At 62.2% G+C, this 112451-nt stretch carries 113 protein-coding genes and 1 tRNA gene (2 of these 114 cut by a window edge); 71 read left to right on the top strand and 43 right to left on the bottom strand.

What is annotated here, in order from left to right; translation table 11 throughout:
- On the bottom strand, window positions 1-349 hold the 5' portion of the coding sequence (locus tag FNZ07_RS33015; RefSeq protein ID WP_143098140.1) for a RipA family octameric membrane protein. 128 nt of this gene lie to the left of the window's left edge; the window shows 349 of its 477 coding nt (coding positions 1-349); it begins with the start codon at window positions 347-349; its stop codon lies off the left edge, out of view.
- Between the two features lie 916 nt (window positions 350-1265).
- Between FNZ07_RS33015 and FNZ07_RS33010 the strand changes: the two genes are divergently transcribed.
- Window positions 1266-1880: a hypothetical protein gene (locus FNZ07_RS33010; RefSeq protein WP_091017119.1), complete on the top strand. Its 615-nt coding sequence runs from the start codon at window positions 1266-1268 to the stop codon at window positions 1878-1880.
- 101 nt (window positions 1881-1981) lie between these two features.
- Window positions 1982-2055: transfer RNA gene (locus tag FNZ07_RS33830), tRNA-Ser, on the top strand.
- A gap of 107 nt (window positions 2056-2162) precedes the next feature.
- Here FNZ07_RS33830 and FNZ07_RS33005 read toward each other — a convergent pair.
- Window positions 2163-2489 (bottom strand): helix-turn-helix domain-containing protein, encoded by a 327-nt coding sequence (locus FNZ07_RS33005; RefSeq protein ID WP_091017122.1) that lies wholly within the window; start codon window positions 2487-2489, stop codon window positions 2163-2165.
- Window positions 2473-2727, bottom strand: coding sequence for a type II toxin-antitoxin system RelE family toxin (locus tag FNZ07_RS33000; protein WP_091017125.1), 255 nt, complete (start codon window positions 2725-2727; stop codon window positions 2473-2475). Before FNZ07_RS33000 ends, FNZ07_RS33005 begins: the two co-directional genes overlap by 17 nt.
- Before the next feature lie 208 nt (window positions 2728-2935).
- Here FNZ07_RS33000 and FNZ07_RS32995 point away from each other — a divergent pair, with 208 nt between their 5' ends.
- Window positions 2936-3367 carry a PKD domain-containing protein gene (locus tag FNZ07_RS32995; protein WP_143098141.1) on the top strand — a complete coding sequence of 144 codons (432 nt, stop codon included), beginning with the start codon at window positions 2936-2938 and terminating at the stop codon, window positions 3365-3367.
- A gap of 53 nt (window positions 3368-3420) precedes the next feature.
- On the opposite strand, the gene FNZ07_RS32990 is transcribed toward FNZ07_RS32995, so the two are convergent.
- Complete coding sequence (locus tag FNZ07_RS32990; protein ID WP_170275871.1) at window positions 3421-4452, bottom strand: AraC family transcriptional regulator; 1032 nt, start codon at window positions 4450-4452, stop codon at window positions 3421-3423.
- 178 nt (window positions 4453-4630) lie between these two features.
- On the opposite strand from FNZ07_RS32990, the gene FNZ07_RS32985 reads away from it, so the two are divergent.
- On the top strand, window positions 4631-5557 hold the full coding sequence (locus tag FNZ07_RS32985) for an esterase/lipase family protein (protein ID WP_091017131.1): 927 nt from the start codon (window positions 4631-4633) through the stop codon (window positions 5555-5557).
- Between the two features lie 80 nt (window positions 5558-5637).
- Here FNZ07_RS32985 and FNZ07_RS32980 read toward each other — a convergent pair whose 3' ends face one another.
- Together FNZ07_RS32980 and FNZ07_RS32975 are read right to left on the bottom strand one after the other, a co-directional pair.
- Window positions 5638-6654: a zinc-dependent alcohol dehydrogenase family protein gene (locus tag FNZ07_RS32980; protein ID WP_091017134.1), complete on the bottom strand. Its 1017-nt coding sequence runs from the start codon at window positions 6652-6654 to the stop codon at window positions 5638-5640.
- A 206-nt stretch (window positions 6655-6860) separates the two neighbouring features.
- Window positions 6861-7709 carry a helix-turn-helix domain-containing protein gene (locus FNZ07_RS32975; RefSeq protein ID WP_091017136.1) on the bottom strand — a complete coding sequence of 283 codons (849 nt, stop codon included), beginning with the start codon at window positions 7707-7709 and terminating at the stop codon, window positions 6861-6863.
- 376 nt (window positions 7710-8085) lie between these two features.
- On the opposite strand from FNZ07_RS32975, the gene FNZ07_RS33825 reads away from it, so the two are divergent.
- From FNZ07_RS33825 to FNZ07_RS32955, 4 genes are all read left to right on the top strand, one after another.
- Window positions 8086-8250: a hypothetical protein gene (locus tag FNZ07_RS33825; RefSeq protein ID WP_170275870.1), complete on the top strand. Its 165-nt coding sequence runs from the start codon at window positions 8086-8088 to the stop codon at window positions 8248-8250.
- A gap of 193 nt (window positions 8251-8443) precedes the next feature.
- A complete protein-coding gene (locus FNZ07_RS32965; RefSeq protein WP_091017140.1) occupies window positions 8444-9136 on the top strand; it encodes a DUF4336 domain-containing protein in 693 nt (230 codons plus the stop codon).
- A 43-nt stretch (window positions 9137-9179) separates the two neighbouring features.
- On the top strand, window positions 9180-9563 hold the full coding sequence (locus FNZ07_RS32960) for a hypothetical protein (RefSeq protein WP_091017142.1): 384 nt from the start codon (window positions 9180-9182) through the stop codon (window positions 9561-9563).
- Window positions 9564-9685: 122 nt separating this feature from the next.
- Window positions 9686-10546 carry a lytic transglycosylase domain-containing protein gene (locus FNZ07_RS32955; RefSeq protein WP_211367947.1) on the top strand — a complete coding sequence of 287 codons (861 nt, stop codon included), beginning with the start codon at window positions 9686-9688 and terminating at the stop codon, window positions 10544-10546.
- A 15-nt stretch (window positions 10547-10561) separates the two neighbouring features.
- Here the strand turns inward: FNZ07_RS32955 and FNZ07_RS32950 are convergent, their stop codons facing one another.
- Entirely contained in the window at window positions 10562-11566 is a 1005-nt protein-coding gene (locus FNZ07_RS32950) for a helix-turn-helix transcriptional regulator (RefSeq protein ID WP_211367945.1), read from the bottom strand.
- Window positions 11567-11693: 127 nt separating this feature from the next.
- On the opposite strand from FNZ07_RS32950, the gene FNZ07_RS32945 reads away from it, so the two are divergent.
- Both FNZ07_RS32945 and FNZ07_RS33920 read left to right on the top strand, forming a co-directional pair.
- Window positions 11694-12656, top strand: coding sequence for a sterol desaturase family protein (locus tag FNZ07_RS32945; protein ID WP_091017147.1), 963 nt, complete (start codon window positions 11694-11696; stop codon window positions 12654-12656).
- Between the two features lie 34 nt (window positions 12657-12690).
- The gene (locus tag FNZ07_RS33920) at window positions 12691-14046 is read left to right on the top strand and encodes a lysoplasmalogenase (RefSeq protein ID WP_144269499.1); all 1356 of its coding nucleotides are present in this window, start codon (window positions 12691-12693) and stop codon (window positions 14044-14046) included.
- 116 nt (window positions 14047-14162) lie between these two features.
- On the opposite strand, the gene FNZ07_RS32935 is transcribed toward FNZ07_RS33920, so the two are convergent.
- Window positions 14163-14600 carry a GlcG/HbpS family heme-binding protein gene (locus tag FNZ07_RS32935; RefSeq protein ID WP_091017149.1) on the bottom strand — a complete coding sequence of 146 codons (438 nt, stop codon included), beginning with the start codon at window positions 14598-14600 and terminating at the stop codon, window positions 14163-14165.
- A 119-nt stretch (window positions 14601-14719) separates the two neighbouring features.
- On the opposite strand from FNZ07_RS32935, the gene FNZ07_RS32930 reads away from it, so the two are divergent.
- From FNZ07_RS32930 to FNZ07_RS32920, 3 genes are all read left to right on the top strand, one after another.
- Window positions 14720-15604: a LysR family transcriptional regulator gene (locus tag FNZ07_RS32930; RefSeq protein WP_211367943.1), complete on the top strand. Its 885-nt coding sequence runs from the start codon at window positions 14720-14722 to the stop codon at window positions 15602-15604.
- Window positions 15605-15650: 46 nt separating this feature from the next.
- Complete coding sequence (locus FNZ07_RS32925) at window positions 15651-16103, top strand: GNAT family N-acetyltransferase (RefSeq protein WP_091017152.1); 453 nt, start codon at window positions 15651-15653, stop codon at window positions 16101-16103.
- Between the two features lie 67 nt (window positions 16104-16170).
- On the top strand, window positions 16171-16599 hold the full coding sequence (locus FNZ07_RS32920) for a nuclear transport factor 2 family protein (RefSeq protein ID WP_091017154.1): 429 nt from the start codon (window positions 16171-16173) through the stop codon (window positions 16597-16599).
- Between the two features lie 54 nt (window positions 16600-16653).
- Here the strand turns inward: FNZ07_RS32920 and FNZ07_RS32915 are convergent, their stop codons facing one another.
- Window positions 16654-17097: a MerR family transcriptional regulator gene (locus tag FNZ07_RS32915; RefSeq protein WP_091017156.1), complete on the bottom strand. Its 444-nt coding sequence runs from the start codon at window positions 17095-17097 to the stop codon at window positions 16654-16656.
- Window positions 17098-17318: 221 nt separating this feature from the next.
- Between FNZ07_RS32915 and FNZ07_RS33915 the strand changes: the two genes are divergently transcribed.
- Entirely contained in the window at window positions 17319-18338 is a 1020-nt protein-coding gene (locus FNZ07_RS33915) for a hypothetical protein (protein WP_177228318.1), read from the top strand.
- A gap of 143 nt (window positions 18339-18481) precedes the next feature.
- Here the strand turns inward: FNZ07_RS33915 and FNZ07_RS32900 are convergent, their stop codons facing one another.
- Complete coding sequence (locus tag FNZ07_RS32900; RefSeq protein WP_091017161.1) at window positions 18482-18949, bottom strand: GNAT family N-acetyltransferase; 468 nt, start codon at window positions 18947-18949, stop codon at window positions 18482-18484.
- Between the two features lie 28 nt (window positions 18950-18977).
- Window positions 18978-20837 carry a type III effector HrpK domain-containing protein gene (locus FNZ07_RS32895; protein ID WP_245811673.1) on the bottom strand — a complete coding sequence of 620 codons (1860 nt, stop codon included), beginning with the start codon at window positions 20835-20837 and terminating at the stop codon, window positions 18978-18980.
- A gap of 338 nt (window positions 20838-21175) precedes the next feature.
- On the opposite strand from FNZ07_RS32895, the gene FNZ07_RS32890 reads away from it, so the two are divergent.
- Window positions 21176-22177, top strand: coding sequence for a hypothetical protein (locus tag FNZ07_RS32890; RefSeq protein ID WP_091017162.1), 1002 nt, complete (start codon window positions 21176-21178; stop codon window positions 22175-22177).
- Between the two features lie 204 nt (window positions 22178-22381).
- Here FNZ07_RS32890 and FNZ07_RS32885 read toward each other — a convergent pair whose 3' ends face one another.
- Together FNZ07_RS32885 and FNZ07_RS32880 are read right to left on the bottom strand one after the other, a co-directional pair.
- On the bottom strand, window positions 22382-23299 hold the full coding sequence (locus FNZ07_RS32885) for an FAD-dependent oxidoreductase (RefSeq protein ID WP_091017164.1): 918 nt from the start codon (window positions 23297-23299) through the stop codon (window positions 22382-22384).
- Between the two features lie 112 nt (window positions 23300-23411).
- A complete protein-coding gene (locus FNZ07_RS32880; RefSeq protein ID WP_091017166.1) occupies window positions 23412-24395 on the bottom strand; it encodes a LysR family transcriptional regulator in 984 nt (327 codons plus the stop codon).
- A gap of 157 nt (window positions 24396-24552) precedes the next feature.
- Between FNZ07_RS32880 and FNZ07_RS32875 the strand changes: the two genes are divergently transcribed.
- The 4 genes from FNZ07_RS32875 to FNZ07_RS32860 all read left to right on the top strand — a co-directional run bounded on the left by FNZ07_RS32875 (window position 24553) and on the right by FNZ07_RS32860 (window position 29897).
- Entirely contained in the window at window positions 24553-25866 is a 1314-nt protein-coding gene (locus FNZ07_RS32875) for an MFS transporter (RefSeq protein ID WP_091017168.1), read from the top strand.
- Window positions 25867-25896: 30 nt separating this feature from the next.
- Window positions 25897-27423, top strand: coding sequence for a CoA-acylating methylmalonate-semialdehyde dehydrogenase (locus FNZ07_RS32870; protein WP_091017587.1), 1527 nt, complete (start codon window positions 25897-25899; stop codon window positions 27421-27423).
- A gap of 29 nt (window positions 27424-27452) precedes the next feature.
- A complete protein-coding gene (gene mmsB, locus FNZ07_RS32865) occupies window positions 27453-28346 on the top strand; it encodes a 3-hydroxyisobutyrate dehydrogenase (protein WP_091017170.1) in 894 nt (297 codons plus the stop codon).
- A 384-nt stretch (window positions 28347-28730) separates the two neighbouring features.
- Window positions 28731-29897, top strand: a complete 1167-nt coding sequence (locus tag FNZ07_RS32860) for a porin (protein ID WP_091017172.1) — start codon at window positions 28731-28733, stop codon at window positions 29895-29897.
- A gap of 124 nt (window positions 29898-30021) precedes the next feature.
- Here the strand turns inward: FNZ07_RS32860 and argC are convergent, their stop codons facing one another.
- On the bottom strand, window positions 30022-30948 hold the full coding sequence (argC, locus tag FNZ07_RS32855) for an N-acetyl-gamma-glutamyl-phosphate reductase (protein WP_091017174.1): 927 nt from the start codon (window positions 30946-30948) through the stop codon (window positions 30022-30024).
- A 123-nt stretch (window positions 30949-31071) separates the two neighbouring features.
- Here argC and FNZ07_RS32850 point away from each other — a divergent pair, with 123 nt between their 5' ends.
- The 5 genes from FNZ07_RS32850 to FNZ07_RS34225 all read left to right on the top strand — a co-directional run bounded on the left by FNZ07_RS32850 (window position 31072) and on the right by FNZ07_RS34225 (window position 38664).
- The gene (locus FNZ07_RS32850) at window positions 31072-31956 is read left to right on the top strand and encodes a LysR family transcriptional regulator (RefSeq protein ID WP_091017176.1); all 885 of its coding nucleotides are present in this window, start codon (window positions 31072-31074) and stop codon (window positions 31954-31956) included.
- 416 nt (window positions 31957-32372) lie between these two features.
- Window positions 32373-32576 (top strand): GNAT family N-acetyltransferase, encoded by a 204-nt coding sequence (locus FNZ07_RS34600; RefSeq protein ID WP_144269498.1) that lies wholly within the window; start codon window positions 32373-32375, stop codon window positions 32574-32576.
- 289 nt (window positions 32577-32865) lie between these two features.
- A complete protein-coding gene (locus FNZ07_RS32840; RefSeq protein ID WP_245811675.1) occupies window positions 32866-33297 on the top strand; it encodes an ASCH domain-containing protein in 432 nt (143 codons plus the stop codon).
- Between the two features lie 270 nt (window positions 33298-33567).
- On the top strand, window positions 33568-34002 hold the full coding sequence (locus FNZ07_RS32835; protein WP_143098143.1) for a hypothetical protein: 435 nt from the start codon (window positions 33568-33570) through the stop codon (window positions 34000-34002).
- Window positions 34003-34578: 576 nt separating this feature from the next.
- Window positions 34579-38664, top strand: a complete 4086-nt coding sequence (locus tag FNZ07_RS34225) for an O-linked N-acetylglucosamine transferase family protein (protein ID WP_245811677.1) — start codon at window positions 34579-34581, stop codon at window positions 38662-38664.
- Between the two features lie 142 nt (window positions 38665-38806).
- Here the strand turns inward: FNZ07_RS34225 and FNZ07_RS32825 are convergent, their stop codons facing one another.
- The 3 genes from FNZ07_RS32825 to FNZ07_RS32815 form a co-directional block, all read right to left on the bottom strand.
- The gene (locus tag FNZ07_RS32825; RefSeq protein WP_091017184.1) at window positions 38807-39103 is read right to left on the bottom strand and encodes a flagellar protein FliT; all 297 of its coding nucleotides are present in this window, start codon (window positions 39101-39103) and stop codon (window positions 38807-38809) included.
- Window positions 39104-39128: 25 nt separating this feature from the next.
- Window positions 39129-40574 carry a flagellar filament capping protein FliD gene (gene fliD, locus FNZ07_RS32820; protein WP_091017187.1) on the bottom strand — a complete coding sequence of 482 codons (1446 nt, stop codon included), beginning with the start codon at window positions 40572-40574 and terminating at the stop codon, window positions 39129-39131.
- 186 nt (window positions 40575-40760) lie between these two features.
- Entirely contained in the window at window positions 40761-41579 is an 819-nt protein-coding gene (locus tag FNZ07_RS32815) for a flagellin domain-containing protein (RefSeq protein ID WP_091017189.1), read from the bottom strand.
- A 220-nt stretch (window positions 41580-41799) separates the two neighbouring features.
- Here FNZ07_RS32815 and FNZ07_RS32810 point away from each other — a divergent pair, with 220 nt between their 5' ends.
- Together FNZ07_RS32810 and rpsU are read left to right on the top strand one after the other, a co-directional pair.
- Window positions 41800-42741 carry an aldo/keto reductase gene (locus FNZ07_RS32810; protein WP_091017191.1) on the top strand — a complete coding sequence of 314 codons (942 nt, stop codon included), beginning with the start codon at window positions 41800-41802 and terminating at the stop codon, window positions 42739-42741.
- Between the two features lie 300 nt (window positions 42742-43041).
- Entirely contained in the window at window positions 43042-43254 is a 213-nt protein-coding gene (gene rpsU, locus FNZ07_RS32805; protein WP_006050883.1) for a 30S ribosomal protein S21, read from the top strand.
- 109 nt (window positions 43255-43363) lie between these two features.
- Here rpsU and FNZ07_RS32800 read toward each other — a convergent pair whose 3' ends face one another.
- Together FNZ07_RS32800 and FNZ07_RS32795 are read right to left on the bottom strand one after the other, a co-directional pair.
- Window positions 43364-43789 carry a hypothetical protein gene (locus FNZ07_RS32800; protein ID WP_091017194.1) on the bottom strand — a complete coding sequence of 142 codons (426 nt, stop codon included), beginning with the start codon at window positions 43787-43789 and terminating at the stop codon, window positions 43364-43366.
- A 372-nt stretch (window positions 43790-44161) separates the two neighbouring features.
- A complete protein-coding gene (locus tag FNZ07_RS32795) occupies window positions 44162-44758 on the bottom strand; it encodes a DNA-3-methyladenine glycosylase I (protein WP_091017196.1) in 597 nt (198 codons plus the stop codon).
- Window positions 44759-44892: 134 nt separating this feature from the next.
- On the opposite strand from FNZ07_RS32795, the gene FNZ07_RS32790 reads away from it, so the two are divergent.
- Together FNZ07_RS32790 and FNZ07_RS32785 are read left to right on the top strand one after the other, a co-directional pair.
- Complete coding sequence (locus tag FNZ07_RS32790; protein ID WP_091017199.1) at window positions 44893-45777, top strand: glucosamine kinase nucleotide-binding domain-containing protein; 885 nt, start codon at window positions 44893-44895, stop codon at window positions 45775-45777.
- A gap of 75 nt (window positions 45778-45852) precedes the next feature.
- The gene (locus FNZ07_RS32785; protein ID WP_091017201.1) at window positions 45853-46674 is read left to right on the top strand and encodes a Cof-type HAD-IIB family hydrolase; all 822 of its coding nucleotides are present in this window, start codon (window positions 45853-45855) and stop codon (window positions 46672-46674) included.
- A 95-nt stretch (window positions 46675-46769) separates the two neighbouring features.
- Here FNZ07_RS32785 and aqpZ read toward each other — a convergent pair whose 3' ends face one another.
- Entirely contained in the window at window positions 46770-47495 is a 726-nt protein-coding gene (gene aqpZ / locus FNZ07_RS32780; RefSeq protein WP_091017203.1) for an aquaporin Z, read from the bottom strand.
- A gap of 287 nt (window positions 47496-47782) precedes the next feature.
- On the opposite strand from aqpZ, the gene FNZ07_RS32775 reads away from it, so the two are divergent.
- Entirely contained in the window at window positions 47783-48085 is a 303-nt protein-coding gene (locus FNZ07_RS32775; RefSeq protein ID WP_091017205.1) for an H-NS histone family protein, read from the top strand.
- Between the two features lie 243 nt (window positions 48086-48328).
- On the opposite strand, the gene FNZ07_RS32770 is transcribed toward FNZ07_RS32775, so the two are convergent.
- Window positions 48329-49393: a glycosyltransferase family 4 protein gene (locus FNZ07_RS32770; protein ID WP_091017207.1), complete on the bottom strand. Its 1065-nt coding sequence runs from the start codon at window positions 49391-49393 to the stop codon at window positions 48329-48331.
- Between the two features lie 625 nt (window positions 49394-50018).
- Here FNZ07_RS32770 and flhD point away from each other — a divergent pair.
- The 21 genes from flhD (at window position 50019) to FNZ07_RS32665 (ending at window position 73342) form a co-directional block, all read left to right on the top strand.
- Window positions 50019-50339 (top strand): flagellar transcriptional regulator FlhD, encoded by a 321-nt coding sequence (gene flhD / locus FNZ07_RS34220; RefSeq protein ID WP_249040674.1) that lies wholly within the window; start codon window positions 50019-50021, stop codon window positions 50337-50339.
- A 50-nt stretch (window positions 50340-50389) separates the two neighbouring features.
- Window positions 50390-50953, top strand: coding sequence for a flagellar transcriptional regulator FlhC (gene flhC, locus FNZ07_RS32760; RefSeq protein ID WP_091017591.1), 564 nt, complete (start codon window positions 50390-50392; stop codon window positions 50951-50953).
- Window positions 50954-51208: 255 nt separating this feature from the next.
- The gene (gene motA, locus FNZ07_RS32755) at window positions 51209-52069 is read left to right on the top strand and encodes a flagellar motor stator protein MotA (RefSeq protein ID WP_091017211.1); all 861 of its coding nucleotides are present in this window, start codon (window positions 51209-51211) and stop codon (window positions 52067-52069) included.
- A gap of 37 nt (window positions 52070-52106) precedes the next feature.
- A complete protein-coding gene (gene motB / locus FNZ07_RS32750) occupies window positions 52107-53087 on the top strand; it encodes a flagellar motor protein MotB (RefSeq protein WP_091017214.1) in 981 nt (326 codons plus the stop codon).
- An 81-nt stretch (window positions 53088-53168) separates the two neighbouring features.
- A complete protein-coding gene (locus FNZ07_RS32745; RefSeq protein ID WP_091017217.1) occupies window positions 53169-53546 on the top strand; it encodes a response regulator in 378 nt (125 codons plus the stop codon).
- A 57-nt stretch (window positions 53547-53603) separates the two neighbouring features.
- Window positions 53604-55997, top strand: a complete 2394-nt coding sequence (cheA, locus tag FNZ07_RS32740) for a chemotaxis protein CheA (RefSeq protein WP_091017220.1) — start codon at window positions 53604-53606, stop codon at window positions 55995-55997.
- Between the two features lie 62 nt (window positions 55998-56059).
- Entirely contained in the window at window positions 56060-56590 is a 531-nt protein-coding gene (locus tag FNZ07_RS32735; protein ID WP_091017223.1) for a chemotaxis protein CheW, read from the top strand.
- 52 nt (window positions 56591-56642) lie between these two features.
- Window positions 56643-58535: a methyl-accepting chemotaxis protein gene (locus FNZ07_RS32730; protein WP_091017226.1), complete on the top strand. Its 1893-nt coding sequence runs from the start codon at window positions 56643-56645 to the stop codon at window positions 58533-58535.
- A gap of 147 nt (window positions 58536-58682) precedes the next feature.
- Window positions 58683-59648 (top strand): CheR family methyltransferase, encoded by a 966-nt coding sequence (locus FNZ07_RS32725; protein WP_091017594.1) that lies wholly within the window; start codon window positions 58683-58685, stop codon window positions 59646-59648.
- On the top strand, window positions 59645-60436 hold the full coding sequence (cheD, locus tag FNZ07_RS32720; protein WP_091017229.1) for a chemoreceptor glutamine deamidase CheD: 792 nt from the start codon (window positions 59645-59647) through the stop codon (window positions 60434-60436). The genes FNZ07_RS32725 and cheD overlap by 4 nt, the downstream gene beginning before the upstream one ends.
- Before the next feature lie 5 nt (window positions 60437-60441).
- Entirely contained in the window at window positions 60442-61545 is a 1104-nt protein-coding gene (locus tag FNZ07_RS32715; RefSeq protein WP_170275888.1) for a protein-glutamate methylesterase/protein-glutamine glutaminase, read from the top strand.
- Between the two features lie 62 nt (window positions 61546-61607).
- Window positions 61608-62003 (top strand): chemotaxis response regulator CheY, encoded by a 396-nt coding sequence (gene cheY, locus FNZ07_RS32710; protein WP_091017234.1) that lies wholly within the window; start codon window positions 61608-61610, stop codon window positions 62001-62003.
- A 1-nt stretch (window position 62004) separates the two neighbouring features.
- Window positions 62005-62736, top strand: a complete 732-nt coding sequence (gene cheZ, locus FNZ07_RS32705) for a protein phosphatase CheZ (RefSeq protein WP_091017236.1) — start codon at window positions 62005-62007, stop codon at window positions 62734-62736.
- A 175-nt stretch (window positions 62737-62911) separates the two neighbouring features.
- Window positions 62912-63424 (top strand): DUF2844 domain-containing protein, encoded by a 513-nt coding sequence (locus FNZ07_RS32700; RefSeq protein ID WP_091017596.1) that lies wholly within the window; start codon window positions 62912-62914, stop codon window positions 63422-63424.
- A 17-nt stretch (window positions 63425-63441) separates the two neighbouring features.
- On the top strand, window positions 63442-64689 hold the full coding sequence (locus tag FNZ07_RS32695) for a DUF3443 domain-containing protein (protein ID WP_091017237.1): 1248 nt from the start codon (window positions 63442-63444) through the stop codon (window positions 64687-64689).
- A gap of 174 nt (window positions 64690-64863) precedes the next feature.
- Window positions 64864-66075, top strand: a complete 1212-nt coding sequence (flhB, locus tag FNZ07_RS32690) for a flagellar biosynthesis protein FlhB (RefSeq protein WP_091017239.1) — start codon at window positions 64864-64866, stop codon at window positions 66073-66075.
- On the top strand, window positions 66072-68174 hold the full coding sequence (gene flhA, locus FNZ07_RS32685; protein ID WP_091017241.1) for a flagellar biosynthesis protein FlhA: 2103 nt from the start codon (window positions 66072-66074) through the stop codon (window positions 68172-68174). The genes flhB and flhA overlap by 4 nt, the downstream gene beginning before the upstream one ends.
- A 171-nt stretch (window positions 68175-68345) precedes the next feature.
- Complete coding sequence (gene flhF, locus FNZ07_RS32680) at window positions 68346-70115, top strand: flagellar biosynthesis protein FlhF (RefSeq protein ID WP_091017244.1); 1770 nt, start codon at window positions 68346-68348, stop codon at window positions 70113-70115.
- The gene (locus FNZ07_RS32675) at window positions 70108-70977 is read left to right on the top strand and encodes a MinD/ParA family ATP-binding protein (protein WP_091017247.1); all 870 of its coding nucleotides are present in this window, start codon (window positions 70108-70110) and stop codon (window positions 70975-70977) included. The genes flhF and FNZ07_RS32675 overlap by 8 nt, the downstream gene beginning before the upstream one ends.
- A 25-nt stretch (window positions 70978-71002) precedes the next feature.
- Window positions 71003-71737: an RNA polymerase sigma factor FliA gene (locus FNZ07_RS32670; protein WP_091017249.1), complete on the top strand. Its 735-nt coding sequence runs from the start codon at window positions 71003-71005 to the stop codon at window positions 71735-71737.
- A gap of 483 nt (window positions 71738-72220) precedes the next feature.
- Window positions 72221-73342 (top strand): YncE family protein, encoded by a 1122-nt coding sequence (locus tag FNZ07_RS32665; RefSeq protein ID WP_091017252.1) that lies wholly within the window; start codon window positions 72221-72223, stop codon window positions 73340-73342.
- A 129-nt stretch (window positions 73343-73471) separates the two neighbouring features.
- On the opposite strand, the gene FNZ07_RS32660 is transcribed toward FNZ07_RS32665, so the two are convergent.
- Genes FNZ07_RS32660 through FNZ07_RS32650 form a run of 3 tightly spaced genes read right to left on the bottom strand, consistent with a single transcriptional unit; the run spans window position 73472 to window position 74873 of the window.
- Window positions 73472-74308, bottom strand: a complete 837-nt coding sequence (locus tag FNZ07_RS32660; RefSeq protein ID WP_091017254.1) for a protein-L-isoaspartate O-methyltransferase family protein — start codon at window positions 74306-74308, stop codon at window positions 73472-73474.
- 60 nt (window positions 74309-74368) lie between these two features.
- A complete protein-coding gene (locus FNZ07_RS32655; RefSeq protein WP_091017256.1) occupies window positions 74369-74674 on the bottom strand; it encodes a BrnA antitoxin family protein in 306 nt (101 codons plus the stop codon).
- Window positions 74634-74873 (bottom strand): BrnT family toxin, encoded by a 240-nt coding sequence (locus FNZ07_RS32650; protein WP_245811679.1) that lies wholly within the window; start codon window positions 74871-74873, stop codon window positions 74634-74636. The genes FNZ07_RS32655 and FNZ07_RS32650 overlap by 41 nt, the downstream gene beginning before the upstream one ends.
- Before the next feature lie 518 nt (window positions 74874-75391).
- Here FNZ07_RS32650 and FNZ07_RS32645 point away from each other — a divergent pair.
- Both FNZ07_RS32645 and FNZ07_RS32640 read left to right on the top strand, forming a co-directional pair.
- Complete coding sequence (locus FNZ07_RS32645) at window positions 75392-75772, top strand: hypothetical protein (protein WP_091017261.1); 381 nt, start codon at window positions 75392-75394, stop codon at window positions 75770-75772.
- The gene (locus FNZ07_RS32640) at window positions 75769-76179 is read left to right on the top strand and encodes a hypothetical protein (RefSeq protein ID WP_091017263.1); all 411 of its coding nucleotides are present in this window, start codon (window positions 75769-75771) and stop codon (window positions 76177-76179) included. Before FNZ07_RS32645 ends, FNZ07_RS32640 begins: the two co-directional genes overlap by 4 nt.
- Before the next feature lie 65 nt (window positions 76180-76244).
- Here FNZ07_RS32640 and FNZ07_RS32635 read toward each other — a convergent pair whose 3' ends face one another.
- The 3 genes from FNZ07_RS32635 to flgA form a co-directional block, all read right to left on the bottom strand.
- Entirely contained in the window at window positions 76245-76688 is a 444-nt protein-coding gene (locus tag FNZ07_RS32635; protein ID WP_091017265.1) for a flagella synthesis protein FlgN, read from the bottom strand.
- A 148-nt stretch (window positions 76689-76836) separates the two neighbouring features.
- The gene (gene flgM / locus FNZ07_RS32630) at window positions 76837-77184 is read right to left on the bottom strand and encodes a flagellar biosynthesis anti-sigma factor FlgM (RefSeq protein ID WP_091017598.1); all 348 of its coding nucleotides are present in this window, start codon (window positions 77182-77184) and stop codon (window positions 76837-76839) included.
- 108 nt (window positions 77185-77292) lie between these two features.
- A complete protein-coding gene (gene flgA, locus FNZ07_RS32625; RefSeq protein ID WP_091017267.1) occupies window positions 77293-78588 on the bottom strand; it encodes a flagellar basal body P-ring formation chaperone FlgA in 1296 nt (431 codons plus the stop codon).
- Between the two features lie 227 nt (window positions 78589-78815).
- On the opposite strand from flgA, the gene flgB reads away from it, so the two are divergent.
- From flgB to FNZ07_RS32560, 13 genes are all read left to right on the top strand, one after another.
- On the top strand, window positions 78816-79307 hold the full coding sequence (gene flgB / locus FNZ07_RS32620; RefSeq protein WP_091017269.1) for a flagellar basal body rod protein FlgB: 492 nt from the start codon (window positions 78816-78818) through the stop codon (window positions 79305-79307).
- Between the two features lie 45 nt (window positions 79308-79352).
- Window positions 79353-79778 carry a flagellar basal body rod protein FlgC gene (gene flgC, locus FNZ07_RS32615; protein WP_091017271.1) on the top strand — a complete coding sequence of 142 codons (426 nt, stop codon included), beginning with the start codon at window positions 79353-79355 and terminating at the stop codon, window positions 79776-79778.
- An 11-nt stretch (window positions 79779-79789) separates the two neighbouring features.
- Window positions 79790-80518, top strand: a complete 729-nt coding sequence (locus tag FNZ07_RS32610) for a flagellar hook assembly protein FlgD (RefSeq protein ID WP_091017274.1) — start codon at window positions 79790-79792, stop codon at window positions 80516-80518.
- Window positions 80519-80569: 51 nt separating this feature from the next.
- Window positions 80570-81817 (top strand): flagellar hook protein FlgE, encoded by a 1248-nt coding sequence (flgE, locus tag FNZ07_RS32605; RefSeq protein ID WP_091017277.1) that lies wholly within the window; start codon window positions 80570-80572, stop codon window positions 81815-81817.
- Between the two features lie 23 nt (window positions 81818-81840).
- Window positions 81841-82599, top strand: a complete 759-nt coding sequence (flgF, locus tag FNZ07_RS32600; RefSeq protein ID WP_091017279.1) for a flagellar basal-body rod protein FlgF — start codon at window positions 81841-81843, stop codon at window positions 82597-82599.
- A 70-nt stretch (window positions 82600-82669) separates the two neighbouring features.
- Window positions 82670-83458, top strand: coding sequence for a flagellar basal-body rod protein FlgG (flgG, locus tag FNZ07_RS32595; protein WP_091017281.1), 789 nt, complete (start codon window positions 82670-82672; stop codon window positions 83456-83458).
- A 40-nt stretch (window positions 83459-83498) separates the two neighbouring features.
- The gene (gene flgH / locus FNZ07_RS32590; protein WP_091017283.1) at window positions 83499-84197 is read left to right on the top strand and encodes a flagellar basal body L-ring protein FlgH; all 699 of its coding nucleotides are present in this window, start codon (window positions 83499-83501) and stop codon (window positions 84195-84197) included.
- Window positions 84198-84199: 2 nt separating this feature from the next.
- On the top strand, window positions 84200-85402 hold the full coding sequence (locus FNZ07_RS32585) for a flagellar basal body P-ring protein FlgI (RefSeq protein ID WP_407670697.1): 1203 nt from the start codon (window positions 84200-84202) through the stop codon (window positions 85400-85402).
- 11 nt (window positions 85403-85413) lie between these two features.
- Complete coding sequence (gene flgJ / locus FNZ07_RS32580) at window positions 85414-86343, top strand: flagellar assembly peptidoglycan hydrolase FlgJ (RefSeq protein ID WP_091017285.1); 930 nt, start codon at window positions 85414-85416, stop codon at window positions 86341-86343.
- A 292-nt stretch (window positions 86344-86635) separates the two neighbouring features.
- Entirely contained in the window at window positions 86636-87424 is a 789-nt protein-coding gene (locus tag FNZ07_RS32575) for a flagellar brake protein (RefSeq protein ID WP_091017287.1), read from the top strand.
- Window positions 87425-87542: 118 nt separating this feature from the next.
- Window positions 87543-89543: a flagellar hook-associated protein FlgK gene (flgK, locus tag FNZ07_RS32570; RefSeq protein ID WP_091017289.1), complete on the top strand. Its 2001-nt coding sequence runs from the start codon at window positions 87543-87545 to the stop codon at window positions 89541-89543.
- Between the two features lie 11 nt (window positions 89544-89554).
- Window positions 89555-90775 carry a flagellar hook-associated protein FlgL gene (gene flgL, locus FNZ07_RS32565; RefSeq protein WP_091017291.1) on the top strand — a complete coding sequence of 407 codons (1221 nt, stop codon included), beginning with the start codon at window positions 89555-89557 and terminating at the stop codon, window positions 90773-90775.
- Window positions 90776-91052: 277 nt separating this feature from the next.
- Window positions 91053-91496 carry a helix-turn-helix domain-containing protein gene (locus FNZ07_RS32560; RefSeq protein ID WP_091017602.1) on the top strand — a complete coding sequence of 148 codons (444 nt, stop codon included), beginning with the start codon at window positions 91053-91055 and terminating at the stop codon, window positions 91494-91496.
- 17 nt (window positions 91497-91513) lie between these two features.
- Here FNZ07_RS32560 and fliR read toward each other — a convergent pair whose 3' ends face one another.
- The 13 genes from fliR to fliF form a co-directional block, all read right to left on the bottom strand.
- Complete coding sequence (gene fliR, locus FNZ07_RS32555; RefSeq protein WP_091017293.1) at window positions 91514-92296, bottom strand: flagellar biosynthetic protein FliR; 783 nt, start codon at window positions 92294-92296, stop codon at window positions 91514-91516.
- A gap of 6 nt (window positions 92297-92302) precedes the next feature.
- Window positions 92303-92572, bottom strand: a complete 270-nt coding sequence (fliQ, locus tag FNZ07_RS32550; RefSeq protein WP_091017296.1) for a flagellar biosynthesis protein FliQ — start codon at window positions 92570-92572, stop codon at window positions 92303-92305.
- A gap of 31 nt (window positions 92573-92603) precedes the next feature.
- Window positions 92604-93314 (bottom strand): flagellar type III secretion system pore protein FliP, encoded by a 711-nt coding sequence (gene fliP, locus FNZ07_RS32545; RefSeq protein ID WP_091017604.1) that lies wholly within the window; start codon window positions 93312-93314, stop codon window positions 92604-92606.
- 78 nt (window positions 93315-93392) lie between these two features.
- Window positions 93393-93959: a flagellar biosynthetic protein FliO gene (fliO, locus tag FNZ07_RS32540; protein ID WP_177228319.1), complete on the bottom strand. Its 567-nt coding sequence runs from the start codon at window positions 93957-93959 to the stop codon at window positions 93393-93395.
- Window positions 93956-94414, bottom strand: a complete 459-nt coding sequence (gene fliN, locus FNZ07_RS32535; RefSeq protein WP_091017298.1) for a flagellar motor switch protein FliN — start codon at window positions 94412-94414, stop codon at window positions 93956-93958. The genes fliO and fliN overlap by 4 nt, the downstream gene beginning before the upstream one ends.
- Window positions 94407-95405, bottom strand: coding sequence for a flagellar motor switch protein FliM (gene fliM, locus FNZ07_RS32530; protein WP_091017301.1), 999 nt, complete (start codon window positions 95403-95405; stop codon window positions 94407-94409). Before fliM ends, fliN begins: the two co-directional genes overlap by 8 nt.
- A gap of 55 nt (window positions 95406-95460) precedes the next feature.
- Window positions 95461-95970, bottom strand: a complete 510-nt coding sequence (gene fliL, locus FNZ07_RS32525) for a flagellar basal body-associated protein FliL (protein ID WP_091017303.1) — start codon at window positions 95968-95970, stop codon at window positions 95461-95463.
- A 590-nt stretch (window positions 95971-96560) separates the two neighbouring features.
- Window positions 96561-98084: a flagellar hook-length control protein FliK gene (locus tag FNZ07_RS32520; protein ID WP_091017305.1), complete on the bottom strand. Its 1524-nt coding sequence runs from the start codon at window positions 98082-98084 to the stop codon at window positions 96561-96563.
- 46 nt (window positions 98085-98130) lie between these two features.
- Window positions 98131-98580 (bottom strand): flagellar export protein FliJ, encoded by a 450-nt coding sequence (gene fliJ, locus FNZ07_RS32515; RefSeq protein ID WP_091017307.1) that lies wholly within the window; start codon window positions 98578-98580, stop codon window positions 98131-98133.
- Between the two features lie 2 nt (window positions 98581-98582).
- Window positions 98583-100163 (bottom strand): flagellar protein export ATPase FliI, encoded by a 1581-nt coding sequence (gene fliI / locus FNZ07_RS32510; protein ID WP_091017310.1) that lies wholly within the window; start codon window positions 100161-100163, stop codon window positions 98583-98585.
- Window positions 100157-100843 (bottom strand): flagellar assembly protein FliH, encoded by a 687-nt coding sequence (gene fliH, locus FNZ07_RS32505; RefSeq protein ID WP_177228320.1) that lies wholly within the window; start codon window positions 100841-100843, stop codon window positions 100157-100159. Before fliH ends, fliI begins: the two co-directional genes overlap by 7 nt.
- Window positions 100830-101825 carry a flagellar motor switch protein FliG gene (gene fliG, locus FNZ07_RS32500; RefSeq protein ID WP_091017314.1) on the bottom strand — a complete coding sequence of 332 codons (996 nt, stop codon included), beginning with the start codon at window positions 101823-101825 and terminating at the stop codon, window positions 100830-100832. Before fliG ends, fliH begins: the two co-directional genes overlap by 14 nt.
- Window positions 101815-103596: a flagellar basal-body MS-ring/collar protein FliF gene (gene fliF / locus FNZ07_RS32495; RefSeq protein ID WP_091017316.1), complete on the bottom strand. Its 1782-nt coding sequence runs from the start codon at window positions 103594-103596 to the stop codon at window positions 101815-101817. The genes fliG and fliF overlap by 11 nt, the downstream gene beginning before the upstream one ends.
- A 283-nt stretch (window positions 103597-103879) precedes the next feature.
- On the opposite strand from fliF, the gene fliE reads away from it, so the two are divergent.
- The 5 genes from fliE (at window position 103880) to FNZ07_RS32470 (ending at window position 107275) form a co-directional block, all read left to right on the top strand.
- Entirely contained in the window at window positions 103880-104221 is a 342-nt protein-coding gene (fliE, locus tag FNZ07_RS32490; protein ID WP_091017318.1) for a flagellar hook-basal body complex protein FliE, read from the top strand.
- Between the two features lie 333 nt (window positions 104222-104554).
- Window positions 104555-104989 (top strand): flagellar export chaperone FliS, encoded by a 435-nt coding sequence (gene fliS, locus FNZ07_RS32485; protein ID WP_091017320.1) that lies wholly within the window; start codon window positions 104555-104557, stop codon window positions 104987-104989.
- A complete protein-coding gene (locus FNZ07_RS32480; RefSeq protein ID WP_091017322.1) occupies window positions 104986-105315 on the top strand; it encodes a flagellar protein FliT in 330 nt (109 codons plus the stop codon). The genes fliS and FNZ07_RS32480 overlap by 4 nt, the downstream gene beginning before the upstream one ends.
- Before the next feature lie 65 nt (window positions 105316-105380).
- Window positions 105381-106937 (top strand): flagellar hook-length control protein FliK, encoded by a 1557-nt coding sequence (gene fliK, locus FNZ07_RS32475; protein WP_091017324.1) that lies wholly within the window; start codon window positions 105381-105383, stop codon window positions 106935-106937.
- Window positions 106937-107275: an EscU/YscU/HrcU family type III secretion system export apparatus switch protein gene (locus FNZ07_RS32470; protein ID WP_091017326.1), complete on the top strand. Its 339-nt coding sequence runs from the start codon at window positions 106937-106939 to the stop codon at window positions 107273-107275. The genes fliK and FNZ07_RS32470 overlap by 1 nt, the downstream gene beginning before the upstream one ends.
- On the opposite strand, the gene FNZ07_RS32465 is transcribed toward FNZ07_RS32470, so the two are convergent.
- From FNZ07_RS32465 to FNZ07_RS32455, 3 genes are all read right to left on the bottom strand, one after another.
- On the bottom strand, window positions 107252-108037 hold the full coding sequence (locus FNZ07_RS32465; protein WP_245811682.1) for an SDR family NAD(P)-dependent oxidoreductase: 786 nt from the start codon (window positions 108035-108037) through the stop codon (window positions 107252-107254). The genes FNZ07_RS32470 and FNZ07_RS32465 overlap by 24 nt on opposite strands.
- Before the next feature lie 114 nt (window positions 108038-108151).
- Window positions 108152-109570 (bottom strand): coniferyl aldehyde dehydrogenase, encoded by a 1419-nt coding sequence (locus FNZ07_RS32460; RefSeq protein ID WP_091017331.1) that lies wholly within the window; start codon window positions 109568-109570, stop codon window positions 108152-108154.
- 103 nt (window positions 109571-109673) lie between these two features.
- Window positions 109674-111344 (bottom strand): isovaleryl-CoA dehydrogenase, encoded by a 1671-nt coding sequence (locus FNZ07_RS32455; protein ID WP_144269497.1) that lies wholly within the window; start codon window positions 111342-111344, stop codon window positions 109674-109676.
- A 365-nt stretch (window positions 111345-111709) separates the two neighbouring features.
- On the opposite strand from FNZ07_RS32455, the gene FNZ07_RS32450 reads away from it, so the two are divergent.
- Window positions 111710-112451, top strand: the start of a protein-coding gene (locus FNZ07_RS32450; RefSeq protein ID WP_091017335.1) for a GMC family oxidoreductase. It continues 887 nt past the right edge of the window; the window shows 742 of its 1629 coding nt (coding positions 1-742); its start codon is at window positions 111710-111712; its stop codon lies beyond the right edge, outside the window.

Raw genomic sequence — 112451 nt, 5'->3', positions numbered from 1 at the left:
TCGTTATTTTTTCATCTCGTTCAAAAATTCGCAGATAATTTAAATTATTATCAATTTCGTTCAAAGGATGCAAGCGATCCAGATATTTTAGGGCTTCTTCGCCATTTTTTACGAGTTCCTTTGTTCGACATTCGAGTTTCCAAAATATAAAACTAAGAAAGGAGATGAGAAATCCTATTATGGATAACCAGCGATAAATATCTGATTTTGCAATTGCCGCAAACCCGGCAATAAGTGCTGTGATCAATGTGATGAAAAACTGAAACGCTTGTAACCGCTGTGTCGCATGAAGGGAAAAATATGACCATGCGTAGATTCTAAAATATTTCTCTTCCTGAATTTCTTGCATTTTCGTGCCCCGGTTAATTCGGATTTCCAACTTATGGTTTTGACATTTATAGAAACAATTCTCAATAGATGCACTCGTCCGGAGACAGTATAGTGCTTCGCTGTTCCGCAGACCAAAGGCGTTGCTTTGTGTCAGGTCAAACGGCAGATTCACAATTGGCGAACTCTCTGGGCGTGGGGGAGAGGTCGCTGGACGTATAGGTCGAGAGTCTAGATGCGGCCGAAACGCAGCCTGTATGGCGGTCGGCGTTTCGCCCTTCGTTCCTCCAAGTATCACCCAACGTCTCGACCGAGCTCAATCACTTAGCCGCAAAACGGAAAATTGCTGGCACATTACGGATATCAAACCCCAAAGGGGAATCCGTTATGGCGGACCTGCCTGCTTACATAGGAATATTGACGGGGCTAATGGGCACCTCCATTGCTATCGCAGCGTATGTGCGAAGCAACCAGATCAAGAAACTAGACTTGCGGTTAGAACTCCGGAAGGGACTAGGCGACGCGCACGAAGCGCTTTCGACTCTTCGAGCCTTGATTGAAGTTGCGGCTAACTCTAGGCCTCGTGTGCTGGCTATGAGAGGTCTTGGCAGATCGGGAAATATGGTGGCGTGGGAACAGAGCATAGCGGCGGACCTCGCGAGGCTGGAGGAGATAGCCGCAGCCCTTCAGAGCGAAAGTAGTGACTTCATCACCCGTTCCCCAAAACAGTTGGAGTCGGAGATAGTGGCCGCTCATAAGATAAAGGCCAGCCTGTTTACGCTGATCGAGAAATATCGTGAAGAGCTTGCGGCAGATGATGAGGCGCGACGCCAACGGCACCAAGAGGTAGTAGCGATGACGTCCGCGCAGATGCGCCCAGCTAGCGGCCCCAATCCAGCATAGGTGCGCGGCGACCCGGGAGTAAACATACGGTAATCATGAAGACCTCCGACCACATAAAACACTCGCTCGATGCGCTCGACAAGCAGGATATGGATCAAGCGATGCTGTACGCGTGTTTGGCTATCGACGGTACGGCCAAAAAGACTTACTTGTACACCAACCAAGTCGGACTGCGCTTTCGTAAGTTCATCAACGACAATATAGATATCGTTGAACTGATGTTCGGCGGCATCAACTTGGTGGAGACATTGTTCCCGTTCAAAGACTCCAAAGGCAAGATAGGTGTCACATTCGCCGATATCGTGTACGAGAAGTTTCGTTGCAGTTTGGCTCACGGGGACGAACTGCCGGATGGGTTCGACGTGACTGTCCAGATTGCCGATGGCCACCAAATCTTTGCAGTCGACATAAAAAACCAGTCGATGACTCTGCCGCAGAGCGCGATTACAGGCCTTGGGTTGATTTGCGTGCTGGCCCCGGTGAACGCCCAGCAGAAAATCGGGAACAACGCCTACCGCTACTGGGACCGAGTGAACACCTACGTTGTGGACGCCTGGTGGGGCAAAGTAGACGCTGCTCGAGCGATCATGGACTTTAAGACAGCGATCCGAGTAAAAATGGACTTCAAGAACGTCTGGCCAACGAGTTAATGTAGAGCGGGAGTCGCGTCCTAGCCGGCTACTGGACAGAACCGTTGAAGACATCGATTGCTTGAAAGGCGTGAGACGAAAGCCGTCACCCTATTGAAGATGCGAAGTGGAGAAAAGATAGAGTACTGCTCTCCAAAGGCAGGGGTTGCTGGTTCGATCCCAGCCGGGCGCACCAAGCCTGACAAGGGTTTCGGTAAATCCACCCGCTCCCACTTCCTCCCAACTACACCTAAATTGCACCTACATGGCTGCGGCTAGGCGTAGTCGTTACTTTTCCCAGTCTCAAAAGTCGAGCTGCGCATCAGCAATACCAAGCGCCATCGCGATCTTCGCACGCGACTGTTTCCGCAAGCGCGGATTAGCCTCCTGCTGCGCATAAGCCGATTGCGAAATACCGAGGCGCCCAGCGACTTCCCCTTGTGTAAGGCCGAGGTGTTCGCGCCATGCACGAACCGGCGCAGCACCGTCGACCGTACGGCTAACAACAGCGTGCGGGATCAGATCGCGCTCGACACCATGTTCGGCGACGTATTCCGCGTAGGGAATCACAACAAAAGCTGGCTTACCGTCGGCTCCGTTGATGACCTGAATGTTAGTACGTGCGTTCATCGCGCTTCCTTACTTCTTCGATTTCGACGACTCGAATCTCGCCGTCCCAGTTAAACAAAACCCGGTAGTCGCCGACTCTGAGGCGATATCCGTAGTTATGGCTCGTCAGCGCCTTTACGTTCTGACAATCGGGCATCGTGGTCAGGGTGTTTACTCGGTCGCGGATTGCAACCTGATGCTGCCGGTCGAGCTTGCGTAACTGCTTTGCAGCTTTCGGCGTCCAGCCAATCGAGTTCACGTGAAATTATAAGCATAATATAAGCATTAACAAGGAAAATATTAGCCTATCCATGACCCCGCGAAAACTCGACCGATTGGACATTCCTTGGATCGACTGGCAATACTCGTTCGCGCCAGCCCTCGCTAACGCACGTGGTGTGACACTGTCTGACAGCGTGGACTTGAGCAACCGCGCTTCCGCCGAAGCAAACCCACCACCAGTTGCCATGTTGCCCAGACCCACGAGCGCAACAAGTGGCGATTCAATTTCGCTGAGCGCACCCGGATCCTCCGATCCCGACGGCGACGCATTGACCTATGCATGGAGCTATCCCGCAAGCGTCACCGCGGAGGCGCACGAGGAACATCTGACGGCACGTCTACCGAAGGTCACCGCCGATACCTCGCTGGTATTCACCGTCAAGGTGTCCCACGGGAAAGCAACGACGACGGCGAGTCAGACGGTAGTTGTGCGAGCATCGAGTACGTATCCACCGTATCGCGAGGGTACGAAATACAACGGCGGTGAAATCGTCAGCGATGCGGGTACGTTGTATCGCTGCAAGCCATTCCCGCAATCCGGTTGCTGCGGCCAGGCAGCATGGACATACGAACCTGGACGGCGCACTAACTGGCAGGATGCCTGGGTCGTCTACTGAAGATAAGTTGATGTGATGTTGCCCAGCCGAGCGCACCAACCCCCCCCAACCCCCTACGTCGACATCGCCCCCACACGATACCGCTGCGGCGTGATCCCAGTCCAACGCTTGAACGCATGCTGAAAAGCACTTTGCTCGGTATAACCAAGCATAAAAGCAACCTCGGCCAGCGAATGTTGCGACAACGCCAGATAAGATTCAGCACGTTCGCGACGCACATCGTCCAGCACATCGCGGAACACATACGCACATTCGGACAGACGTCGATGAAGCGTACGCGAGGAAATCCCCATACGTTGCGCGACGTCGACCGCACCGATCCCGCCCATAGCAAGTCCCTGGCTCAACATGGCCTTGAGCTGACGCATGAACTCCGGCTCATCATCAGTCAACTGTCTTATCTGCGCCTCCGCCCGCGCACCGATGACACGAGCCATCTCCGCGCTGGCCATGATCACGGGTGCTTCCAGATAACTAGCAGGAAACATCAACTTGGTCTGCGCCGCTGCAAAGTTGACCCGACCGCCGAAGAACCGCTGATAAGCATCGGGATCCTGCGGCGTCGCAAACTGAAAATCGACATCGACGGGCGCAGTCTCCCGACCGATCAGCAGGCGGCTCATACGCACCCGAGTTGTCATGATCAACTGCGCCAACGCAGGCGGTGGCGCGGATGTACCCGACCAGTCCAGCGGCATTTCAACGCGATCACCATGCCGTACCAGCAGCGGCCGACCAATACCATGTACCAATCGCACGTAGCGATCGTATTCCGCGAGCGCGCTGCCGAGGTTGGTACAGCACATCACCACATAGCCGACAACACCAAGGTGTCGTGGCGCGATAAGAATGCCTGCGTTGAAGCCAAGGTCGGGATCGCCGGTGACGACCACCGCCCGCTCGAGGATGTCGAAATACTCCTCCGTCGTTAGCCGCAACGGCACGTCTACGGATTCAATCGCAGCTATCAGCGTAGCCCCGAAAAGTGCCTCGGGAGAATGACCGCGCGAACGCAGATAGTCCAGCAGCAGGCTGACATATTGTCCTGCAACCGTGCCTGCCATCTTCCTGTCGATAACGGCCATAGATCTCCCTGACATCGATAGATCTTCGTGGCGCAATTTCACAATGGCACGGCAAACGCTGTCAAGACAGCAGCAGTCTAGCGGGAAGAGTCTTCGTTGCAGGTCGACCCGTTCTCGAAGCAAACGCAGTGGCGATCGACGATGAGGCTTACACAAACACAACATTGGAGATACGAACATGAGTGAATATTCATTCCGCTTATCCCGTCTGTTCAACCTGCCTTCAATAGCCGCCCTGGTTACCGCACTTGTAGCAACTCCAACTTTCGCCAGCACCTACTCCGTGGCACCTAACATTGCCGTGGGCATTGTCAACGCACTTCCGAATCCGGCCGCGGCGCCTCCCGGCGCCAACCTGCAGTCATGCAGTCTTAAGCAGCATCCGTATCCAGTGGTTCTGGTAAACGGCACCTTCTCTGTGATGGAGGATGACTTCGGCGCGCTGGCGCCGGATCTGGCCAACGCCGGCTATTGCGTTTATACCTTCAATTACGGTGGCGCCAGTCCTAACAGTCTTATCCAGGCAACCGGCTCGGCGATTTCGTCGGCATCGGTACTCGCCAGTTACGTACAGCAGGTGTTAAGCGAAACCGGGGCTACCAAGGTCGATCTGGTTGGCCACTCGCAGGGCGGTATGCTGGCCGAATATTATGCGAAGGTGATCGGCGGCGCTCCGTATATCCACAACCTCGTTGGTTTGTCGCCGACTACGCATGGCACGACCCTGGATGGGCTTACCCTGCTCGCCTCTGTCTTTCCGGGAGCCAATCAGCTTGTAGGTGCCGCCTGTCCGGCCTGCGCGGATCAAGAAAATGGCTCCGCGATGATCCAGCAACTCGACAGCGGCCCGATCGCACAGGCCGGTGTCGGTTACACGATCATTGAAACCAAAGACGAATTCGTCGTGACTCCGGTAGGCTCGTCTTTCATCAATGAGCCGGGCGTAACCAACGAATACGTGCAATCGTCCTGCCCGTTGGACGCTGTAGACCACGCCGATCTCTCCTACGACAACGTCGCAATTCAACTGGTCAAGAACGCGCTGAGTCCGAGCACCGCACACGCTCCGAACTGCGCGATATCGTTCCCGTGGCCAGCGCAATAAATAGTCACGCCTTGAGTTCCCGTACGCGGCAGGGAGCGAACCAACTCTCTGCCGCGTACGGGTTTTGAGCAAGTACGTTTCTATTCCCCAAGCAACACCACTTTCCCAAACCCACTCCTCCCCTCGTAGTACCTATAAGCCTCATGAGCCTGTGCAAAAGGAAACGCACGATCCACAACAGGCCGAATCTCACGCGCACTCATCGCCTTGATCATCGCCTCAAGATCAACACGACTACCCACAAACAGCCTACGGATAGTCGTAAGCTTCGGCCCATAAGCACTCGCAGGAAGCACCAACGCGGATTGCTTCACACTCTTCCAGATGAGAACAACGATCTCCGAGTAACTAGCCGACGCAATCAAGGACTGCTCGATCGTCTCGGGCCCCATCGTTTCGACGACGAGATCTGCTCCGAGCCCACCAGTAAGCTCGCGCACTGCCGCGCCCCACTGCGGAGTTTCGACGTAGTTAATAACGTGATCGGCCCCCAACGTCTTGAGTTTCTCAGCTTTAGCATCTTGAGACGTGGTGGCAATAACACGGCAACCCATCATCTTCGCGAATTGCACAGCAAAGAGCGACACGTCACCGGTACCGAGCGTCAAAACAGTCTGACCTGGCTTAAGCGATCCGGATGCCATGACTGAGCACCACGCAGTCACACCCGCACAGCTAAGACTCGCTCCCTCTTCCCACGTCAGATAGTCCGGCAACCGGACGAGCCACTGCTCGTTAAACACAGCGAACTCGGCCGCCATACCGTCGACCGTGCAACCCAACTGATCCATGTAATCCGCGGCAAGGCGCCCATCCCGCCAGCGAGGCCAATAACTTCCGGTTACCCGGTCGCCGACCTTGAACCTGGAAACCCTGTCGCCGATGGCGACAACTTCGCCGGCACCGTCGCTTAACGGCACGACATCCGGCTTCGCCGGCAACGGGTACGTCCGCGCCAGGATCATCAAGTCGCGTCGATTGAGTGACGCCGCGCGGACACGAATAACCACATCATTCGGACCAGGCTTCGGCTCGTCTCGATTACGCAATACGATGCCTTCGGGTTTGCCAAATTCTTCCAGGTGATATGCCTGCATTTACATCTCCAATGTATTGACGATTGCGACGATCTCTCGCCGAGCCATCGCATCTAGCCCGCGCAGATAAACCAAGGTTCACGAATACGCTTCGTGGACCCAGCTTACGGCGGGGGAGATGGGAATACTTGGAGGATATTGCTGCTATTTTCGGGCGGGATTTGATCGCGGCGGCGTCGAGATTCCTGACGAGCTACAGCCCATTCTCAACGGAAAACGCTCTGCAAATCTCGCGTCTCAGCACGTTTGCCGCGAGCCATCTGGCGAAAACTTCTCGGCGGAACGCCCGCAGCCCGGTGAAAGGTACGGACGAAATTCGAAATGTCGCCAAACCCAACATCGAGTGCGATCTCGCTGATAGACCTCGTATCATCGGCCAGAAGACGGGCCGCATGGCGCAGCCGGCAGCGAACGAGGTACTGATGCGGAGTGACGCCGAGCGCTTTAGAGAACACGCGCAGGAAATGGAAGTTGCTCAAACCCACAACCTTGGCCGCACCTTCAAGATCGATGCCTTCCTGAGAGTTTGCATCGATCCAGAGCGCTGCATCGACGGCACGTCGGCGGTCGCTCCCGGTGGCGTCGGTCACTCTCTGCTTCCGGCCGGAAATCACTTCTGTCAGGCGCGCGGCAAAGAGCATGCCGATTTCGTCGAGCCCGACATCGCTCGTACCGTTGGCGGCGGCTTGAGCGAGCTCGCCGAGAACCATCATCTCGGCTAACGGTGGCACACCGTCTACGTGCCAAACCTCCGGAGCGTCGCCGATCGCTTCGATCAATTCGGGTGTGAAGCGAAACGACAAGCACTCGCCGCTTACATTCCGATCGTGAGTACAAACATAATCGACACCAGGCCGCCCAACGAGAATCGACCCAGCAACAAGATCAAAGGATTTCCCACGCGCTTGATATCCCAGGCTACCCCGTGTCACGTAGGAAATCGACGACTCGCCGTGTGACCCCACCACTCTTGAATCGCAGCGGAAGTTAGCCACCGACATCGACGAATGGCTGAGTAACGTCTTCGCTACCCGGCCTACCTTAGGCGTTTCCATTCTTCGACTCCTCAATTGGAGCAATCACAAAGGGACATCGTTTAGCTCGCTCTGCCTATACGTGACTGGGCCGAGGTGCTTCTATCTATTGCGACGCAGGTAACCGAAAAGCTTCACGACACCAATCGCCACAACAAGTACGACGAGCAAACGCGCGATATGTGAGAGATCGAGGGGCATGGTTGTAATCCTCATTGGAACACGTAGTGTCACGGAGGATTATAGGCGTGCGTGGCAGATAGGGCTGGGCATCTCGCGCCAGAACCTGAAGCGAAAAATAAGGAGCCGCTTAATCCCCTTTCTTCCGTGACCACATGAAAGCGAGCCAACACAGTATCGCGCCCGCTACCCAGCCACACGTGAACAGCAAGTCGACGTGCAGCAACCCCTCGAAGTTCGCGGCGTTTTCAAAGCGGCATCGTTGATGCGCGCCGACCTGCATGCAGCCTGTTTGTATGTGGTGAACGTATGTGTACACCCGATAAAGCGCAACAGCCGTGATAATCAGGGCAACCCGCAACCATTTTTTCTTGTTCATTGAGACTGTCAACGTGGTTGAATGAATTGGACTATCTCCTACGACAGCGTGTACGTCAAACGCGATGTCTTTATCCTGTCCGTAATCGCAAATGCACAATAGAAGTGTGTGAACATCGAGAGGGCGAGTTGATTCAACTGCGAGGTGTCCGCAGAAACCAACCCTCTCCAACTCAACAGATCGACCAGGGAGCCGCATGAATCAAATCAAAACGAGCGAGCTTGAAAAGATTGCCGAGGACATCTGGGTGAGCAAAGCCCCGCACAGTTTTCTTGGGCTGCATGTCGACACACGCATGACGGTGATCCGTCTTTCGTCGGGCAAGGTGCTATTGCATTCCCCAGTGCCGATCACACCGGAGTTGCGCGCCCCCATCGATGCGATCGGCCCAGTCGGCCACATCGTCTGTCCGAATCTGTTTCACCACGTGTATGCGCAGCAGGCCCTGACGACCTATCCCGATGCCAGGTTGCATGGACCAGCGAAGCTACACCGGAAACGGCGCGACCTGCATTTCGATGCGGTTTTATCGGAAGAACCCGATCCTGACTGGCGCAGCGACCTCGTGTCGATCACGATCGTGGGCAGCATGTTGAGGGAAACCGTCTTTTATCACCCGGCTTCGAAAACGCTCATCACCTCCGACCTCGTTGAAAACTTCAAGGCGCATTCGCACTGGCTGACGCGCGGCTATCTCAAGTTGAATGGCATGCTGGGCAACGTCACATGGCCGCCCATGATGCGCGTGGTGTATACCAATCGACGCGCCGCAAGAGAAAGCATCGCGCGCATCCTCGCATTGCCGTTCGAGCGTGTCGTCGTAGCGCATGGCGACGTGATTACGGACAATGCACGCGAGACCCTGAGGAAGGGGCTGGAATGGTTGTAGTCATACACTTCACCGTGTTGCAGTCGCCAGGAATTTAACACCGATGCCATCCACCATCCGCAACTCCCTCCTTTGGATCTTCGACGCATTCGAGCGCGAGCCGACCTACATCCACAAGCGGATGTTCGGCAGCGACGCCGCATATATCGACGGCCTGTTATGCCTGATCGCCGCCGATCGCGACGCGCCGTGGAATGGCCTGCTTGTATGCACATCGCAGGACCGCCACGCCGCGCTCATCGATGAAATGCCCGCGTTGCGGCCGCATCCGGTACTTGGTAAATGGCTTTACGTCCCGGAAGCCGATCCGGCGTTTGAAGACGTCGTGGAGCGAATGACGGCGCTTGTCCTCGCACGCGATCCGCGCGTGGGCGTCGAGCCCAAGCCGCGTCGGCGTGGCAAGAAATCTACGCTACCAAATACATAAAGCATCGCTGCACGTTGCAGGCTTTTGCTTCGCATGGCTGTCGCTTGCTTCGCATCGCGTTCTCCCTGAAGCGAGGCAGCGTCCAATAATCGGAACAAGCCAACCTCATGCGGGGGCAAACCATGCTCAACGTCATGCAGAACCAACCTTCGTCCGCGCTCGATAACAGCGTGACCGATCCGTCGCAAAGCGATGCCACGAAGAACATGCAGTTCATCGAGCAACTGATCGAGATGATCCAGTATCTGCTGCAGCAGATGCAGAATCAGGGCGGCGACGATGACGCGCCACCGGTCGGCAGCAAGTCGTCTGCTTCGCCGGGCTCGCAACCGTTCTCGCCGGATTCGGCGCCTCAGCAGGCGCCGCAAGCGCCGCCAGCAGGGGCGCAGGGCGGTCAGCCATCCACGCAGGCACCACCGCCGCCACCGCCCGTCACATCGGACGCGCAACAGCCTTCGCAACCACCGGCACAACCGCCTGCACAGCCACCGGCGCAACCACCCGCCGCGCCGCCGGTGCAGCAGCCCGCGCAAGCATCGTCCGTCACGCCGACACAGCAAACCTCCGGCGGCGACATGACGCCGCAGCAGATTGCGAGCACGTACCACGATCAGATCATGTCGGCTTCGCAGGCGACCGGCGTGCCTCCCGGTATCCTCGCGGGCCAGATCTGGCAGGAATCCAAGGGGATTGCGAGCACCCCCGGCGGCGGCTTGATGCAACTCGGCGACAATGAGTTCCAGCAAAACGGCGGCGGCGATATCTCCAACCCCGCCGACAACATCAAAGCCGGTGCGAACTACATGAAGTCGCTTTCCTCGCAGTTCGGCGGCAACATGGAAGCGGCGCTACGCGCGTACAACTCCGGTCCGAACGGTGTCGACCTCAACAATCTGAACTCGACACCCGCCGGCACTGGCGATCCGACTTACGTGCAGAAGGTCATGCAGGCCGCGCAGCAATCGGGTCTGGCGACGACCTGATTCCACGATTCGTCACTACGCATCGCGTTCCCCGCGTCGCGCACGGGCCGGCGTCTCGTCGGTCCATCGACGAAATGCGCGGTTAAACGCACTCTGCTCCGAATAACCGAGCAGCAACGCGATATCGCTGAGACTCAGGCTTCGATCGAGCAGGTACTGACGCGCCAGATGCTCCCGCGTACGGTCGAGCAACGACTGCCACGTTTCGCCGGCCGCATCGAGTCTTCGCTGCAGCGTGCGTGACGACATATGCAACGCCTGCGCAACGCGGGAAATAGTCGGCGCGCCTTCAGGCAACAGCTTAAGCAAACTCTCCTGAACGGCGCGCTCAAACGCATCCGGATCCGGCTGCGCGAGCAGGAGCGCCTGCGCCTGACGATCGAGCAACGCGCGCAAGCCAGGGTCCGCATGCGCCATCGGTTTCATTAAATAAGAAGCCGGAAAACGAACCCGCGTGCAGACGTCGCCGAAATCCACGGGACATCCGAAGAAATTTTCGTAGAGCAATTGTGTGGCGGGATCGGCGGGCGGCGTGTGAACGAAACTGATCCGGCTCGGTGCCGGCGCAGCGTTCACCTGTCGCGCGATGAAGGTGACGAGCGCGGCAATCGCGACATCGTCGACGACTTGCGAAACGGCCGGCACACTCGGGGGCCAACGAATCTCGACCTCTTGAGCGTCGATTTCGATCTCGGCGAGATCGATACCGTAGAAAAGCCGTTCGTAGCGGCGATAGACGAGCAATGCCTCGCCGACTGTGTCCGAGGCCAGCACTAGATAACCGAGCACGCCGACATGCCGCGGCTCGACGAGCGCACCGATCTCGAGGCCCGGCGCGAGCACCGCCGGACGCATGGCGGTCGCGCGTTCGAGCAGCGACTGCCAGGTTTCCATCGCCACGACTTCGTCGTCGGCGAGCGCGGCCAACTCGGCCCGCAGGCGCGCAGCAGGCAACGCTTCCGCGTCGAGCCAGTCGCCCAGCAAGTGCGTCCACGCGCCTGTCACCCGTTTGATCGGCATCGCCACTCCCATCCGCGACCATTCGCGAATGGCACGGATTGTCAATTTGCTGACATCGTTAGTCAAGCCTTGCGAGCGCCTTCTGGTCTTCAATAGCGCTACAGACAAGAAAGCTGGGGAGACGCGCATGTCGATAATCGAAACATTCACTGAAGTCTGGACGCACAGCGGGCTGTTCGAGCTAGGTCGAACCGTCGCGTCGTGGCTGGCGCTGGACGCGCGTCAATTGATCTTCGTCATCGCGACGCCCGTCTTCATCGGCGTCGCGCTGTGGGAGTATTTCCGCATTCGTCACGACAGCAAGCTGATGGATGCGCGCGAAGCGATTCTGAACTTCACGCTCGGGGCCGGGTATCAGATCAGCGAACTGCTATTCGCGGGCGTGATCGCCTTTCCCGTCTACGCGCTCGCTTACCGGCACCGGCTGTTCGACATCAGTTGGAGCTGGCTCGTCGGTATCGTGCTCTACATCGCCGTCGACTTCGCCTACTACTTCTTTCACCTGGCCTCGCACCGCATACGCTGGTTCTGGTGCGCGCACGTGACGCATCATTCGTCGGAGCGCCTGAATTTCTCCACGGCGATGCGTCAGAACGCGACCAACATATTCAATGGTGGCTGGCTCGTTTATGTTCCGCTCGCGCTGCTCGGTTTCAATCCGGTCTGGATCGGCATGTGTTACGCGTTGAACCTCGTGTACCAGTTCTTCATCCACAGCACGCTGGTGCCGAAGTTGCACCCCGCCATCGAGTTCATTTTCAACACGCCGAGTCACCACCGTGCGCATCATGGGCGCAATCCTCGCTATATCGACAGGAATTACGCCGGTACGTTGATCGTCTGGGATCGTCTGTTCGGTACGTTCGTCGAGGAATCGAAAGATGAGCCGCCTGAATATGGCATCGTCAACCAGGTTCATACGCGAAATCTGTTCGTTAGCTGGCTTCACGAATATAGGGACCTGCTACGCGATATCGCGCAACCGGGGCCGTTCTTTCAGCGCATCCGGCACGTGTGGAAAGCGCCGGAGTGGACACGCTCTTTGACGGGATCGCTGAAGAACGGTGAGACAACCCGTCGCGTTTCGTGACACATTGCCGACGTCAACGAGAGAAGGAGCCGCTGTGCCTCAAGATACTCAGGCATTCCGGATGCGTTATCGCGCAGGCATTGATCCGCGTTACAGCCCCTGGGTACACGGGGGCTTTGTTCTGGCGTACGGCGTTCTCTGCGTGTTTCTGTTCTGGCGAACACTGCATCGTGTGGAGCCGCTGGAGTGGTTGACTGTCCCGTTGGCGCTGGTGTTGTTCAACTGGACCGAATACTTTGCGCACAAGCATCTCGGTCACTATAAACATCGGCTGGCTGCGATGTTCTACAAGCGTCACACCGGCGACCACCATAGCTTTTTCGTCGAAGAGCGGATGCGTTACGAGTCTGCTCAGGACTGGCGAGTCATTCTCTTTCCCGCGTGGTTGATCGTGTTGTACAGCGTGGGGCTGTTCGTTGCCTGGTGGCTACTGGCGAAGATCGATGGCAATGTCGCCGCGCTGTTTTGCGGCACGATGCTGGTCGGGTACCTGAGCTATGAGATTTTTCACGCCTGCGAACATCTGCCCGAGACACATCCGCTCACCCGTCTGCCGTGGATCAGTCATATGCGGCGCCTGCATCGAATCCATCATCGGCGGGATCTGATGCAGACGTATAACTTCAACATCGTGTTTCCGCTGATGGACTGGTTGTACGGCACGTTGCATGGAGAGTCGGGACCGCTAGGGCGCGATGGGTCGACCAGGCCACGGTTGCTTGCAACCTTGACGCTCGCGGCAGTGGTCGGAGCAATCCTTGGCGCACTGTTCATGAATGCGGGGGATACACCCTGGCGTTGGCTCCACTGGCTATGCAAACCGCTCGCGACGCTGTTGATACTGCGGCTCGCATGGACGGCGCACGCGGCCGCGCCGCGCTACCGGTCGTGGATGCTGCGCGGCATCGTCCTGTCGTTGGCCGGCGATGTGTTCCTCATGCTGCCGTGGAATCTGTTTGTAGCGGGACTAGTTAGCTTCTTGCTGGCGCATCTGTGTTTTATCGTCGCATTGAGCAGCGATACGCGGTTTGCCGCTCGACCGCTGTCGGTGTTTGCTTGCCTCGGCTATGGGGCGGTCAACGTGTGGCTGCTGTGGCCGACGTTGCCGTCGGCGTTGCGCGTGCCCGTGATCGTTTATGTGCTGGTGCTTGCGACGATGGGTGCTCAGGCGCTGGCTCGCGTGTGGGTGCATGTCGCGATGGGCGATAGCCTGCGCGACTCCGCGCGACGTGCGGCGGTGGGCGGTCTCCTGTTCATGCTCAGCGATACTTTGCTGGCGTGGGATCGCTTTCATGCAGCGCTACCGTTGTCGGCGTTGTGGATACTCGCGAGCTACTACGCGGCGATGTGGATGCTTGCCTCGTCTACTCACCAGACCAGACGCGCGTGAAACGCGCTGCGCGCCTCGACCGCAAGGTTGAGGCGTTGCGGCCGGAATCTACAGCGGGGAATCCGCACTCGCCCGTGCGACCTTTGCAGCAAGGTTGAGACGCTGCAGTTGCGAACCTATCGCAGCGCATCCACCCCAGCCTGCGCGACCTTTGCATCCTGAGGGGACTGCATCCCCGATACCCCAATCGCACCGATAACCCTGCCATCGACAACAAGCGGAATGCCGCCATCAAGCGGCGTGAGATTGGTCATCCCAAGCAGGCGCAGATGCATGCCGCCCTGTGCGAGCGCGTCTTCGAAGACTTTCGTCGAACGCCGAAACCTGACCGCGGTTTCGGCCTTTTGCCTGGCCACCTCGATGCTGCCGTGCTGCGCCTGATCGAGACGGTGCTGCAACACGAGGTGACCGCCGCTATCGACAATCGCGATCACCATCGGCCACCCGTGACGAGTGGCCTCATCTTCAGCGGCCTCGGCTACTTTTTTTGCCAGTAAAAGCGTTATCGGCGTGCCATACAAAGGTACATCGTGCGCGAGTGTTGCTGTGCTCATGTCGATCTTCCAGATAGTTTTGCAGCGGCCCGATGCCGTGTCTCGACTGTATGATTTACGCTTGTTCGCGCATAGCGTTCCAGCCGAGAGACATTCTTCCGATCAGCGAGAGAATCACGATGACAGCAGGTGACGACTACGAAGTGCTGCTCGCGGTGATCGACCACGGCAGTCTCACCGCGGCAGCGAGATCGCTTGGCCGCTCGCTACAGGCAGTGAGCCGCTCGCTTGCGAGCATCGAGCAGCAACTCAACGTTTCGCTGTTCACCAGAACCACGCGTCGTGTCTATCCGACAGCGGCATGCCTGGCGTTCGCCAGCCGCATTCGACCAGCGCTACGTGAAATCCACTCGGCCCGGGACGAATTGATCGAGCAGAACGTCCAGTTACGCGGTGCTATTCGCATTGCTGCACCGTCTTCCTTCGGCGTGCAATACGTCGTGCCGTCGGTCACCGCATTCATGGGCATCCATGCGGGTGTCAGCGCGGAACTGCTGTTCTCGGAAAAGCATGTCGACCTCGCTGGCGAAGGAATCGACCTTGCTGTTCGTCTGGGCAGTCTCCCCGACTCAAATCTTCGGGCGCGCCGGGTCACCGAATTTCGACGCGTGCTGTTTGCTGCACCGGAATACCTCGCCGCACGCGGTCACCTCACCGATCCCTCCGACCTCGCGAAACACGAATGCATCCTTCGAAAGGACCCGCTTCGGGAGGTCTGGGACTTCGGCGCGGATGGCCGCAGCGTAGAGGTCCATGGCAGGTTGCGCGCAAACGACGCCGATGCTTGCAACATGGCCGCAGCAGCAGGCCACGGCATAGCCCGCGCGCCGTTGTGGCAGGTGCGCAGCCTTGTCGATTCGGGCGCGGTGGAAGTCGTGCTTGCGGAGTTCGAGCCGAAGCCCGTGCCGGTGCACCTGGTATGGGTCGCTGGACGATCGTTGCCGCGCCGCGTAAGGGCGCTGATCGATTTCCTCGCGGAGAGGATCGCGGCGCAGGATCTATAGCTTGACCTGGAGCGCACTTTCAGTCGAATCCTGGAGAAACATTGCAATGCATCTCGATCCCCGCCGCGCCGTTCCGGCCGACCGTCAAGCCATCGAGGAGATCGTTCGACAGGCCTACTCGCCTTATATCAGTCGTATCGGGCGACCGCCGGGGCCGATGTCGGATGACTACGGGCGCTTGATCGACGCGGGCCGGGTCTACGTCGTCGAGACGGAAGGCACCATACAAGGCATTCTCGTGCTCGTCCCGGAGCCGGATGCGATGTTGCTCGATAACGTAGCCGTGGCACTTTCGGCAAGAGGGACAGGAATAGGCCGAAGGCTACTGGAATACGCCGAGCACTCAGCCAGAGCGGCAGGCTACCGGGCGATCAGGCTCTACACCCACGAGACCATGACCGAAAATATCGCGCTCTACTCTCGCATCGGCTACACCGAGACGCATCGGGCCGAGGAGAAAGGTCTGAAGCGGGTGTTCATGGTCAAGCACCTTGTTTGATCCGCGCTTGACCTAGAGCGCACTCCAGGTCGTAACGTATGCGTATCCCCTGTCTGGAGACGCCGCAATGACGACCCTGCAAAACAAAGCCCTTGTACAAAGCATCATGGACGCGCGCGCCCAGCGCGATCACGGACCTTTTCGCGCGGCCATGGCGGACGACTTCGTCTGGCGAATCATCGGGAACACGGCCTGGTCGGGTACATACGAGGGGAAGGCCGACGTCATCGAGCGCCTGTTAAAACCGCTCTATGCGCAATTCGAGGCGCCGTCGCGTATTGTTCCCACGCGGATTCTCGCGGATGGCGATTATGTGGTCGTTCAGTGCGAGGGCGACGCTACGACCGTGTCCGGCGAGCGGTACGCGAATACGTACTGTTTCGTGATTCGTGTCGAGGATGGAATGCTGCGCGAACTCACCGAATACTGTGACACCGCGCTTATCGATCGTGTATTGCGCGCGCCGTCGGGTCGAGGTTCCGACGCAACAGTTTGACTACGACGATACAAAAATACGACGAAGGCCGCATTCTGCCGCTAGATTTTCGGCCTATACGTCACGCTGTTGTCTGGCGGCCGTCATCGATGTCGGAAGACGTCGATGCGGCTCGACCTCCGGCCGCTGACCATTGGCGACCCACTCATCGTAGAACTCAACCTTCGCATCGATCAAAGCGAGCGCATCGGTCCATGTCTCGATGGTTTCCTGCACACGGGCACGGTGTGAAGCAAGCAGTGCCCTACGCTCGGTCAGCGTAGTCGCGCCTTGTTCGACGAGTGCGGTGTAGTTGCGCATCTGCGCAACCGACATGCCTGTTCTGCGCAGGCGGTCCATGAGGTCGAGCCAGCTCACGTGCCGCTGGTTGTACAGTCTTCGGCCACCCTGATCGCGTACCACGCCCGGCAGCAATCCTTGAGACTCGTACCATCGGATCGTGTGGACACTTCGACCGGTGCGGCGGGCAACGTCTCCGATAAGCAGATTATTCGACATGGCCTGTACTCCCAATGTGACTCCGACGTGACGCCAACGTCCGTTACTTCATTCGCAGCCCTCAAAACGTACCACTAATTCACCGCCCCGGCGATCGGGAGACCGCCAGTTCGCGGCAAAGAAAACAACTTCGCATGTCACACGTCGAAAACGTTGCTGGCGCCTAGAGTCATCTCACGCATTGCCTTCACCACATCTACCTATTCGCGCGAGGCCGTACGATGACTACAGTAATTATTAACAACGGGTCCGACCAGGTTCAGTACAACCCGGGCATGCAGCCTGGTGGGACGAACAGCAACCAGAGCGCATTCCAGCAGGCACTGGCTACCGTGCTCGGGGAAATCGAGCAGATGCTGCAGAACGCGCCGCAGGCGGGCGGCAGCGCTCCGGCATCGGGCACATCGCCGACGGGGCAGAACGGCGGCCAGCCGCTCAATGCGCAGAGCGCCTCGGGTGCGCTGGCGAGCTACATGGGTCAGAACAACATCGGATCGCTGGACCCGAACCAGTTGTACGCGCTCGCGTACAACCCGCCGGCAAACGCCACGCCGACTGATTCGGCGGCGGCGAAGTTCATGCTGCAGAATCCGGGCGTCTTCAACCAGATCGAAACGCATGATGTCGCGGGCTCGGACGGCATTGCCGGTGCGAACGACTTCCAGTGGGCCGCGCAGGGCGGCATGGGCGGAGCGGGTGGCACGGGCGGAGCGGGTGGCACGGGCGGAACAGGCGGAGCGCCTGGCGGTGGATCGAACACCGGTTCCGCGCCGCCGATGTCCAGCTTCGGTGGTAACTCGAACACCGGTTCCACTTCGCAGATGCCGAACTTTAACGGCGGCGGCTTCAACGGCGGGTTCAGCAACATGATGCCGCTGGGGCACGGGCCGGTGGTGCAGCAGCAGCCGCAGCAGAACGGCGGTCAACAGTTCAACGGTGGCCAGCAGTTCAATGCGCAAAGTGCATCGGGAGCACTGGCAAGCTACATGAGCGCAAACAACACGCCGCCGATGGACCCGAACCAGCTGTACCAGCTCGCGTACAACCCGCCGGCAAATGCAACGCCAACCGATTCGGCCGCCGCAAAGTGGATGCTGCAGAACCCGAGCGTGTACAACCAGATCGAGACGCACGATGTGGCGGGCTCGGATGGTATCGCCGGTGCGAACGACTTCCAGTGGGCTGCGCAAGGCGGTATGGGGCAGGGCGGCTCGAATGCGAACGCGAATGCCTTGAGCTAGACCTGTCTGCGTGCACCGGGTTGAGCCAACCCGGTGCAACACAAAAAGGTGATGCGCCGCTTCAAGCCGGTGCATCACCTTCAACGTTTTCTACGCGGTTCTACGCAACGCCACTTCCAAAACACGCACCAACCGCAAACCCATCACGCCGCCACCTCAACACGATTCAACTCCCTCTGCAGCGCAGCGAAATATCGCCCACGTAAAAACCGGCACTCGCGCTCGAGCATCCCATACATGATGAAGTCCTCGCGATCGCCGGCGCCTTCTCGCATCACCCCTTCGCGCACAAAGCCGAGATGTTCGTCGAGCAACTGGGCACTGACGTTATCGGCCCGCACGAGCCCGGTCACGCGTTGGCATTGCAACACCTGAAACGGATACATGAACACCGCAGAGACAAACGCAGGCGTGATCAGATGGCGCGAGCCGCCGAGCGCAAAATGCATCAGCACGTTAGGCCCGTTGTGCCCTTGATAGACGACACCCGCGACGATCTCGCCATCCTTCTCGAGCCCGATCGTCGAGCAGTCGTCATAGCGGCTTTCGCCGGTTTGTCTCGCGACGAAACGCATGACCTCGTCTTTCCGGTCGAATAAAACGCGGCGCATCGTATGACCTCGCTTCGGATTGCCCAGATCAGCTCGGCAGCGGAATGCCGAACTGCTTCAGCGTCGGATCGACGTTGTCGGCGAACTCGTTCTGGTGTTGCTTCTTCTGCACCGCCTGGACGATGGCCATGACGATGCCCGCGATACCGGCAATGCCCGCGCCGATCGCCAGCACCGGCGCCGCCGCCGCGAGACCGCCGGCCACTGCGCCCATCACGCCTTCGGCTGCCGCCGTGCCGCCTTCCGCACCCGCGACCGCTGCATCGACACCGGCCACCGCGCCCTCCGCACCTTCGGCTCCGCCCGCGGCGCCTGCCGCACCTGCGGCATCGGCTGCAGCGCTGTCGCCGCCGATGCCCATGAAGCCTTCTCCCTTGGCGAGATCGCTAAGGGACTGCGTCACGGTTTTCGCATCGCTTAGGCCCTTATGCACCTGATCGACAACGTTCGAAGCGGATCCTTGCGACTGGCTACCCGAACCGTCCACCGCCGAGCCACCGCCGCTACCACCACCACTGCTGTCACCCGCCTCGGAGAGACCGCCGGCCTGCGCAAATTCGCCGTCGAGGTTCTGCATCGCAGGCGGCACGGCTTGCTGCAGGTACGCCTGAGTGGCGGGATCGCTGGCTAGCTGCTGAATGTCCTGGGTTAGTGCCGCCACGGTCTTGCTGACATCGCGCAGACCATCCGATCCGCCCGCCTGCACGTTCACGAGTGTCTGCATCAGTTTCACCATGACAGCGGCCTTCTGCTGCGGCGTGTAGTTCTGCGGATTCGCGAAGATGTCCTGATTCAGGTTGCTGGTATCGGTGTTCGCTGTGATGTTCTGCAAGCTCGCATCTTCGAGGAAACTCTGGTTGCCCTGGGCGGTGCTGGGCGCATCGTTCTTGATGAAGTCCGACAGATTGTCGTCGCTGACTTTTCCGTCGGCCTTGCTGGTCGCCTTGTCGTCGCCGGCGCGATCGAGCGCATCGAACGCGCCGCTCGACGACCACGCCTGGGCAGCACTCTTCAGCGCGGAACTGAAACCCTTGTTGTCCTGCAAGTCGTCGACCTGCTGCTTCGTCGTGATCCCGCCGCTGTTCTTCCCGCCGCTGTAGTTGTTGTTGTTCTTGCCGCCCTGGTGGCCGGTCGATTCCCCCGCGAGCGCGTTGTATGCCTGTATCAAACCGGCCGACCGGACCTTGTTCAGCGAGGCCGCATCCGCATCGGGATGCTTCTTCATGTAGGCCTTAACGTTGTCGTCCGCTTGCGAGAGATTCGTATGGACCGAGTCCATCAAGCCTTTCATCTTCTTCTGATCGATACTGCCGTCGGATTTCAGCGCGCCCGCGTTCTGCATCGCGCTCTTCATCGACGGGTTGTCGTTGACGAACTGCATCGCGGCCTGCTTTTGTGCCGGCGTCGGCGGTTGTCCGTTCGCACCCGGCTGGCCCGACAGAATTTGCATTGCTGCGAGCGGCCGCTCGAGCGAGACGCCCTGGCTGCTTGCTGCAAGATCCGACCATTTGCCGAGATCCGACGAGTCGTTCTGCGCGGTGTAGTTGTCCAACTCGGGATAGGAGCCGCTGCCCGAGTTCGCAGCCTGAGTGGGCGACCCGGTCGGTGCCTGCGACAAACTCCCTTGCGGCAGGGTAGTTTGCGGAAGAGTCGTTTGCGGCAGCGTGGTTTGCTGCGGGTTCGTTTGCTGCAAGTTCGTCGGGTTCCCGCCAGGCTGCGCGACACCCTCCTGCATCTGCTTGTGCATCAAGGTGGCGAGGATGTTTTGAAGCTCGGCGATGAAATTCGCGTCCATGCCATTTTGTGGCGTGTTCGGACCGTTCGACTGCAAACCCGACACCATGCTGGAGGATGTGTCGGGTATGACGGTGATCGATATGTTGTTCATGACAGCGGGGCTCCTTGCATAAACGCTCGCCTGTGCGAAACGAGCACCTCGGGATGCAGTGGCGAAGCCGACGCATCCTCATCGAATGGAAGCCCATTATCGGTATCGTGGGTAGCCTGTTACCTCGTCATTGCCGAACACCTGTTGCGATTTGCGAAGAAAGCCGCGCGCTGGTTTCGCGTGTTCAACCCGGGACACGGATCAAGACACGGATCGCCATCGACGCTTCGCGCCGTTGAAAACAACTTCGCATGTCACACGCTTGAAATGCAGCCGGCGCCTAGAGTCATCTCACGCATTGCCTTCACCACATCTACCTATTCGCGCGAGGCCGTACGATGACTACAGTGATTATTAACAACGGGTCCGACCAGGTTCAGTACAACCCGGGCATGCAGCCTGGTGCGACGAACAGCAACCAGAGCGCATTCCAGCAGGCGCTGGCCACCGTGCTCGGGGAAATCGAGCAGATGCTGCAGAATGCGCCGCAGGCGGGCGGCAGTGCGCCGGCGTCGGGCACGTCGCCGACGGGGCAGAACGGCGGCCAGCAGCTCAATGCGCAGAGCGCCTCGGGTGCGCTGGCGAGCTACATGGGTCAGAACAACATCGGGTCGCTGAACCCGAACCAGTTGTACGCACTGGCGTACAACCCGCCGGCGAACGCCACGCCGACCGATTCGGCCGCGGCGAAGTTCATGCTGCAGAACCCGGGCGTCTTCAACCAGATCGAAACGCATGACGTCGCGGGCTCGGACGGCATCGCGGGTGCGAACGACTTCCAGTGGGCCGCGCAGGGCGGCATGGGCGGAGCGGGTGGCACGGGTGGAACAGGCGGAGCGCCTGGCGGTGGTTCGAACACCGGTTCCGCGCCGCCGATGTCCAGCTTCGGTGGTAACTCGAACACCGGTTCCACTTCGCAGATGCCGAACTTTAACGGCGGTGGTTTCAATGGCGGTTTCAGCAACATGATGCCGCTGGGGCACGGGCCGGTGGTGCAGCAGCAGCCGCAGCAGAACGGCGGTCAACAGTTCAACGGTGGCCAGCAGTTCAATGCGCAAAGTGCTTCGGGAGCACTGGCAAGCTACATGGGCGCAAACAACACGCCGCCGATGGACCCGAACCAGCTGTACCAGCTCGCGTACAACCCGCCGGCAAATGCAACGCCGACCGATTCGGCCGCCGCGAAGTGGATGCTGCAGAACCCGAGCGTGTACAACCAGATCGAGACGCACGATGTGGCGGGCTCGGATGGTATCGCCGGTGCGAACGACTTCCAGTGGGCTGCGCAAGGCGGTATGGGGCAGGGCGGCTCGAATGCGAACGTGAATGCGTTGAGCTAGACCGCGCCGGCGCGACGGTGCCGGGTTCAGACCCGCACCGTTCGCCGCGGCACAGTCGTAGCGAAACTGTTTTAACGGGCAATGTCGAAGGCCACATGTGGAAGCACATGTGGCCTTCGTCACAACAGGATTCGCCGGGTGAACTCACCGTCCAATACTGGCTCAGCACGCCCAGGGCAAAAAACCGCCCCAGGCGTCATGCCGTCAACACTCCACCACGGCTTCCTGTGCAATCTCCGAAGCACTTTCAGCCGCCTCTGCCAGCAGATTGAGCTGAATCGACTTCGCCACCTGGATGCCATGCGCAAACGAGGTCGTCACGCAGGGATGCCAATAGTTCGTCACTTCACCGGCTGCATAGATGCGCGGCAATGAAGGAATCGCGCCGTGCTGGTCGACATCGATGCAGCCCGCGCGCAGTGGAACCTCGAGGCCCCCGGGAATGCACGCATCGAAGCCAAACTGAACGCCCAGCACGTCATAGGGAATTCCGTTGACGGTCATGTGAGTCTGGTCCGCATCGAAAGGTCCGACGTGGACATGTCGCGCAGGTACCAGGCGCTGCAAAAGCGGCTGCGCACTCGGCCGGCGACGGCAATAGATGTCCACACTGGCGGCCCCTCGGCGCAGCACCGAACCCGCCTGATCGAATGCGTTATCGCCGCCCCCAAGAATGGCGACCCGCCGACCTTCAACCGAAACCCGCTCCATCGATATACCCGGCCCAATCGCGACGCAATCCGATTCCACGAACCCTGCGCTACGCGGTTTCGAGCCGGTCGCAATCACGACATAGCGCGCGCGGAACGTCCGGCTGCCGTTCGAGACTTCCCAGGCCGTGGACGCGTCCACGCGACGAAACGAGGTCACCCTGAAACCGGGAATGTGCGGCACCGAGGCGGCGCGCAGCTGCTCTTGCAGCAGCCCGGCGACCTCCTGTCCGGACTTGCCGAGCAAGCCGGGAATCCACACGTTCGAATACGGGCTGCGCAACTGCAATCCGCCGACGGCCGGGCCGGCCTCGAGCAACATGACGCGCAGCCCGAGTTGATGCAGCCACAACGCACTGGCCGCGCCTGCGGGGCCGCCGCCGATCACCACTACGTCTTCCATCTTTTCCATCGATCCGTTCCTCGCCAGAAACCAGAAGCGGCGAGTCCGGATGGGTCGCCCGATAGCCCATCGTAGGGACTACGGTGTTGCGACGTCGGCGCATATGCGAACGCTGGACTGGTTACGCGAACGGCAAGGTATCGTTGGCCTGCATAGCGTCCACGTAGTGCATTTCCGCCGATGCCCCCATCAGCAGCGGCCGGTTAGCCTCGGCGGCGGCGCGAAGGTAATCCCACAGCGACGAGACGCGGCGCAGCTTGCGCAGATCCTCGCGGCTGCACAGCCAGAAGCGCCGGGTCACGACCACTTCGTCGGGCAGCACCTGCACCAGGGCGGGGTTCGGTCCGGCCATGAAGCACGGCAGAATCGCGAGCGCATTGCCCTGCAACGTTGCGTGGTATTGCGCAATGACACTGGTGCTGCACAGGTTCGCCGTGACGTTCGGCACGGCACGGTTCAGATAGAGCAGCTCATGGCTAAACGCGAGATCCTCGACGTAATCGATGAACGCGTGCTGCCGCAGATCGGCGACGGTGCGAATCGGTGCGTGGCGTTGCAGATAATCGGCGGTGCCGTACAGCTTGAGCCGGTAGTCGCATAGCCGCGTGTAGACATACTGGCCGCGCTTGGGTCGCTCCAGCGTGATGGCCAGATCGGCTTCGCGCTTGGACAGGCTCACGAAATGCGGCACCGGCAACAGGTCGATCGATACGTCCGGGTGACTGCCGCTAAAGCGCGCGAGCTGCGGTGCCAGAAAAAAGCACCCAAAGCCTTCCGTCGATCCGATCCGCACATGCCCTGTCAGCGATTGTGTGCTGCCCGCCAGCTGCTCGCTTGCCGAATGCACGGTCGTCTCGACCGCGTCCGCGTAACTGAGCAGACGCTGGCCCTCGGCGGTCAGCACGAAGCCGCCCGTGCGCGACTTGTCGAACAGGACCGTGCCGAGAGCCGTCTCGAGTTCCCGCACGCGGCGCGCCACGGTGGTGTGATCGACGCCGAGTCGTTTCGCGGCGCCGCTGGCGCGCTGCGTGCGCGCCACTTCGAGGAAGTAGCGCAGATCGTCCCAGTTCAGGTTCTGTGGCAACCGGCTTGTGTTTTTTTGCATATCGGATGGGTTTTTTCGCGTATTCCCTGTGAATATTCGAGTAACTATACTCGTCCGTATGCTGCCGGAATACCGGTGGCGTGAGCCGTGCGCGTGATTTGCGTAAATCCAGACTGGGCGCGGCCAGCGACATAAAAACAATCGGAGACGACACCGCATGCAGATACCTTCAACGCCCGATGGACTGGCCTCGACGCGGCAGCCACCCAAGCGCGCCCGCGACTACATCTTCGCCGGCTGGGCCAGCATGGCCGGCACGACCATCGAGTGGTACGACTTCTTCCTCTACGGCACAGCCGCTGCGCTGGTATTCAACAAGATCTTCTTTCCGACGCTCGACCCGGTGCTCGGCACGCTCGCCGCGTTTGCGACGTACGGCGTCGGTTTTATCGGGCGGCCGATGGGCGGTATCGTGTTCGGCCATTTTGGCGATCGCATCGGACGCAAGTCGATGCTGCTCGTCACGCTGCTGCTGATGGGGATTCCGAGCATCGTGATCGGCCTGATTCCGCCTTATCAGAGCATCGGCTACGGCGCGGCAGCGCTGCTCGTGACGATGCGTTTTCTGCAAGGGATGGCTGTCGGCGGCGAATGGGGCGGTGCGGTGCTGATGGCCGTCGAGCACGCGCCTCCGGGACGAAAAGGTTTCTTCGGCAGTCTTCCGCAGACGGGCGTCGGTTTCGGCTTGATCCTGTCGTCGCTGGCAATGGCGGCCGTGACGCGCCTGCCCGAAGCGCAACTGCTCGCGTGGGGCTGGCGCATTCCGTTTCTCGCCAGCATCGTGCTGGTCGCGATCGGCTGGGTGATCCGCGTGAGCGTGCCGGAATCGCCGGACTTCGAGCGCGTGAAAGCGACCGGTGCGCCGGTGAAGGCACCGGTGCTCGCCGCGTTACGACGCCAGCCGCGCGAACTGCTGATCATCCTCGGCGCGCGAACCGCAGAGAACACCTGGTTCTATCTGGTCGTCGCGTTTGCGCTCGCGTACGCGGCCAATCAATTGAAGATTCCCAGAGCCGACATCCTGCATGCGATCACCGTGGGCGCCGTGCTGTCGCTGTTCACGATGCCGTTCTGCGGCTGGTTGAGCGATCAGATCGGGCAGCGCAGGCTGTTTCTGATCGGTCTCGTCATCATGTGCCTGTTCGCGGCGCCGTTCTTCGCGATGCTCGGCACACGGAATCCGGCGATGGTGTGGTGGGCGATGGTGCTCGGCACCGGTGTCGTGTTTCCGATTCTGTATGCGCCGGAATCGCAGCTGTTCGCCGCGCAGTTTCCCGCCGAGATTCGCTACAGCGGCATCTCGCTGTCGGTGCAGCTGGCAGGCGTGCTGGGCGGCGGCGTCGCACCGATGATCGCGACGGCGTTGCTCGTCGCCGGTGGCGGCAGTCCGCATTACGTCGTGGTCTACATGGTTGCACTAGGTATCGTCGCGCTGGGTTGTACGCTCATGATGCGTAAGCACGCAAGCTAGCCGGTTTCCAACTGAAAGAGAGAGTCAATGATGAATGCAGTCACTCAGGCATCGAAGGCAGGCGTCGCAAACGTGAAGTTGCTGATCGACGGTGAGTTCGTCGAATCGCACACCACCGAATGGCGCGACATCGTGAACCCCGCGACGCAGGATGTGCTCGCGCGCGTTCCGTTCGCGACGACCGCTGAAGTCGATGCCGCGGTTCGCGCTGCACACGCAGCCTTCGCGACGTGGAAGCACACGCCGATCGGCGCGCGGATGCGCATCATGCTGAAGTACCAGGCGCTGATCCGCGAACATATGCCGCGCATCGCGAAGATTCTCACGGCCGAGCAGGGCAAGACGTTGCCCGATGCCGAGGGCGATATCTTTCGCGGGCTCGAAGTGGTCGAGCACGCGGCGTCGATCGGCACGTTGCAACAAGGCGAATTCTCGGAGAACGTCGCGGGCGGCGTCGACACTTACACGCTGCGGCAACCGCTCGGTGTGTGCGCCGGCATCACGCCGTTCAACTTCCCGGCGATGATCCCGCTGTGGATGTTCCCGATGGCGATCGTCTGCGGCAATACATTTGTGCTGAAGCCTTCGGAACAAGATCCGATGTCGACGATGGCGCTCGTCGAACTCGCGCTCGAAGCCGGTGTACCGAAGGGCGTGCTGAACGTCGTGCACGGCGGCAAGGAAGTCGTCGATGCGTTGTGTTCGCATGAGCTTGTGAAAGCGGTGTCGTTTGTCGGGTCGACGGCGGTCGGCACGCATGTGTACCGGCTTGGCAGTGAACACGGCAAGCGCGTTCAATCGATGATGGGCGCGAAGAACCACGCGGTGGTGTTGCCCGATGCGAATCGCGAGCAGACGTTGAACGCGCTGGCCGGCGCGGGTTTTGGGGCGGCGGGGCAGCGCTGTATGGCGACGTCGGTGGTCGTGCTGGTCGGGGCGTCGCAGCAATGGTTGCCCGATCTCGTCGAGAAGGCGAAGACGCTGAAGGTCAACGCGGGCCACGAAGCCGGCACCGACATCGGACCGCTCGTCTCGCGTGCAGCGAAGCAGCGCGTGCTCGGCTTGATCGAATCGGGTGTGAAGGCGGGCGCGACGCTTGCGCTCGATGGCCGGGCGGTGAAGGTGCCGGGCTACGAAGACGGCAACTTTATCGGCCCGACGGTCTTCACCGATGTGACAACCGACATGGACATCTACCGCACCGAGATTTTCGGACCGGTGCTGGTGGTGCTGAGCGTACCGACACTCGATGAAGCGATCGCGCTCGTTAATCGCAATCCGTACGGCAACGGCGTTGGGCTTTTCACGCAAAGCGGCGCGGCGGCGCGCAAGTTCCAGAGCGAGATCGATATCGGCCAGGTTGGTATCAACATTCCGATTCCGGTGCCGGTGCCGTTCTTCAGCTTTACCGGTTCGCGCGGTTCGAAGCTTGGCGATCTTGGCCCGTACGGCAAGCAGGTCGTGCAGTTCTACACGCAGACGAAGACCGTTACCGCGCGCTGGTTCGACGATGCGACCGTGAACGACGGCGTGAATACGACCATTAGCCTGCGCTGAGCGGCACGACGAACCAGGGAGACAGCATCATGAAGATCGGTTTCATCGGACTGGGCAACATGGGCGCGCCGATGGCGCACAACCTGCTCAAAGCGGGTCACGCGGTCAACGTGTTCGATCTGAACGCACAGGCTGTGCAGGCGCTCGTCGATGCGGGCGCGAAAGCCGCCGCATCACCGAAGGCGGCGGTCACCGACGCCGAATGCGTGATCACGATGCTGCCCGCGGCGGCACACGTGCGCAGCGTGCTCACCGCCGCCGACGGCGTGCTGGCCGGCATCGCGAAGGGCGTGACGATCGTCGATTCGAGCACGATCGACCCAGCGAGCGTCAAGGCGTTCGCCGAACTCGCCGCGCAGCAGGGCAACGCGTTTGTCGATGCGCCGGTGTCGGGCGGCACGGGTGGTGCCGCGGCGGGCACGCTCACGTTCATGGTGGGCGGTAGCGCGGCGGCTTATGAGCAGGTCAAGCCGGTGTTGTCGTCGATGGGCAAGAACATCGTTCATTGCGGCGACACCGGGACTGGCCAGGTCGCGAAGATCTGCAACAACCTCGTGCTCGGCATCACGATGGCGGGCGTTGCCGAAGCGATGTCGCTCGGCGAGGCGCTTGGGATCGATCCGAACGTGCTTGGCGGCATCATCAATACGTCGACGGGGCGATGCTGGAGTTCGGATACGTATAACCCGTTTCCGGGCGTGATCGGGACGGCGCCTTCGTCGCGCGGTTATACCGGGGGGTTCGGCACGGATCTGATGTTGAAGGATCTTGGTCTCGCCACCGATGCAGCAAAGCTCGCGCGTCAGCCGGTTTATCTGGGGGCGCTTGCGCAGCAGCTGTATCAGACGATGAGCACCAAGGGGGCGGGGCGGCTCGATTTCTCGGCGGTTATCAAGCTGTATCGGCGCGACGACGACGCGTAGTGAGCGCGTAGTTGTAGTGCATCGGCCGCGGTGGGGCGCTGTATCGGGCGCCTCGCCGCGGTCGTGTTTTCATTGGCCGATCAAATTCGATCAAGATTTCCCGATTGAATCTTTGCGGAAATACCATTTGACGGTTCTAGCTCACGCGCATTCAGGTTAATCCGATCCGACTTGTATCGAAGTCCCAAATACTGTCAGGGGACAATCCCGCATTGCAATTACGGAATACATCGATTAACCGCAACCCACGGCATTGCGCCCCGTGTTACGTTTTTACGACAGTGAGTTATTTTTTGTTTCGTGAGTTATAGCAGGTGTCTTATCCTCCGGCGCACAGCAACAAGTAAATCAATTCAAAAACTACTCCTGGTCAACGAGACACTAATGAAAAATCGCAAAATCAAGGCAGGCATTATCGCTGTTGGCGCTTTCGCGGCATCGTCGGCAGTAATGGCACAGTCGTCGGTCACGCTGTACGGCATGCTCGACGCAGGTATTGGCTACACCTCGAACGTCGGTGGTCACAACAAGTTCAGCCTCGATGGCGGCGCCTCGGGTTCGAACAAGTGGGGCATCAAGGGTCAAGAAGACCTTGGCGGCGGCCTCAAGGCAGTCTTCCGGCTCGAAAACGGTTTCAACATTGCTACCGGTGGCATCGGCGGGCAGGGCCCCATTGGCACCTCACGCTCGGAGTTCAACCGCCAGGCTTTCGTAGGTCTCTCTTCGGACCAGTACGGTACGGTGCGTTTGGGTCGCCAGCTCGACGCCGTGACGGAGATGGTTCAGGGCCTGACGGGCGACGCCATTTCGGCCTCGGCATTCTCGACCCCGGGCGACGTCGACAACAACGACAACACGACGAACCAGAACAACGCTGTGAAGTACATCTCGCCGCTCATCAGCGGCTTCCAGGCTGAAGGCGCGTACTCGTTCGGCGGCGTTGCCGGTGCTATGGGCTCGGGTCAATCGTGGTCGGTGGCTGCGGACTACGTTCAAGGTGGTCTGACGGTTGCAGGCGGCTACTTCCGTGCTGCGAACCAGGGTGAGAACGGCTGGGTGAACGCCACGGCACAACCGTCGTTCGGCGGTGCTCTGGGCTATCCGAGTTCGGGTTACAACGGCGGCAACGCGTTCAAGAGCGCGGGCATCGCGCAGATCGCCGGCCAATACGAGGTTGGTCCGTACACGGCTGGCCTGCGGTACTCGAACGCTCAGTACCAGGGCAACAACGGCCAGCCGTCGATCCACTTCAACGTGCTGGGTGCCCTTCTGCAATACCGCGTAAGCCCAGCGCTGTCGCTGGCCGCCGGGTACACGTACGTATACGGTTCGGCAGCCACGCCTGATCAAGCCGCCCAGGGTCACACAATGGCTTCGATCAATCAGGCGTCGCTCGGTGCTTCGTACGCGCTGTCGAAGACCACCTCGATTTACGCCATGGGTGCCTATGTCCATGCTCTGGGCGCTCACGCTTCGGCTGCTGACTTCGGCAACACCGCATCGGGCGGCAACCAGGTTCAAGCCAACGTTGGCATGTACCACAGCTTCTGATCGCTGGTTCAGAAGACCGGGGTAGTGGAAACATTAACCCCGGCGAAGAAAAGCCTCGCTGGTAAATTGCACCTCAAAAGTTGGACATTGATCCAGCCTTTGAGGTGTTTTTCATGAAGCGCCGTTACCGCGCGAGCATCAGGTTCAGGTTCTGAACCGCAGCGCCGGCCGCGCCTTTGCCGAGATTATCGAAAACCGCGGATAGCAGAACGTGCCCGTGTTCCACGTTGGAAAACACGCTTAGGCGCATATCGTCCGTGCCGTTCAGTACCTGCGGATCCAGCTGCTTTAAAACGGCCGATTCGTGCAGCGGCAAGACGTGCACGTGGGCCGCCCCGGCATAGTGGCGTGCGAGGCACGCGTGTAACGTGGTGCCGTCTACGTTCGGTGCCAGCAGCCGCACATCCAGAGGTACCGTCAGCACGATGCCCTGGCGGTACGCACCATACGAAGGGACGAAGATCGGACGCCGCGCGAGTCCGGCGTGCTGCTGGATCTCCGGGGTGTGCTTGTGCGCGAGCTCCAGACCGTACACCTGGTACGGCGGCGCGTTGGCTGCATCCGGTCCCTCGTGTTCTTCCACAGCGGCGCGCCCGCCTCCGGAGTAACCGGACACCGCGTAAATGCTGACCGGGTGGTTCGCTGGAATGAGCCCGGCGTGCAGCAGCGGACGCAGCAGGCCAATTGCGCCGGTCGGATAGCAACCGGGATTCGTGACCCGATGTGCGGTCGCAATGCGCTCGGGCTGTCCCGGAGTCATTTCTGGAAAGCCGTATGTCCAGTCCGGCTGCGTGCGATGGGCGGAACTTGCGTCGATGACTCTGACGGCAGGATTGACGATGGCCGCCACCGCTTCGCGCGCGGCGCTATCGGGCAGACAAAGGATCGCGATATCGCAGGCGTTGATGGCTTCGGCGCGACGGCTGGAGTCCTTGCGTTCCGCCGCGGGAAGCGTGACCAGTTCCAGATCGGTCCGGCCGCGAAGCCGTTCGTGAATTTGCAACCCGGTGGTGCCCTGGTCGCCGTCGATGAAAACAACGGGAGAGCTCATGCGCGCAATACTCCGGTGACTGATACAAGTGGACCGAGGTTGTTATCTTCCGCGCAGCGTTAGAATAGTGAAAGTTGAATTTCATAACCTTGATATTCAGCTTTTCTGAATCGGGAGGTTGACATGCGAGAGATCAGCCTGGACCGCTTGCGCACCCTGGTCGCGATTGTCGACCGTGGCTCATTTGCCGACGCGGCGCGTGCGTTGCATCTGGCGCCACCTACGGTCAGCCTTCACATCGCTGAACTGGAAGAGCGCATCGGGGTTCCGCTCCTGTCGCGCAAGCGCGGACATGTTCGGCCGTCGGCAACGGGCGAGTTGCTGGTCGAGCGCGCGCGTCGGCTGCTTGCCGACGCGGAACAGGCGTTAGACGATGTTCATCGCCAGGTTCAAGGGCTTGTCGGACGCGTTCGGCTCGGAGCGTCGACCGGAGCGATTGCGCATCTTTTGCCGCAAGCACTTGAAGTGTTGCGTAAGGACCATCCCGCTATCGATATTCAGATCGCGGTGCTTACGTCGCATGAAACGCTAAGCCGGTTGGCCGATGGGACGCTGGATGTTGGGCTGGTCGCATTGCCGCAGCCTTCAGTGGCCGGGCTTGTGATAAAGCCCTGGCGGCGCGACCCAGTGATGGCTTTTGTGCCGGCGCATTGGCGGTGTCCGGCTCGCGTTACGCCTGAATGGCTTGCCGCTCAGCCGCTCATTCTTAATGATGCGACTACGCGTCTCTCGCGTTTGACTACGGAGTGGTTCGCGAACGGAGGGCATCATCCCGCGCCGCGCATTCAGCTTAATTACAACGATGCGATCAAGAGTCTGGTCGCGGCGGGGTATGGCGCGGCGCTGTTGCCGCACGAGGCTACTACGCCATTGCCCGATAAGCGTATTGTCATGCGGCCGCTAAGGCCGGCGTTGTGGCGTCGGCTTGGGATTGCGTATCGTGCGGGGTATGTGGAGCGGTCTACGCAGTATGTGCTTGATGCGTTGTGGGATTTGAGGTTGGTGTAGGGGGCTCTTGCTTTGGTTTGGTCTTGCGATGGGGTAGTGGCGTGTTGCGTGCCGTGACGAACGAAATTCGAACCTCAATTCTCCGCTGCCTCTTACGAGGCCTCACAATTTTCTTTGGATTGAATGCCCGTGATTATTCGGCTTGCGAATGCAACGGATCTGGATTCACTTCACAGCCTCCGTAATCACTACATCGCTCATTCGTACGCGACCTTCGACGAGGAGTTGATGTCGAAGGAGGCGGTGAACGCGTGGATGGGATTGTTTAGTCGAGTAGGTCCACACCGGCTATATGTAGCTGTCGATTCGGCGCGACTGCTTGGGTTCGCAGCAAGCCAGCAGTATCGCAACCACCCAGCCTTCCGTAAGACGGTCGAAACGAGCATTTATGTTGCCCCGAAGCGGTAGGTCGCGGCGTGGGATTGGCGTTGTACGAAAATCTCTTCAGAGAAATCTCGGGGGAAGACCTGCATTGCGCCGTCGTTGGCATCGCCCTACCAAATGAAGCGTCAGTACGTTTGCATCAGAAGATGGGGTTCACCGAGGTCGGGACGTTTGCCGAGTACGCTGTCAAGAACGGCCGCTATGTGAGTTCGGTCTGGATGCAGCGCGTGCTCTGACGAGTTTCTCGCGATTGCTCAGCGTGGTACGCACCGCCGATCGGCGCGGACCAAGCCGACCGGCATAGTGCACTGGGCGTGCGCTATCGAGAAGGCTGGGGCCGTTGAGGGACGAACTCGGCCGGCTGCGTTGGGCAGTAACCGGCCAGCTTGAGACATTCGACACGCCCCGACCAATAGTCGACAATCAACGCCCGTGAGGTTTCGATACAACTGGATGTAATCGAAAGGGCGTCGACGTATGGGCAAAACTGTAGGAGAGCTAGTCGCCGAATTGGCCGAGCGAGGTATGCATCTGCCCGAAGGGTATGTTCGAATTGGTGGATTTGGGGATTCGGAAGCTCTTTCGGCGTCGCTTATTGCACTCATTCTTGCTGGCGTGAAGCGTGGTACATGCAGTCTGGTTTGGTCTTGGGACTTCGACGGCGAGTCGATTCCAAAGGTCGGTGACATGGAAATCGTGCTCGACTGGAATGATAAACCCGCGTTCGTTCTACGAGTCACCGAAGTGCAAATCGTCCCATTTGACCGCGTCGGTGCTGAATTCGCCGCTAGCGAAGGCGAAGGAGATCTTTCGCTGACGTATTGGCGAGCGGAGCATTGGCGCTTCTTCACGGATGAGTGCAGCCGAATTGGTCGGGTTGTTGACCATTCGATGCCTCTCGTATGCGAAAGTTTTGAGGTTCTTTACACGCTTACGTCCGTCCTGCGGCACGAATGACTGTTCTCAGACGGTACTGAACGTCTCTTCCGGGTCGTCTCGAGTCGGTCGTCGTTGGGCAGAGTTCGGCCAGGAACGGACCTTCGACACAGAGGGAAAGATGGTCGACAATTGGTGGATTCAGGAAAGCCGATGCCGAGTAGCAAGGTGAATCTCTGCCCTGTCCACGCATACCCGTGCCAGCAACAATCAAGGCTAATGACGTGAGCGACAGCCAAACGATCCGCCTACACCAAGAGGTCCAAACGTAGAGCCACCAGGGGCATAAGCATGATCATCGATGAACATGGGATGGTAACGGGTCTCCCACTGCACGATTCACATCTTGCGAGGCTAAATTACGATGGAATTGATCTTCACGTGACACTGAGAACAGAAGGAGGGCATTCCAGGGTTGAGTTGCATGAGGTGAAAAAAAGCGGTTTTATTGGGTTCAGGTTAAATGCGATTCTTAGCGAGATTTTTGCCTGGAGGGTTGAATGTGTTCCGGAAGGCGTCCTGAACATGAACGACGGAGCGTGGAATACGTTGTTAGTTGGCATCTATTCGGACTCTGAAAATCTACGGTCGCAAGTTGCCCAAATCCAGCGTGACCTTAAGGGGTCGTTTCTTGTTCAATTTAATTTCTCGTACGGTGGGTCGTTTGCTGCAATTTGCAGCGATATTAAGGCAGAAGACGTCGGCTTGATTGCAAAAGATCAATAGAGAATCCTTCGAATGAGAAGGACTCTTCCGGCAGCACCACTGTGGCGGAAGTGCGGCGGTCTCAAACTGGCTGATGAGAACTTCCGTCGAACATGTTGAGGTGCGTGCCGTCGCTCGTTGATCTGCGGAGCTCGCACCGCCTATGCGTTTAAGCGAGCTTGAGTAGGCGGCGTACGAATGTCAGGTTCGTATAAAGTCAATCGTTCTTTTAGGGTCGCCTAGCAATAGTGGGAGGCGGCCGAGTCCTCGCGCGAAGTGCCGATCGCCCAGGCTGTTGCACGAACGATGAGAGCGGTTTTCACTTACCCGGCACCGGTTGCACTTTCCGCGGCACCCAACACCTCAACACGACACCCGAAAATACCCCCAAAACCGGCCCTTGTTCCCTCGATTGACGAACCACCGCAAACGCTAAGCTGCTGTCATCGCACAGTGCGGCTTTGCGTCCGAGGCGCGAACAGTTCAACCGAGAGAAGGGTGGATTCGCTTCATGGCTACCGTCAGTAACCTGAATCCGGCGTCCGGCGCATTGTCCCGGCGCGCCGACAATCGACGCAATCCGCAGAAGTCCGGCGAGTGAGCGCGACCGGCTCTCCTGGCGTCGAGCTTCTACCCACGCCGATCGAAGCAGGCCTTGCGCACCAGCACGCGGGCCGTTTTGCCGAGGCTTCGGCGATCTATCGACAGATCCTGCAGGCGCAGCCCGATCATGCCGACGCGCTGCATCTGCTGGGCCTGATCGCGTACCACGAGGGCAGGCTCGAAGAATCCGTCGACTGGATCATGCGTGCGCTTGCTGTCGGCCCGAGCGCGATCTTCTACAGCAATCTCGGCAACGCGCTTGGTCGTATGGGCCGTCACGCGGCGGCGCTCGAAAGCTACCGGCAGGCGCTCGCACTGCAACCCGATTACGTTCACGCGCACAACAATCTCGGCAACATGCAGCGCGAGCTGCGTCAGTACGATGCCGCGGTGCAGAGCTTTCGCACGGTGATCGCGCTGCAACCGGGCTACGCGCAGGCTTATAACAATCTCGCCAATGCGCTCGTCGATCTCGGCGATCTGGAAGGCGCAATCGATCACTATCGCAAGACGATCGAACTGCAGCCCGATCTGATGGAGCCGTATAGCAACCTGTTGTTCATCTTGAGCTATCGCGAGGCCACGTCGCCCGCCGATTATCTGACTCAGGCGTTGCGCTTCGGCGAGCAGGCGACGACACTCGCACAACCGTTCACCGACTGGCCCGCCGACGATCGCACGCACCATCGCGCATCATCGCGGCCGCTACGCGTAGGCTTCGTTTCCGGCGACCTGAAGACACACCCAGTCGGGTTCTTTCTCGAAAGCATCCTTGCACATCTCGATCCACAACGGATCGAAGCGATTGCGTACCCGACGCGTCATGTCGAAGACGAACTGACCGCGCGCATCAAGCCGCGCTTCGCGGCATGGACACCGCTCGCGGGTCTGACCGACGAGACAGCGGCGCGCCGCATCCGCGACGATCGCATCGACATCCTGGTCGACCTGGCGGGGCACACGGTCCACAACCGGCTGCCGGTGTTCGCATGGCGGCCCGCGCCGGTGCAGGTGAGCTGGCTCGGATATTTCGCGAGCACGGGTCTGCGCTCGATCGACTACGTGCTCGCCGACCGCCACGTCGTACCCACCGACGAGGAACAGCAGTTCGTCGAGCGCGTATGGCGCCTGCCGGACAGCTACCTGTGCTTCACGCCGCCCACCGAAGCAGTCGCGGTGAGCGCGCTACCCATGCTCGCGCATGGCGCGATCACGTTCGGTTGCTTCAACCATCTGATGAAGATGAACGACACGGTCGTGTCGGCATGGGCGCGGATTCTCAACGCAGTGCCGGGGTCGCGCCTCTTCCTGAAGGCGAAGCAACTCGACGATGAGTTCGCGCGGCGCGCGACGCTGCAGCGTTTCGCAGCGCTTGGCATCGACGGTGCGCGTTTGATTCTGGAAGGCCGCTCGCCGCGTAACGAGTATCTTGCCGCGTACAACCGCGTCGACATCGCACTGAGCCCGTTTCCTTATCCGGGCGGTACGGTGAGCGTCGAAGGTTTGTGGATGGGTGTGCCGGTGCTCTGCTGTCGCGGCGACCGGTTCCTCGGACATCTGTGCGAAAGCCTGCTCCAGTCGGCGGGTCTCGCCGACTGGATCGCCACCGACACCGACGACTACGTCGCGAAGGCCGTCGCATTCGCTGCGGATCAAAAGCACCTCGCCGCATTACGCGCGGGCTTACGGACGCAGATACTCACCTCGCCGTTATGCGATGCACCGCGCTTTGCGAAGCACCTCGAAGCGGCGTTCGCAGGCATGTACCGTCAACGCACGGATTCGACACCGTCGCGTCGCGTACCGGACGCGCAGACGATCCAGCGCCTGCTCGAAGAAGCGCTTGCACATCACCAGGTAAACCGGTTTGCAGAGGCCCATGCGCGCTATCAACGCATCCTTGCCGTGCTGCCGAAACACGCGGACGCGTTGCACTTCTCCGGGCTGCTTGCCTGCCAGATCGGCGAATCCGCAGCGGGTATCGCGTTGATGCGCGAATCGATCGCAGCGAATCCGAATGCGATCTACTACAACAACCTCGGCAACATGCTTAAGGACAGTGGCGCGTTACCCGATGCGATCGACTGCTACCGTCGCGCCGTCGCGCTGAAAGGCGACTACGCCGAAGCGCACAACAACCTCGGCAATGCGCTGCGCGAGTCGGGTGATGCGGCCGGATCGATGGAAAGCTGCGCGCAGGCGATTGCGTTGCGACCCGGTTATGCCGAGGCCTACAACAATCTCGGCAACGCGCTGAAGGATCTGCAGCAACTGGAAGCGGCTGCGCTGAGCTACGGCAAGGCAATCGATGCGCGACCCGGTTTCGCGGAGGCGCATAACAACCTCGGCAACGTGTTGAAGCAGCAGGGGCATCTCGATGCGGCGATCGAATGTTATCGCGCGAGCATCGCGGCGGCGCCGACCCTGGTCGTCGCACATAACAACCTCGGAATCGCACTGACGGAGCGCGGCGCTTATCGCGAGGCGATCGCGTCTTTCACGACGGTCGCAACACTAACGCCCGACCGTGCCGACGCGCACAACACACTCGGCAACGCGTTGAATGGACAGGGTCGCCTCGAGGAAGCCGTGGCGGCTTACGAACGCGCGATTGCGGTTGCGCCCGATTTCGCGGACGCGTATCACAACCTCGCAAACGCGCTAAACCGCATGGGCCGCGCGCAGCAGGCGCTGACGATGAGTCGCAAAGCGTTATCGCTGAAGGACGATGTCCCTTCGTTTCACAACAATCTCGGCACGATCCTCGCCGACCTGAACGACTTCGATGCGGCCGTCGATAGTTACCGCAGAGCGCTTGCACTCGATCCGGACTACGCCGAGTCGCATACCTGCGTGCTGTTCGGTCAGTCGTATACGACCGGCTGGTCGCCGGAGAAGCATCTGCGGGATGCGCGCTATTTCGGCGAGCGTATGACAGCGCGTGCGAGGCCTTTCGTGTATCAGCGCGCTGCACCTGGCAGTGCGCTCGCCGCACGACCGTTGCGTATCGGATTCGTTTCCGCGGATCTGCGCAAGCACCCAGTCGGCTACTTCATCGAAAGCGTGTTGACGCATCTCGACCGTACTCGCATCGAGCCGATCGCGTATTCGAATGCGCTGCTGCACGACGAACTGACGGAGCGTTTGCGCCCGCGTTTCGCAGCGTGGCGCCACATCGTCGATCAAAGCGACGAAGCGGTTGCACAACGGATTCACGACGATCGCATCGATATCCTCGTCGATCTGTCCGGACACACCGGACGCAACCGGCTGCCGGTGTTCGCATGGAAGCCGGCCCCTGTGCAGGTGAGCTGGCTCGGCTACTTCGCGACGACGGGCATCGCCGAGATCGACTACGTGCTCGGCGACCGGCACGTGTTGCCGACGAACGAGGAAGGGCACTTCGTCGAGCAGCTCTGGCGCCTGCCCGACAGCTACCTGTGCTTCACGCTACCCGAACGCGAGATCGACATCGGGCCGCTGCCGGCGCTCACGCGCGGTGCCGTCACGTTCGGTAACCTGAACAACCAGAAGAAACTCAACGACGGTGTGATCGCTGTGTGGTCGCGCATCCTGCAAGCGTTGCCAGAGTCGCGTCTGCTGTTGAAGAACCATCAACTGAACGAGCCGTGGACCCAGCGCGCGACGCTCGAACGTTTCGCTGCGCACGGCATCGCGGCGGAGCGTCTGGTACTCGAAGGGCCATCGCCACGCGATCAGTACTTCGCGACCTTCAATCGCGTCGACCTCGCGCTCGATCCGTTTCCGTACCCTGGTGGCACGACGAGTGTCGAAGGACTGTGGATGGGCGTGCCGGTGCTGAGCCGTCGCGGCGATCGCTTCCTGTCGCATCTCGGCGAGACGGTGTTGCACACAGTGGGACTGTCCGACTGGATCGCCACCGACGATGACGACTACGTCGCGAAAGCCATCGCGTTCGCGCAGGATCTGCCGCGGCTTGCCGCGTTGCGTGAGGGGTTGCGCGCGCAGGTGCTGCAATCGCCGCTATGCGACGCACTGCGTTTCGCGAGACAACTCGAAGCGGCTTTCACGGAGATGTGGCTACGCCGCGTTGCCTGAAGCACTCGCCGCGTACGACAACGCAAAAAACGAGGGCAAAAAAAAAGCCGCATCGCTGCGGCGTCGAGGGTTACTTGAATACCCCGCATTCGACTACTGCGGTGTTCGGTCACTGCGTGTGACTCGATGTGACTGGATATGACTAGAGCTGTCCGGTAGCCTGGTAGAAACTCACCGCTTCGACCCGACGCATCGAAGCATGCATATCGCTCATCAGCGCGTCGCGGCCACGCTGCGCAATGCGCTCGATCTCCGCATCGATGTCCTGGATCGCGCGAATCGTCGCGAGAGCTTCCGGCGTTTGTTCGGCGGTTAGCGACATCAGCAGCGGCGAGCGCGTATCGGCGAGTTCCGCCGCATACAGCCAGTCGCCTTCCGTGGCCGCGGCGTTCATCGCCTGGCTCAGTTCGTATGCACGCGACAACGATTCGTGTGACATGCTGCGTTCCCCCGTAGATTGCCGCTTACGACGTCTTGTTCAACGTACCGGCCGCACCGTTGCCGCCGAACAGCTGGTTCAGATACTGCGTGTTGTTCTGCATCGTCGCCATCAAGTTGTTCAGCGCGGTGAACTGCGCGTTGTACTGGGCGCTCAGCGTGCTCGAATAGGTCTGCAGCGCTGTGGCCTGCGAAGACAGGCTCGTCAGATCGGAGTTGATCGAAGCGGTGCGCTGGTCGATCGTGCCGCTCGTCTGCACATACGTGTTGGCGAAATTGTTGAGCTGCACGCCCATGCCGTTGGTCGTGTTGAAGAGCGCCGCCACGGTACCCGGGTTCGCCGTCAGCGCAGTCTGCAGCGCGGCCGAGTCAGTCACGATGGTGCCGTCGTCCTGCAGGTTTAGGCCGATCGAAGAAAGGCTGAACGTGCCGCTCCCGGTGGTGACCCCGCCGCTGATGATCGACGCAAGTCCGTTCGTAATCGAGTTCAACATCGCGTCGCCGAGCAGCGGGCCGGCTTGCGTCCCCGACGCCGCCGTCGAGCTGTACGAAGACAGCGACGCTGCCGTGGTCACGTAGTTGTTGTACGCCGTGACGAAGCTGGTGATCGCGGTGGTTTGCGCGGTCGTGCTGGTCGCAACCGTCAGTGTCTGCTGCGTGTTGACGGCGGCGGCAGTCAGGTTGATCGTCACGCCGGGCAGCACGTTGCTGATCGAATTGGTCGGGCTCGTGACCTGTGCGCCATCGATCGTCAGGCTCGCGTCCTGTGCTTTCTGCAGCTCCGTCATGTTCGACGTGTTGAGCGCGCTGTTCAGGCCCGAGCTGGCAGTCATCGAAATCGTGTTGGCCGCGCCGGTCGAATTCGACATGAGTACGAGATGCTGGCCGTCGGTCGCATTGACGACGGTCGCGGTGATGCCGGGGTTATTCGACGATGCGTTGATCGCGGCGGCGATGCCGGTGATCGAGTTGTCGGTCGAGTCGACGTTGACCGTCATCGAGCCGCTCGTGCCCAGCGACAGCGTCAGCGTACCGGTGCCCACGCTCGTCGAACTCGTGAAGGCCGACGATGAATATTTGTCCGCGGTCGCAATCGCGCTGACGTTGACGTTGTAGCTGCCGGCGTTCACACCGGTAGTCGCCGTCGTCGCCGTGATGCCGTTGCCGCTCGCGGTAGCCGAGAACGCCGCCAGCGATGTGCCGTCGGCAAGACCGCTCACCGCCGTCTCCAGCGCCGACAGCGCCGACTTGAGCTGGCCGATCGCGGTGAGCTGGGTGTTATCGAGTGTCTGCTTGTTGGTGATCGTCGCGTTTTGCGCAGCGGTCTTCGAGGTGACGAGCGCCGAGACGAGCGAATTGACGTCGAGCGTCGATTTCGTCGAGCCGCTGATAATGGACTGTGCCGCCTGCGCAAGCAGATTGCTTACGTCGGTGGGACTGGTTCCTGTCGTCGAGGACGTCGTCGAGCTCATGTCGGATGCTCCATTCGTGGCTGCGACATCGGGTCTTTACCCGATGACAAACGCGTACCGGGAGGCATGCCTCCCGGCGGTGTTGCCGATGCTTTGAAAACTGCGTGAGAAATGCGGTTATGCAAATGAGGCAATGGCTCCGGCGGCACGGCATCATACTGCGACGCCGTGTCCATCGGTTAATCCTTACTGGAGCAGCTTCAGCACTTGTTGCGGCAGCGAGTTCGCCTGAGCCAGCACCGAGATACCGGCTTGTTGCAGCACTTGCGCCTTGCTCAGGTTGGCCGTTTCCGCTGCGAAGTCAGCGTCGGTGATCTGCGATTTCGCGGCGCTCAGGTTCGTCGACGTCGTTTGCGTGTTGGTGATGGCCGACGAGAACGTGTTTTGCGTTGCGCCGAGCGTTGCCTGGAAGTTGTTGACCGATGCGAGCGCGGCGTCGATTGCCGTGATCGCAGCCTGTGCACCCGAGGTCGTCGAGATGTCGAGACCCGACACGCCGAGACCGGCCGTGTTCCACACCGTCGTGCCGAAGCTGGCCGTCACGGTCTGGTTCGCGTTCGCGCCGATCTGGAACTGCACGTTGCCCAGACCACCGAGCACGGCCTGACCGTTGAACGTCGTTTGCGATTCGACGCGGTTGATTTCCGTCAGACGCGTAGAGACTTCGGTCTGCAGGTTCGCCTGAGCGGCGGTGCCGAGCGAGCCGTCACCCGATTCGGTGGCGAGCTGACGGATACGCTGCAGGTTGTCGACGGTCGACGAGATCGCGCCAGCGGCGGTCTGCACCATCGAGATGCCGTTGTTCGCGTTCGCCACGCCTTGATTCAGCGCGTTGATCGCGGCGGTTTGGCTCGTGGCGATCGCGAGACCGGCTGCATCGTCGGCTGCACTGTTGATGCGCTTGCCCGACGACAGGCGGTTGATGGCTTGCGACAACGCACTTTGTGAGCCGGACAGATTCGTTTGAGTCTGCAGCGAAAGAATGTTCGTGTTGATATTCAGCATTTTTTCCCTCGTTTGGAAAACGCCTCGGATATAGGCTGGTTCAGTTTCGGCGTAGCGCTTCTGACGAGCGGCGCTGCCCGCCTTTCCTGGTTGTCGGCGCATCGGCGAGAAAACTTTAGGGGCGTAGCCGCGCGAGGCGGCACGGGGCGTGCTCACTGCGAAGGTGGAGGCGGGAGCGTATTCTCGATGGCGCCCCGCACATCGCGCTCTTGGAGGTGTTATGCAGAAACGCTTTATTGGCAATTCTTCGGTGGAAGTGGCGCCGCTCGTGTTCGGCGGCAATGTGTTCGGCTGGACCGTGGACGAAGCGACTTCGTTTTCGATTCTCGACGCGTTCGCCGATGCGGGCCTCGACTTCATCGATACCGCGGATGTCTACTCCGCATGGGTTCCCGGCAACCAGGGCGGGGAGTCCGAAACGATCATCGGCAAGTGGTTCAAGCGCAGCGGCAAGCGCGATCAGATCGTCGTTGCGACCAAGGTGGGCAAGCTGGAGCGGCGCAAGGGCCTCTCCGCGGACAACATCCAGGCCGCCGTCGAAGACTCGCTGCGTCGCCTGCAAACCGATTACATCGACGTCTATTTCTCGCACTACGATCTGGCCGATACGCCGCTCGCGGAGACGCTGGGGGCGTATCAACGGCTGATCGAAGCGGGCAAGGTGCGGCTGATCGGCGCATCGAACTACAGCGGCGCGCGGGTCAAGGAAGCGCTCGATGTGGCCCGGGCGGATGGTTTGCCGCGTTATCAGCTGTTGCAGCCCGAATACAACCTGTATGATCGGGGCCCCTACGAGCAGGACCTCGAGCCGGTCGCGACGGCGGAACACCTGGGCGTCGTGCCGTATTACAGCCTTGCAAGCGGCTTTCTGTCGGGCAAGTACCGCTCGCGGGCCGATCTGGCGAAGAGTGCTCGCGGCAGCCGCGTGGAGTCTTACCTCGACGAGCGGGGGCTGCGCATTCTGGCGGCGCTCGACGAAGTGGCCGGTCGCCACGACGTGACGCCCGCAACGGTAGCGCTGGCATGGCTGATTGCGCGGCCCAGCATAACGGCGCCGATTGCCAGCGCGACCTCGCTCGGGCAGCTGAAAAGCCTTGTGGCAGCGGTACATCTGGCTCTTTCGGACGACGACATTGGTGCGTTGAATGACGCAAGTGCCTGAGCGGTATCGCTAAAAGGGTGGTCTGCCGGCTGCTTTCCTGATATGATCGAGAGTGAATTGAGATTTTTGCCGTTTTGACGTCGTTTCCGGCGCCAAGGCGGCGATCAGACGCGGGGCTGCAACATGCGTCTGCCCGTGTTAAGCGGTGAACTCCCCACCTCTCTTTTCCGGCCTCCGCGGCCGCTTTGCCTCTCGTTTCATCCGTGGTTCATCCATGAATTGAAGCGCCCGGAGGGCCGGCGCGTGAGCGGCTTACCGCCACGCAGTTAACCGTATCAAGCGATTTGAGTTAGGAATTACATGACGACGATTCTTCTGAAAGAAAACGAGCCGTTCGAAGTGGCGATCCGCCGCTTTCGTCGCGCTATCGAAAAAAATGGCCTGATCGCCGAACTGCGTGAACGCCAATCGTACGAAAAGCCGACCACGGCTCGTAAGCGCAAGAAGGCTGCAGCTGTGAAGCGCCTGCACAAGCGCCTGCGCAGCCAGATGCTGCCGAAAAAGCTGCACTAAGCACGCTTTTACGGATGGCCTGACGGCGGGGTGGCTTCGCAAGAAGCCACCCCGCCGTTTTTCGTCTGTAGCAGTGATTGGGCGGGCAGCAGCGTGAGGTTGAAAGCGTTTAAGCAGCGTGCTTAATGCATTCCGCGGACAAACCGAACTGGCGCGCAATCGACCCCAGCCGTTCATCCCATTCCCAGCGGGCAAAGACGTCGTGAACGTTCTGCAGGCAACTGAGCAGTTCGACGGTGAGCGGATCGTAGATGTTGATGCGCGCACGTAGCAGCGCTTTCTTCAGGGCGAGAACGCCCACGTCCATATACGCGGGCACATCGACCGGCGGCTTGCCGATGTAGCGCACCGGAATACCTTCCATTGCGCTCATGTAGTCGCGCGGCTTGATAAAGCTGCCAACCGGACAACCCCCGCAATAGCCCCGATAGGCGCCGCCGCCCCGCGGAAGAAGAGCGGTACGGCCCTGGCCGAAAAGATGGCTCACAGCCTGGTCGAATATCTCCTGATGGCTCAGGAAGTCTGGATTCTTCAAGGTGTTTCTCCTCTGCGCAACGCGCAGCGGTCGTTCGTTGTTCGTTATTCGAGCGCGGCACCTTGAGTCCCGGGTGCCGATGGTTGCGTCGTCCGTTTGCACGACGCGACCCTGCCGCCTGTTAACCGTTATAACGGGCGCAAGCGGTAAAAATGGAATTTGACGAGCGGCGAAGCGCAACGTTGACCGCTGCCCGACGCATGCGTGCCCGGTGAGCGTCGCGCAAAGCCTTGAGCCACGGGGCTGACCGACGCCAGCAACGACAGATTCGGGACTTTCCCGGAGTGCCGCGCTTTTCGGTCGCTTATGTTGCAAAAATGCCGAAAAAGCGGCAAGTGAGCGCATGCTCACTTCTTCGGAACCCCCGGACTATCAGCCCGCCTTGCGCTTACGTCCCTTCTTGCCCAACGCCGCGCATTGCGCGTGGCGCACGCAATCGGTCTGGTGATCGTTGACCATGCCGACAGCCTGCATGAACGCATAGCAGATCGTCGTACCGACGAACTTGCAGCCATATTTCTTCAGCGCCTTGCTGAGCGCATCGGATATCTCGGTCGAGGCCGGTGCGTGCTGATACGAGGTCAATGCGTTCTGTATCGGCGTCTGATCGACGAACGACCAGACGAAGTTCGCGAGCGAACCATGTTCCGCCTGAATCTGCTGCACGGCGCGCGCATTGACCACCGCCGATTCGATCTTCGCGCGATTACGGACAATGCTCGCGTCGAGCATCAACGGTTCGAGCTGCTTGGGCGTGAAGTGGGCGACGGTGTCGATATCGAAGTTGGCGAATGCGCGCCGGTATCCTTCCCGCTTGTTCAGGATCGTCGACCACGACAACCCGGCCTGCGCGCCTTCGAGTACCAGCATTTCGAACAGATGTTGATCGTCGCGTGAAGGCACACCCCATTCGGTGTCGTGGTAGTGTGCGAGCGCTTCGCTCGTTGCCCAGGTGCATCGCTGTGTCACGGTCCGGCTCCGCTTGTTCAGGTTGACGCAAGCATAACGGAATGGACCGTCGCCGCCACCTGGCCTTTTGGTCGATTGCCGGATCGCAGCGGACCTGCCACGCTATGCGGCATCCCTTCACGAATCTTTAGCGCATGAATACAGACTTCTTTTTGCTTGGCATCGATGGTGGCGGCACCGGGACGCGCGTCATCCTCGGCGATGCCGAAGGTCGTGTGCTGGCGCAGGCCTCGAGCGGGCCATCGGGGCTCGGGCTGGGCGTCGAGCGCGCGTGGGAATCGATTGAAGCGGGTTGCGCCGGCGCGTTCGCTGCTGCCGGCCTGACATACGACAGATCGCGCTGCGTGCTCGGGTGCGGTCTTGCGGGCACCGTGAACCGCGACTGGCTCGCGGCCTTCCACGCAGCGGCACCGCAGCTCGCCGGTCTCGCGGTCGAGAGCGATGCGTATACGACCTTGCTCGGCGCGCACGGCGGCGAGCCGGGCGTGATTGTCGCCATCGGCACCGGCAGCATCGCGGCCGTGCTTGATCGCGAGGGTGCGTGCCGGATCGTTGGCGGTTTTGGTTTTCCATCGGGCGATGAGGCGAGCGGTGCGTGGCTCGGCGTGCGCGGAATCGTTCACGCGCAACAGGCGGCCGATGGCCGCGTACCCGTCGATGCCTTCGCGCAGGCGCTGCTCGCTCACGCCGGTGCTACCGATACCGAAGGGTTGATTGTCTGGCTGTGCGAAGCGAACCAGACCGCCTACGCGACGCTCGCACCCGTGATCCTCGCGCATCGAGAGCACCCGTTCGCCGCGCGGTTGCTCGCTCATGCGGGAGCGGAAATCGGCAGGATGATCGCGGCACTCGATTCATCGAATACGATGCCGGTCGCGCTATGTGGCGGCCTCGCGGAGCCGCTGCGTCCATGCGTACCGTCGGCGTATCAGCATCGTTTGCGCACGCCGCTGGCCGATTCAGCGCATGGCGGCTTGCAGCTCGCCCAGCGCGAAGCCGCGCGCATCGCCGGAAAATAGGCGGCCGACGCAGTGGACAGGCGATAAAATATGCCGCTTGATGTTGTCCACTGAAGTCGTCCACTCAACCACACCATGTACAAAGTCATCGCGACGGATCTAGACGGAACCCTGCTCAACAGCAACCACCAGCTCGATCCGATCACTGTCGAAACCGTGCGGCGACTCGAAGCGCAGGGCGTGCAGTTCATCATCGCGACGGGCCGGCACTACTGCGATGCAGCCGGCATTCGCGACCTGCTCGGTATCCGTCCGTATCTGATCACGTCCAACGGTGCGCGAATCCATGCGCCCGACGACACGAAGATCTACGCCGACGATCTCCCACCGGTCACCGTGCGGCGCCTCGTGCAGCCCGACATCGCCGGTTCGCATGGCCGCATCATCGTCAATCTGTTTGCCGACCAGGCATGGCTGATCGATCGCGATGCGCCGCAGCTGCTGAGCTTTCATCAGGACTCGGGCTTCCGCTATTCCGTGGTCGACATGCCGCAGCACGACGGTACCGACATTGCGAAGGTGCTGTACATCGGCGGGGCCGACGACCTCGCTCACGTAGCTGTGAACCTGCAACGGGAATTCGGCAATTCGCTGTACGTGACGTACTCGGCGTCCGATTGCCTCGAAGTGATGACGTCGAATGTATCGAAGGGGCGGGCGTTGAGCTTCGTGCTCGATCGTCTCGGTGTCGCGCCGTCGCACTGCGTCGCGTTCGGCGACAACATGAACGACATCGATCTGCTCGAAACAGCGGGGCATCCGTTCATGATGAACAACGCGAACCCGGATCTGATCGCGAGGCTTCCCGATGTGCCGCGCATCGGCAACAACTTCGAAGCGGGCGTCGCGCATCAGTTGCGCAAGCTGTTCGCGCTCGACGGTGAACTCACTTCATAAGCACGGTGCCCGCGGCCCGTCTATGCCGCGCTAACACAAGCAAACGGGCGCCGCAGCGCCCGTTTTGCCATGCTCAATCGAAGAAGCGGCCCGCGTTACGCCTGAGCGTTACGCTGCTGCCCTGCCACGAGCGGATAGATCACACCCGCGATGATCGCGCCGATAATCGGCGCCACCCAGAAGAGCCACAACTGGTCGATGGCCGCTCCGCCTTCAAACAACGCCGGCCCAGTCGAGCGCGCCGGGTTCACCGATGTGTTGGTCACCGGGATCGAGATCAGGTGGATCAGCGTGAGGCACAGGCCGATTGCGATCGGCGCGAGGCCGGCTGGTGCGCGCTGGTCGGTGGAGCCGAGAATCACGAACAGGAAGAACGCCGTCATGGTCGTTTCGCAGACGAACGCAGCCATCAACGAATAGTGACCCGGCGAGTGGTCGCCGTAGCCATTCGTCGCAAAGCCGCTCGCGACCAGATCGAAGCCCGGCTTGCCCGAAGCGATCACCGACAGCACGAACGCGCCGACAATCGCGCCGATCACCTGAGCGACGATGTACGGGACGAGGTCGCGAACCGGCAGACGCCCGGCCACCGTCAAACCGACGCTAACCGCTGGGTTCAGGTGGCACCCCGAGATATGCCCGATCGCAAAGGCCATCGTGAGGACGGTCAGGCCGAAGGCAAGCGCGACGCCGAGAAACCCGATGCCGAGACCGTGGACCGGTCCCGCGAAACTGGCGGCTAGTACGGCGGCACCGCAGCCGCCGAGGACCAGCCAGAAGGTGCCGAAGAACTCGGCGGCAAGGCGTTTGGAAAGTGGCATATGTGGCTCCTGAAAAAGACCGGTAAGAGGCAAGACATCGTCGGGATGAGCGATGCAGGCCGCGGAACGCGTATTTTTAGGCAAATGCAACAGACGCGGGTGTCAACAATTGTCAATCTCCACGAAGTGAAACAATTACTGAAGGCAAGACTCTTTTCAATTTAACAATTTGGGTTCCTTTAATAATTATCAGACGTAATCCTGTTATAGCAGTATTATTGTCCATTGCGAATTTCTTTAGTTACAGCTAATCTCCGGCCATTCAGTGCTACAAAGGGGGAGCCAGAATGTCACAATATGCGGATCTCAAGGCGCAGATCGTCCGCCTGCAAGCCCAGGCGGATGACGCCCGGCGTACCGAAGTGATCAATGTGATTGCGGAGATCAAACGCAAGATTGTCGAGTATGGGCTGTCCGCCCAGGATCTCGGCTTTGCCGCGCCTGCCCGGCGGGGGCGTCCGCCGAAAAAGGCACCGCTTCCACCGAAGTATCACGACCCGAAAACGGGCAGTACCTGGAGTGGCCGCGGTAAGCCGCCTAAATGGATTGCAGGCAAAAACCGCGACCGCTTTTTGATCGAGCAAGCGTAATCGTCCGGTTGACGAAAGCGTTCCGAAGGCAATGGCAAGGGTGAATGCGGGATAGACGCCGAGGCCGGCGTTTACCCCAATTCTTACCGAATCGTCGGTACACGCACATCAATGGCCCATGCCATTGGTAAATAAAAAAGCCGCCCGTAAAGGGCGGCCTTTTTGTCCGGGGCGGTTAACCCACTTTTGCGTCCGCGCAAACGATTCACATTGCAGATTTACGCAATGCGAATCCGCTGTGGCTTAGCCCGCCGCAACGCGACGCAACACCGGGCGGCGAGCCGCTTCGATTAGCGCGGTATAGCCGTCGACATAATTCTGCGCCATGGTCTTCGCGCTAAAGCGGCGCTCGAACTGCGCACGGATCGCGTCGCGCGGCAGCTCGTCGAGGCGCTGCAACGCAGCAACGGCGCCCTGCACATCCTCGACGATAAAGCCGGTCACGCCGTGATCGATCACCTCCGGCACCGAGCCGCGGTTGAACGCGATGACCGGTGTTCCGCAGGCCATCGATTCGATCATCACAAGCCCGAACGGCTCCGACCAGTCGATCGGAAACAGCAGCGCCTTCGCACCCGACAGGAACTCCGGCTTCTGCGCCTCGTTGATCTCGCCGACAAATTCGACATGCGCCTGCGACAGCAGCGGCTCGATCTCCGCCTTGAAGTAGTCCTGGTCGACCTTGTCCACCTTGGCGGCGATCTTCAGCGGCAGACCGCTCTGCGCAGCGATCTTGATAGCTGTATCGACGCGTTTTTCCGGACAGATCCGACCGAGGAACGCGAGGTATTCGGGTTTCTTGTGAGCCTGCGGCGTAAGCAACTGGTCCGGCAGGCCGTGATAGATCGTGTTGAGCCAGTTCGCCTGTTGCAGCGGCAGGCGCTGCGAATCCGAAATCGACACGACCGGCGTGTCGGAGAACACGTCGAAAATCGGCTGCAACTCGGGCAGGTCGAGTCGGCCGTGCAGCGTCGTGACGAACGGCGTGTCGAGTGTGGAGAACAGCGGGAACGGCAGGTAGTCCAGATGGAAGTGCAGCACATCGAACTCATGCGCGACGCGGCGTACGCGCTCGAGCAGCAGCATATGCGGAGCCATTGCATCGCGGATGGTCGGGTCGAGCCGCAGCGCGCGCGGCCATGCCGCTTCAAGCTGCGCCGACGTCACCGAATCGCCGCTCGCGAACAGGGTCACGTCGTGGCCGAGGTCGACCAGCGCCTCCGTGAGGTAGGACACGACGCGCTCGGTGCCGCCGTAGAGTTTCGGCGGGACAGCTTCGTATAGCGGCGCGATTTGTGCGATTCGCATGCGTAATCTCCTTGTTCAGGGGCTTCGCGGGGGGACGCTGCGTGGCAGCGTAGCAAGGCGAGTGCCCATCGGACGGAAGGGCGCGGCAGGCCGCCGCCCGAGGGGTGCCCCGATCAAACCGGTTGGGGTTTCTCCTTACGTCTCATTATCGGGATCGAGCGTCGCAATTCGAGCTATTTTTCAAACGCTTAATGTTGTTACAGCGAGAAACATCATGCGTAACGGGTTCTCCGATTGACCTTAAAGCCTTGTGCAGCAAGCCGCACACGGCATCGGATCAAGCGCGGAAGCGTGCTCAGCAAGGGTTTGCGGCGAAATACCAGCAGTGCATTACGGCCCGATGAAAAGCCTCTATAATTCGGCCAGCCCACCGAAGGTGCCATTCGGCACTGTTTAGAACAGCCCGCATTCCATTTCCCCAAGTCGTTCGTTTGTAGGAAAAATTCCGACAGCATTAAGGGATTTTTCCGGCTGCCAACCGGGGTGTCTGTCCGATTTCCGTTCCCTTTCCCTTTGGCCACAATTCAGGCATGACCATAAACGGGCCATTCCACGTGCATCGATGCGTGCGGGTGAGCAAACGTTTTCGGAACGGCCTGACCAGCCAGATCGACTCGGGGGAATCATGAGCGCCAACAGTGAAATGCTGACTGAGATCAGGGAAGTGAACCTGTCTTATCTGCTGCTCGCCCAGCGCCTGCTGCGCGAGGACAAGCAGACCGGCATGTTCCGGATGGGGATCTCCGACCAGCTCGCCGACGTGCTCGCCAGCCTGTCGCTGGCCCAGACCGTCAAGCTTGCCGCGTCGAACCAGGTGCTGTGCCGCTTCCGCTTCGACGATCACGCGATCCTCACTTCGCTCGCAGACAAGGGCAAAACCAGCGCCGTCGCCCAGGCGCATTCCGCGATCCTGATGGCCAGCCAGCCGGTCGAACAGCTTGGCTGATGCCGCCGTTGCATCACGAGGAAACCGACAGGACGCGGGAACCGGAGCGGATGGCACATAAAAGCGTAGTGCTCGAGGTCAGGGAGATCACTCTCGCCATCGAACTGATCGAACTCGGTGCGCGTCTGCAGTTGCTCGAAGCCGAGACCAGCCTGTCGCGCGACCGGCTCATCAAGCTCTATAAGGAGCTCAAGGGCGTTTCGCCGCCTAAGGGCATGCTGCCTTTTTCGGCGGACTGGTTCATGACCTGGCAGCCGAACATTCATTCCTCGCTGTTCTACAACATCTACCGGTTCATGACCGATCACGGCGGCTGCAAGACGATCGAGTCGATCGTCAAAAGCTACCGGCTGTATCTGGAGCACGTGCAGATGCACGGCGACGAGCCGGTGCTGAGCCTCACGCGGGCGTGGACGTTAGTCCGTTTCTTCGATTCGGACATGCTGCAGATCACCGCGTGCTCGCGCTGCGGCGGGCATTTCGTTGCGCACGCACACGATCCGCGCCAGGGTTTCGTCTGCGGGCTGTGCCAGCCGCCGTCGCGGGCCGGCAAGACGCGCAAATCCGCAGACGCGAAAGCGCGCGCAGGGCAGGTGCCGGCGCTGGCCGCGTGAAACGCGCTACCTGAATCCTTGCGTTCCGCCCGCGCTGGCTCCGACGTCCCAGCTCAGCGGCGATTCGCCCAAGGCCCGATCCGGTCGGGGCAGGCTTCATCCGGCGGGGCTCGCCGATCCCTGCACACCGCCATGCCGCCGCGCGCCCACCGCTCAAGCGCCGACACTCGCCGGCTTTTCCGCCAAAGTTTTCCGCTCCGCTGCCGTAAACCCAATTAACGACGGTCAACGTCGATTTTTTGTGAGGGCCCGGCAGTGCTGATTTTCGTGGGAACACTCGTAACGCTGTTGTCCGTCTTCGGCGGCTATGCACTGGCGGGCGGCCATCTCGGCGCGCTGTTGCAGCCCGTCGAAATACTGATGATCGCGGGCGCGGGCCTCGGCGCGTTCATCCTTGGCAACGGGATGAAAACGATCCGGGCAACGGTGCGGGTGATCCCGACGCTCTTCAAGGGCTCGAAGTACAACAAGGACGTCTATATGGAGCTGATGGCGCTCCTGTACGTCCTGCTCGCGAAGGCACGCAAGGAAGGCACGCTGACGCTCGAAGCCGACATCGATAACCCGGAGCAGAGCCCGATCTTCACGCAGTACCCGAAGATCCTGGCCGACCGGCACATCGTCGAATTCCTGACCGACTATTTGCGCTTGATGGTCGGCGGCAACATGAACGCGTTCGAGATCGAAAGCCTGATGGACGAGGAAATCGAAACCCATCACGCGGAAGGCGAGGCGCCGGCGCATGCGCTCGCCAAGGTCGGCGATGCAATGCCGGCATTCGGGATCGTCGCGGCGGTGATGGGCGTGGTCCACACGATGGCCTCCGCCGACAAGCCGCCCGCCGTGCTCGGCGAGATGATCGCGCAGGCGCTGGTCGGCACGTTCCTCGGCATTCTGCTTTCGTACGGTTTGATCGGTCCGCTCTCGAGTCTCGCCGAACAGCGCGTGACCGAGTCGACCAAGATGTTCCAGTGCATCAAGGTAACGATCCTCGCGAGCCTGAACGGCTACGCGCCGGCCATTGCCGTCGAGTTCGGCCGCAAGGTGCTCTTCTCGACCGAACGCCCGTCGTTCACCGAGCTGGAAGAGCACGTGCGCCGGGTGAAGGCGAAGTAAGGCCAGATAAAGGCGACGCCCGGGGACCGAAAAACCGATGAGCAAAGACAAAGACCGCGCAATCGTCGTCAGGCGTTCGGCGCCGGCGAAGAAAGGCCATCACGGCGGCGCATGGAAGCTCGCCTACGCGGACTTCATGACCGCGATGATGGCGTTCTTCCTGCTGATGTGGCTGCTCAGTTCGGCCAGCACGGCGCAGTTGAAGGGCATTGCCGACTACTTCAACCAGCCGCTCAAGGTGTCGCTGTGGGGCGGCGTGCGCAGTGCCGAGGAATCGAGCGTGGTGCGCGGCGGCGGGCGCGATATCACGAGCGACAACTGGGGTGTGACGCGCTCCAGCGACGGTACGACGAAGCGCGCCGATCGCAGCGAAAGCCGCGCCGACGATCAGGCGCTGAACACGCTGCAGGGCGAACTCGAACGACGCGAGCAGGCGCGTCTGCACGATCTGCAGGTGAAGCTGATGGCCGCGATCGAAGCAAACCCGGTGCTGCGTCAGTTCAAGCAGCAGATCCGCATCGATTCGACGCTGACCGGGCTGCGCATCGAGATCGTCGATTCGCAGAAGCGGCCGATGTTCGCGACCGCGCGCGACACGGTCGAGCCGTACATGCGCGACATCCTGCGCGAGATCGGCCACACGCTGAACGACGTGCCGAACCGCATCGTCGTGCAGGGACACACCGATGCCGTGCCGTATGCGGGCGGCGAGAAGGGTTACAGCAACTGGGAGTTGTCGGCGGATCGCGCGAATGCATCGCGGCGCGAGCTGATTGCAGGCGGGATGGACGAAGCGAAGGTGCTGCGCGTGATCGGCCTCGCGTCGACGCAGAACCTGAACAAGGCCGATCCGCTCGATCCGGAGAACCGCCGGATCAGCATCATCGTGCTGAACAAGAAGTCCGAGGAAGCCATGATGCGCGACGACACGACGACCACCACGTTGTCCGACGATGCAGCGGGTTCTGCGCGGCCGTTGTTGCAGAAGATACCGCCGCCGGTAGCGGCGGGGCCGTGACGTAACGGCGCGTAACGACGCATCACGGCACGAGGCAGCCACCAGGCAACACGATAAAGGCATGCGCAGCGAGGGGTTTCAATGATCAGGCACATTCTGGCAATCGACGATTCGGCCGCGATGCGGGAGATTCTCTCCGCGACGCTGACGACGGCCGGCTATGAGGTGACGCTCGCCGCCGACGGCAACGAGGGCCTGGAAAACGCACTCGCCATCCGCTTCGATCTCGTGCTGACCGATCAGCACATGCCGGGCAAGACCGGTCTCGATCTGATTGCCGCATTGCGCGGCAACCCGGCCTATCGCGCGACACCGATCCTCCTGCTGACGACCGAATCGGGCGAGCCATTCAAGGCGGCGGCGCGCGCGGCCGGCGCGACCGGCTGGATCGAGAAGCCGCTCGACCCGGACATGCTGACCGAACTGGTCGCGGCACTCGCCGAACCGGGGCAGGCGTGATGCGTACCGACCGCACCGTTGCACAGTCCAGACACGATTTCTCGTGGTGACCCACGTATGACACTCGACATCACTCAGTTCTATCAGACGTTCTTCGACGAGGCCGACGAACTGCTCGCGCAGATGGAGCAATTGCTGCTCGATCTGGACATCGCGCATCCGGACCCGGAAGACCTCGCCGCGATCTTTCGCGCGGCGCACTCGATCAAGGGCGGCGCGGCGACGTTCGGCTTCACCGCGCTCACCGAGACGACGCACATTCTCGAGTCGCTGCTCGACCGCGCGCGTAATAACGAACTCGTGCTGCGCAAGGACATGATCGACACGTTCCTCGAAACCAAGGACGTGTTGTCGGGCCAGCTCGCGGACTATCGCGCGAGCGCCGAGCCCGATGCGGCGACGGCTGCGGCGATCTGCGCGAAGCTCGACCGGTTGTACGCGGAGAGCCGCGCGGGCAATGCACAGCAGCCCGAATCCGCAGCGGTCGAGACAACGGCAGCGGACCTGCCAGCGTTGAACGCGGCGACACAACCCGAAGTCGCGGACGGTGCGAACGCGCCGCAACACGTCGTCGATCAGGCACTCGAAGCAGCCGGCGAGTGGGCCGGAGCGTGGGTCGAAGTACCGAGCGGGACCACGACAGAAATGTCGACCGGAGCGCAGGGTGACAACACGGATATCAACGCGGCCGGCGACGCAGCCGCTATGTCGTCCGCCGCCGCGCCAACGGAAACACCAGCCGGATCGCATTTGAAAATTACGCTGCGGGGCGTGGGGGAGAAGGACCAGGCATTGTTGATCGAAGAACTCGGCAACCTGGGGAATATCGTCGGACAGGTGAAGAGCGGCAGCGAACTTGCGTTGTGGCTCGACACCGACGTCCCCTCCGACGACATCGTCGCTGTGTGCTGTTTCGTGATCGACGAAAGTCAGATCACGATCGGTCGCGGCGAAATGCCGGCGGACGACGTGCAGCTGGGCGAACCTGGAACGCCCGCCGCTGTCACGTCGTCGCCGGCGGCCGATGCAATCGATACAACCGTTGCGCCCATCTTCGTGCCACAGGCTGCGAACGAAGCGGCATCGGCTTCCACGGCTGCCACAACCGAAGCAGCAGTCGCCTCCATGCTGGCCGCAGCCGCGGCAGCAGCGACTCAAGCAAGCGCACCGCCTGCCAGCGCCGCCGCCACAACAACAGCTTCTTCAGAACCAGACCGCAAAGCTGCCCGCCCAGCCGCCGCTTCAAGCGCCGAAGGCAGTTCGATCCGCGTAGGCGTCGAGAAAGTCGATCAGTTGATCAACCTCGTCGGCGAACTGGTGATCACCCAGGCGATGCTCGCCGAAACCACCAGCACCTTCGATCCGGCGTTGCACGACCGCCTGTTCAACGGCATGGCGCAGCTCGAGCGCAACGCGCGCGACTTGCAGGAAGCGGTGATGTCGATCCGCATGATGCCGATGGACTACGTCTTCAGCCGGTTCCCGCGGCTTGTCCGCGATCTCGCGGCGAAGCTCGGCAAGGAAGTGGAACTGGTCACCTTCGGTCAGGCGACCGAACTCGACAAAAGTCTGATCGAACGCATCATCGATCCGCTCACACACCTCGTGCGCAACAGCCTCGACCACGGCATCGAAACCGTCGAGGCGCGCCGCGCCGTGGGCAAGGACGGCACGGGTCAACTGGTGCTGTCGGCGGCGCATCACGGCGGCAACATCGTGATCGAGGTCAGCGACGACGGAGCCGGCCTGCGCCGCGACAAGATTCTCGCGAAGGCGGCGAAGCAGGGCATGCAGGTCAGCGAGTCGATGACCGACGAGGAAGTCTGGAACCTGATCTTCATGCCGGGCTTCTCGACGGCCGAGCAGGTCACCGACGTGTCCGGCCGCGGTGTCGGCATGGACGTCGTGAAGCGCAACATCCAGGCGATGGGCGGCCACGTCGAGATCACGTCGTACGCGGGCCGCGGCACGACGACGCGGATCGTGCTGCCGCTCACGCTGGCGATTCTCGACGGCATGTCGGTCAAGGTCGGCAGCGAGATCTTCATCCTGCCGCTGAACTTCGTGATGGAGTCGCTACAGCCGCGCGCCGAAGATATCTACACGATCGCGAACGGCGAACGCGTGGTGCGCGTACGCGGCGAATACTTACCGCTCGTCGCGCTGCACGCGGTATTCACCGTCGAAGACGCACGTACCGATCCGACTCAGGGCATCGTCACGATCATGCAGGCCGAGGGGCGCCGCTTTGCGATGCTGATCGACGAGCTGGTCGGCCAGCAGCAGGTCGTCGTGAAGAACCTCGAAACGAATTACCGCAAGGTGCATGGCATATCCGCTGCCACGATCCTCGGCGACGGCAGCGTCGCACTGATCGTGGACGTGGCCGCGTTGAACCGCGAGAAGCGCACCGCGCATGGCGCGCATAGCGACCTTGCCGCACTCGCATGAACGCGGCAATAAAGCGACAAAGCGAACCTTAACCAATTTTTCCCAACTGCTTGGGGGCTAACGTGGCAGAAGTCCAATCCATTCATTCGAGCCAGTCGAACAGCGCAGCAAGCCGCCGGCACGCGCAGCAGGCCGACGCGGGCGGGCAGGAATTTCTGGTGTTCACGCTCGGCGCCGAGGAATACGGCATCGACATTCTCAAGGTGCAGGAGATTCGCGGTTACGACAACGTGACGCGCATCGCGAACGCGCCGGAGTTCATCAAAGGCGTGATCAACCTGCGCGGCATCATCGTGCCGATCGTCGACATGCGCATCAAGTTTCATCTGGGCCGCGTCGAGTACGACCACCAGACGGTGGTGATCATCCTGAACGTGGCGCACCGCGTGCTTGGCATGGTGGTCGATGGCGTGTCCGATGTATTGACGCTCGCAGCCGACCAGATCATGCCCGCGCCCGAATTCGGCGCGACGCTGAACACTGAGTATCTAACGGGGCTCGGTACCGTCGATGGCCGCATGCTGATTCTGATGGACATCGAAAAGCTGATGACGAGCCGCGAAATGGCGCTCACCGACGCGCTGAGCGAGTAAGCAGACCGCGCATCTGAAGCACGTATAAGACACACATCAAGGAGAAACGACGATGCTGGGCAGATGGTCGATCCGCACGACGCTAACCGCGGTCGGCGTCATTCTCGTTGCGCTGACGGTTGCCGTCGGCGCACTCGGACTGGTCGCGCTGCAACGCGCGAACCAGTCGCTCGACCAGATCGCCGGCAGCGATCTGGTCGCGATGCGTTCGCTGAATGACGCGTCGTCCTACCTGCTGCGTTCGCGCGTGACGCTCGATCGCGTCACCGGTCTGATCGCCGCCGGTGAAATGGAGCAGGCCAAGACCGCGCTCGATCGCGGGCAGGATCTGCTCGGCAAATCGAATGAAAACTGGCAGGCGTTTCTCGCCACACCGCGCCGCGGTGCCGATCAGTCGCTGATCGATGCGGTGAGCGCGCGTCGTGCGACGCTGCTGCACGACGGCGTCGAACCGGAGTTCGTCGCGCTGCGCGCCAGCGACACGACCAGCTACCACGCGATCGCCGACACGAAGATCAGCCCGATGTTTGTCGACTACGACAACGCCGCGACGCCGGTCGTCAAGGCGCTGCAGGATCACGCGCAGCGGCAGCAGGCCGACACCGCCGCGCAGATCGGGCTGATGAAGATGCTGATCATCGGTGTGACGGTGTTCGCGCTCGTGATGGTCGTCGTGATCCGCTTTGCGCTGCGCGGACTGATCGTGCAACCGCTGAACGACGCGACCGTGTGCTTCGAGCGAATCGCTGCCGGCGACCTCTCGCAACGCGTCGACGTGTACAGCCACAACGAGATCGGGCGTCTGTTCGGCGGGATCAAGCAGATGCAGGAAAGCCTCGTGACGATGGTGAAAGCGGTTCACACGAGCACCGAATCGATCGACACCGGCGCGCGCGAAATCGCGATGGGCAACACCGATCTGTCGCAGCGCACCGAGCAGCAGGCGGCTTCGCTGCAAGAGACCGCATCGAGCATGGAACAACTGACCGGCACGGTGCGGCAGAACGCCGAGAACGCGCGGCAGGCGAGCCAGCTCGCTGTCAACGCGTCGGACATCGCGACGCGCGGCGGCGACGTCGTGAACCAGGTCGTGCATACGATGCAGGACATCGCGTCGAGCTCGAACAAGGTCGTCGACATCATCGGCGTGATCGAAGGGATCGCGTTCCAGACCAATATCCTCGCACTGAATGCCGCGGTGGAAGCGGCGCGTGCCGGCGAACAGGGGCGCGGCTTCGCCGTGGTGGCCGGCGAGGTGCGCAGCCTCGCGCAACGCAGCGCGAGCGCGGCGAAAGAGATCAAGGAACTGATCGGCGATTCGGTCGACAAGGTGCAGAGCGGTTCCGCGCTGGTCGGTCGCGCGGGCACGACGATGGAAGAGATCGTGCAGGCCGTGCGCCGGGTCACCGACATCATGGGCGAGATCAGCGCGGCGTCCGAAGAGCAGTCGACCGGTATCGAGCAGGTCAATCGCGCGGTCACGCAGATGGATGAAGTGACGCAGCAGAACGCGGCGCTCGTCGAAGAGGCCGCGGCAGCGGCTGCTTCGCTCGAAGAGCAGACGCGGCAACTGCAGACGGTAGTCGGTGGTTGGCGTGTGGGTGGGAGCGGGAGCGAACGAACGACGCGTCCGGCAAGCGCCGTGCGCAGTCACGCGGTGGCCGGACCGGTTCACGGCAGCGTGCGCCCGGCATTGGCAAACCATGCCGGTACACCAGCGATATCCGCTGCAACGAGCGCAACGCACCGCGCAATCGGAGCGGCGGCGAAGCCGCAAGGCGCACCGGCTGCGTTTGCGAGCACAACCACGTCGACGAAACCGGACGGCGCATCGCGTAGCGAGCCCGCCCTCAGACCGAAGAGCCTGCCAGCAGCAGAGACACTGAAGCGCCCAGCCCCGGCCGGTTCCACGGTCAGCGCGGACGCGGATTGGGAAACGTTCTAGGACAGGATGAAGCGGTATGCGGACCCCACGCACCTCGCCCGATGACGGGCGGCTCACCGAAGCATGCTCATACAGCATGCCGGGAGCCGGCCGTCTGCGCGCGGTTCGTGCAACGGTCTGCGCATTGCAACGCAGGCGGATCACGCGATGAAACTCTCGCGCACACCATCACGCCCCGCTACCAGCGAAGCGGCACGAACCGCCGAATCGACACGCGACTTCGAATTCACCTCCGCCGATTTCGCGCGCATTCGCGAGTTGATCTATCTGCGCGCCGGCATCTCGCTGTCCGACCACAAGCGCGACATGGCGTACAGCCGTCTCGCACGACGCCTGCGCGCGCGCGGCTTCGACAACTTCCGGCAATACCTCGACTTGCTCGAGTCCGATACCGATCCCGCCGAATGGGAGGCGTTCACCAACGCACTCACGACGAACCTGACCGCGTTCTTCCGCGAAGCACATCACTTTCCGGTCCTCGCCGACTTCGCGATGCAGCGCCCGGCGCCGGTCTCGGTGTGGTGTTCGGCGGCATCGACTGGCGAGGAACCGTACTCGATCGCGATGACGCTGATCGAAGCGCTCGGCGAACAAGGCGCGCGCCAGGCGAGCGTGCTCGCCACCGATGTCGATACGCAGGTACTCGCCAAGGCCGAGGCCGCGGTGTATCAACTGGAGCAGGTCACGCATCTTGCGCCGGAGCGCCTCAAACGCTTCTTCCTGAAAGGCACCGGTGCGCATGCGGGCCTCGTGAAAGTGCGCCCGGAAGTGCGCGCGATGGTCCGCTTCGAACGGCTGAATCTCACCGATCGCGACTACGCGCTGCGCACGCCGTTCGACGCGATTTTCTGCCGCAACGTGATGATCTATTTCGACAAGCCGACGCAGGCGCAGGTACTGGCCCGCTTCGAGCCGCTGTTGAAGCCGGGCGGGTTGCTGTTTGCCGGCCACTCGGAGAACTTCACCTACGTGAGCCAGGCGTTCCGTCTGCGCGGCCAGACCGTCTACGAACTGACCCGCGACGGCGGCGCACCGCATCGGGCTACGGCGCACCGTCGCGCGGACCACGCTGCAGGTTCCGCCGACGCTGCACCAAGCGGGGTGAGCGCATGAGCACCGCACTGCCGATCGCGACAAACCTCTACTACGACAACCACTTCAAGCGCCCCGGTGTGAAGCTGCTGCCGAACGAGTTCTTCATGACGGGCGAAGACATGGTGCTCGTCACGGTACTCGGCTCGTGCGTGGCGGCGTGCATCCAGGATCGCAGCGCGGGCATCGGCGGGATGAATCACTTCATGCTCCCCGACGACGGCGCGGACGTCGCGCAGGCCGCCTCGGATGCGATGCGCTACGGCGCCTATGCGATGGAAGTGCTGATCAACGAAATGATCAAGGCGGGTGGCCGGCGCGAACGGCTGGAGGCGAAAGTGTTCGGCGGCGCGGCCGTGCTCGCGGGCATGACGACGATGAACATCGGCGACCGCAATTCGACCTTCGTGCGCCGCTACCTCGCACTCGAAAAGATTCCGATCCTTGCCGAAGACCTGCAGGGCGAGCATCCGCGCAAGGTCGCGTTCATGCCGCGCACGGGCCAGGTGATGGTGAAGAAGCTGCGGCTGCAACAGGAGGCGCGCGTCGCCGAGCGCGAACAGGCGCTGGCGCAGCAGACCTCGGTGGCACGCGCCGAACGGCTCGCGCGGGCACGCGAACGCGTCGAGCTGTTTGCGAGCCCAGCGCCGCGACCGCGTGTCGAACTGTTCGGCAATGCAACCGGTGGTACTCAAAACGGCACATCGGGCAACAACCCTGGCAACCCCGCCAAACCGCGCATCGAACTGTTCGGCAGCGGTGGCAAGCCCGATCAATCCAGCAACGCCAGAACGGCCGAGGAGGCGTGAGCGCTGTGCAAAAGATCAAGGTACTGTGCGTCGACGATTCGGCGCTGATTCGCAGCCTGATGACGGAGATCATCAACGGCCAGCCGGACATGACGGTCGTCGCGACGGCGCCCGATCCGCTCGTCGCGCGCGAACTCATCAAGCAGCACAACCCGGACGTGCTGACGCTCGACGTCGAAATGCCGCGTATGGACGGTCTCGACTTCCTCGAAAAGCTGATGCGTCTGCGGCCGATGCCGGTGGTGATGGTGTCGTCGCTGACCGAACGCGGTTCGGAAATCACGCTGCGCGCACTCGAACTCGGTGCCGTCGATTTCGTGACGAAACCGCGTGTCGGCATTCGTGACGGCATGCTTGACTACGCGGAAAAGCTTGCCGACAAGGTACGCGCGGCGGCGCGAGCGCGCGTGCGGCAGCGCGTCGTGCAAACGCCTGCCAGCACAAGCCCCACGGATGCAACCGGCGCCGCGCAGGCGCCCACGCTCGCGCCGCTCTTCAACAACCCACTGGTCAGTACCGAGAAGCTGATCATCGTCGGCGCATCGACGGGCGGTACCGAAGCGATCCGCGAAGTGCTCCTGCCGCTGCCGCCCGATGCGCCCGCGGTGCTGATCGCGCAGCATATGCCGCCCGGTTTCACGAAATCTTTTGCACAGCGGCTCAATGGTTTGTGCCGGATTACCGTTAAAGAAGCAGAGCACGGCGAGCGCGTGCTGCCGGGTCATGCGTACATCGCGCCCGGCCATGCGCATTTGCTGCTGGCAAGAAGCGGGGCAAACTACATTGCGCATCTGTCGGACGAACCGCCGGTGAACCGGCATCGGCCGTCGGTGGATGTGCTGTTTCGCTCGGCCGCGCAACACGCGGGCAAGAATGCAGTCGGCGTGATCCTGACCGGCATGGGCCGCGACGGCGCGGCCGGGCTACTCGATATGAAACAGGCGGGCGCGTACACATTTGCCCAGGACGAAGCGAGCTGTATCGTCTTCGGCATGCCGCGCGAAGCGATCGCACTCGGCGCCGCCGACGAAGTCGCCGCGCTGTCCGAGATGAGCCGCCGCGTGATGGCGTGCCTCGCTGCGATGGGCGAGCGCGTGCAGCGCGTATGATGCGGGCCGATTGAAGCGGCGGCAGCGTGCCGCACGAACTGGATTTGCGAAAGGGAATGGCTATGGATAAGGGAATGAAGATTCTGGTCGTGGACGACTTTCCGACGATGCGCCGGATCGTTCGCAACCTGCTCAAGGAGCTCGGTTACGGCAACGTCGACGAAGCCGAGGACGGCATGGCGGGCCTCGCCCGTCTGCGCAGCGGCACGTACGACTTCGTGATCTCCGACTGGAACATGCCGAACCTCGACGGCCTCGCGATGCTCAAGGCGATCCGCGCCGATGCGGGTCTCGCGCATCTGCCGGTGCTGATGGTGACCGCCGAGTCGAAGAAGGAAAACATCATCGCGGCCGCCCAGGCCGGCGCGAGCGGCTATGTCGTGAAGCCGTTCACCGCGGCGACGCTCGATGAGAAGGTGAACAAGATCCTCGAAAAGATGGCCAAAGCCGGGAGCTGACTTGAACCAGCCGAGCAACGCGTCAGGCTTCGACCTGAAAGAAGACAGCGGCGGCGACTTCGCAAGCGACCGCATTCTGGCCCGCATCGGGCAGCTCACGCGCACGCTGCGCGACTCGATGCGCGAGCTCGGGCTCGACAAGCACGTCGAGCGCGCGGCCGAAGCGGTGCCGGATGCGCGCGACCGCCTCAAGTACGTCGCCACGATGACCGAACAGGCCGCCGAACGTGTGTTGACCGCAATCGAAGTCGCCAAGCCGATTCAGGAGCAACTGCAGCGCGATGCAGGCAAGCTCGATGCGCGCTGGGCCGAGTGGTACGCCGCGCCGATCGAGCGCGACGAAGTGCGCGCGCTGATGAGCGATACGCGCGGCTTTCTGAGTGCGCTGCCGGAGTCGACCGGCGCGACCAACGCGCAGTTGCTCGAGATCATGCTCGCGCAGGACTTTCAGGACCTTACCGGCCAGGTGATCAAGAAGATCATGGATGTGGTCTATCTGATCGAGCAGCAACTGCTTGGTGTGCTGGTCGAGAACATCGCGCCCGAGCGGCGCGAGCAGTTTGCGGCGACGGCCGCCGCGCTCGCAGCGGCGCACCCGGCCACCGACCACGCGGGCGCCGCCGGCCCTACCGAAACCCTGGTAAACGGCCCGCAGATCAATCCGGAAGGCAAGCCCGACGTGATGCAGGATCAGGCGCAGGTCGACGATCTGCTCGCGAGTCTCGGCTTCTGAGTTTCATACGATCCCTTACCGACGCGCTGTACTACTGCTTAATCCACTCGGGCACAGGCATACTACGGGCACGCGCACCGGGGCTGAGAGACCGGTGCGGTTTTCACGTCGCGGACATGCCGGTGACACGGCCCCGCGACAGACGATCAGGAGGAGTCTGGCCATGTCGAGCCGTATGTCGAGCCCACTACGTCGCGCCGTCATCGTGACGACGCTCGGATCCAGCCTTGTGCTGTCCGCCGTCCCCGCCGCGCAGGCCGCGCTGGGCGGCAGTCCCATGACCCCGCCGGACGGTTCGACCGTTACTACGCGCGTCATGCATGCCACATCGTCGGCGGCGTCGGCATCGACCGCGTCGTCCACTGCCGCCGCGGCCTACAGCGTGCGCGAGACGACGCTCGCTAGCGGTACGGTCGTGCGCGAGTATCTGTCGCAGGCCGGCACGGTCTTCGGGATCGCATGGAACGGCCCGCAGATGCCCGATCTCAACAGCCTGCTAGGCACTTATTTCCCACAGTATGTCGACGGCCTGACGGCAGTGCGCACCGCACGCGGCGGCCACGGTCCCGCGTCGGTCCAGAGCGACAATCTCGTCGTGCAATCGGGCGGCCATATGGGCGCGTTCGCAGGCAATGCGTGGCTGCCGCAGGCGCTGCCTGCCGGCGTCAGCAGCTCCGACATCCAGTGACGGGCGGGAGACAGACAGTGCAGACAGTCCAATCGAAAGCACCGATCAAGACGCAATGGGTTCGCTGGGTCCAGGCCGCGGGCCTTGCCATCGCCGCGGCCTGCATCGCCGGATGCGGCGGTGGCGGAGGCAGCAGCGGTGGTGGCAGTACGCCGGTGACGCCGGCCGGCGGCAACCAGGTTGCGTTGACCGTCAACGCCGGGGTGGCCAACGTCGTGAATATTCCGACCGTCAGCGTCACGGTGTGCCCGCCGGGTTCGACCAGCAATTGCCAGACGATCAATAACATCCAGGTCGACACGGGCTCGTATGGGCTGCGGGTGGTGAGCTCCGCGCTTACGTCGTCGTTGTCGGGCGCGCTGCCGGTCACGACCGTAAGCGGCGCGCAGATCGCCGAATGCGCGCAATTCGCCATCGGTTACACGTGGGGCACCGTGCGGACCGCGAACGTGACGATCGGTAGCGAGACGGCCAGCAGCATCCCGGTGCAGATTATCGGCGACCTGGCGTCGTCGACGGTGCCGGCTACCGGTTGCGCAAACGGCCCGGCGCAGAATACGGCGAGTGCGCTCGGCGCGAACGGCATCCTCGGTATCGGCGTCGCGCCCAACGACTGCGGCACGACCTGCGCGACCTCCGCCAACAGCAGCATCTATTACTCGTGCCCGAGCGGCACCAATTGCACGAAGACGACGCTGCCCACCACGCAGCAGGTCGCGAACCCGGTGCAGAACTTCCCGGTCGACAACAACGGCGTGGTCCTCCAGATGCCGTCCATCTCCAGCACCGGTGCGACGTCGGCGTCCGGCACACTGACGTTCGGTATCGGTACGCAGGCGAACAACACGCTCACAGCGAGCCAGACGTTTACGACGAATAGCGCCGGCAATATGGTCAGCAGCACGTTCAACGGCAGTACGGTGACGGCGTTCCTCGACTCGGGGTCGAACGCCTACTTCCTGTCCGACCAGACGCTGACGCAATGTACTAACAGCAACTATTCGGGCTTCTATTGTCCGTCCACGCCGACGTCCCGCACCGCGACCCTGGTCGGTGTGAACGGCACGGTCGGGACGGTCACGATGAACGTCACGAGCGCCGCGACGCTGTTCGGTAACACCAGCAACTACGCATTCAACGATCTCGCTGCTGCCGGCGGCCTGGGCCAGCTCGATCTCGGTTTGCCGTTCTTCTACGGCCGCACGATCTTCTTCGGTATGGATCGCCGGGCGACCGGCGGCGCGGCGCCGTACGTCGCGTTTTAAGAGCGCCACGGCGCGCTGACCCGGGCGACGACATGCCCGGGGCAGTGCGCCGCTTCCCCATCCCCCGAAATACCCCCGTTTCCCCGTCCTTATCCGCCGATGGCGCCTTGCCGTCTGCGGGAATAATCGCTGTCACTGGAAAACGGCATCGTGCCGTCTCGTCTGGAGAGCCTGGTGGCAGAGGACAGCGACCTCGAAAAAACCGAAGCAGCCACTCCCCGGCGGGTCGACAAGGCCCGCGAGGAAGGGCAGGTCGCGCGCTCGCGTGAGCTGGCTTCGTTTGCGCTGCTCTCGGCAGGCTTCTTTGGCGTATGGGGCATGGCCGGGCCGATCGCCACGCATCTGCGCGCAATGCTACGCAACTCGTTCACGTTCGATCACACGGCTGTCTTCGATTCGCACCAGATGATGAGCGGCGCGGCCGTCGCAGGCCGCGAGGGTCTCTATGCGCTTGCGCCCGTACTCGGACTGACCGGTGCCGCCGCGCTGTTCGCACCGATGGCGCTGGGCGGCTGGCTGATCTCGAGCAAATCGCTTGAACCCAATTTCGGCCGGTTGAATCCGCTCACCGGCCTTGGGCGCATTTTCTCGATCAACGGTCCGATCCAGCTTGGACTGTCGCTCGCGAAGACGCTGGTGGTGGGTCTGGTGGGCGGCATAGCGGTCTGGCAGCGGCGCGACGAGGTGATCGCGCTCTGTACGCAGCCACTAGATGTCGCACTCGCCAACGCGGGTCACCTGATCGCCGTGTGCTGCGCCATGACGGTCGCGGGCATGTTGCTCGTGGCCGCGCTCGACGTGCCGTATCAACTCTGGCAGTTCCAGAAGAAACTCCGCATGAGCAAGGATGAAGTGAAGCGCGAACACCGCGAGAACGAAGGCGATCCGCTGGTGAAGGGGCGTATCCGTTCGCAGGCGCGCGCGCTGGCACGCCGCCGGATGATGTCCGAGGTGCCGAAGGCCGACGTCGTCGTGACGAACCCGACCCACTTCGCGGTCGCGCTGAAGTACACCGACGGCGAGATGCGCGCGCCGAAGGTGGTCGCGAAGGGCGTGAATCTCGTCGCGTTGCGTATCCGCGAGATCGCCGCCGAACACAACGTACCGCTGCTCGAAGCGCCGCCGCTTGCGCGGGCGCTCTATCACAACGTCGATCTGAACCGCGAGATTCCGGGTGCGCTGTACGGCGCGGTCGCCGAAGTGCTCGCGTGGGTCTATCAGTTGCGTCGCTTCAATACCGAAGGCGGCGTTGCGCCGACGGTGCCCACGAGCTTCGACGTGCCCGCCGAACTCGACAAGGGCGCCATCTCCGACGATGAAGCCGCCGAGGAAGCCGCCGAAGCGCTCGCAAAAGAAGACGAAACCCGACGCGGAGGCCGCGCATGAACACGCGCGCCGGTTTCCTCTCGCGACGGCCCGACGTGCTGGCCGGCACCAACCTGCGGGCACTCGCCGGGCCGGTGCTGATCTGCATGATCCTCGGCATGATGATCCTGCCGTTGCCGCCGTTCCTGCTCGACTTGCTGTTCACGTTCAACATCGCGCTGTCGGTGATGGTGCTGCTCGTCAGCATGTACACGATGAAGCCGCTCGATTTCGCCGCGTTCCCGAGCGTGCTGCTGTTCTCGACGCTGCTGCGCCTGTCGCTGAACGTCGCATCGACGCGCGTCGTGCTGCTCGAAGGTCACACCGGTCCAGATGCAGCCGGGCAGGTGATCGAGGCGTTCGGGCACTTCCTCGTGGGCGGCAATTTCGCGGTCGGCATTGTCGTGTTCATCATCCTGATGGTGATCAACTTCATGGTGATCACGAAGGGCGCGGGCCGCATCGCCGAAGTGTCGGCGCGCTTCACGCTCGATGCGATGCCTGGCAAGCAGATGGCCATCGACGCCGACCTCAACGCCGGTCTCGTCAACGAAGAACAGGCCAGGAAGCGACGCCTCGAAGTCGCGCAGGAAGCCGAGTTCTACGGCTCGATGGATGGCGCGAGCAAGTTCGTGCGCGGCGATGCGATCGCCGGGCTGCTGATCATGGTGATCAATATTCTCGGCGGGTTGATCGTCGGGATGGCGCAGCACGGCATGGACTTCGCGTCGGCGGGCAAGACCTATACGCTGCTCACGATCGGCGATGGCCTTGTCGCGCAGATTCCGTCGCTGGTCATTTCGACGGCGGCCGGCGTAATCGTGTCGCGCGTCGCGACCAACGAAGACATCGGCACGCAGCTCACCGGCCAGCTGTTCACGAACCCGCGCGTGCTGATGATCACCGGCAGCATTCTCGTGCTGATGGGGCTGATTCCCGGCATGCCGCACTTCGCGTTCCTGCTGCTTGGCGGCGGCGCGATCCAGCTCGGCCGCGTGATGAGCAAGCGCGCGGCGGACCGCAAGGGCGCGTCGGCACTGGTCGATGTCATACCGGCCGCGATGACGCCGGTCGAGAACAGCGAAGCGAGCTGGGAAGACGTGACGCTGATCGACACGCTCGGTCTCGAAGTGGGCTATCGGCTGATCCCGCTCGTCGACAAGAACTCCGACGGCGAACTGCTCAAGCGGATCAAGAGCATCCGCAAGAAATTCGCGCAGGAAATCGGCTTCCTGCCGCCGGTGATCCACATTCGCGACAACCTGGAGCTGCGCCCGAACGGCTACCGGATTGCGCTGAAGGGCGTCGAGGTCGGCATCGGCGAGGCGTATCCGGGCCAGTGGCTCGCGATCAATCCAGGCCAGGTCACCGCGGCGCTGCCAGGCACACCGACGCAAGACCCGGCATTCGGCCTGCCGGCTATCTGGATCGATACGAACATGCGCGAACAGGCGCAGGTGTACGGCTATACGGTGGTCGATTCGAGCACCGTCGTGGCGACGCATCTGAATCACCTCGTTGTCACACATGCGTCCGAACTACTGGGTCGGCAGGAAGTGCAGGCGCTGATCGAGCGGATGTCGAAGGACACGCCGTCGCTCGTCGAAGACCTCGTGCCGAAGACGATCTCGCTGACCACGCTGCAGAAGGTGCTGCAAAGCCTGCTGGAAGAGGGCGTACCGATCCGCGACATGCGCACGATCCTCGAAGCGCTCGCCGAGCACGCAGGGAAGATGCCCGATGCTCACGATCTCACGGCTGTCGTGCGGCTCGCGCTTGGCCGCGCGATCACGCAGCAGTGGTTCCCGGGCAGCGGCGACATGCAGGTGATGGGCCTCGATTCGAATCTCGAACGGGTGCTGTCGCAGGCGCTCGCGACCGGTGCGAACCCCGGCCTCGAACCGGGCCTCGCGCACACGCTGCTCACCGAAACGCAGAAGGCGATGACGCGCCAGCAGAACCTCGGGCTCGCACCCGTGCTGCTCGTCCAGCATTCGCTGCGCGCGATGCTCGCGCGCTTCCTGCGCCGCAGCCTGCCGCAACTGAAAGTGCTGTCGTATGCGGAAGTGCCCGACACCCGGACCATCAAGGTCGTCAACCTGATCGGCGCGCACGGCTGAGCGCGGCGGCGGCACCGCTGCTGCCGCTACCGCCGCCGATCAGTCGAATTGCCCGTCTTTCCCCTTCCTTATCCATCGATCGTCGCTCGACACCTTTGGCAATAATCGTTGTCATGGGAAGCGGTATGTGAGGGTACGTGGCCGCTCCGTTCATCTCGCCGGGAGTCCAGCTTGAACATCCGAAAATTTATCGGCGCCACCACCCGCGACGCGCTGCGTCTCGTGCGCGAGGCGCTGGGTCCGGACGCCGTCGTGCTGTCGAATCGCACGGTCGACGACGGTACCGTCGAGATCGTCGCGCTGGCCGACAGCGAGCTGGCTTCGATCAAGCCTGGTGCTGCGGCACCGGCCGCCGCCGCAGTGACGGCACCGCGTGCGGCTGTGACCTCGAGCACAACACCGGGCTCCGCATTGGCGAATCCGTACGCGAGCGGCATGCCGGATGTGTTCTCGTCGGTATTCGGCGCGAGTCCCGAAGCGGGCACCGAGCGTATGTCGAACGACCATGCCGACGCCCGGCCCGCCGCTGCAATGCGAGCACCGGCTGCCCGTGCCGAAGCTACGCGTAGCAAAGACACCACCGCCGCGCCGCGCACGCTCGCGGAATCGAACCCCTGGCTTATCGATCACGCACGTAAGGTCGCAGTTCAGGCCGAGCATGGCGCGATGACGCCGGCTGTTGCAATGGCGAAGGGCCTGGGCACACCGGGCGAACTGCAGACGCCCACGGAAGCATCGCGTGCCGAGACACCGGAATGGGCTCGTGAAGGCGCGCAGCTAGCCGCGCGCCGCGCTGCGCAACGGGCGGGCGTACCGACCACAGCGGCCGCTGACGAAGCACGCCGTATGCCGAACCCGCCGGCTCCATCTTCTGCATCGACTGCATCCACTGCGTCGACCGCGTTTTCTGCCGGCACTGCAGCATCGATGACTGAAGCGATCAACCAGCGCGTCGAGCAGATCGTCAACGACACCGTGATGCACGAACTCGCGTCGATGCGCGGGATGATGGAAGAGCACTTCACCGGCCTGCTGTGGGCGGACCGCCAGCGCCGTGGGCCGACACACGCCGCGTTGACCAAACACCTGTTCGCCGCCGGCTTCTCGGCGCAGCTCGTGCAGATGATGATCGACAACATGCCGGAGACCGACGGCATGGAAGCCGGCATGAACTGGGTGCGTTCGGTACTCGCGACGAACCTGCCGGTGATGGAAAACGAAGACGAGCTGATGGAGCGCGGCGGCGTGTTCGCGCTGATGGGACCGACGGGAGTCGGCAAGACGACGACGACCGCAAAGCTCGCCGCACGCTGCGTGATGCGCTTCGGCGCGAGCAAGGTCGCGCTGCTCACCACCGACAGCTACCGGATCGGCGGTCACGAGCAACTGCGCATTTTCGGGAAGATTCTCGGCGTGTCCGTGCACGCGGTGAAGGACAGCGCCGATCTGCAACTCGCGCTGTCCGAGCTGCGCAACAAACACATCGTGCTGATCGACACGATCGGCATGAGCCAGCGCGACCGGCAGGTGGCTGACCAGATCGCGATGCTGTGCCGCGCCGGTCAGACGGTGCAGCGTCTGTTGCTGCTGAATGCGACCTGTCATGGCGACACGCTGAACGAAGTCGTGCAGGCGTATCAGCGTGCACCGGACCAGCAGCCGCTCGCCGGTTGCATCCTGACCAAGCTCGACGAAGCGACCAACCTGGGCAGCACGCTCGATACGGTGATCCGTTACCGCTTGCCCGTGCATTACGTGTCGACCGGACAGAAGGTGCCGGAGAACCTCTACGTCGCGACGAAGAAATTCCTGATCAAGAGCGCGTTCTGCATTCCGCGCGACAGCTCGCCTTTCGTGCCGCAGGACGACGACATTCCGCCGCTGCTGTCGGCGCTGTCGGCGCGCTCGACGGCCGATATGCACGAGGTCCGCTTTGGATAAACGTGTGCCCGATCAGGCGGAAGGGCTGCGCAGGCTGCTCGCCGGTGGTGGCGCGCGCGTGATTTCGGTGACTGGCGGTTCGCCGCGGGCGGGCGCCACGACGACGGTCCTCAATCTCGCGACGGCACTCGCCGAGCAGGGCAAGGACGTGCTCGTGATCGATGAGTGCCCCGGCGAGGGCTCGGTCAGCTCGACGCTCGGCGGGGTGCGCTGCACGGGCAGTTTCATCGAAGTCGCACGCGGCGAACTGCCGCTCGAGCGCGCGGTATTGCGGCATCCGCTGGGCTTTGGCGTGCTGGCTGCGTCGCGGGCGAATCGCGAGGGCTGCACGCCGTCGCAGCTTGCCGCGATGGTCGACGGTTGCGCCGACATCGTGCTGATCGATGCGCAGCTCGGTCGCGAGGGCGCGTTGTCGGCGCTGGCGCTGCAGGCGCACGACGTGATGATTGTGATGCGGGTCGCCGCGCAGTCGATCACCGAGACCTATGCGTGCCTGAAGCGGTTGCACTACGCGCATGCGATCGCGCAGTTTCGTGTGGTCGTGAATCACGTGCAGAGCATCGACGATGCGCGCACCGCGTTCGACAACCTCGCGGGGGTGGCGGGGCGTTATCTGTCGGTGGCGCTGGAGGCGGCCGGCTGCATCGCCGCCGATGTGCGGATCGTGCGGGCGCTCGAACTGTCGCGCTGTGTGGTCGATGCGTTCCCGTCGACACCGGCGGCGCGCGGCTACCGGCACCTCGCCGCGCAATTGCAGTACTGGCCGATGCGGCCAGCGATGTCGTCGCGCGCGCCGTGGCCGGCGAGCGCGGCCGTAACAGCGGCGCAACACGCCGACCAACCGTCCGCGCAGCACGCCTGAAGGCGCCGCGGACAAGGGGAGCACGATGTACAACGCGCAGGGAAAGATCTCCCAGGCCGACGTCCTGACCAAATACGCGCCGCTCGTCAGGCGGCTCGGTCTGCAGCTCGTGGCCAGGATGCCGGCGAGCGTCGATCTCGACGATCTGATCCAGGCCGGCATGATCGGCTTGCTCGATGCGGCGAGTCGTTACAAGGAAGATCAGGGCGCGCAGTTCGAAACCTACGCGAGCCAGCGGATTCGCGGCGCGATGCTCGACGAGCTGCGCAGCAACGACTGGCTGCCGCGCAGCCTGCGCCGCACGTCGCGCGAAGTCGAGGCGGCGGTGCATCGGGTCGAACAACGGCTCGGACACTCGGCCAGCGAAGCGGAGATCGCCGATCACCTGAACATGCCGCTCGACGAATACCAGTCGATGCTGCAGGACCTGCATGGCAGCCAGCTGATTTACTACGAAGACTTCGATCGGTCCGCTGAGGATGAGCCGTTTCTCGATCGGTATTGCGTCGATCATTCGGATCCTTTGTCGGCGCTGCTTGACGATAGTTTGCGTACTGCGCTCATTGAGGCTATCGATCGGTTGCCGGAACGCGAAAAGCTGCTGATGTCGCTTTACTACGAACGCGGGATGAACCTGCGCGAGATTGGGGCGGTGATGGAGGTTAGCGAGTCGCGGGTGTGTCAGTTGCACAGCCAGGCGGTGGCGCGGTTGCGCACGCGCTTGCGGGAGATGGCTTGGGCGAATGCGGAGGCGGGGTGAGGGGTAGCTAAACCGCATCGTTGTGCAACAAACAGGTGTTCCCGCGCCTGGCGAATGGCTCGTCAATCAATAGTCTGTTGAACAGGTTAGTACTCGATATGCTGCCTTCGAACGTTTCTACGTCGACAGGCAGTAGTCAGTCACATCAATCTTCCTGATCTACTCTCCTGCGCACTGCACTCTGCGACGTCACACAGAGTAGCTAAAACACGCAGTGCGAAATTGCACGCCGTACGTCTATGGAAAATTCAATTTCATTACACGTATAGCGTTAACGCAATGCGGACCATAAATAAGTTTTACTTTTCGATTCTCCATCGCACCGCCATTGTGTGAGCCGTAAAGCGGATCAGATGGCGATTTCTTAAGGTTTCTTAAGGAATCGTTTTTTGCTAGTCGCCGATCGAGAGCGCAAGAAGCTTGAAGACTCACGCCGCTCCATGGACCGACGGTCAGACCAATAAACGAAATGGAGACGAAAACATGGAAAAGCGCCTGGCAACTTTGATGTTGCTCGCCGTGACTGCATTGACCGGCTGCGGAGGTGGAGACGACATTAGCGCACCGACACCGCCGAAGCTGCTCACAAACATCGCCGTGCCCAATGCTTCGAGTCCACCATTCAGTTTTGACATTGGCTACGTCGAGGCCGGTAAGTACTTTCTCTCCGACCGCAATAACAAGGCAGTCGATGTCGTGGACACTCAATCGAACACGTTGCTCGCGCAGATCGTGGGGCCGTTCATCGGTGCCGGTGCCACGACAAACGAATCCGGTCCAGACGGAATCGTAGGTATCACCGGTACGAACACGATCTATGTCGGCGACGTGGACTCGGTCAAAGTAATCGATACGGCTGCGCAGAAGACGGTCAACACAATCGTCATCAGCAATTCCGGATCGCGCGTCGATGAGGGCTGCTACGATCCCGACGATCATCTCGCGATGTTTGCGAACCCCGGAGACTCGCCGCCATTCGTCACGTTAATTTCGACGCTGACGCAAAAGCCGGTAGCAAAGCTCTCTTTCAATGGTTCGTCGGGGCTCGAAGCGTGCGCCTATGATCCTGCCTCGAAGAGTTTTTTGATCAACAACGACGGTACTGCTGCCAATCCCGAAGGCGAGCTTGACGTCATCACGGCCAGCTCCGCGGTGGCGGGAAATCCTTCTGTCAGCAAGTCGTTTCCGCTAGGGAAATGCGCACCGGCGGGCATCGTGCTTGGTCCGAATAATGACGTGCTCATTGGATGCGATCCGCCGGCCGGAGACCCGCTCATCACGTTGATCCTCGACCGTACGAGTGGCGCGATTCAAGCCAGCCTGCCGTTTGGCGGGGTGGACCAGGTTGGTTACGATCCGGCTTCCAACCGCTATTTCCTGCCGGCTCGACACTACGTCACGAGCGGCATTGCAGCAGCGTCAGGATTTAGCCCGCAGATGGCTGTAATCGATGGCACGTCACGGCAGTTGCTCGTCAAGATTCCGGTGGGCACGGGGGCGCACTCCGTCGCCATCGACAGCACGCTTGGGCAAGTGTATGTGCCGTTTCAACCCGGCGCGGCAGGATTCCCCAACGGCGGTATTTCGTTGTTTTCGACGCGCTAGTTTTATAGCGTATCGGCCGGACCGCTAGCAACGGTCGCGGTCGTATCCGTGTCGACAGGGGGCAATGAATGGCCGACCAGCGGCTGTCTGGCAAACGGTGAAAGCGCGGTTGTAGTGTTCATGCCAGGATCAGACAGCAGATGCCGAGGAAAACCACACGTGCTTGTATGTAACGACGGCTGTTTCATCCGGCGCGCGCTCTGCCGTTAGCCAGACAGACCGGACTGACCATGCCGCGCTGGAATCGGGCTCCGTCGCAAAGTGATCATTCGTCGAGGCACCGCCGACACAAGGAATGAACCACGCGCTCATGAGAGGCCTGGCGTCAAAACCTCGTTCGCCGGTTCGCGTGATGAGCATGGCAAGTCCGACATCGTTTGCGGGACGCCAGGGGAAAATCATCCGGCCTCCTGGGCGCAACGCTTGTAGCCACGAAGGCGGGGGCGCGAGAACGCCCGCATTCACGTAGATTAAATCGGCTGGGGGCAGGTCGATCTGTGTTGCGTCTGCATGAGTGACGCGGACACCCTCGTACGGTTCAAGATTTTGTCGCGCTGCTTTTGATAAAGCTGCGTCGATTTCAAAAGCTTCGACGCTGCCCCCCGGCGATGCCAGGACGGAAAGAATGGCGGTGTAAAAGCCGGTGCCTGCGCCTATGTGGCATATCCTGTCGCCGGGCCGTGGATTGGTTGCGCCAATCCACGCTGCGTGCAGAAAGGGTTCTCCGTTATTGATGCCCTTTCCTGCATCGAGTGCCACGACATGATTTCGGTAAACGTAGGCGGGATCGTCGCTGGGGGTCTCGCAGTAGCGTGTGTTCACCATGATCTTCCACGGACCAGGCGGAAGGAACGCATGGCGAGGAACAAGTTCGAAAACTCGCTCCAGACGAGGATCGTCGGAGTTGCTGGCGGCGGCCATCAGCTTTGCGTGAAAGGCTCTTATTTCATCAAGATCCGCACTCATGTTTCTCTTTGTCCAAAGCTTCGCGAAAAGGCGGCAGCCGAACCGGTGCCGAGAGCCTGGTTAACCCATCATGCCGTGCGACTTCGCCCAGTCGCGCAGTGCGTCATTCATGCGCGTTTGCCAGCCTTCTCCCTGCGCCTTATAAGCTTCGATCACGTCAATGTCGATGCGCAGATTCATCTGAATCTTGTTCGAGCCCGCCGGTCGGCCGCGCCCTCGTTTTACGAGCACGCCCGCGTGATGTTCGTCCGCCTCCTGGAAGAATTCATCACCCAGCTCCGGGATTTCGTTACGGTCGAACTGGCCGGTGTGCTTCGCGTTCACCTTAACCAAGTCGCTTTGCAAACCGCTTTTTCTCGCGTTCATTTGCTTTCCTCATTGCGATCACGTGGCGAGCTTCGCCGCGTTGAATCCATATCACGATCACCACGCGACCCGCCAGGTGACCGACTGTGATGATCCGTTCTTCGGGGTAGTCGAAGCAGTCATCGACCATATCCAAAGTCCGACCCTCGAAAACGCGAGCGGCGTCTTCGAAGGCAAGCCTGTGCTCTTCGAAGGTCACGTTTCTCCAGGCTGGGTCGAACGTTATTTCCATGCAAATTATTGTATCCCCAAAAAATACAGGGGGCTATATTTTTTGTATCCCCGAAAATAGGATGGATTGGGGGGTGAATCCCGCTACCCAGGCAGCCTGGGGGCTGCGCGGTCGCTGGGCAATACTTCGTGAGTGATGTCGCTCATCATCCGCACACCTCTGTTGCTGTTGGTTAGCAATACGACGCCCGGCTGTTGCTCGAGGCTGCCCATTGAGAACGCTCTCACGCCCAACATCTTTCCCCACTGGAAGAACGTTCTTTGGCTTGGCTCGATACCCCAACCTATGCCTGCTTCGGTTACGGGAGATGATCTGGGCGAAGTGAAACCAGTATCGTTATTTAAATGCGATTCAAGCCCGCCTTTTAAGCACAGTAACCGGCCGTAAATGCGTCACAAGGTCGTTTATTCCAAAGCTTCATGTCATACTTTACGCATTGGCGTCCGTCCGCGGATCGTACAAACCTGAAGTGACAAAAAGAAACCATGAAAAGACCAATTTCACTAGGCATTCTCGGGTGGTTCATGATCGTTACTAGTGCGATCTCTCTTGTCGAATTGCCACTATCGCTGCGTAATCCCCTCGCTGTCGAAATGCTCAGTCGCAGTTTGCTGCCGGTGTGGGCGACGTTGGCAGTTGGATGCGTCTCCGCGCTGTTTAACATCGTTTCCGGCATTGGCGTGCTAAAGGGACATGCGTGGTCACGCACACTCTACGTTGCAGTAGCGGCGATTGGACTCGTGGTGTCGGGTATCTCCACGCCATTCAAGGGGCTGCTGATTCCCGGAGTGGTCTTACTCGCGATCTTTAGCTTTTTTCTCTATCGTCCCGCTGCCACAGCCTATTTTCATCGCGCAGACGCATGAATGTCTTTCGAAAAGTAATCAGCATCATCCTGCACAGCCTGGCGGGCTTCATTGTCTTTGGCGGGGAAATAGCCGCATTCATGGGTTCACCCGGTGAGAAGGCCAAGATAGGGATGGTCGCCAGTCTATTTATCATGGCCATGATCGTGTTCGGCATTGCAGTCGTCATCGGGAATTTCTCGAGACGGTTCGATCCTGTCGGTATCGCGATGTTGAGCGCTTCAGCGGGTACGGCTTTAACGGCAATCGGAGTGCTTTCGATGCTTTTGTCTCCCGAACTGATGGACATGCTTGCAAGGCAGGGAGCATCGTTTCGCATGGTCACGCAAAGCGTGGGAGAGGGTGCACTGCTGACGGTAGTCGTGGCTGCGTTGGGCTGGATGGTAATCCGGTTTCGAAACAAATAGCGGCACGTCCGCTGCATGAAGCAACGTGTTATTCCGCGCGGAGCTTCAGCGCTCTTGTTTAGTAACTAAACCCCATACGCCGGAATCCGCCCATCCGGCCCATAGAACGCCGGCTTCTCCGGCACGACAACCTGCAGCGCAGCGAGCGCCCGCTGGTTGTAGTCCATCCGCGTGCGGATCAACATGCCGTTCGTCGTGTTGGCGTTCCATGCCCGCTGCGCCGCCTGACGCAGCAGCGACCACTGCGCGGCAATCTGCACATCGCCATCCGCCGCCAGTTCGATACCACGCGAGCCCGCCGGAAAACCCATTTCCGCAAGCAGCGTATCGCGGGCTGCTTCCAGCTCGGCAAGCTTCCCGATCAACACGGTTTTCTGCTCGACCACGGGCGGCAGCAGTTCGAGCGGCTGTACAACCGTCAGCGCATGTTCTTCGAGTGCAAGGGCCGAGGCGAACGCTTCGACGGTCGCAAGCTCGTCGATCAGGCTGGCAAGGAGGGCGTCTTTCATCGCAACTCGCCAATGAAATGAGAGGGCGTGGGCACGCGCAACAGCCGCGCAGTAAACGCAACGGCCCGCGTGAGACACGCGGGCCGGGTAGGAAAATACTTCTTTGTGGCGGCACGGGCCGCCGCTGCGTCGTCGGACGACGCGCAGCTCAGCTGCCGGTAGACGGCGTCTTGTTCTGCAGCAAGTCGCGCGCCGTATTCAACACGCCGTCCGCAATCTTGCTGGAATCGATGGTGAGCGTGCCGTTCTTGATCGCCTGACGGACCGATTCGACATGCGCCGTATCGATATCCGCGGAACCCGACGCCGCCAGGCTGCGCAGATGCGCCGACAGTCCCGACAGATTGACGTTCGCATCGCCGGTCGATGCCTGCTGCGGGGCGGCGGCCGTGCCCGACGCGCCCGCGCCGGTCGACGTGGCTTCGCCCTGCTGGGGCCGCGACAGACCGTCTTTCAACGTCTGCAGATTGGTGCTGGTGGTGGAATCGACTTTCACGATTGGCTTCCTGAACGATTTGATCGTGATAACGGCATGCACGAATCAAAACTTTAGCGCAACCGGCGCGCGCCGTCTGCAATCCCGCGCGGCGGCCCGTGCGGCCGTTCACAGCTGGATCTCCACGGTGGAGCCATCCTTGACGATTCCGCTGATAATCTGCCCCCCGGCCGTCTTCACGCGCACCTGCTGGCCCGGCGCCGCGTTGTTCATCGCGCTGCCCTCGGCCGAAATGGCGAAACCCTGACCCTGCGCGACCACCCGGACCGTCTGCCCGATCGTCACCGACGATGCACTACGCAACATGTCCTGGCGCAGCGGCAGCCCCGCCGCGACGCGCGTCAGCGCGGCTGCGCCGATGGCCTGTGACGGATCGGTGACGACAGCCATCGGCAGCGACGTGAGGTCGCCGTCGCGCGCGACGAGATCGGCGGCGCTCAGTACGTCGCCGGGCGCGAGCGCCCGTGCCGCCAGATAGTAGGTCGCGTGGATCGCGATTTTCGCCTGTAGATACAGCGTCCAGGGGCGCTCGCCTGCGCAGCGCACACCGACGGTTGTGCGGCCCCACAGGCGCATGCCCGTCGGCATGAACGGCGCAAGCGTCGTGCAGGCGGCGAGACCGCGTGGGAACACTGGCGCCACCGTGATCTCGATCTTGCCTGGCAGGCCGGCGGACTGTTGCTGCAAATAGGCGAGTGCCGCGCTGCGGATCGTTTCGCCGTCTTCTTGTGCAGGGGCGGCAGTGGGGCCGCCAGGTTGAGCTGTTGCGGCCGTGGGCTGGGTTGGCGCAGCAGCTGACGCTCTGACCATGGCTGCCGCCGGCGCGCGCGGCGGATTGAAAGCAACCGGCGCCGTTTGACGTACAGCTGGCTGCGGCGGCGTTTGCGCCGGCGTGACGATCACCGGAATCACCTCACGTGAAGCCGGCACGTTCACACGCATCATGCGCGGCGTATCGATGGCGGTCTGGTTCGCCGTGGCGGCGTTGAAGTTTGCGCGGCGGATCGCTGGTGCGACGACGGCATCGCCGGGACCGGGAATCACAATTGCGCCGTTTGCATTCGCGGCTTGGGTGAACCGGTCGTCGGTGCGCGATGAGGCAGTCGCGCCGCTCATCGACATCGCCGCGGCAATTACCGGTGTGGAGTTGCGCGCATCGGGTGCGGTGCTCGCGACGCGATTGGCCAGCTCGGCCAGCGCCGCGGGATTCTTCTCAGCCGGTCCGGGAATCACGATCGGACCACCGGCTTCCTGCGCGATGGCGAACTGCGGCATCGCGCAGACGATCAAGCCAACGAACCCCAGCGCAACAGCAACAGCAGCGCATGACGCGCGCCCAGCCCGTCGACCCACACCGATCGCGCGGCACACAGACGGCCGGACAGCAAAGGCGGCGACAGGCATCGGGCTTCTCCATCGAATCCAACAGTACGACTTGCATTCTAGAGAGGCACTCGCGGGAGCAAACGTTGAATAGAGGGCGGCTTCCCCGGTTATTCGTCCGATTGCCGCTTGCGTGCGGCTCATAAGATGCTCGTCATGGATAAAGGTCTCTGCGGTTTGCGCCGGGTGCTGCAGCCCTCGCGCGACGCCACGCCGCAGACGATCGTGACCGCTTCCGGGAGATTTCGATGCTGGACAAACTCGATGCCGAATTCGCTTTTGGACGCCAGGCGCTCGATGTGCGCGCGTACCGGCAGGAACTGCTGTCGTCGAACATCGCCAACGCCGACACGCCTGGCTACAAGGCGCGCGACGTCGACTTCGGCGCATCGCTCGCGAACGCGATGAAACAGGGCGCGGGTACATCGGGCACGTCGAACGCCGCGCCACTCGCGATGGCGCAGCCGGCCGGCGTGACGAGCGGGATGCAGATGGTGTCGACACACGCAGGACACATGGCCGGCACAGCGCGACTCGCACCGACAGGCGGCTCCACCGACGACTACGGCACGCCGCAGTACCGCATGCCGACGCAGCCCTCGCTCGACGGCAACACCGTCGATCTCGATACCGAGCGTGTGCAGTTCGCCGACAACTCGCTGCATTTCGAATCGGGCATGACGGTGCTGTCGCAGCAGATCAAGACGATGCTCTCGGCGATCACGTCGGGCAGCACGTAACCCTGTAACCGGCCGGCCCATCGCAAACACCCGGAGAGATCAGCCATGCCATCCCTGATGAACATCTTCAACGTCGCGGGCTCGGCGTTGTCCGCCCAGTCGCAGCGGCTCAACGTCACGGCGTCGAACCTCGCGAACGCGGACAGCACGACCGGCCCCGACGGCCAGCCGTACAAGGCGAAGCAGGTCGTGTTCGCGGTGGACCCGCTCGGCGGTTCGCGCACGGCGTCCGGCCAGCAGGTGGGCGGGGTCCAGGTGACCGGCGTGATCGACGATCCGACGCCGATGAAGACGGCCTACGACCCCGGCAACCCGGCCGCCAATTCCGACGGCTACGTGACGCTGCCGAACGTCGACCCGGTGCAGGAAATGGTCAACATGATTTCGGCGTCGCGCTCGTATCAGGCCAACGTCGAGACACTGAATACCGCGAAACAGCTGATGCTGAAGACGCTCACGATCGGAACCTGAGGAGAGTTTCCTTGACCACGCAAACCACTATCGGCGGCAGCGGCACGACCGTATCGCCGACGCTGCTCGACACGATGAACGGCACGAGCAGTACGAACAGCACGACCGGCACTTCGTCATCTTCGTCGTCGAGTGCGACGTCGGGCGCGAGCCTGCAGAACACGTTCTTGCAACTGCTGATCGCGCAGATGCAGAACCAGGACCCGACCAATCCGATGGACAGCTCGCAGATGACTTCGCAGCTTGCCCAGATCAATACGGTGACGGGTATCAGCCAGTTGAACACGTCGCTTACGTCGCTGGCAACGCAGCTGTCGGCGGGCCAGCAGCCGCAGGCCGCGCTGCTGATCGGCTCGACCGTGCTCACGCCCGGTAACACAGTGGCGGTAGCCAGCGGCAAGGCGGCGCCGATCGGTGTGCAGCTCGCCAACGACGCTACCAATCTGCAGGTCAACGTGACGAACTCGGCCGGCAAGATCGTCAGCACGATCAACCTGGGCAGCCAGAAGGCCGGTTCGGTTCCGGTGACGTGGACACCGACCGACTCCTCCGGCAACCCGCTGCCCGACGGTACCTACACGTTCACGGCAACGGGCACGATCAACGGCAAGGCAGGTACGGCGACCACGCTGTCGGCTGCCACGGTGCAAAGCGTCGTCACGCAGGCGGACGGCACACCGGGCCTGCAGTTGTCGAACGGCACGACGGTCGGCCTCACGCAGATCGGCGCAATTCTCTAACGCTTTGCAGATTCATCGCATTCATCGCATTCATCGAGTACGGAGACCGTCATGGGCTACCAACAAGGTTTGAGCGGACTGGCAGGTGCAGCAAACGATCTGGACGTGATCGGCAACAACATCGCGAACGCGAACACGACCGGCTTCAAGCAGGGACAGGCGCAGTTCGCCGATGTCTACGCGAACTCGGTCGCGACCGCGGTCAACACGCAGATCGGTCTCGGCACGCGGCTCGCGCAAGTGCAGCAGCAGTTCTCGGAAGGCCAGATCTCGGTGACGAATCAGGCACTCGACGTCGCGATCAACGGCAACGGTTTCTACCAGATGTCGAACAACGGCTCGCTGACTTACTCGCGCAACGGCGTGTTCCAGCTGGACAAGAACGGCTATATCGTCAGCTCGGACGGGTTGCAACTGATGGGTTATGCGGCGAACGCGGGCGGCGTGATCAACACCGCGCAGACGGTGCCGTTGCAACTGCCCACCGGAAATATCCCACCGGTTGCGACCAAGACCATTACGGCCGGCCTCAACCTGAACGCGCAGGACCCGGCGGTAGCAGCCGGCACGACCCTCGATCCGACCAACAAAAGCACCTACAGCTACACGACCTCGACCCAGGTGTACGACTCGCTGGGCGGCTCGCAGCAGGTGAACATGTACTTCGTGAAGTCGGCGACTGGTTCGTGGGACGTCTACGCGGGCGCGGCAAGCGGCGGAACGCCGTCGAAGATCGGTACCGCGACGTTCGATACGTCGGGCAACCTGACCGGCACGACGACGGGGACGCCGCCGGTCGCAACCAATCCGCCGCTCACATTCAGCTTCTCGATTCCGAACACGGACGGCTCGGCGACGCCGCAGACCATCCAACTGGGAATTGCGGGCACGACGCAGTTTGGCAGCACGGATGGCGTTACCAAAATGCAGCCGGACGGTTACGCCGCCGGCACGCTGACGAACTTCACGGTAGGCACCGACGGCACGCTGACCGGCAACTACTCGAACGGCCAGACTCAGGCGCTCGGGCAGATCGTGCTGGCGAATTTCAGCAACCAGAACGGGCTCGTGAGTCTCGGCGGCAACCAGTATGCGGCGACCGCTTCGTCGGGTGTGGCGCAGATCTCGACGCCGGGCAGCACGAACCACGGCACGTTGCAGGGTGGCGCGCTAGAGGGTTCGAACGTCGACCTGACGAGCGAACTCGTGAACCTGATCACGGCGCAGCGCAACTATCAGGCGAACGCGCAGACGATAAAGACGCAACAGACCGTCGACAACACGCTGATCAACCTGTAAGCGCGGCACGCACTGAGCTCACCATGGATCGTCTGATCTACACCGCGATGACGGGCGCCTCGCAGGCGCTCGAGCAGCAGGCCGTGGTCGCGAACAATCTCGCGAATACGTCGACGACGGCGTTTCGCGCGCAGCTCGCGACGTTTCGCGCCGTGCCGATGAACTTCGGCGACGGTACCCAGGCCGCTACCGACACGACCCGCACGTTCGTACTCGCCTCGACACCGGGCGCGGACTTCACACCAGGCCCGCTGCAACGCACTGGCAATCCACTCGATGTGGCGGTGCAGGGTCAGGGTTGGCTGTCGGTGCTGACCGCCGACGGCAACGAAGCGTACACGCGCGCGGGCAACCTGCACGTCGACGAAAACGGCCAGCTCGTCACCGCGACGAACCAGCCGGTGGTCGGCAACGGCGGTCCGCTGTCGGTGCCGCCGGGTGCGGAGGTGACGATCGGCAAGGACGGCACCGTGTCCGCGCTGATCCCGGGCGATCCACCGACGGCGATTGCGATCGTCGATCAGTTGAAGCTCGTAAATCCCGATCCGGGCACGCTCCAGCGCGGCGACGATGGCCTGTTCCGCACCGCCGATGGCAACCCCGCCGACGCGGACCCGAGCGTCGTGCTCGCACCGGAATCGCTGGAGGGCAGCAACGTGAATCCGGTCACGGCGATGGTCTCGATGATCACCAATGCGCGGCAGTTCCAGATGCAGACGAAGCTGCTCGAATCGGCGGATCAGAACGAACAGGCTGCGAACCAGTTGCTCAATTTCAGCTGATGGCGATGCGGCGTTTCGTACGCCGCGCTGCCCAGTAGTTTTAGCCAGGCTTAGCCAGGAGAAGAACACCGTGAACCGCTCACTGTATATCGCCGCCACCGGCATGAATGCGCAGCAGGCGCAGATGGACGTGATCTCGAACAACCTCGCGAACGTCAGCACGAACGGCTTCAAGGGTTCGCGCGCTGTGTTCGAGGACCTGCTGTATCAAACCGTGCGGCAGCCCGGTGCAAATTCGACGCAGCAGACCGAACTGCCGTCCGGCATCCAGCTCGGCACCGGGGTTCAGCAGGTCGCGACGGAGCGGCTTTACACGCAGGGCGGCCTGACGCAGACCGGCAACTCGAAGGACGTGGCAATCAACGGTCAGGGCTTCTTCCAGGTGCAGATGCCCGACGGCACTAACGCCTACACACGCGACGGGTCGTTCCAGACCAACTCGCAAGGCCAGCTGGTGACGTCGAGCGGCTACCAGGTGATCCCCGCGATCACGATTCCGCAGAACGCGACGTCGCTGACGATCGGTAGCGACGGCACGGTCTCGGTGACCCAGGCCGGATCGAGCAACAGCGTGCAGATTGGCGCGCTGCAGATCGCGACGTTCATCAACCCGACCGGGCTCGACGCACGCGGCGAAAACCTGTTCGTGGAGACGTCGTCGTCGGGTACGCCGAATGTCACGACGCCGGGTCTGAACGGCGCGGGCACGCTGAATCAGAACTATGTCGAAGCATCGAACGTGAACGTGGTGCAGGAGCTGGTGAACATGATCCAGACCCAGCGCGCCTATGAAATCAACAGCAAGGCCGTGACGACGTCCGACCAGATGCTGCAGACGCTCAGCCAGATGCCGGTGTGATCGGGCACGTGCAGTCGGGAACACACAGACGGTAATCAAGATGTCGTACTTCAACCGTATTCCGCTTCGGACACGCTGCTGCGTGGCGCTGCTTGTTGCCGCGGCCACTGCCGCACTCGGCGGCTGCGGGCTCGCGCCGAGGCAGCCGATCGTCCAGCAGCCGATGACGGCTTACCCTGCCATGCCGCCGCAGATGCAGACGGCGGGCTCGATCTACAACCCCGGCTACGCAGGCCGGCCGCTATTCGAAGACCAGCGCCCGCGCAATATCGGCGACATCCTGACCATCGTGATTCAGGAGAACATCAACGCGACGAAGTCGTCGGGGGCCGCCACCAACCGCAATTCGACGACGGACTTCAACGTGCCGACCGCCGGTTTTCTGGGCGGCCTGTTCGGCAAGGCGAACCTCAGCGCGAAGGGCGACAACACGTTCAATTCGACGGGCGGCGCGAACGCGTCGAACACGTTTAACGGCACCATCACCGTCACGGTGACGAACGTGCTGCCGAACGGCAACCTCGTCGTGAGCGGCGAGAAGCAGATGCTGATCAACCAGGGCAACGAGTTCGTGCGCTTCTCGGGGGTCGTCAATCCGAACACGATCTCGGGTCTGAACTCGGTGTACTCGACCCAGGTGGCCGACGCGAAAATCGAATATTCGGCGAAGGGCTATATCAACGAAGCGGAGAACATGGGCTGGCTGCAACGGTTCTTCCTTAACGTGGCGCCGTGGTGATGATGAACTTCGCTTTCTTTCGCCGCGCTGTGCGCCTTGCTACCGGATTCCGTTCGGTCGGACTTGTACCGGTCTGCGCCGCGCTCGCGTTTGCGTTCGCGCTTTCGTTCAGTTCACCCGCCGCACACGCCGAGCGCCTGAAGGACCTCGTCTCGATCCAAGGCGTGCGCGATAACCCGCTGATCGGCTACGGCCTCGTCGTCGGGCTCGACGGCACCGGTGACCAGACCACGCAAACACCATTTACGACGCAGACACTCGCGAACATGCTCGCGAACCTCGGCATCTCGATCAACAACCAGTCGGCGGGCTCGAACAACTCGGGCACCTCGGCGCTGAGCACGATCCAGTTGAAGAACGTCGCCGCCGTCATGGTGACCGCAACGCTGCCGCCGTTCGCGCGTCCCGGCGAGGCCATCGACGTCACCGTGTCGTCGCTCGGTAACGCGAAGAGCCTGCGCGGCGGCACGCTGCTGCTCACACCGATGAAGGGCGCGGACGGCCAGGTGTATGCGCTGGCCCAGGGCAACCTCGCGGTGGGCGGCGCCGGCGCGAGCGCGAACGGCAGCCGCGTGCAGGTGAACCAGCTCGCGGCCGGCCGCATCGCGGCGGGCGCTATTGTCGAGCGGGCCGTGCAGACGGTCGCGTCGCAAGGCGGCGTGATGCAGCTCGAACTGAACGACATGGACTACGACACGACGCAGCGCATTGTCGCAGCGGTGAACAACGCATTCGGCGGCGGCACGGCGACCGCGCTCGACGGCCGCACGATCCAGTTGCGTGCTCCAGCCGACAGCGAACAGCAGGTCGCCTTCATGGCGCAGTTGCAGAACCTCGATGTGCGGCCGGCGCTGGCCGCGGCGAAGGTGATCCTGAACGCGCGCACCGGGTCGATCGTGATGAACCAGATGGTCACGCTGCAAAGTTGCGCGGTCGCGCACGGCAACCTCTCGGTGGTGATCAATACGCAGCCGGTGGTGAGCCAGCCGGGCGCGTTCTCGAATGGCCAGACGGTGGTCGCGCAACAGTCGCAGATCCAGCTCAAGCAGGATAACGGCGCGGTCAAGCTCGTCTCCGCCGGCGCGAATCTCGCCGAAGTCGTGAAGGCGCTCAACGCACTGGGTGCGACGCCCGCGGATCTGATGTCGATCCTGCAGGCGATGAAGGCAGCAGGCGCGCTGCGTGCCGATCTGGAAATCATCTAAGGACGACGACGATGAACTCTGATCCTTCCCGGACCGCAAACGACCTGAGCCAGCGCTTCGCCCTCGACGTACAGGGGTTCGACAGCTTGCGCGCGCAGGTCAACGCGTCGCCTCAGGCCGGCCTGAAGATGGCCGCGCAGCAGTTCGACGCGGTGTTCACGCAGATGATGCTAAAGAGCATGCGCGATGCGACGCCGTCCGACGGTCCGTTCGACTCACACGACAGCGCGAGTTTCACGTCGATGCTCGATCAGCAGTTGTCGCAGCAGATGTCGTCGAAGGGCATCGGCGTGGCCGATGCGATGCTCAAGCAATTGATGCGCAACGCGGGCCAGGGCGGCGACGACGCGAATGCCGGCAACAACGCGGCGCTCAACGCGCTTGCCAATGCATACAGCAACAGCGCGGCGAACGGCGCGCTCGCGGCGGGCAAGGGCTATTCGGCAAACAGCGCGCTGACGCCGCCGTTGCGCGGCGACGGCTCGTCGCAGAAAGTCGACGCGTTCGTCGACAAGCTCGCGGCGCCTGCGCAGGCGGCGAGTGCGGCGACCGGCATTCCGGCGCGCTTCATCATTGGTCAGGCGGCGCTCGAATCGGGTTGGGGCAAGAGCGAGATCCGCAAGACGGACGGTTCGTCGAGCCACAACGTGTTCGGTATCAAGGCAACCAAAGACTGGACCGGCAAAACCGTGTCGACGCTGACGACCGAGTACGTGAATGGCCAGCCGCAACGTGTAGTCGAGAAATTTCGCGCGTACGACTCGTACCAGGATGCGATGACCGACTACGCGAACCTGCTGAAGGCCAATCCACGCTATGCGCAGGTGCTGAATTCATCGCACGACGTGGCCGGCTTCGCGCACGGCATGCAGCGCGCGGGTTACGCGACCGATCCGCATTACGCGAAGAAACTCATTTCGATCATGCAGAAGATGGCATAGCCGTCTTCTGCAAGCTGGCATAACGAGGCAGGGAAGCGACGGGGCCATGTCGCAGAACAAGACGGGACAGCCGGCCGTCCGTACGACGGCTGGCCTAACCGCACGATCGGCAAGGAAATATTTAGCAAGGCGCCCCTAAACTTTTGGGGCGCGCTGCCGCTATTCAGGAAGATCCGAGAACCGGAAGGCTTTGTCGTTCCGGTCGAACGCGCGCGACTACTGAGGAGACCCCGGTGGCTGCCCAGCCGAAGAAGCACCGCGCGCCCGAGAGAACCTGCATACCGGCAAGCCCATGGATACTTCGCAGTCGAGCGGCCAGAACGACGTCGCGCGCCATCTTGACGACGGCGCGAGCGGGCAGATCGCCCACGACGACCATGATTTCGGCCGACGCAATCCACTTGAGATCGGCGTGCAGTTGCGCAATCTCGTGAATCGCGGGGATTTTCTGACCGTGCAATACAAGGGCGGTCAACTGGTTACGCAGATTCTCGCAGTCGATGTGCGCGGCCAGACGTTCACGTTCGACCGGGGCGCGTTGCCCGAGCAGAACCGCCGCGTGCTCGCGGCGCCGCGCTGCCAGTTTCGGGCTTCGCAAAACGGCGTGCGCGTCGAGTTTGCGAGTTCGACGCCGCGGGAACGACATTTCGAAGGGTTGCTCGCGTTCGAGGCGGACTTCCCCGAGGTGCTGTATCACGTGCAGCGGCGCGAATATTTTCGCGTCGATGCGCCGGTGCTTGATCCTTACGTTTGTCGCGGCCGCTTGCCGGATGGCGAGACGTTTCGCTGCGAGGTGCACGATCTGTCGCTGGGTGGCGTGGGCGTGTACGCCACTGACGAGCGCTTCGCCGATCTGCCACTCGGCATCACGCTGCCCGATGTCGAATTGAGCCTCGGCGGCCTCAGCATGCTGTCGCTCGATGTGCAACTCGTATCGCATCGCGCGGTCGCGCTGCCGGACGGCACACAGCGTTACCAGCTCGGACTTCGTTTCGTCGCGCTGCCGGGCAGCGCGGAAAACACCCTGCAGCGGCTCATCACGCAACTGGAGATGAAACGCCGGTCGCTGATGCGGGCCTGATGCGAGGCCGACGCAAGCGAATGCGCCGGCCTCAATTTTCCCGCCGGCGAGCCGATATACAGGAAGCTCACGCAACGCGCCGGGAAGCCATCCGACGCTCGCCACTCCAGGATGACGCATGTCCAGCAACCTCTTGAACATCGGTCTCAGCGGACTTAACGCCGCGCAATGGGGACTGACGACGACCGGCCAGAACATAAGCAACGCGTCGACACCGGGCTATTCGGTGGAACGTCCCGTCTATCAGGAGACGGGCGGCCAGTACACCGGCTCGGGTTATCTGCCGCAAGGCGTATCGACCTCGACCGTGCAGCGTCAGTACAGCCAGTACCTGACCACGCAGCTGAACAACGCGCAGTCGCAGGGCGGATCGCTCAACACGTACTACACGCTGATCGCGCAGTTGAATAACCTGGTCGGCAGTCCGACCACCGGTATTGCGAGTGCGATTACAGGCTACTTCACCGGCTTGCAGGGTGTATCGAACAATCCCGCCGATCAATCCGCGCGCCAGACCGCGATTAGCAGTGCGCAGACGCTCGCGAACCAGATCAACGCGGCGGGTCAGCAGTACGACCAGTTGCGCGCGAGCGTCAACACGCAACTGTCGAGCACCGTACAGTCGATCAACAGCTACACCGCGCAGATCGCGCAGCTCAATGCGCAGATCGCGGCGGGCAGCAGCGCCGGCCAGCCGCCCAACCAGTTGCTCGACCAGCGCGATCTCGCGGTGTCGAACCTGTCGCAACTCGTCGGTGTGCAGGTCGTGCAGAACGGCAACAGCTATAGCCTGTTCATGAGCAGCGGGCAGCCGCTCGTCCTCGCCGACAAGAGCTTCAATCTCGGCACAGCGACGTCGCCGGGCGATCCTACCGAGCAGTCGGTGACCTACCTCGGCCTCGCTGGCGCAACGCCCGCGCCGACTCCGCAGACGATGCCGGATAGCTCGGTAACGGGCGGGACGCTCGGCGGGCTGCTGACATTCCGCAGCCAGACGCTCGATCCGGCCGCCGCGCAACTGGGTGCGATCGCGACCAGCTTCGCGGCGCAGGTCAATGCGCAGAACGCACTAGGTCTCGATCTGACGGGCAAGGCGGGGGGCAATCTGTTCACGGTTGGTTCGCCCACCGTCTACGCGAACCAGAACAACACGAGTAGTGCGACGCTGTCGGCATCGTTTGCGAATGCAGCGCAGCCGACTACGAGCGATTACACGCTGTCCTACGACGGCACAAAGTACACGCTGACCGACAACGAGACCGGCACGACGACCACGGCAACCGACCTGACGAACCCGATCGGCGGCTTGCAGTTCTCGCTAAGCGGCACGATGGCCGCAGGCGATTCGTTCACTGTGCAGCCGACGCGCGGCGCGCTCGACAACTTCGCGCTCGCGACCACGAATGCCGGCGCGATTGCGGCGGCTTCGCCGGTGCTGGCCGCGAAGGGTAGTAGCAACAGCGGTGCTGCGACCATTTCGCAGGGTTCGGTGGGGGCGGGTTATTCGCTGCCGTCGGGCACGACTACGCTGACCTATAGTTCTGCGCCTGCACCGGCCACCGGTGGTTTTCTCACAGGTTTTCCGGCGGGTTCGATCGTGAATATCCCGGGCTCGGCGCCGGTCACTATCGTGGACGGCACCACACAGGTGCCGTACAACCCGGCCACCGGTGCCACGCTGACGATCAACAGCGCAACGACGCCCGCGCCGGCCGGCTCGATGAATGCCGTGACCGTGACGTTGAGCGGCACGCCGAACAGCGGCGACACCTTTACGATCGGCCAGAACACCGGTGGCAGCAACGACGGCCGCAACGCGCTCGCGCTGTCGAATCTCGTTACCGCGAAGGCGCTCAACGGTGGAACGTCCACGCTGACCAGCGCGTACGCGAACTACGTGAACACGATCGGTAACCAGACGAACCAGGTCCAGTCGCAGAACAAGGCGCAAACCTCGCTGGTCACGCAGATCACGTCCGCGCAGCAGTCGGTATCGGGCGTGAATATCAACGAGGAAGCCGCGAACCTGTTGCAGTATCAGCAGCTGTATCAGGCCAACAGCAAAGTTATCCAGACGGCGTCGACGTTGTTCCAGACGCTGCTCGGCATTTTCCAGTGAGGCGTTGAGCCATGCGTATCTCTACGACGCAGTACTTCAACATGGGCGTTCAGGCGATGAACGACCAGCAGAACACGCTTGCGCAGCTGTATCAGCAGCTGTCGAGCGGTGTGAGCATTGCGACGCCGTCGGACAATCCGCTCGGCGCCGCGCAGGCCGTGCAATTGAGCGCACAGGGCGCGACGCTGTCGCAGTACTCGGCCAACCAGAGCACTGCGCTGTCGTCGCTGCAAGCCGAAGATTCGACGCTCGGCAGCGTCAGCACCGTGCTGACGAACATCAACACATTGCTCGTGCGCGCTGGCGACGGCTCGCTCAGCGACAGCGACCGCAGTGCGCTCGCGACGCAGCTACAAGGGTTGCGCAGCCAGCTGGTGACGCTCGGCAATGCCACCGATGCACAGGGTAACTATCTGTTCGGTGGTTTCCAGAACACGTCCGCGCCGTTCTCCGCCAGCGCGACCGGTGCGGTGGTCTACACCGGCGACGCTGGTAACCGCACGATGCAGGTGGCCGGCACACGCGACATCTCGACTGCGGACAACGGCGCATCCGTGTTCCAGAGCGTTGCGACGGTCGGCACCAGTTCGATTCCGTCGGGCAACCCGGCGAACATCGGGACCGGCGTGATCGGTGCGGTGAGTACGACGAATGCGGCCAGCGCGAGCAACTCGCATACGTTTTCGATTGCGTTCTCGAGCGCGACGACCTACACGGTGACCGACCAGTCGACCACGCCGCCCACGGTGAGCGCACCGACATCCTTTACCGCGGGTTCGGCGATCTCGCTGGGCGGCGGTCAGAACGTGGCGATTACCGGCGCACCGGCAGCCGGCGACTCGTTCACGGTGAAGCCGGCCGCGCAGGCCGGCACCGATGTGTTCGCAACGATCGATTCAGTGGTCAAGGCGTTGCAGACGCCAGTCACCGGTACGGCTTCGAGCGCGAACCTGCAGAACGCGTTGACGACCGGCATGGCGCAGCTCGCCAACACGCGCAACAACGTCATTACCGTGCAGGCATCGGTGGGTGGGCGCGAGCAGGAAATTCAGGCGCTGCAGGCGGTCACGCAGACCAACTCGCTGCAGACGCAAAGCAACCTCGCGGATCTGACGACGACCAACCTGACGACGATCGTCAGCCAGTACACGATGACGCAGAACGCGTTGCAGGCGGCGCAGGAAGGGTTTGCGAAGATTCAGAATATGTCGTTGTTCAATTATCTGAACTAGGCGCTATTGCGCTGTCTCCGTCCGCCAAGCGACCGTAGAGCGCGCGCGGACCTTCGATTCTTCCCGACTGAAATCCGACCGTCCCCAACGACGTCGGGCGGGTTCATTTGCGCCTCGTCGCAGTCAGCTCTAAGCCAAGATTCTTCCCGATCGGGAAGTTAGTTCGAAGGGAAGGCGTTTCGTCTGTTTCGTTTATTGCGATTTTCGATTATTTCGTTTAGAGTGGCGCCATTGATCAACCGCCAGGAGCGATGCCGTGACCGCCACCTATCCGAAGATGACGCTACCCGTCGAACGGGAAGTGCAGGCTGCCGTGCAAGGCCAACGCGCCCTGGCAGCCTATCTAACCACTCGGGTCGAGACCCAGCGTATCCAGATCTTCGACGACGACAATCAAGCCCATCAGGTGGAACTGCCCACCTCGGCACTCCGCCTGCTAGTCGACATCCTGGCCGAGCTAGCCGACGGCAATGCCGTCAAGATCGTGCCTGTTCATGCCGAGTTGACCACGCAGGAAGCAGCCGACCTGCTCAATGTTTCCCGACCGCATCTCGTCAAGCAACTGGAAGACGGTGCGCTGCCGTTCCATTGGGCTGGCAAGCACCGTCGCGTGCGTTTTTCGGATCTGATGCAGTTCAAGGCCGCACGCGATCTGGCCAGTGAGCAAGCGATGGCCGAGTTAGCGCGCCAGGCGCAAGCGTTGGGTATGGGTTACGAGTGAGGGAATCGCAGAGCCCGCTACCTGAACCCCAACGCCACCCGCCCCATCTCATCAATCCCGCTGTCAAACAACCGCGCAAAAAACGGAATCATATTCGGCGCCATCAGTTGCACGAGCAGCATGCCGACGAGGATCGTCAGTGGAAAGCCGATCTGGAACACGCCGATCTGCGGCGCCGCACGGTTCAGGATGCCGAGCGACAGGTTGGCGATCAGCAGCGCCGCCACCACCGGCAACGACAGCAGCAACCCCGCCGAAAACACCGTCGCGCCCCATCCCGCGAGCATCCGCCAGCCCCCGGCGCCGAGTATGTTGGCCGCGACCGGTGCCGTCTGGAAGGTACCGAGCAGCGCGGTCAGCATCTGTAGATGGCCGTCCAGTGCAATGAACGCGAGCATCGCGATGGTGTTCATGTACTTCGAGACGACGGCGCTCGAGCCGCTCGCGTGCGGATCGAAGAAGGTCGCGAAGCCGAGCCCCATGCCGAAGCCGATGATTTCGCCGGTGGCCTGGATCGCGGCGAAGACGATCTGCATCGTGAAGCCGAGCGCCACGCCGATCAGAAACTGATTGACGACGATCCAGATGCCGGTCGCGGAAAACACGGTGACCTGCGGCAAAGGTCCAAGCGTAGGGGCTACGATCAGCGTGACGAACGCCGCGATGGCGACCTTCACGCGCACCGGCACCGACTTCTCGCTGAACGCCGGCGCGGTCGCGACCAGGGCGAGTACCCGCACGAACGGCCACAGAAACGCGGTGAGCCATGCGTTCAGTTGCGCGTAGGTGACGGTGAACATCGTCGTTCAGTTCGCGAGCATCGGAATGCTGGTGAACATATGGCGCATGTAGTCGAGCATGGTCGTGAGCATCCACGGGCCGATCAGCACGAGCGTGAGCGCGATCGCTGCCAGCTTCGGAATGAACGACAGCGTCGCTTCGTTGATCTGCGTCGCGGCCTGGAACAGACTCACGATCAGCCCGACCACGAGCCCCACGAGCAACGGCGGCGCGGCCAGCGCCAGTGCGACGTACATCGCTTCGTGGGCAATCGTGGTGACGTTTTCCGGCGTCATGATCGAGCGTCCTTGACGAGGTGCGGCTGCATCAGGTGAAGCTCTGTGCCAGCGAGCCGAGCAGCAACTGCCAGCCGTCGACGAGCACGAACAACATCAGCTTGAACGGCAGCGAGATCGTCGCGGGCGAGATCATCATCATCCCCATCGACATCAACACGCTCGCCACCACCATATCGATGATGAGAAACGGAATGAAGATCGTGAAGCCGATCTGGAAGCCGGTCTTCAGTTCACTCGTGATGAAGGCCGGCACGAGCAGCGACAGCGGCACGTCCTCGGGGCCCTGCATCGGTGCCGCGTGCGAAATGCGCGCGAACAGCGCGAGATCTGTTTCGCGGGTCTGGCGCAGCATGAACGCCTTGAACGGCGCAACACCGCGCGAGAGCGCGTCGTCCATCTGGATCGTGCCTTCGGAAAACGGTTTGTAGCCGTCCGTGTAGGCCTTGTCGAGCACCGGCGACATCACGAACAACGTCAGAAACAGCGCGAGGCCGACCAGCACCTGGTTAGGCGGCGTCGTGTTGGTCCCGAGCGCCTGACGCAGCAGCGACAGCACGATGATGATGCGCGTGAAGCTCGTCATCGTCAGAACCATCGCGGGCAGGAACGACAGCATCGTGAGCAGCAGCATCGTCTGCACGCTCAGCGAATAGGTCGTCCCGCCGTTCGGACCGGGGCTCGTGTTGAACGCAGGCAGCCCCGCGGTTTGTGCGAATGACAGCGACGGCAGCGCGAGCATCAGCGCGGGCAATGCGAACGGTATGAGGCGGCAGGTAGCGCGCAGCAGGTTGCGTGCATGAGAGCGGTGGAGCGGCATTTACTGGTCTCCGCTGCCGGGGCGGTTCAGGCGCTTGCCTACCTCGCCTTTGAGCGCTTCGCGAAAGCGCTGGCCGAACGTGCCGGCGAGGGGCGCGACAGATTGTTCTGCGCCGGGTTCAGTTACGGCAGGGTCCGCAGGCATCGTATGCAACAGACGCACCTGGCCGGGCGCCGCACCGAGCACGAGCCACGTGTCGCCGATCTCGACCAGCGCGACGCGTTCCTTACCGCCAAGCGATGCACCACCGATCGTCTTTACAAGCCCACTGCGCTGCGCAGGCTGAAAGCCGAGACGCCGCGCGAGCCACGCAAAACCGAACACGATACCGATCACGACGACGAGACCGACGACAGTCTGCAGAACCGCACCCACACCCAGCGACGGCACCGCAGTGCCCGCACCGACACCGGAGGCGATTTGCGCGGCGTTGTTCACCGCGTTGATATCGGCGGCTTGAGCGAGGTGGGCGCAGCAGACGAACAGCGCCGATGCAGCGAGCGTGGGCAGCATTCGAAAGCGGCGTGCGGCGTTTCGCACAACGCTGCGGCAGACGACAGACTTCATCGATTGAGTTTCCGGATGCGTTCCGACGGCGTGATGATGTCCGTCAACCGGATGCCGAACTTGTCGTTGACGACGACCACCTCGCCTTGAGCGATCAGGCAGCCGTTCACGAGCACGTCCATCGGTTCGCCGGCAAGCCCGTCGAGTTCCACGACTGAGCCCTGCGCAAGCTGCAGCAGGTTGCGGATCGCGATCTTCGTGCGGCCGAGTTCGACGGTCATCTGGACGGGGATGTCCAGAATCATGTCGATGTCGTTGCGCGTGGCGGTCGGTTCGACCTTCGACAGCGGCTGGAAGACGCCGGCCGTCGATGCGTTCAGTTCGGCGCCGTTGTTCTGCTCGGCGAGCGCGCTGGCCCAGTCGTCGAGCGCCGGGTCCGCAGCCGTTTCGGGGCTGGCGAGCTTCGGTTCGCCGACCGGAAGCTGCGCTTCCGGTGCGCTATTCAGGTCACTCATATCCACCTTCCTTCGTCGTGTCGGTTGCGCTGATCATCTTCTGGACGCGCAACGCGTACTGACCATTGAAAATTCCGTAGCCGCATTCCATCACCGGCACGCCGTCGACCTTCGCGACGATGTGCTCGGGGATGTTGATCGGCAGCACATCGCCGGCGCGCATGTTGAGAATTTGCTGGAACGTCACCGGGATCTGCGCGAGATCGGCGGTGAGTTCGACTTCCGCGGCCTGCACCTGTTGCGACAGCACGCGCACCCAGCGACGATCGACTTCGAGTGCTTCGCCCTGGATCGGCGAGGACAGCACGTCGCGGATCGGCTCGATCATCGAATACGGCATGCAGATATGCAGCGTGCCGCCGGTCGAACCGAACTCGATCGAGAACTGCGTGACGATGACGATCTCGTTCGGCGTCGCGACGTTCGCGAACTGCGTGTGCATCTCCGAGCGCACGAATTCGAATTGCAGCGGCCGCACGCTTTTCCACGCGCTGCCGTAGTGCTCGAACACGAGGTTCAGCAGCTTGCTGATGATGCGTTGCTCGGTCGCCGTGAAATCGCGTCCTTCGACGCGCGTATGAAACCGGCCGTCGCCGCCGAACAGGTTGTCGACGACGAAGAACACGAGGTTCGGATCGAAGACGAACAGCGACGTGCCGCGCAGCGGCTTCACGTGAACGAGATTGAGGTTGGTCGGGATCGGCAGGTTGCGGGTGAACTCGCTGTACTTCAGGACCTTTACCGGACCAACCGAGATCTCCGCGGTACGCCGCATGAAGTTGAAGATGCCGACGCGCAGCAGCCGCGCGAAGCGATCGTTGATGATCTCGAGGCCAGGCATCCGGCCGCGGACGATGCGTTCCTGCGTCGCGATGTTGTACGGGCGTACGCCCGAGCGGTCGGCCGGCTCGGTCTCGGTGTCGGTTTCGCCGGTGACGCCCTTGAGGAGCGCATCGACCTCCTCCTGGGACATGAACTCTTCGTGGCCCATTCCTGTTCCTCGTGCATCCGTTCGCGGTTGAGGGTCGACGCAGCGTGACGCGAGGTCACTGCACGACGAATTCGGTGAACAGCACGTCCTGGACGCGCGCGGGCTGGCCGCCCGGCTCGGTCGGCTGTTCGATCAGCGTTTTCAGTTCCTGGGCGAGCGCGCGCTTGCCGTCGAGCGGCGCGAGTTCGTCGGGGTGTTTGTTCGACAGCGCCAGCAGCACGCGGCTGCGGATTTCGGGCATGTGTTCAGTTAAGTGGTCTTGTGTGCGCTGGTCGTTCAGTTTCAACGTGAGGCCGATGCGCAGGTAGTGCTGCTGGCCGTCGTCGGATTGCAGGTTGACGGTCATGGGCTCCAGCGGGAAGAACACGGGTACTGCGGAGGGGGGCGGCGTTGCTGTCGATGCCGTCGTCGGTGTCGCGACGCGCTTGCTCATGAAGAACCACACACCCACGCCAGTTGCTGCCGCAGCGAGCAGCGCGATCAGCGCGATCAGCAGAACGCGCTTGATCGGGCCCGGTGAGGCCACCTGGACTATGGTCGGCTGGTTGGGGGTCGTGATTGCCATGAGATTTGGGTTTGGTTTTACGTTTGCGTTTGCTTGTGCGGTGGTGCTTGCGCTTGCGTGCTTTTGCGTGCGTCAGTGCTGGTAGGGTGGATTGTTCTCTATTGGCGTGCCGCGCGATGGGGGGAAAAGAAGGGGGAATTTAGGTTATCTCTTTGGTTTGGCTTTCTTGGCCGCTGGTCTTTTGTTTTTGTCCTGGCCGGCGGCTTCTTGTTAGCGCCTCTTGGTTGGCTTTTGTTTGTCTCGGCCGGCGGCTCTTCGTTGGCGCCTCGCGGCGCTGGCGTTGCCCCTGTGCGGGGCGGCACCTTCTTTCTTTGCCGCGGCAAAGAAAGAAGGCAAAGAAAGCCGCTCGAAACGTTACCTGGTCCTTTCCGCGCGTAACGATTGTGGCCCGCGCCTAAGTGTCGCCATCGCGCTGAAACGGTAGTGGTCCGAGACGAGATCATCCCTCGCGCCGCGAGCGGTAGTGGCCAGGCCGTCATTCATTCCGCTCGCACTTCGTGCTCGCGGTCGGGTGACCACGTCGGAAAGCAGATTGGGCCGCGGAATCGCAGCGCCGATGGAGAGCGTTGGTTGTGGCCTCGCTTTTCCGTTCAGACAAACGTATCGACGAGTCCCACCGTACGTCGCGTCGGCGCCGTGACTGCGCCAGACAACTCGCTTGTACCGTCGCTACCGGAGCGGCCTTGCCCACGGCCGCGTCCTCCTTCACCTTGCGCCTGTTGCCCGGTTTGCCCCGCGAAACCATCGCTGACGCTCGCACTACCCAAACCGATGCCGCCTGACTCCATCGCCTCGCGCAGCTTCGGCAACGCCGCTTCCACTGCGTCGCGTACCTGCTGATGTTGCGACACGAACAACGCGTGCGCATGGTTGTCCGCTACCTGCAGCACCACCTGCAACGGTCCGAGATCGCGTGGGTTCAACGTGAGTTCCGCCGTCTGCTGGTGGGCGTTCGACAGGAACACCACCTTCTGGCTCAACGCATCCTCCCAGTCAGGGCTGCCGACCTGCGGTGTGATGGCTGCGGCCGTCGCGGCTATCGCCGGATTGGCGCTCTGCGTGGCCGCAGTCGGTGTGTTCGCCGCGGCCTGCGAGGCCGCAAGCGTTGCGCGCACCGCGTCCGCGTTGTCCTTTGCGACCTGGGTGTTCGATGTATCCGTGGTGGCGGTCATCAACGCGTCCGCCGCGCTACGGGCGGCGTCTGTGTCCGCCGCGCCTGTCGTTCCGCTGTTGGCCGTCGCTGTCGTCGTTGCGTTGCCTGCGTGCGTGCCTTTGCCATCCGCTAACGCTGCACCGAGTGCGAAACCCTTGCTGGTCGACGTGCCGTGTAGTGCCACGCTTGCATCGCCAGGGTTCGCGCCGGTCGTCGACGCTGCATTGGTCGCGGTCGCGCCGGCGATCGCGCCAATAGCCGGCACCGGCACCGGGCCCTGACCACCTGTCAGTGCATTCAACGCGGCTTGCAATGCATCGTGCACCGACCTGGGATCGGTGCTGGCTGCTTTCTTGCCCGGTGTCGTCGGCGGCGTGTTGGTCGTCGTTGTCGGCGTGGCGTCGGTTGGCAGCGCTGCGTTGGCGTTGTCGGGAAGAGTCGCGGACTGGGTCGCCACTGTACCCACCTGAGCTTGTGCCTGCGCCGCGGCAGCCGCAGCAGCAGCCGCTGCTTCAGCGGCCGTCATCGGTACAGTCGCACCATCCGCACCTTGCGACTTCGATGCGCCGCCGCCCGATGGCTTGTTTGCCGCGTTGCTGCCCGCGGTCTGCGATGCATCGCCCGACGAAGTCGCCGGCGAGCTGCCCGCATCCTGCTGGCCGTTCGCTGCCCCCGCATCGCTCGACGCACCGCTGTTGTCCTGCGCCGGCACATCGTGCACACCCGGCGTAGACGATGCAGCGGACGAAGATGAAGGCGAAGACGAAGATGCCGACGACGAGGCCGGCGCCTTCTGCGCCGCGCTACCACCGGCATTCGCAGCATTGTTCTGCGCGCCAATGCTCTGCTGCAGCGTCTGCGCAAACGACGACACGCCATTCGACGCCGCCGAGCCAGACCCGGCAGACGATGCACCGCTGCTCGCGCCGGACAGCGCTCCGATCAGTGAAAGAGTCGACATACGTTTCCTGTACGGTGAGTCCGTTCAAACATTGCTTGGCCCGGCGTCACACGCCTTCGGCCCGCATCCGGAGAATTCTTGCTGCGTGTTCGTCGGTGTCGCGCTGTTCGCGGCGCGCGTTTTGCTGTGCCTCGATCGCGGCACCGCGCGCCTGCAGCACTTCGTAAGAACCGAGTTTCTGGCGCTGGCGCTGCCACTCCGGTTTCGCCGCCTCGACGCGGGCGCTCGCCGTCACGAGCAGCCCGCGCTGCTGTTCGATCGCGGCATTGAGCGTATCGATGAACGCCTGAAAGTTGCGCATGTTGCCAGCCGGCATGCCCGCCTGCGCCGAATTTGCGAAGCGCGCGTGGTATTCGTCGCGATACTGGATCAGCGCGTCGAGCTGTGCCTGCACGTCGCCGCGTTCGCGCTGCGCGCGGCCGAGTCGCTGCGCCGCTGCATCCACGTCGTCCTGGGCAAGGCCGATCAGCGTCTTGAGCGGAAGATGTTGGCCCATCGTCAACCTCCCTGGGTGAACAGTGCGTCGAGCAACTCGACGCTCGATGCGAAACCGGCACATTCGGCCATGCCCTGCTGCAGGAACGCTTCGATGCGCGGATACAGTGCGATCGCGCGGTCGAGCAGCGCATCGCGGCCGCTCGAATAAGCGCCCACGTTGATCAGGTCGCGATTGCGCTGGTAGCGCGACAGCATCTGCTTGAAGATTCGCGTTTTCTCGAGATGCGCGTCGTCGATCAGCGCCGTCATCGCGCGGCTGATCGACGCTTCAATATCGATGGCCGGATAGTGGCCGGCTTCCGCCAGCGAGCGCGACAGCACGATGTGGCCGTCGAGAATCGCGCGCGCCGAATCGGCGATCGGGTCTTGCTGGTCGTCGCCTTCGGTCAGCACCGTGTAGAACGCGGTGATCGAGCCGCCGCCTGCCGGCCCGTTGCCGGTGCGCTCGACGAGCGCGGGCAACTTTGCGAACACCGACGGCGGGTAGCCTTTGGTCGCTGGCGGTTCGCCGACCGCCAGCGCAATCTCACGCTGCGCCATCGCATAGCGCGTCAGCGAATCCATCAGCAGCAGCACGTGCTTGCCTTCGTCGCGGAAGTATTCCGCCAGCGATGTCGCGTACGCCGCACCCTGCATACGCAGCAGCGGCGACACATCGGCGGGTGCCGCGACGACGACCGCGCGCGCGAGTCCTTCCTCGCCGAGAATCTGTTCGATGAATTCCTTCACTTCGCGGCCGCGTTCGCCGATCAGTCCAATCACGATGACTTCTGCGCTGGTGTAGCGCGCCATCGTGCCGAGCAGCACCGACTTGCCCACGCCGGAGCCCGCGAAGAGCCCCATGCGCTGGCCGCGTCCGACGGTCAGGAGCGCGTTGATCGCGCGCACGCCGACGTCGAGCACCTGGTGAATCGGTTCGCGCTTGAGCGGGTTGATCGTCGGTGCGGAGAGCGGGGCGTCGCGCTGCGTGCCGAGTGGGCCGAAGCCGTCGAGCGGTCGTCCCGACGCGTCGACCACGCGCCCAAGCAGTTCCCAGCCGACCGGCAGACGTTTCGCACCCGCGAGCGGATCGGCAATCGGCGCGCTTTCGAGCGGATAGACGCGCGCGCCAGGCAGCAGGCCGGCGACTTCGGTGGTCGGCATCAGGAACAGCCGGTCGCCAGCGAAGCCGACGACTTCTGCTTCGGCCATCGGCAGCGAACTGCCCGGCGGCAATTCGATCATCACTTCCGAACCCACCGATAGCCGCAGTCCGACTGCTTCGAGCACGAGACCGGCTGCCCGTGTGAGCCGTCCGCATGCACGCAGCGGACGCGCAATTGCATTGCGGGCCCGCAGTCCGTCGAGCCGCGTGCGCCACGCAAGTGTGTGTGGGTTGCCGGCGGCAGCGGCGACAGCGGCCTCATCCTTGAACAATGCAGCGTGTGCGGCGCGTGCAGCCGGTGCCGCCACGACAACCGTCGCAACCTCACGCTCGGCCTTCTCCACCGGCTCGACCACACCAAACGACGCAAACGCCAGCTCGCGTTCAAGCGGCGTGAGATCGCTGGCGCGAATGTCGTCGAGCGTCGGCTTCACCATGTGCTCACCTTGCCGAGCGCCGCTGCAACCCGCTCCCAGCGTGTCGCAATACCTGCGTCGATTTCGCCGGTTGCGGCGTGTGCGCGGCAGCCGCCCCGATCCACTGCAGGATCGGTGCGCAGCGTCCAGCCGCGCGCCTGCAGTTCTTCGAGCAGATAGGCTTCGACAACCGGCAGATCGGCGGGGCTAACGACCAGATGCGGCGCGCCCGACAGAGCCGGTTCCGCGGCAAGCACTTCGCGTGCGGCCGCGATCAGCGCGGTCGGATCGTGCTGCACATGCTGTCGCACAACCTGTTGCGCAATATCGAGCGCAAGTGCGACGAGCGTTTCCGACACGTCTGCCTGCGCACCGTCGAGTGCAGTCTTGAACGATTGCGCGAGCGCCGCGAGGCTTGCCGCTTGCGCATGCGCTTCGGCGATGCCCTGCTCAAAACCCTGCGTATGACCTTGTTCGTAGCCGGCCTGATAGCCGAGCGCCTGCCCAGCGACATGGCCCGACGCGACGCCCTGCGCATGCGCGGCATCGCGCAGCCGTTGCAGCTCGGCTTCGAAGGCGTGTTCGTCGGTGGGTTCGGGCGGCGGGGCTGGGTCGAACGATGCCATCTCCCAGCGCTGGTACGCCGAGAGACCGCCGCTACCGGGTTTGCCCGACGACGAGTCCTGGTCAGACATACGCATCTTCGGCCTTGCCGCCTAGCGCAATCTGTCCGCTTTCGGCGAGGTTGCGCACGACCTGCAGGATGCGGCGCTGCTGCGTCTCGACCTCCGACACACGCACTGGACCGCGCGAATCGAGATCTTCGGCGAGCAGTTCGGCGGCGCGTTGCGACATGTTCGACAGGAACTTCTGCCGCAGCGCGGGCGGTGCGCCCTTCAGCGAGATGATCAGCGACTCCGATTCGACTTCCTTCAGCAGCAACTGGATCGCGCGGTCTTCGAGGTCGAGCAGGTTCTCGAACACGAACATCTGGTCGACGATTTTCTGCGCAAGTTCGGCGTCGTACTGGCGCACGTTCTCGAGCACCGCTTCTTCATGACTGGTCGACATGAAGTTGAGAATTTCCGCGGCCGTGCGGATACCGCCCATCGGGCTGCGCTTGAGGTTGTCGCTGCCGGACAGCAGGCCGGTCAGCACATCGTCGAGTTCGCGCAGCGCGGCCGGCTGGATCCCGTCGAGTGTCGCGATACGCAGCAGCACGTCGTTGCGCAGGCGCTCGCTGAGGAACGCCGCGATCTCCGACGCCTGATCGCGATCGAGATGCACGAGGATCGTCGCGATGATCTGCGGATGCTCGTTCTTGATGAGTTCGGCAACCGCACCCGAATCCATCCACTTCAAGCCTTCGATCCCGCTCGTATCGCTGCCTTGCAGGATACGGTCGATGATCGCACCGGCCTTGTCCTCGCCGAGTGCTTTGGTCAGCACGGTGCGGATGTAGTCGCTTGAATCGAGCGACAGCGCGGTGTGCTGCTCGGCTTCCTTCGCGAACTCGGTCAGCACTTCCTCGACCTGCTCGCGCGTCACGTTCTTCAGCGCGGCCATCGCGACGCCGATCTTCTGCACCTCGCGCGGCGCGAGGAACTTGAACACCTGCGCGGCTTCCTCTTCGCCGATCGACATCAGCAGGAGCGCGCTCTTGGCTACGCCTTCAGCTTTCATCGGACACCCAGTTCTTGACGACGGTTGCGACGATCTTCGGATCCTGGCGCGCGATCTTGCGCGCATATTCCAGGTTCCGCTCGAACTTGTGCTTCTCGTTTTCGAACGCGAGCAGGCTGTTGGTGTCTTCCGCGTCGCCGGCGTGTTGCGTCGTCGGCAGGCCGTCGAGCAGCATCGGTTCGTCCGGCGCGGGCAGCGCATGACCGGCGCCGACCGGCGCGGGCGCCGGGAAGGCGCGGCGCAGCGCCGGCTTCACCATCACGAAGTAGAGGAACAGGGCGACCGCGCCGATACCGAGGTACGTCGCGATCTGCTTCGCGAGCGCGATCATGTCCGGTGCGCGCCACCACGGCACATCCACGGTCGGTTCGACGTCGGTCATGAACGCGCTGTTCACCACGTTCACCGAGTCGCCGCGCTTCGCGTCGTAGCCCATCGCATCCTTCACGAGCTGTTCGACCTGCGCGAGCTTGTCGGTGGCGAGCGGCTGCATCGTCGCGTGGCCCTTCGCGTCCATCTGCGGTTGATAGTTCACCACCACCGCCACCGAAAGCCGCTTGATCCCGCCCGAGCCCTGCTCGAAATGGCGCACCGTCTTGTCGAGCTCGTAGTTGGTGGTCGTGTCCTTGCGATCGCTGACCGGTGTCGCGGCCGGCGCGCTCGCACCGTTGGCGGAGACGAGCGGGGCGGAGGCGGGCTGCGGCGGCTGGTTCGACAGCGCACCCGGTACGCCCGATGCGCCACCTTGCGACAGTTCGGTCGCGGTGCTCGACTGCTGGCTGCGGATCGCCGATTGCTGCGGCGTGGCGTTCGGCGTGTAGGTTTCGGCGGTCTGTTCGAGCTTCGAGAAGTCGATGTCGGCGCTGACCTGCGAATGCGCGTTGCCCGCACCGAAGAGCGGCGCGAGGATCGCGTCGATGCGCTGCTGCGTGCCGCGTTCGATCTGCTGCACGTACTTGAGCTGGGTCGCATCGAGCCCGGTGCCGGAAGACGGTTGCGTGAGCAGGTTGCCGTCCTGGTCGACGATCGTCACGTTGCGCACCGGCAGCTCGGGTACCGCCGACGCCACCATATGCGTGATCGCCACCACCTGGCCGTCGTCAAGCACGCGGCCCGGATACAGGTCCACGAGCACCGATGCCGACGGCGACTCGCGATCGCGTACGAACACCGACGGCTTCGGAATGGCCAGATGCACGCGCGCCGAGTGTACCGACGAGATCGATTCGATCGTCTGCTGCAGTTCGCCTTCAAGTGCGCGCTGATAGTTGATCTGCTCGGCAAACTGGCTGATGCCGAATTTCTGGTTGTCCATCAGCTCGAAGCCGACCGAGCCGTTCTTGGGCAGGCCCGCCGCGGCGAGACGCAAACGCATTTCGTGAACCTGATCGGCGGGCACGAGGATCGCGCCGCCGACATCGCTGAACTTGTACGGGATGTTGGCCTGTTGCAGCGCGGCGATGATCGAGCCGCCGTCGCGGTCGGACAGATTGCTGTAGAGCACCTTGTAGTCCGGTGCGCGCGACCACAGGACGAGCGCCGCCACGACGGCGACGAGCAGGGCGACGGCGAAGATCAGCGGGGCGCGCGGATTGCCGCGCATCTGTGTGAGCGACGGCAGGCGCTGGGCAAAACCGCCGCCCAGACCGCCCAGGTCGGCGCCGCTGCCCGCCGTGCCGCCGGCCGCACCGGCCGCGCCCGCGCCGGGCGGCGCGCTGGCGAGGCCCATGCGGGCGTCGGGGGTGATCAAAGAATTGGCTGACGAATCCATGCGTCGGGTATCTCCGGGATGCCTTGCGTCTGCCGGTGGCCGGGCGGTCCAGCAGGAAGCGGAGGGCGCGGCGCGTGGACAGAGACTTTCACGATGGGGATTATCCGCAGCACCGTGTAAGCCGATTGACCGAATAGAGCGGGGTTTCCCCCCTACTTTCGCGGCTGTCGGAAATGGCCCGCTGCTATGCTTTTCGTCAGATCGGCAGGTGCGCCTTTGTCGCACTCAGACTAGGCTGTGAAGGCCCGCAGCGTCGCCGTCTTCTCTTTTTTCTGGAGCGAACATGACTGTGCCCGTGAACCCCCTTGCGTCCGCGCTGCAACAGATGCAGTCGATGGCAGCCCAGGCGGCCGGCGGCTCGACCTCGAAGGCCGCGGACAGTGCGTCCGATGCCGCGGATGTCGGCGGCTTTGGGTCGGCGCTGAAGGCATCGATCGACAAGATCAGCAACGACCAGCAGAACGCGCTCGGCGAAGCCAAAGCGTTCGAACTCGGCTCGGCGAACGTGTCGCTGAACGACGTGATGGTCGACATGCAAAAAGCCAATGTCGGCTTCCAGTTCGGTCTGCAGGTGCGTAACAAACTGGTCGCCGCGTACAACGAAATCTCGCAGATCTCGGTCTGAACGCGGCACACCCGGTGCCGGCTGCGTGCCGGTAACGGGCGTGCTGGATTTCTCGTTCCGCATTCCCTCAGTACGCCGCCGCGTAACGCCATTGCCGCGCGCGGCGGACCGGCTATGCCGGTGGCCGTCAGTCGAACCCCGCCACCCGTTTGCCACACCGTTTGGCATACCTCCCGCCCGTGCGGCAAATTTCTCCGCGTTCCCCCTTACAGCAGCCTAAAGCTTTCCCGATGACCATCCGATAACCCGGATACAGGTCCATCGCAGCGGTGACAAAGCGCGTCGCGACGGTGCCCCGGTCGAATCGAAACGGCATCAACAGGAGGAGCGCCAATGTTTTCCCCAGGACACTCTGGAGCCAATGCGTACGCACGCGTCGGAGTCGAAACAGGGGTGATGGGCGCGAGTCCGCATCGTCTGATCGTGATGCTGTATCAGGGGGCGCGTAAGGCGATTGCGCTGGCGCGGCTGCATCTGCAGCAAGGCAATGTCGCGGCGCGCGGCGAAGCGATCGGCAAGGCGATCCAGATCGTCGCGAGCGGTTTGCAGCCGTCGCTGAATATCGAGGCCGGCGGCGAGATCGCGGAACGGCTGGATGGCTTGTATGGCTATATGACGCGACGTTTGCTGGAAGCCAACCTGAAGCAGAGCGAAGCGATGCTGATCGAGGTGGACGGCCTGCTCGCGACGCTCGAAGACGCATGGATCGGAATTGCACCCGAAGTGGCGCGCATGGCGGCTCAATCGCCGGCAGAAAACATCAGATGACCAACCACGCAGAGTATTTCGCCCGCTACGAGGCGATCGCCGCGATTTCCAGTTGCATGCTGGCCGCCGCGCAACGTTCCCTGTGGAACGAGCTGGAGCACCTGCAGGACGAATACCGGTTTCTGGTCGAGGCGCTGAAAGAAGCGGAGCTCGACGTACAGCTCAACGACGCGGAACGGCTGCGCAAGTACGAACTGCTGCGCCGGATTCTCGCCGACGACGCTGCGATCCGCGAACTGGCCAGCCCGCGTCTCGCGAAGCTGTCGACGCTCTTCGCATCCGGGCGACCCGGTCGGGTGCTGAAGGAGTTGTACGGCGCGCGCTGAGCCGGTCCGGCTTGCCGCTGCGCGGGCGCAGCGGGAGTGCGGACCTCTCTGATAAGGGACTCGGGATGAACGGAATCGACACGGCCATCGCTTCGCTGCTTGCGAGCCGGATCGACAGCCTGCTCTCGGGGAGTGCCGCGGGCGATGCGACCGCGTCGCAGACCGGCGCTTCCGCGTTGAGTGTTGGGACGCCGTTGCCGCAAGGGGCGGGCTCGCTTGCGGGGAATTCGGCGGGACCGATGGCATCGACGCAGACGGCGTTGTCGGCGGTGGCGTTGACGCTCGACGCGATCATGCGCTCCGGTGGAGAGGCGACGCCTGCGGTGGTGGGGCAGGTGCCGGTGTGGCCTGTGGCGCCGGTTGCGGGTGCGGCGGTGCTGACGGCTGGGCTGGCCGACCTGGCGGCACGCGCTGGTCCTGTGCTGCCGCTGTTCGATATCACTGCCGGGTCTGCTGCCGATGCGCTGCTTTCAGGCGGTGGCGCTGCCGCTGGCGCTGCCGGCAGTCCGGTGGCGCCGTTTTCATCGGCGTTTGCTTCCGCACCGATGTCTGCTGTTGCCGCATCGCCGTTGCCCGTGGCGGCGCTGGCCGCTGCGCTCCAGCAAACGGTCGCGCAAAGCGGGCTCTTCTATGAAGCACATCTAGCGCAGTGGCTCGCGGGACAGCGCACGCCGGCATCGCTGGCCGGCGAGCCGCAGAATCGGCTGGCCGCCGCGGCCACGCAGTTGCCGCTCGAATGGCTTGACGAGAACGACCCGTCTGCGTGGAGTGGACCTGCGCAACCGTCGCGCACCGGTGTGACGGAGCAGCCGGCTTCACAAGCGACACCGCAGCAGGCCCCGGAGAATTCCGCGGGTGTATCTGTGTCTGCGCATGCGCAGACGGGCGCGCAGCTTGCCGGCGCGCCGGTGCGTTTTTCTGCCGCTGATCCACAAACACCGGCCGGCTCTCTGCAACGCTCCACATCGCACGCTGCCGTATCCGGCGATACATCCAACGGTACCGCCTCCGACGCCGCTCAACCGGCAACTGCCGCAATCCACGCAGCAACCATTCCGCTGGTGCGTCAGCAACTCGATCTGCTGGCGACCGGGCAGTTTCGCTGGACTGGCGAGGCGTGGCCCGGCGCGCGGCTCGACTGGACCATCGAACAGGAAAACGACGAACGGCGCGGCGGCGCATCGGACAGCAGCGCCACCGACGATCTACCGTGGCGCACCCGCCTCACGCTGTCGCTACCGACGCTCGGTACCGTCGATGCCGAACTGACCTTGACCGGCACGCAATTGATCGCGCGGGTGCAGGCAAGCCCCGGCGGCGCAGCGCGGCTCGCAGCCCATGGAGAAACATTCAGACAGCGACTCGCGGCCGTGGGTATCGAACTGGGTGGTTTGTCGATTCGCGAGATCGGTGGTGCAGCGACGTTGCCAGAGACTTTGCCGGCGAATGGCACGAGTGCATCGCAGACGGCTCGCGAGGCGCCTGCAAGGGTGACGCCGCAAGCTGCGGCTACGGCGTATGCGCGTTCGGCGGCGGCTGTTAGCGACGCGGCACGCCCGGTTTACGCGGCGCAGCCCGAGACGCCGCTGCCGCACGCCGACGAATTCGACTGGGACATGTGATGAGCCGCGTCCGCCGCAAGAGCGCCGCCGCGCTGAGTTACGACGCGCAGAGCGGAGATGCCGCGCCGCGTGTCGTGGCGAAGGGCTATGGACTGGTCGCAGAGATGATCGTGCAGCGCGCGAAGGAAGCGGGCCTGTATGTGCACGAAGCACCGGAAATGGTGTCGTTGTTGATGCAGGTGGATCTCGATGCGAGGATTCCGCCGGAGCTTTACGTGGCAGTGGCGGAGTTGCTCGGGTGGTTGCACCGGCTGGAGAGCGGTACGGATGATTCGCCCACGAGCGCCGATGTTCCGGCACCCCTGAACACGGAGTTACGCTCCACCGTTCCCCGGTGAACGATGCGTGTAGATCACGTCTTGGGTGACGGGAATCAGATTCTGCCCGGCGTCGACGACAAAATCCGTTCCAGTGAAGCTAGGCGCTGTGAGTAAAAGAATCGCGCTCGCCAGATCTCGCGGGGTCGCAGCCTGGCCCAGGAGATTTGCAGTACGACTTGCATACTCGAAATCCGCGTCGGTCTGGTTGTCGCTGCGGAGCATCAGACCCGGGAACACAGCGTTGATTCGCAGAACCGGCTCTGCGGAAATTGCCAGCATCTGGGTGAGATTTCCGATCGCGGTCTTTGCAACGGTGTAGCTGAAGTGATCGCGGTTAAAGTTGTCCTTCACCTTCTGGTCCACGACATTCACCACGACGCCGGTGGTCCCGGCATCTTTCGCTCTGCGGTAGAAAGCGCGGGTAAGCAGAATCGGCGCCCGACAATTGATCTTCCACGCGAGATCCAGATCTTGAGTGGCGAAGTCCGGGAAGTGTTCCTGCCAGAATACCGACGCGTTGTTCACCAGTAGATCGAGCTGCCCGGCATTCTCATACACGTCACCGATCAGTTTTTCGATGCTGGATTCTTCGGCCAGATCCGCTTGAAGCGCGAATGCGCGACCACCCGCGGCAACGATCTCGCTCACCGTCGACTCGGCGTCTTCGCGAGAAGTATTGAAGTGAATCGCCGTTTCGTAGCCGTTCTGGCAAAGGTACTTTGCAATCTCCTTTCCCGTCCGATGTCCCGCGCCTGTAACCAACGCCACCTTCTTGCTCATTACTTCTTTCCTCATTCCTCGGCTCGTTGGCGAATGTTACGGCATCTGAATATCGCGCGTAGAACGGCATCGTAGCGAACCTCCCGCAACAACCCCCGGCCGAGGCAAACACTCCTAAAACTTCATCATCACCCGCAACAACGCATGAAACCGTTTGCCGTAGGGCGGCGCGATCAATCCGCGCGCATTGAATCGTGCCTGCGCCAGCACAGGTTTCATCTGCGAAAACGTCGCAAACCCCTCGTACCCGTGATAAGCCCCCATCCCGCTCGCCCCAACCCCACCGAACGGCAAGCTCTCACACGCGATATGCATCAGCGTTTCATTGATCGCCATCCCGCCCGCAATCGTCTCGCGCGTCACGCGCTCAACGGTGGCGCGATCGTCGTCATACAGATACAGCGCCAGCGGCCGCGGGCGTGCGTTGATCCACGCAATCGCATCGTCGAGCGTGTCATACGGAATAACCGGTAGCAACGGCCCGAAAATCTCTTCCTGCATCACGGTGACGTGATCGGGTGCGTTGGTCAGTACCGTCGGCGGAAAACGTCGCGTCGCCGGATCGGCAGGTGCACTGGTCAACGGATGCACATGCGCACCGGCTTCGACGGCTTCATCGGCAAGTCGCTGCAAGCGTGCGTAGTGGCGATCGGAGATGATCGACGTGTAGTCACCGTTGTGCGCGAAGTCCGGGTACATCTTCGCGATCCGCGTGCGCGCACGTTCGATGAACGCCTGTTCCTTGCCGCGCGGCACCAGCACGTAATCGGGGGCGATGCAGGTTTGTCCCGCATTGAGCGTCTTGCCGCCCAGCAGACTGTCCACCGCGTAGTCGAAGCGCGCATGCGGCCCGATGATTGCCGGCGACTTGCCGCCTAGTTCGAGCGTGACCGGCGTCAGATGTTCGGCGGCGGCACGCATCACGTCGTGACCCACCTTCGTCGAACCGGTGAACAACAAATGATCGAACGGCAGCGAGCTGAACGCGGCCGCAACCTGCGCGTCACCGTTCACGACTGCGACGTGGTCGCGCGAAAAAGTCTTCGCGATCAATTGTTCGAACAGCGCGGAGGTGCGCGGTGTCAGTTCCGACATCTTGATCATCGCGCGGTTGCCTGCTGTCAGTGCGCTGATTAGCGGTCCCGCAGCCAGCAACACCGGATAATTCCACGGCACGATGATGCCGACTACACCAAGCGGTTGCGGTACCACGCGCGCACGCGCCGGCATCAGCCATTTATTGGTGCTGCGCCGCTGCGGTCGCATCCAGCCCTTGCCGTGCTTCAGCGCGGCATCGATCTCTTCCTTCGCGATGAAGAATTCCGCGAGCAGTATTTCGCCTTTCGAACGATTGCCGAAGTCGGCATTCATCGCCTCGGCGAGCGCGTCGCGATTGTCGAGCAGCATCGCGCGCAATGCTTTCAGATGTCCGGCGCGCGTCTGCCACGACGGATACGGCTCGCGCAGATACGCCTGGCGTTGCTCACCCAGTAGTGCGTCGAGCGCTGCGATGTCCGGCAAATCGTTCTTCATATGCTCTCCGTGGTTCGAATGTCGATCTTGACGGTGATTGCGTGTCGTCGCGTTGTGCTTGCGGTGTGGTACTGGAAGGTCTGCTTCGTTTGCGTTGACTGCATCAGGCCGGAAACGCGCGTGCGACGATCGCCGCATGATCGAGTGTTGCAGGCAGCGTGCCGTACACGCGACCGCTGTCACCGCAGCCGTCGGCGAGCCGCGTTGCGATGAATGCATCGGCTACATACGACGGCGCGTGTTTGACCAGCAGCGTGGCCTGCGCGACGAGCACGATCTGTTGCGCGATGCGGCGCGCGGATGCTTCGCGTGTCTCGGGTGCCGAGGTGAGCGTTGCGAGCAACCGTTCAACAGCTGCACCGAGCGCGGGATGCGCATGGGCATCGGCACGCCACGCGGCAAGTAGCGCGTGCGCGGCATCGGGTTCGCGCTCCATCGCGCGTAGCACGTCGAGGCACATCACGTTGCCGGAACCTTCCCAGATCGAATTAACCGGCGCCTCGCGATAAAAACGCGCCATCGGGCCTTCTTCGACATACCCGTTACCACCCCACACTTCCATCGCTTCGCCGGTGAATTCGAGCGTACGCTTGCACACCCAGTACTTCGCGGCTGGCGTGACGATGCGTCGCCAGGCGCGTTCTTCAGGAAGATTCGCAGTGTCTTCGAATGCACGCGCGAGGCGCATGAACAGCACGGTCGCGGCCTCCGATTCCAGCGCGAGATCGGCGAGCACGTTGCGCATCAGCGGTTGATCGGCGAGATGTTTGCCAAAGGCACTGCGATGCCGCGCGTGATGCACGGCCTGCACAAGCGCCGCACGCATCAGCGCCGCGCTGCCGATCACGCAATCGAGCCGCGTGTAATTCGCCATCTCGATGATGGTCGGCACGCCGCGGCCTTCGTCGCCGATCAGCACGCCATACGCATCGAGAAACTCGACTTCGCTGCTTGCATTCGAGCGGTTGCCGAGCTTGTCCTTCAGGCGCTGAACCTGCACCGCGTTCTTGCTGCCGTCCGGCGCGAAGCGCGGCACGAAGAAGCACGACAGCCCTTCGTGGTCGTCGGTGCGCGCGAGCACCAGATGCGCGTCGCATTGCGGCGCCGAGAAAAACCACTTGTGGCCGACCAGCCGGTAGGCGGCTCCGCGTCCGCCGCCACCGTCCGTGGCGAACGCGCGCGTCTGGTTGCTGCGCACATCGGAGCCGCCTTGTTTCTCGGTCATGCCCATGCCGATCATCGCGGACTTTTTCTGCGTGACCGGTATGTCGCGTGGATCGTGTTCGCGTGCATAGAGCTTGTCGCGTAGCGTGTCGAATAGCGCAGGTTCGCGTTGCAGCACCGGGATGCTCGCGAAGGTCATCGTCAGCGGGCACAGCGAACCCGATTCGAGTTGTCCATGCAAGAAGTAACCGGCGCAGCGCGCGGCCATTGCGCCGGGCCGCGGATCGGAAAACGGCAGCGCGTGCAGACCCTCGCGGCGCAGCAGCGCAAGCAGCGAGTGCCACGCGGGATGAAATTCGAGCGCGTCGATGCGTTCGCCGCGCGGGCTATGCGTGAAGAGTTCGGGTTCATGCCGGTTGGCGAGCGCTGCGAGCGCAATGACGTCGGGCGTGCCGAGTTGGGCGCCGTCGCGCAGCAACGCATCGCGATGCCACGCCGCCCCTTCGCGTTCGACAGCGGCCGCGAGCGCCGGGTCGGTGGCGAACAGGTTGTAGTCGGCGAGCGGCGGGACCTGATTCGTCACGTCGTGCGTTTTGCCGGGGCGTGCCATTCCATCTACTGTCTCCGTTCACCGGTGCGTGCCGGATCGTCTGTCGCGAAGCGTCGTTTTACCGCCAGGTGCGGCGCCCTGTCGTGCAAAGCCTGCCTGTGGCGCGTGGTGTTTGAATGACGGCACGGCGCGAGCGAGGGCGCGGGTAGCATCTTTCATCATAGGGGGACGGGGTGCGATCCGTTTAGAGGGATCGCTCTGACGTCGGGCGCCGCGTGCGCCGCCGCGCTCCCTACAATGCGGCATGAGACGCACGTAGACAAGTGTGCACGCAACATACCGCGCGGGCAATGTGGGCGCCGATGTGGCTGCTTATTTGGCTGCTTATACGGCCAGTTCATGCGGTTAATCAGACGGAGACAGGGATGCAATACGACTACATCATCGTCGGCGCTGGATCGGGCGGCTGCTCGCTTGCCAGTCGCCTCGCGGACAGCTGCCCCGATGCAACGATCGCGCTGATCGAGGCAGGTCCGCATACGGACCGCAACATGTTCGTCAACATGCCGACCGGCGTGGCCGCCGTCGTGCCGTTCAAGCTGAAAACCAACTACGGTTACGAAACCGAACCGCAACCGGGTCTGGCCGGGCGGCGCGGTTATCAGCCGCGCGGTCGCGGCTTCGGCGGATCGAGTGCGATCAACGCGATGATCTACACGCGCGGCCATCCGCTCGACTACGACGAATGGGCGCAGCTCGGCTGCGACGGTTGGGGCTGGCCCGATGTGCTGCAGTACTTTCGCCGCGCCGAGGGCAACGAGCGTGGCGCCGATGCGTGGCACGGCGCGGACGGGCCGTTGACGGTCAGCGATCTGCGCTTTCGCAATCCTTTCTCGCAGCGCTTCGTGCAGGCCGCGCTCGAAGCAGGGCATCGGCCGAATAACGACTTCAATGGGCTCGATCAGGAGGGCATCGGTTTCTATCAGGTGACGCAGCGCGACGGTCGTCGCTGCAGCGTGGCGCGCGCTTACATTTACGATCGTCCGCGACAGAACCTGCATCTGATCGCCGATGCCACCGTGCTGCGCGTGACGTTTAACGGCAAGCGCGCAAGCGGCGTGGAAGTGGTGCGCGGCGGCCGTACCGAAACACTCGAAGCGCGCGCGG

The organism is Paraburkholderia megapolitana, from assembly GCF_007556815.1.
Taxonomy (GTDB): domain Bacteria; phylum Pseudomonadota; class Gammaproteobacteria; order Burkholderiales; family Burkholderiaceae; genus Paraburkholderia; species Paraburkholderia megapolitana.
This window is presented reverse-complemented; position numbering and strand designations above follow the sequence as displayed.

Bases quoted from the DNA above. Each gene is read 5' to 3' on its own strand.
- flgB (WP_091017269.1), top strand. From the start codon at position 78,816: ATGCTGGACAAACTCGATGCCGAATTCGCTTTTGGACGCCAGGCGCTC.
- FNZ07_RS32955 (WP_211367947.1), top strand. From the start codon at position 9,686: ATGCTCAACGTCATGCAGAACCAACCTTCGTCCGCGCTCGATAACAGC.
- FNZ07_RS32660 (WP_091017254.1), bottom strand. From the start codon at position 74,308: ATGAGTGCGGATCTTGATGAAATAAGAGCCTTTCACGCAAAGCTGATG.
- FNZ07_RS32945 (WP_091017147.1), top strand. From the start codon at position 11,694: ATGTCGATAATCGAAACATTCACTGAAGTCTGGACGCACAGCGGGCTG.
- FNZ07_RS32950 (WP_211367945.1), bottom strand. From the start codon at position 11,566: ATGCCGATCAAACGGGTGACAGGCGCGTGGACGCACTTGCTGGGCGAC.
- flhC (WP_091017591.1), top strand. From the start codon at position 50,390: ATGGCACATAAAAGCGTAGTGCTCGAGGTCAGGGAGATCACTCTCGCC.
- FNZ07_RS32870 (WP_091017587.1), top strand. From the start codon at position 25,897: ATGAATGCAGTCACTCAGGCATCGAAGGCAGGCGTCGCAAACGTGAAG.
- FNZ07_RS32990 (WP_170275871.1), bottom strand. From the start codon at position 4,452: ATGGCCGTTATCGACAGGAAGATGGCAGGCACGGTTGCAGGACAATAT.
- fliN (WP_091017298.1), bottom strand. From the start codon at position 94,414: ATGAGTGACCTGAATAGCGCACCGGAAGCGCAGCTTCCGGTCGGCGAA.
- motB (WP_091017214.1), top strand. From the start codon at position 52,107: ATGAGCAAAGACAAAGACCGCGCAATCGTCGTCAGGCGTTCGGCGCCG.
- rpsU (WP_006050883.1), top strand. From the start codon at position 43,042: ATGACGACGATTCTTCTGAAAGAAAACGAGCCGTTCGAAGTGGCGATC.
- FNZ07_RS32465 (WP_245811682.1), bottom strand. From the start codon at position 108,037: ATGAGCAAGAAGGTGGCGTTGGTTACAGGCGCGGGACATCGGACGGGA.
- flhA (WP_091017241.1), top strand. From the start codon at position 66,072: ATGAACACGCGCGCCGGTTTCCTCTCGCGACGGCCCGACGTGCTGGCC.
- fliM (WP_091017301.1), bottom strand. From the start codon at position 95,405: ATGGGCCACGAAGAGTTCATGTCCCAGGAGGAGGTCGATGCGCTCCTC.
- fliJ (WP_091017307.1), bottom strand. From the start codon at position 98,580: ATGGGCCAACATCTTCCGCTCAAGACGCTGATCGGCCTTGCCCAGGAC.
- FNZ07_RS32980 (WP_091017134.1), bottom strand. From the start codon at position 6,654: ATGCAGGCATATCACCTGGAAGAATTTGGCAAACCCGAAGGCATCGTA.
- fliG (WP_091017314.1), bottom strand. From the start codon at position 101,825: ATGAAAGCTGAAGGCGTAGCCAAGAGCGCGCTCCTGCTGATGTCGATC.
- FNZ07_RS32730 (WP_091017226.1), top strand. From the start codon at position 56,643: ATGCTGGGCAGATGGTCGATCCGCACGACGCTAACCGCGGTCGGCGTC.
- flgL (WP_091017291.1), top strand. From the start codon at position 89,555: ATGCGTATCTCTACGACGCAGTACTTCAACATGGGCGTTCAGGCGATG.
- FNZ07_RS32835 (WP_143098143.1), top strand. From the start codon at position 33,568: ATGATCATCGATGAACATGGGATGGTAACGGGTCTCCCACTGCACGAT.
- fliS (WP_091017320.1), top strand. From the start codon at position 104,555: ATGTTTTCCCCAGGACACTCTGGAGCCAATGCGTACGCACGCGTCGGA.
- cheY (WP_091017234.1), top strand. From the start codon at position 61,608: ATGGATAAGGGAATGAAGATTCTGGTCGTGGACGACTTTCCGACGATG.
- fliH (WP_177228320.1), bottom strand. From the start codon at position 100,843: ATGCGTATGTCTGACCAGGACTCGTCGTCGGGCAAACCCGGTAGCGGC.
- FNZ07_RS32965 (WP_091017140.1), top strand. From the start codon at position 8,444: ATGAATCAAATCAAAACGAGCGAGCTTGAAAAGATTGCCGAGGACATC.
- FNZ07_RS32975 (WP_091017136.1), bottom strand. From the start codon at position 7,709: ATGGAAACGCCTAAGGTAGGCCGGGTAGCGAAGACGTTACTCAGCCAT.
- FNZ07_RS32635 (WP_091017265.1), bottom strand. From the start codon at position 76,688: ATGAAAGACGCCCTCCTTGCCAGCCTGATCGACGAGCTTGCGACCGTC.
- mmsB (WP_091017170.1), top strand. From the start codon at position 27,453: ATGAAGATCGGTTTCATCGGACTGGGCAACATGGGCGCGCCGATGGCG.
- fliL (WP_091017303.1), bottom strand. From the start codon at position 95,970: ATGGCAATCACGACCCCCAACCAGCCGACCATAGTCCAGGTGGCCTCA.
- FNZ07_RS32640 (WP_091017263.1), top strand. From the start codon at position 75,769: ATGAATGTCTTTCGAAAAGTAATCAGCATCATCCTGCACAGCCTGGCG.
- FNZ07_RS32960 (WP_091017142.1), top strand. From the start codon at position 9,180: ATGCCATCCACCATCCGCAACTCCCTCCTTTGGATCTTCGACGCATTC.
- FNZ07_RS33010 (WP_091017119.1), top strand. From the start codon at position 1,266: ATGAAGACCTCCGACCACATAAAACACTCGCTCGATGCGCTCGACAAG.
- fliR (WP_091017293.1), bottom strand. From the start codon at position 92,296: ATGTTCACCGTCACCTACGCGCAACTGAACGCATGGCTCACCGCGTTT.
- fliF (WP_091017316.1), bottom strand. From the start codon at position 103,596: ATGGATTCGTCAGCCAATTCTTTGATCACCCCCGACGCCCGCATGGGC.
- fliQ (WP_091017296.1), bottom strand. From the start codon at position 92,572: ATGACGCCGGAAAACGTCACCACGATTGCCCACGAAGCGATGTACGTC.
- FNZ07_RS32885 (WP_091017164.1), bottom strand. From the start codon at position 23,299: ATGGAAAAGATGGAAGACGTAGTGGTGATCGGCGGCGGCCCCGCAGGC.
- FNZ07_RS32915 (WP_091017156.1), bottom strand. From the start codon at position 17,097: ATGTCGAATAATCTGCTTATCGGAGACGTTGCCCGCCGCACCGGTCGA.
- FNZ07_RS32560 (WP_091017602.1), top strand. From the start codon at position 91,053: ATGACGCTACCCGTCGAACGGGAAGTGCAGGCTGCCGTGCAAGGCCAA.
- FNZ07_RS32520 (WP_091017305.1), bottom strand. From the start codon at position 98,084: ATGTCGACTCTTTCACTGATCGGAGCGCTGTCCGGCGCGAGCAGCGGT.
- FNZ07_RS32470 (WP_091017326.1), top strand. From the start codon at position 106,937: ATGAGCCGCGTCCGCCGCAAGAGCGCCGCCGCGCTGAGTTACGACGCG.
- flgC (WP_091017271.1), top strand. From the start codon at position 79,353: ATGCCATCCCTGATGAACATCTTCAACGTCGCGGGCTCGGCGTTGTCC.
- flgA (WP_091017267.1), bottom strand. From the start codon at position 78,588: ATGCCTGTCGCCGCCTTTGCTGTCCGGCCGTCTGTGTGCCGCGCGATC.
- FNZ07_RS32745 (WP_091017217.1), top strand. From the start codon at position 53,169: ATGATCAGGCACATTCTGGCAATCGACGATTCGGCCGCGATGCGGGAG.
- FNZ07_RS32890 (WP_091017162.1), top strand. From the start codon at position 21,176: ATGACTACAGTGATTATTAACAACGGGTCCGACCAGGTTCAGTACAAC.
- FNZ07_RS32790 (WP_091017199.1), top strand. From the start codon at position 44,893: ATGAATACAGACTTCTTTTTGCTTGGCATCGATGGTGGCGGCACCGGG.
- fliP (WP_091017604.1), bottom strand. From the start codon at position 93,314: ATGCTCGCGCTGCCGTCGCTGTCATTCGCACAAACCGCGGGGCTGCCT.
- aqpZ (WP_091017203.1), bottom strand. From the start codon at position 47,495: ATGCCACTTTCCAAACGCCTTGCCGCCGAGTTCTTCGGCACCTTCTGG.
- flgJ (WP_091017285.1), top strand. From the start codon at position 85,414: ATGAACTCTGATCCTTCCCGGACCGCAAACGACCTGAGCCAGCGCTTC.
- FNZ07_RS32700 (WP_091017596.1), top strand. From the start codon at position 62,912: ATGTCGAGCCCACTACGTCGCGCCGTCATCGTGACGACGCTCGGATCC.
- FNZ07_RS32725 (WP_091017594.1), top strand. From the start codon at position 58,683: ATGAAACTCTCGCGCACACCATCACGCCCCGCTACCAGCGAAGCGGCA.
- cheA (WP_091017220.1), top strand. From the start codon at position 53,604: ATGACACTCGACATCACTCAGTTCTATCAGACGTTCTTCGACGAGGCC.
- FNZ07_RS32585 (WP_407670697.1), top strand. From the start codon at position 84,200: ATGAACTTCGCTTTCTTTCGCCGCGCTGTGCGCCTTGCTACCGGATTC.
- FNZ07_RS32840 (WP_245811675.1), top strand. From the start codon at position 32,866: ATGCATCTGCCCGAAGGGTATGTTCGAATTGGTGGATTTGGGGATTCG.
- FNZ07_RS32895 (WP_245811673.1), bottom strand. From the start codon at position 20,837: ATGAACAACATATCGATCACCGTCATACCCGACACATCCTCCAGCATG.
- fliE (WP_091017318.1), top strand. From the start codon at position 103,880: ATGACTGTGCCCGTGAACCCCCTTGCGTCCGCGCTGCAACAGATGCAG.
- cheD (WP_091017229.1), top strand. From the start codon at position 59,645: ATGAGCACCGCACTGCCGATCGCGACAAACCTCTACTACGACAACCAC.
- argC (WP_091017174.1), bottom strand. From the start codon at position 30,948: ATGAGCTCTCCCGTTGTTTTCATCGACGGCGACCAGGGCACCACCGGG.
- FNZ07_RS32825 (WP_091017184.1), bottom strand. From the start codon at position 39,103: ATGTCACACGAATCGTTGTCGCGTGCATACGAACTGAGCCAGGCGATG.
- FNZ07_RS32455 (WP_144269497.1), bottom strand. From the start codon at position 111,344: ATGGCACGCCCCGGCAAAACGCACGACGTGACGAATCAGGTCCCGCCG.
- flgF (WP_091017279.1), top strand. From the start codon at position 81,841: ATGGATCGTCTGATCTACACCGCGATGACGGGCGCCTCGCAGGCGCTC.
- fliK (WP_091017324.1), top strand. From the start codon at position 105,381: ATGAACGGAATCGACACGGCCATCGCTTCGCTGCTTGCGAGCCGGATC.
- FNZ07_RS33005 (WP_091017122.1), bottom strand. From the start codon at position 2,489: ATGAACGCACGTACTAACATTCAGGTCATCAACGGAGCCGACGGTAAG.
- FNZ07_RS32880 (WP_091017166.1), bottom strand. From the start codon at position 24,395: ATGCAAAAAAACACAAGCCGGTTGCCACAGAACCTGAACTGGGACGAT.
- FNZ07_RS32985 (WP_091017131.1), top strand. From the start codon at position 4,631: ATGAGTGAATATTCATTCCGCTTATCCCGTCTGTTCAACCTGCCTTCA.
- FNZ07_RS32815 (WP_091017189.1), bottom strand. From the start codon at position 41,579: ATGCTGAATATCAACACGAACATTCTTTCGCTGCAGACTCAAACGAAT.
- FNZ07_RS32930 (WP_211367943.1), top strand. From the start codon at position 14,720: ATGACAGCAGGTGACGACTACGAAGTGCTGCTCGCGGTGATCGACCAC.
- FNZ07_RS32670 (WP_091017249.1), top strand. From the start codon at position 71,003: ATGTACAACGCGCAGGGAAAGATCTCCCAGGCCGACGTCCTGACCAAA.
- flgE (WP_091017277.1), top strand. From the start codon at position 80,570: ATGGGCTACCAACAAGGTTTGAGCGGACTGGCAGGTGCAGCAAACGAT.
- FNZ07_RS33915 (WP_177228318.1), top strand. From the start codon at position 17,319: ATGACTACAGTAATTATTAACAACGGGTCCGACCAGGTTCAGTACAAC.
- FNZ07_RS32860 (WP_091017172.1), top strand. From the start codon at position 28,731: ATGAAAAATCGCAAAATCAAGGCAGGCATTATCGCTGTTGGCGCTTTC.
- FNZ07_RS32665 (WP_091017252.1), top strand. From the start codon at position 72,221: ATGGAAAAGCGCCTGGCAACTTTGATGTTGCTCGCCGTGACTGCATTG.
- FNZ07_RS32995 (WP_143098141.1), top strand. From the start codon at position 2,936: ATGTTGCCCAGACCCACGAGCGCAACAAGTGGCGATTCAATTTCGCTG.
- FNZ07_RS32875 (WP_091017168.1), top strand. From the start codon at position 24,553: ATGCAGATACCTTCAACGCCCGATGGACTGGCCTCGACGCGGCAGCCA.
- FNZ07_RS32900 (WP_091017161.1), bottom strand. From the start codon at position 18,949: ATGCGCCGCGTTTTATTCGACCGGAAAGACGAGGTCATGCGTTTCGTC.
- FNZ07_RS32935 (WP_091017149.1), bottom strand. From the start codon at position 14,600: ATGAGCACAGCAACACTCGCGCACGATGTACCTTTGTATGGCACGCCG.
- FNZ07_RS32480 (WP_091017322.1), top strand. From the start codon at position 104,986: ATGACCAACCACGCAGAGTATTTCGCCCGCTACGAGGCGATCGCCGCG.
- FNZ07_RS32575 (WP_091017287.1), top strand. From the start codon at position 86,636: ATGGATACTTCGCAGTCGAGCGGCCAGAACGACGTCGCGCGCCATCTT.
- flhD (WP_249040674.1), top strand. From the start codon at position 50,019: ATGAGCGCCAACAGTGAAATGCTGACTGAGATCAGGGAAGTGAACCTG.
- flgH (WP_091017283.1), top strand. From the start codon at position 83,499: ATGTCGTACTTCAACCGTATTCCGCTTCGGACACGCTGCTGCGTGGCG.
- FNZ07_RS32655 (WP_091017256.1), bottom strand. From the start codon at position 74,674: ATGAACGCGAGAAAAAGCGGTTTGCAAAGCGACTTGGTTAAGGTGAAC.
- FNZ07_RS32810 (WP_091017191.1), top strand. From the start codon at position 41,800: ATGCAGAAACGCTTTATTGGCAATTCTTCGGTGGAAGTGGCGCCGCTC.
- FNZ07_RS32460 (WP_091017331.1), bottom strand. From the start codon at position 109,570: ATGAAGAACGATTTGCCGGACATCGCAGCGCTCGACGCACTACTGGGT.
- flgK (WP_091017289.1), top strand. From the start codon at position 87,543: ATGTCCAGCAACCTCTTGAACATCGGTCTCAGCGGACTTAACGCCGCG.
- FNZ07_RS32775 (WP_091017205.1), top strand. From the start codon at position 47,783: ATGTCACAATATGCGGATCTCAAGGCGCAGATCGTCCGCCTGCAAGCC.
- FNZ07_RS32850 (WP_091017176.1), top strand. From the start codon at position 31,072: ATGCGAGAGATCAGCCTGGACCGCTTGCGCACCCTGGTCGCGATTGTC.
- FNZ07_RS32645 (WP_091017261.1), top strand. From the start codon at position 75,392: ATGAAAAGACCAATTTCACTAGGCATTCTCGGGTGGTTCATGATCGTT.
- FNZ07_RS32770 (WP_091017207.1), bottom strand. From the start codon at position 49,393: ATGCGAATCGCACAAATCGCGCCGCTATACGAAGCTGTCCCGCCGAAA.
- FNZ07_RS32925 (WP_091017152.1), top strand. From the start codon at position 15,651: ATGCATCTCGATCCCCGCCGCGCCGTTCCGGCCGACCGTCAAGCCATC.
- FNZ07_RS32920 (WP_091017154.1), top strand. From the start codon at position 16,171: ATGACGACCCTGCAAAACAAAGCCCTTGTACAAAGCATCATGGACGCG.
- fliO (WP_177228319.1), bottom strand. From the start codon at position 93,959: ATGAAGTCTGTCGTCTGCCGCAGCGTTGTGCGAAACGCCGCACGCCGC.
- fliI (WP_091017310.1), bottom strand. From the start codon at position 100,163: ATGGTGAAGCCGACGCTCGACGACATTCGCGCCAGCGATCTCACGCCG.
- fliD (WP_091017187.1), bottom strand. From the start codon at position 40,574: ATGAGCTCGACGACGTCCTCGACGACAGGAACCAGTCCCACCGACGTA.
- FNZ07_RS32785 (WP_091017201.1), top strand. From the start codon at position 45,853: ATGTACAAAGTCATCGCGACGGATCTAGACGGAACCCTGCTCAACAGC.